The 115,343-nt window shown below is 68.2% G+C and carries 89 protein-coding genes, 2 tRNA genes and 1 pseudogene (2 of these 92 only partly in view); 54 read left to right on the top strand and 38 right to left on the bottom strand.

All coding sequences use genetic code 11. From position 1 onward, the window contains the following. Together IPG50_05240 and IPG50_05235 are read right to left on the bottom strand one after the other, a co-directional pair. Nucleotides 1-130 carry the start of a hypothetical protein gene (locus IPG50_05240; GenBank protein ID MBK6691594.1) on the bottom strand. 1,040 nt of this gene lie to the left of the window's left edge, so only the first 130 of its 1,170 coding nucleotides appear in the window; it begins with the start codon at nt 128-130; its stop codon lies off the left edge, out of view. Continuing rightward, the gene (locus IPG50_05235; GenBank protein ID MBK6691593.1) at nt 127-1,401 is read right to left on the bottom strand and encodes a beta-ketoacyl-[acyl-carrier-protein] synthase family protein; all 1,275 of its coding nucleotides are present in this window, start codon (nt 1,399-1,401) and stop codon (nt 127-129) included. The genes IPG50_05240 and IPG50_05235 overlap by 4 nt, the downstream gene beginning before the upstream one ends. 263 nt (nt 1,402-1,664) lie before the next feature. Here IPG50_05235 and IPG50_05230 point away from each other — a divergent pair, with 263 nt between their 5' ends. Continuing rightward, nucleotides 1,665-1,925: an acyl carrier protein gene (locus IPG50_05230; protein ID MBK6691592.1), complete on the top strand. Its 261-nt coding sequence runs from the start codon at nt 1,665-1,667 to the stop codon at nt 1,923-1,925. A 57-nt stretch (nt 1,926-1,982) separates the two neighbouring features. After that, nucleotides 1,983-2,231: an acyl carrier protein gene (locus tag IPG50_05225; protein MBK6691591.1), complete on the top strand. Its 249-nt coding sequence runs from the start codon at nt 1,983-1,985 to the stop codon at nt 2,229-2,231. Between the two features lie 28 nt (nt 2,232-2,259). Here the strand turns inward: IPG50_05225 and IPG50_05220 are convergent, their stop codons facing one another. Genes IPG50_05220 through IPG50_05210 form a run of 3 tightly spaced genes read right to left on the bottom strand, consistent with a single transcriptional unit; the run spans nt 2,260 to nt 4,590 of the window. After that, a complete protein-coding gene (locus IPG50_05220; GenBank protein ID MBK6691590.1) occupies nt 2,260-3,042 on the bottom strand; it encodes a tetratricopeptide repeat protein in 783 nt (260 codons plus the stop codon). Further along, entirely contained in the window at nt 3,033-3,200 is a 168-nt protein-coding gene (locus IPG50_05215; protein MBK6691589.1) for a hypothetical protein, read from the bottom strand. Before IPG50_05215 ends, IPG50_05220 begins: the two co-directional genes overlap by 10 nt. After that, the gene (locus tag IPG50_05210) at nt 3,169-4,590 is read right to left on the bottom strand and encodes a hypothetical protein (GenBank protein ID MBK6691588.1); all 1,422 of its coding nucleotides are present in this window, start codon (nt 4,588-4,590) and stop codon (nt 3,169-3,171) included. Before IPG50_05210 ends, IPG50_05215 begins: the two co-directional genes overlap by 32 nt. A 99-nt stretch (nt 4,591-4,689) precedes the next feature. Here IPG50_05210 and IPG50_05205 point away from each other — a divergent pair, with 99 nt between their 5' ends. The 5 genes from IPG50_05205 (at nt 4,690) to IPG50_05185 (ending at nt 14,063) form a co-directional block, all read left to right on the top strand. Beyond that, a complete protein-coding gene (locus IPG50_05205; GenBank protein ID MBK6691587.1) occupies nt 4,690-5,943 on the top strand; it encodes a hypothetical protein in 1,254 nt (417 codons plus the stop codon). A 101-nt stretch (nt 5,944-6,044) separates the two neighbouring features. Next, a complete protein-coding gene (gene ileS / locus IPG50_05200) occupies nt 6,045-9,869 on the top strand; it encodes an isoleucine--tRNA ligase (GenBank protein ID MBK6691586.1) in 3,825 nt (1,274 codons plus the stop codon). 244 nt (nt 9,870-10,113) lie between these two features. Further along, the gene (locus IPG50_05195) at nt 10,114-11,424 is read left to right on the top strand and encodes a hypothetical protein (GenBank protein ID MBK6691585.1); all 1,311 of its coding nucleotides are present in this window, start codon (nt 10,114-10,116) and stop codon (nt 11,422-11,424) included. 92 nt (nt 11,425-11,516) lie between these two features. Further along, a complete protein-coding gene (locus tag IPG50_05190; GenBank protein MBK6691584.1) occupies nt 11,517-13,289 on the top strand; it encodes a hypothetical protein in 1,773 nt (590 codons plus the stop codon). A gap of 57 nt (nt 13,290-13,346) precedes the next feature. Next, complete coding sequence (locus IPG50_05185; protein MBK6691583.1) at nt 13,347-14,063, top strand: hypothetical protein; 717 nt, start codon at nt 13,347-13,349, stop codon at nt 14,061-14,063. 60 nt (nt 14,064-14,123) lie between these two features. On the opposite strand, the gene IPG50_05180 is transcribed toward IPG50_05185, so the two are convergent. The 3 genes from IPG50_05180 to IPG50_05170 form a co-directional block, all read right to left on the bottom strand. Further along, nucleotides 14,124-16,070 (bottom strand): IgGFc-binding protein, encoded by a 1,947-nt coding sequence (locus IPG50_05180; protein MBK6691582.1) that lies wholly within the window; start codon nt 16,068-16,070, stop codon nt 14,124-14,126. A gap of 22 nt (nt 16,071-16,092) precedes the next feature. Continuing rightward, on the bottom strand, nt 16,093-18,195 hold the full coding sequence (locus IPG50_05175) for an IPT/TIG domain-containing protein (protein MBK6691581.1): 2,103 nt from the start codon (nt 18,193-18,195) through the stop codon (nt 16,093-16,095). Nucleotides 18,196-18,281: 86 nt separating this feature from the next. Beyond that, entirely contained in the window at nt 18,282-20,771 is a 2,490-nt protein-coding gene (locus tag IPG50_05170; protein MBK6691580.1) for a DEAD/DEAH box helicase, read from the bottom strand. Between the two features lie 183 nt (nt 20,772-20,954). On the opposite strand from IPG50_05170, the gene lspA reads away from it, so the two are divergent. The 3 genes from lspA (at nt 20,955) to IPG50_05155 (ending at nt 23,053) form a co-directional block, all read left to right on the top strand. Beyond that, nucleotides 20,955-21,770, top strand: coding sequence for a signal peptidase II (gene lspA / locus IPG50_05165; GenBank protein MBK6691579.1), 816 nt, complete (start codon nt 20,955-20,957; stop codon nt 21,768-21,770). A 41-nt stretch (nt 21,771-21,811) separates the two neighbouring features. Beyond that, complete coding sequence (locus IPG50_05160; GenBank protein ID MBK6691578.1) at nt 21,812-22,738, top strand: prolipoprotein diacylglyceryl transferase; 927 nt, start codon at nt 21,812-21,814, stop codon at nt 22,736-22,738. Nucleotides 22,739-22,819: 81 nt separating this feature from the next. Then, nucleotides 22,820-23,053, top strand: coding sequence for a hypothetical protein (locus tag IPG50_05155; protein ID MBK6691577.1), 234 nt, complete (start codon nt 22,820-22,822; stop codon nt 23,051-23,053). A 54-nt stretch (nt 23,054-23,107) separates the two neighbouring features. Here the strand turns inward: IPG50_05155 and IPG50_05150 are convergent, their stop codons facing one another. The 3 genes from IPG50_05150 to IPG50_05140 all read right to left on the bottom strand — a co-directional run bounded on the left by IPG50_05150 (nt 23,108) and on the right by IPG50_05140 (nt 26,093). Then, nucleotides 23,108-23,569, bottom strand: coding sequence for a hypothetical protein (locus tag IPG50_05150; GenBank protein MBK6691576.1), 462 nt, complete (start codon nt 23,567-23,569; stop codon nt 23,108-23,110). A gap of 95 nt (nt 23,570-23,664) precedes the next feature. Continuing rightward, nucleotides 23,665-24,132, bottom strand: a complete 468-nt coding sequence (locus IPG50_05145; GenBank protein MBK6691575.1) for a hypothetical protein — start codon at nt 24,130-24,132, stop codon at nt 23,665-23,667. Beyond that, on the bottom strand, nt 24,129-26,093 hold the full coding sequence (locus tag IPG50_05140) for a S8/S53 family peptidase (protein MBK6691574.1): 1,965 nt from the start codon (nt 26,091-26,093) through the stop codon (nt 24,129-24,131). The genes IPG50_05145 and IPG50_05140 overlap by 4 nt, the downstream gene beginning before the upstream one ends. Before the next feature lie 359 nt (nt 26,094-26,452). Here IPG50_05140 and folD point away from each other — a divergent pair, with 359 nt between their 5' ends. Beyond that, nucleotides 26,453-27,331: a bifunctional methylenetetrahydrofolate dehydrogenase/methenyltetrahydrofolate cyclohydrolase FolD gene (folD, locus tag IPG50_05135; protein ID MBK6691573.1), complete on the top strand. Its 879-nt coding sequence runs from the start codon at nt 26,453-26,455 to the stop codon at nt 27,329-27,331. A 3-nt stretch (nt 27,332-27,334) separates the two neighbouring features. On the opposite strand, the gene IPG50_05130 is transcribed toward folD, so the two are convergent. Next, on the bottom strand, nt 27,335-28,216 hold the full coding sequence (locus tag IPG50_05130; GenBank protein ID MBK6691572.1) for a ParB/RepB/Spo0J family partition protein: 882 nt from the start codon (nt 28,214-28,216) through the stop codon (nt 27,335-27,337). Next, a complete protein-coding gene (locus tag IPG50_05125) occupies nt 28,213-29,076 on the bottom strand; it encodes a ParA family protein (protein ID MBK6691571.1) in 864 nt (287 codons plus the stop codon). Before IPG50_05125 ends, IPG50_05130 begins: the two co-directional genes overlap by 4 nt. Before the next feature lie 166 nt (nt 29,077-29,242). On the opposite strand from IPG50_05125, the gene IPG50_05120 reads away from it, so the two are divergent. From IPG50_05120 to IPG50_05110, 3 genes are all read left to right on the top strand, one after another. After that, a complete protein-coding gene (locus IPG50_05120; GenBank protein ID MBK6691570.1) occupies nt 29,243-29,446 on the top strand; it encodes a hypothetical protein in 204 nt (67 codons plus the stop codon). A gap of 64 nt (nt 29,447-29,510) precedes the next feature. Further along, nucleotides 29,511-29,690, top strand: coding sequence for a transcriptional regulator (locus tag IPG50_05115; GenBank protein MBK6691569.1), 180 nt, complete (start codon nt 29,511-29,513; stop codon nt 29,688-29,690). Nucleotides 29,691-29,900: 210 nt separating this feature from the next. Continuing rightward, a complete protein-coding gene (locus tag IPG50_05110; GenBank protein ID MBK6691568.1) occupies nt 29,901-31,172 on the top strand; it encodes a hypothetical protein in 1,272 nt (423 codons plus the stop codon). Nucleotides 31,173-31,199: 27 nt separating this feature from the next. On the opposite strand, the gene IPG50_05105 is transcribed toward IPG50_05110, so the two are convergent. After that, nucleotides 31,200-31,424, bottom strand: a complete 225-nt coding sequence (locus IPG50_05105) for a DUF350 domain-containing protein (GenBank protein MBK6691567.1) — start codon at nt 31,422-31,424, stop codon at nt 31,200-31,202. A 117-nt stretch (nt 31,425-31,541) separates the two neighbouring features. On the opposite strand from IPG50_05105, the gene tig reads away from it, so the two are divergent. The 3 genes from tig (at nt 31,542) to clpX (ending at nt 35,191) form a co-directional block, all read left to right on the top strand. Further along, complete coding sequence (gene tig / locus IPG50_05100) at nt 31,542-32,972, top strand: trigger factor (GenBank protein MBK6691566.1); 1,431 nt, start codon at nt 31,542-31,544, stop codon at nt 32,970-32,972. Beyond that, nucleotides 32,969-33,634, top strand: coding sequence for an ATP-dependent Clp protease proteolytic subunit (locus IPG50_05095; GenBank protein ID MBK6691565.1), 666 nt, complete (start codon nt 32,969-32,971; stop codon nt 33,632-33,634). Before tig ends, IPG50_05095 begins: the two co-directional genes overlap by 4 nt. A 300-nt stretch (nt 33,635-33,934) precedes the next feature. Next, on the top strand, nt 33,935-35,191 hold the full coding sequence (gene clpX / locus IPG50_05090) for an ATP-dependent Clp protease ATP-binding subunit ClpX (GenBank protein MBK6691564.1): 1,257 nt from the start codon (nt 33,935-33,937) through the stop codon (nt 35,189-35,191). Nucleotides 35,192-35,266: 75 nt separating this feature from the next. On the opposite strand, the gene IPG50_05085 is transcribed toward clpX, so the two are convergent. Next, the gene (locus IPG50_05085; GenBank protein ID MBK6691563.1) at nt 35,267-35,995 is read right to left on the bottom strand and encodes an SH3 domain-containing protein; all 729 of its coding nucleotides are present in this window, start codon (nt 35,993-35,995) and stop codon (nt 35,267-35,269) included. Nucleotides 35,996-36,359: 364 nt separating this feature from the next. Between IPG50_05085 and lon the strand changes: the two genes are divergently transcribed. From lon to IPG50_05060, 5 genes are all read left to right on the top strand, one after another. Further along, nucleotides 36,360-38,744 (top strand): endopeptidase La, encoded by a 2,385-nt coding sequence (gene lon / locus IPG50_05080; GenBank protein MBK6691562.1) that lies wholly within the window; start codon nt 36,360-36,362, stop codon nt 38,742-38,744. An 11-nt stretch (nt 38,745-38,755) separates the two neighbouring features. Continuing rightward, nucleotides 38,756-39,880, top strand: a complete 1,125-nt coding sequence (locus IPG50_05075; protein MBK6691561.1) for a hypothetical protein — start codon at nt 38,756-38,758, stop codon at nt 39,878-39,880. A gap of 87 nt (nt 39,881-39,967) precedes the next feature. Next, nucleotides 39,968-40,039 (top strand) — tRNA-Val (locus IPG50_05070). A 126-nt stretch (nt 40,040-40,165) separates the two neighbouring features. Continuing rightward, entirely contained in the window at nt 40,166-43,081 is a 2,916-nt protein-coding gene (locus IPG50_05065) for a vanadium-dependent haloperoxidase (GenBank protein MBK6691560.1), read from the top strand. A gap of 110 nt (nt 43,082-43,191) precedes the next feature. Further along, nucleotides 43,192-44,982, top strand: a complete 1,791-nt coding sequence (locus tag IPG50_05060; GenBank protein MBK6691559.1) for a hypothetical protein — start codon at nt 43,192-43,194, stop codon at nt 44,980-44,982. A gap of 29 nt (nt 44,983-45,011) precedes the next feature. Here IPG50_05060 and IPG50_05055 read toward each other — a convergent pair whose 3' ends face one another. Continuing rightward, nucleotides 45,012-45,803: a hypothetical protein gene (locus IPG50_05055; GenBank protein ID MBK6691558.1), complete on the bottom strand. Its 792-nt coding sequence runs from the start codon at nt 45,801-45,803 to the stop codon at nt 45,012-45,014. 66 nt (nt 45,804-45,869) lie between these two features. On the opposite strand from IPG50_05055, the pseudogene IPG50_05050 reads away from it, so the two are divergent. The 9 genes and pseudogenes from IPG50_05050 to IPG50_05010 all read left to right on the top strand — a co-directional run bounded on the left by IPG50_05050 (nt 45,870) and on the right by IPG50_05010 (nt 53,104). Next, nucleotides 45,870-46,416 (top strand): annotated as a pseudogene (locus IPG50_05050) (hypothetical protein). Between the two features lie 3 nt (nt 46,417-46,419). Further along, a complete protein-coding gene (locus tag IPG50_05045) occupies nt 46,420-46,971 on the top strand; it encodes a hypothetical protein (protein ID MBK6691557.1) in 552 nt (183 codons plus the stop codon). 190 nt (nt 46,972-47,161) lie between these two features. Further along, complete coding sequence (locus IPG50_05040; GenBank protein ID MBK6691556.1) at nt 47,162-48,586, top strand: hypothetical protein; 1,425 nt, start codon at nt 47,162-47,164, stop codon at nt 48,584-48,586. Between the two features lie 8 nt (nt 48,587-48,594). Beyond that, nucleotides 48,595-48,852, top strand: coding sequence for a hypothetical protein (locus IPG50_05035; GenBank protein ID MBK6691555.1), 258 nt, complete (start codon nt 48,595-48,597; stop codon nt 48,850-48,852). Between the two features lie 248 nt (nt 48,853-49,100). Then, nucleotides 49,101-50,060: a trypsin-like serine protease gene (locus IPG50_05030; GenBank protein ID MBK6691554.1), complete on the top strand. Its 960-nt coding sequence runs from the start codon at nt 49,101-49,103 to the stop codon at nt 50,058-50,060. Between the two features lie 7 nt (nt 50,061-50,067). Further along, nucleotides 50,068-50,580 carry a hypothetical protein gene (locus tag IPG50_05025; protein ID MBK6691553.1) on the top strand — a complete coding sequence of 171 codons (513 nt, stop codon included), beginning with the start codon at nt 50,068-50,070 and terminating at the stop codon, nt 50,578-50,580. 98 nt (nt 50,581-50,678) lie between these two features. Next, the gene (locus IPG50_05020) at nt 50,679-51,284 is read left to right on the top strand and encodes a RecX family transcriptional regulator (protein MBK6691552.1); all 606 of its coding nucleotides are present in this window, start codon (nt 50,679-50,681) and stop codon (nt 51,282-51,284) included. 84 nt (nt 51,285-51,368) lie between these two features. Next, on the top strand, nt 51,369-51,782 hold the full coding sequence (locus IPG50_05015) for a hypothetical protein (protein MBK6691551.1): 414 nt from the start codon (nt 51,369-51,371) through the stop codon (nt 51,780-51,782). Next, the gene (locus tag IPG50_05010; protein MBK6691550.1) at nt 51,779-53,104 is read left to right on the top strand and encodes a hypothetical protein; all 1,326 of its coding nucleotides are present in this window, start codon (nt 51,779-51,781) and stop codon (nt 53,102-53,104) included. Before IPG50_05015 ends, IPG50_05010 begins: the two co-directional genes overlap by 4 nt. On the opposite strand, the gene IPG50_05005 is transcribed toward IPG50_05010, so the two are convergent. After that, on the bottom strand, nt 53,016-54,491 hold the full coding sequence (locus IPG50_05005) for a PQQ-dependent sugar dehydrogenase (protein MBK6691549.1): 1,476 nt from the start codon (nt 54,489-54,491) through the stop codon (nt 53,016-53,018). The genes IPG50_05010 and IPG50_05005 overlap by 89 nt on opposite strands. Before the next feature lie 184 nt (nt 54,492-54,675). On the opposite strand from IPG50_05005, the gene IPG50_05000 reads away from it, so the two are divergent. Further along, complete coding sequence (locus IPG50_05000; GenBank protein ID MBK6691548.1) at nt 54,676-55,254, top strand: DUF1697 domain-containing protein; 579 nt, start codon at nt 54,676-54,678, stop codon at nt 55,252-55,254. Here the strand turns inward: IPG50_05000 and IPG50_04995 are convergent. Next, nucleotides 55,251-55,646, bottom strand: a complete 396-nt coding sequence (locus IPG50_04995) for a VOC family protein (GenBank protein MBK6691547.1) — start codon at nt 55,644-55,646, stop codon at nt 55,251-55,253. The genes IPG50_05000 and IPG50_04995 overlap by 4 nt on opposite strands. Before the next feature lie 230 nt (nt 55,647-55,876). Here IPG50_04995 and IPG50_04990 point away from each other — a divergent pair, with 230 nt between their 5' ends. Then, nucleotides 55,877-57,610, top strand: coding sequence for a hypothetical protein (locus tag IPG50_04990; protein ID MBK6691546.1), 1,734 nt, complete (start codon nt 55,877-55,879; stop codon nt 57,608-57,610). Here IPG50_04990 and IPG50_04985 read toward each other — a convergent pair whose 3' ends face one another. Beyond that, nucleotides 57,611-58,459: a hypothetical protein gene (locus tag IPG50_04985; GenBank protein MBK6691545.1), complete on the bottom strand. Its 849-nt coding sequence runs from the start codon at nt 58,457-58,459 to the stop codon at nt 57,611-57,613. Nucleotides 58,460-58,666: 207 nt separating this feature from the next. Beyond that, a complete protein-coding gene (locus tag IPG50_04980) occupies nt 58,667-58,951 on the bottom strand; it encodes a hypothetical protein (GenBank protein MBK6691544.1) in 285 nt (94 codons plus the stop codon). A 296-nt stretch (nt 58,952-59,247) separates the two neighbouring features. Here IPG50_04980 and IPG50_04975 point away from each other — a divergent pair, with 296 nt between their 5' ends. Next, on the top strand, nt 59,248-61,464 hold the full coding sequence (locus tag IPG50_04975; GenBank protein ID MBK6691543.1) for a hypothetical protein: 2,217 nt from the start codon (nt 59,248-59,250) through the stop codon (nt 61,462-61,464). Nucleotides 61,465-61,608: 144 nt separating this feature from the next. Beyond that, nucleotides 61,609-62,835: a VWA domain-containing protein gene (locus IPG50_04970; GenBank protein MBK6691542.1), complete on the top strand. Its 1,227-nt coding sequence runs from the start codon at nt 61,609-61,611 to the stop codon at nt 62,833-62,835. A 15-nt stretch (nt 62,836-62,850) separates the two neighbouring features. On the opposite strand, the gene IPG50_04965 is transcribed toward IPG50_04970, so the two are convergent. After that, a complete protein-coding gene (locus tag IPG50_04965) occupies nt 62,851-64,986 on the bottom strand; it encodes an SIS domain-containing protein (GenBank protein ID MBK6691541.1) in 2,136 nt (711 codons plus the stop codon). A 222-nt stretch (nt 64,987-65,208) separates the two neighbouring features. On the opposite strand from IPG50_04965, the gene IPG50_04960 reads away from it, so the two are divergent. The 3 genes from IPG50_04960 to IPG50_04950 all read left to right on the top strand — a co-directional run bounded on the left by IPG50_04960 (nt 65,209) and on the right by IPG50_04950 (nt 68,438). Next, entirely contained in the window at nt 65,209-67,359 is a 2,151-nt protein-coding gene (locus IPG50_04960) for a glutamine--tRNA ligase/YqeY domain fusion protein (GenBank protein ID MBK6691540.1), read from the top strand. 72 nt (nt 67,360-67,431) lie between these two features. Beyond that, the gene (locus IPG50_04955) at nt 67,432-67,965 is read left to right on the top strand and encodes a hypothetical protein (GenBank protein MBK6691539.1); all 534 of its coding nucleotides are present in this window, start codon (nt 67,432-67,434) and stop codon (nt 67,963-67,965) included. Next, nucleotides 67,962-68,438 carry a hypothetical protein gene (locus IPG50_04950; GenBank protein ID MBK6691538.1) on the top strand — a complete coding sequence of 159 codons (477 nt, stop codon included), beginning with the start codon at nt 67,962-67,964 and terminating at the stop codon, nt 68,436-68,438. The genes IPG50_04955 and IPG50_04950 overlap by 4 nt, the downstream gene beginning before the upstream one ends. Before the next feature lie 22 nt (nt 68,439-68,460). On the opposite strand, the gene IPG50_04945 is transcribed toward IPG50_04950, so the two are convergent. Next, on the bottom strand, nt 68,461-69,321 hold the full coding sequence (locus IPG50_04945; protein MBK6691537.1) for a hypothetical protein: 861 nt from the start codon (nt 69,319-69,321) through the stop codon (nt 68,461-68,463). 253 nt (nt 69,322-69,574) lie between these two features. Between IPG50_04945 and IPG50_04940 the strand changes: the two genes are divergently transcribed. The 3 genes from IPG50_04940 (at nt 69,575) to IPG50_04930 (ending at nt 73,990) form a co-directional block, all read left to right on the top strand. After that, a complete protein-coding gene (locus tag IPG50_04940) occupies nt 69,575-70,552 on the top strand; it encodes a hypothetical protein (protein MBK6691536.1) in 978 nt (325 codons plus the stop codon). A 79-nt stretch (nt 70,553-70,631) separates the two neighbouring features. Beyond that, nucleotides 70,632-72,614 carry a bifunctional metallophosphatase/5'-nucleotidase gene (locus tag IPG50_04935; protein MBK6691535.1) on the top strand — a complete coding sequence of 661 codons (1,983 nt, stop codon included), beginning with the start codon at nt 70,632-70,634 and terminating at the stop codon, nt 72,612-72,614. A gap of 125 nt (nt 72,615-72,739) precedes the next feature. After that, entirely contained in the window at nt 72,740-73,990 is a 1,251-nt protein-coding gene (locus IPG50_04930; GenBank protein MBK6691534.1) for a serpin family protein, read from the top strand. A gap of 8 nt (nt 73,991-73,998) precedes the next feature. Here the strand turns inward: IPG50_04930 and IPG50_04925 are convergent, their stop codons facing one another. The 4 genes from IPG50_04925 to IPG50_04910 all read right to left on the bottom strand — a co-directional run bounded on the left by IPG50_04925 (nt 73,999) and on the right by IPG50_04910 (nt 78,394). Further along, on the bottom strand, nt 73,999-75,192 hold the full coding sequence (locus IPG50_04925; GenBank protein MBK6691533.1) for a hypothetical protein: 1,194 nt from the start codon (nt 75,190-75,192) through the stop codon (nt 73,999-74,001). Between the two features lie 419 nt (nt 75,193-75,611). Continuing rightward, nucleotides 75,612-75,688: transfer RNA gene (locus IPG50_04920), tRNA-Asp, on the bottom strand. A gap of 90 nt (nt 75,689-75,778) precedes the next feature. After that, entirely contained in the window at nt 75,779-77,062 is a 1,284-nt protein-coding gene (locus IPG50_04915; GenBank protein ID MBK6691532.1) for a patatin-like phospholipase family protein, read from the bottom strand. A gap of 84 nt (nt 77,063-77,146) precedes the next feature. Further along, nucleotides 77,147-78,394, bottom strand: coding sequence for a sigma-70 family RNA polymerase sigma factor (locus tag IPG50_04910; GenBank protein ID MBK6691531.1), 1,248 nt, complete (start codon nt 78,392-78,394; stop codon nt 77,147-77,149). A gap of 282 nt (nt 78,395-78,676) precedes the next feature. Here IPG50_04910 and IPG50_04905 point away from each other — a divergent pair, with 282 nt between their 5' ends. The 3 genes from IPG50_04905 (at nt 78,677) to IPG50_04895 (ending at nt 81,717) form a co-directional block, all read left to right on the top strand. After that, nucleotides 78,677-79,390 carry a polysaccharide deacetylase family protein gene (locus IPG50_04905; GenBank protein MBK6691530.1) on the top strand — a complete coding sequence of 238 codons (714 nt, stop codon included), beginning with the start codon at nt 78,677-78,679 and terminating at the stop codon, nt 79,388-79,390. 70 nt (nt 79,391-79,460) lie between these two features. Next, on the top strand, nt 79,461-80,528 hold the full coding sequence (locus IPG50_04900; protein MBK6691529.1) for a polysaccharide deacetylase family protein: 1,068 nt from the start codon (nt 79,461-79,463) through the stop codon (nt 80,526-80,528). Beyond that, nucleotides 80,494-81,717 carry a GNAT family N-acetyltransferase gene (locus IPG50_04895; protein ID MBK6691528.1) on the top strand — a complete coding sequence of 408 codons (1,224 nt, stop codon included), beginning with the start codon at nt 80,494-80,496 and terminating at the stop codon, nt 81,715-81,717. Before IPG50_04900 ends, IPG50_04895 begins: the two co-directional genes overlap by 35 nt. Before the next feature lie 19 nt (nt 81,718-81,736). Here IPG50_04895 and IPG50_04890 read toward each other — a convergent pair whose 3' ends face one another. From IPG50_04890 to IPG50_04880, 3 genes are all read right to left on the bottom strand, one after another. Then, a complete protein-coding gene (locus IPG50_04890) occupies nt 81,737-83,107 on the bottom strand; it encodes a phenylacetate--CoA ligase family protein (GenBank protein ID MBK6691527.1) in 1,371 nt (456 codons plus the stop codon). Nucleotides 83,108-83,175: 68 nt separating this feature from the next. Next, entirely contained in the window at nt 83,176-84,204 is a 1,029-nt protein-coding gene (locus IPG50_04885) for an NAD-dependent epimerase/dehydratase family protein (GenBank protein MBK6691526.1), read from the bottom strand. Further along, nucleotides 84,204-85,100, bottom strand: coding sequence for an acyltransferase family protein (locus IPG50_04880; GenBank protein MBK6691525.1), 897 nt, complete (start codon nt 85,098-85,100; stop codon nt 84,204-84,206). The genes IPG50_04885 and IPG50_04880 overlap by 1 nt, the downstream gene beginning before the upstream one ends. 149 nt (nt 85,101-85,249) lie before the next feature. On the opposite strand from IPG50_04880, the gene IPG50_04875 reads away from it, so the two are divergent. Further along, on the top strand, nt 85,250-86,146 hold the full coding sequence (locus IPG50_04875; protein MBK6691524.1) for an LD-carboxypeptidase: 897 nt from the start codon (nt 85,250-85,252) through the stop codon (nt 86,144-86,146). Between the two features lie 2,214 nt (nt 86,147-88,360). Here IPG50_04875 and IPG50_04870 read toward each other — a convergent pair. The 4 genes from IPG50_04870 to IPG50_04855 form a co-directional block, all read right to left on the bottom strand. Next, on the bottom strand, nt 88,361-91,210 hold the full coding sequence (locus tag IPG50_04870; GenBank protein MBK6691523.1) for a hypothetical protein: 2,850 nt from the start codon (nt 91,208-91,210) through the stop codon (nt 88,361-88,363). Nucleotides 91,211-91,280: 70 nt separating this feature from the next. Continuing rightward, nucleotides 91,281-92,513, bottom strand: a complete 1,233-nt coding sequence (locus IPG50_04865; GenBank protein ID MBK6691522.1) for a protein kinase — start codon at nt 92,511-92,513, stop codon at nt 91,281-91,283. Nucleotides 92,514-92,841: 328 nt separating this feature from the next. Next, nucleotides 92,842-93,687: a M23 family metallopeptidase gene (locus IPG50_04860; protein ID MBK6691521.1), complete on the bottom strand. Its 846-nt coding sequence runs from the start codon at nt 93,685-93,687 to the stop codon at nt 92,842-92,844. A 45-nt stretch (nt 93,688-93,732) separates the two neighbouring features. Continuing rightward, complete coding sequence (locus tag IPG50_04855) at nt 93,733-93,927, bottom strand: hypothetical protein (protein ID MBK6691520.1); 195 nt, start codon at nt 93,925-93,927, stop codon at nt 93,733-93,735. A 229-nt stretch (nt 93,928-94,156) separates the two neighbouring features. Between IPG50_04855 and IPG50_04850 the strand changes: the two genes are divergently transcribed. Beyond that, nucleotides 94,157-94,804, top strand: a complete 648-nt coding sequence (locus tag IPG50_04850) for a hypothetical protein (GenBank protein MBK6691519.1) — start codon at nt 94,157-94,159, stop codon at nt 94,802-94,804. Beyond that, nucleotides 94,801-95,715, top strand: coding sequence for a hypothetical protein (locus tag IPG50_04845; protein ID MBK6691518.1), 915 nt, complete (start codon nt 94,801-94,803; stop codon nt 95,713-95,715). Before IPG50_04850 ends, IPG50_04845 begins: the two co-directional genes overlap by 4 nt. Nucleotides 95,716-95,756: 41 nt before the next feature. On the opposite strand, the gene IPG50_04840 is transcribed toward IPG50_04845, so the two are convergent. Continuing rightward, the gene (locus IPG50_04840) at nt 95,757-96,779 is read right to left on the bottom strand and encodes a hypothetical protein (protein ID MBK6691517.1); all 1,023 of its coding nucleotides are present in this window, start codon (nt 96,777-96,779) and stop codon (nt 95,757-95,759) included. Between the two features lie 329 nt (nt 96,780-97,108). On the opposite strand from IPG50_04840, the gene IPG50_04835 reads away from it, so the two are divergent. The 6 genes from IPG50_04835 (at nt 97,109) to IPG50_04810 (ending at nt 110,606) form a co-directional block, all read left to right on the top strand. Further along, the gene (locus IPG50_04835; protein MBK6691516.1) at nt 97,109-99,220 is read left to right on the top strand and encodes a zinc-ribbon domain-containing protein; all 2,112 of its coding nucleotides are present in this window, start codon (nt 97,109-97,111) and stop codon (nt 99,218-99,220) included. An 8-nt stretch (nt 99,221-99,228) separates the two neighbouring features. Beyond that, nucleotides 99,229-101,031, top strand: a complete 1,803-nt coding sequence (locus IPG50_04830; GenBank protein MBK6691515.1) for a S49 family peptidase — start codon at nt 99,229-99,231, stop codon at nt 101,029-101,031. A gap of 99 nt (nt 101,032-101,130) precedes the next feature. Next, nucleotides 101,131-107,622, top strand: a complete 6,492-nt coding sequence (locus IPG50_04825; protein ID MBK6691514.1) for a hypothetical protein — start codon at nt 101,131-101,133, stop codon at nt 107,620-107,622. Then, nucleotides 107,619-108,173, top strand: a complete 555-nt coding sequence (locus IPG50_04820; protein MBK6691513.1) for a hypothetical protein — start codon at nt 107,619-107,621, stop codon at nt 108,171-108,173. Before IPG50_04825 ends, IPG50_04820 begins: the two co-directional genes overlap by 4 nt. Further along, nucleotides 108,170-109,975 carry a hypothetical protein gene (locus IPG50_04815; GenBank protein ID MBK6691512.1) on the top strand — a complete coding sequence of 602 codons (1,806 nt, stop codon included), beginning with the start codon at nt 108,170-108,172 and terminating at the stop codon, nt 109,973-109,975. Before IPG50_04820 ends, IPG50_04815 begins: the two co-directional genes overlap by 4 nt. A gap of 58 nt (nt 109,976-110,033) precedes the next feature. Next, a complete protein-coding gene (locus IPG50_04810; protein ID MBK6691511.1) occupies nt 110,034-110,606 on the top strand; it encodes a tellurite resistance TerB family protein in 573 nt (190 codons plus the stop codon). Nucleotides 110,607-110,632: 26 nt separating this feature from the next. On the opposite strand, the gene IPG50_04805 is transcribed toward IPG50_04810, so the two are convergent. From IPG50_04805 to IPG50_04795, 3 genes are all read right to left on the bottom strand, one after another. Beyond that, nucleotides 110,633-112,939: a hypothetical protein gene (locus IPG50_04805; GenBank protein ID MBK6691510.1), complete on the bottom strand. Its 2,307-nt coding sequence runs from the start codon at nt 112,937-112,939 to the stop codon at nt 110,633-110,635. Nucleotides 112,940-113,079: 140 nt separating this feature from the next. Next, entirely contained in the window at nt 113,080-113,280 is a 201-nt protein-coding gene (locus IPG50_04800; GenBank protein ID MBK6691509.1) for a hypothetical protein, read from the bottom strand. Nucleotides 113,281-113,352: 72 nt separating this feature from the next. Continuing rightward, a complete protein-coding gene (locus tag IPG50_04795) occupies nt 113,353-113,529 on the bottom strand; it encodes a hypothetical protein (GenBank protein MBK6691508.1) in 177 nt (58 codons plus the stop codon). A 750-nt stretch (nt 113,530-114,279) separates the two neighbouring features. Here IPG50_04795 and IPG50_04790 point away from each other — a divergent pair. Beyond that, nucleotides 114,280-115,203: an ATP-dependent DNA helicase gene (locus IPG50_04790; GenBank protein MBK6691507.1), complete on the top strand. Its 924-nt coding sequence runs from the start codon at nt 114,280-114,282 to the stop codon at nt 115,201-115,203. Here IPG50_04790 and IPG50_04785 read toward each other — a convergent pair. After that, a protein-coding gene (locus tag IPG50_04785) for a hypothetical protein (protein MBK6691506.1) crosses the window boundary here: on the bottom strand, nt 115,188-115,343 show its end. Its footprint extends 1,104 nt past the window's final position; the window shows 156 of its 1,260 coding nt (coding positions 1,105-1,260); the start codon falls outside the window, past its right edge; it ends in the stop codon at nt 115,188-115,190. The genes IPG50_04790 and IPG50_04785 overlap by 16 nt on opposite strands.

The following is a 115,343-nucleotide window of genomic DNA, read 5'->3' as shown; positions in this document are numbered from 1 at the left end:
CGAAGGACTCGATCACGCGTGGCGGGGCTTCACTCAAGCGAACAGGCGTCCGCATCGCCTGAAAGAACGCGTCGCGGCCCGTACCGACGGTGGCCACGATGCCGAGCCCCGTGATGGCTTGGGGCGTCACGCGGCGCTCCGCGGCGCGGCGCCGGGGCGCGCGCCGGGCGGAGGGAGGAGCCCGGGGCGGGCGAACACGGTGACGGCGTTGTAGCCGCCAAAGGCGAGCGAGTTGTTGAGTACGATGTCCGTCTTTCCGGCGCGCGCCTCATTGGCCACGAGCGCCACGTCGCACTCGGGATCGGGCGTCTCGTAGCCGATGGTCGGCGGGTAGTAGCCGCGCTCCAGGGTCATCACGCAAGACGCCGCCTCGAGCGCGCTGGCGGCACCCATGCAGTGTCCAAGCATCGACTTGATGCTCGAGATCGGAACGAGGCGCTCGCCGAAGACGTCGCGCATGACCTTGGCCTCGGCGGTGTCGTTGGCCTTCGTTCCCGTGCCGTGGGCGTTCACGAAGTCGATGTCGGCTTCTGAGATCCCACTGCGAGAGATGGCCTCGCGCATCGCTCGGACGCTGCCGTCCGCGTTCGGGTGCGGCCTCGTGATGTGGTAGCCGTCGCAGGAGATTCCGTAACCGCCCACCTCCGCCTGGAGAGCGACGCCTCGCTTCGCTGCGTGGGCCTCCGACTCGAGCACCAAGAGCGCCGCACCCTCTCCGAGGATCAGGCCTTGCCGATGGAGGTCGAAGGGCTGGCAGCGCGATTGGGCCATGGCGGCGAGCCGCACGAAGCCGCTGAACTGCAGCTCTTGCAGCAGCTCCGCCGCGCCGGTGACGACGACGTCGGCGCGACCGGCGCGGATGAGATCGGCGGCGAAGCCGATGGCGTAGTTGCCGGCGGCGCATGCCGCGGGCAGCGTGAGCACCATCCCCTCGGCGCCGATGGCGCGGGCCACGTGAATGGGCAGGAGCGTGGAGCCGTATTTCGGAATGAGCGCCCGCCGCACGGCGGCCGGCCCCTTGGTCATCAGCGCATAGTCGAGTTCAGCAAGGAGCGTCGCCTCGCCCATCGTCGTGCCCAGCACGACGGCGGTGCGGCCGCCGCGAAGCGCGCCGGTGGCCAAGGCCGCGTCTTCCAGAGCGAGGCGCGCAGCGGCGAGCGTCATGGCGGAGCATCGGCCCGCTCGGCGCCCCTCGGCGGCGGTCAGAAAGTCGCGCGCGTGGAAGCCTTTCACCTCGCCCGCGTATTCGCGGCCAAGCTCTTTCGGGTCGAAGGACTCGACGCGTGAGATGCCGCTCTTGCCAGCGAGGAGGCCATCGTAGAAGGCCTTTTTCCCCACGCCGATGGAACTGACAACACCGACCCCGGTGATGAAGACCCGCGGGAGGGACGGACTACGCACGGGTCAGCTTATAGGCACGCTGGAACGGGTACGGCAACGATTGCCGCACGAACCGCACGTCGAAGCGCGGCGACTGCGTAAGGTGCTTCGCGCGCGAAGCGTATTACTCGCTCCCGCTCGACAAAATTGCCGATGGAAAGCTCGCCGTCGCCTTGCACGCTGTCCATTCTCGCAGTAAGTCCCCGGCGCTCCACGACGCCTTGGCTCGCGCGCCATCGGCCTGGGGCTTGCTACGAGTGACCCCGACCCGAGCACCCCTGATCATGGCGTTGAACCGAACCGAGCTCCTCGAGTTATTCCGCACGACGGCCACGGAGGTCGTCGAGCGGGAGTTCGGCGAGATCGACGAACGCACGGAGATCACCGACCTCGGGATCGACTCGCTCGGCATGATGGAGATCATCAGCACCCTCGAGCGCACGGCCAAGGTGCACATTCCAAACGAGCAACTCGAGACGATTCGCACCGTGCGAGACCTCATCGAGGTCGTCGAGAAGCGTCAGGTAGCTCCCGGATCGTCGTGACACCGGTCGTGACAGCGGTCGTGACCCCCCCCGTTTTGTGACCAGTAAGGACGAGGCATGTCGAACGCACTGAAGGACGAGCTCCGCAAGTTGACCTGCGAAATCGCTGAGATCGACGAGATCACCGACGACGCGGCGTTCAAGGATTTGGGCATCGATTCCATGATGGGCGTCGAGATCGTCGCGGCCATCGAGCGTCAATACAAGATCAAGATCGACGACACGGAGCTGGCGCAGGTGTCCACGTTGGCCAGCTCGTACGAGCTCGTGAGCGGGAAGATCGATCGCGTTCGCGAGAGCGCCTAAACGCCGCCGATCTCGGGTCCTTGGGCCGTCAGAACCGCAAGAGCGGCGCGCCGAGCTGGCCGAGCTCTCCCTCGCGCGGCTTGGCAGGCTGCGTGGCGACGATGACGACGGCTGTCGCCGCTCCGGCGACGACCACCGCTGCGCCAGTCCAGAACCACCATTTGCTGAAGAGTCCACCACTCGCTGGAGCCGGGCCGGGCTCGCCACTTTGTGGCGCGGGGCCAACCCCGCCAGCAGCCGAGCCGCCCTTCTTTTCGAGCTGCACCTTGATCGTGATGGCGCTACCGCCGGCGAGGGCGCGCTCTTCGGTGAAGGGAACGTGGCCGTCGGCCTCAACCTCGATGCGCGCGGGACCGCTGTTTAGGCGAACGGGCGCCGTGAGCGGCGCGGTGCCGATGGCGGTGCGGCGCACGAGGATGCGCGCACCCGCCGGTGCGACGGCGAAGGTCACGGTGGTCACCTTCGCCTTGAGCTCGGCCACGTGCTCCGCGAGCTTTGGCGTCTTGGACCGAAGCTCCGGCGGCGCGTCTCGCAGGAACGCTTCGAAGGCGTCGAGCGCTTCCGGGTAGCGCTCCAGCGCCTCCAACGCTCGCCCCCGGTTGAAGTGCAACGCCGGGTTCTTCTGCTTCTCGTAAGAAGCGTCGTAGGCGCGGAGGGCGTCGGCGTACTTCAGACCCAAGAAGGCGTCGTCGCCCTGCTTCTTGAGCTGCGCCGCCTCCGTGTCCTTCGCCTGCGCGCGCGCCGGCGCCGCGCTCGTCGCCGCCAAGAGCCCCGCGCACGCGGCCGCGGCCAACGTTGCCCTCAGTCGCATCCGCCGCCCCCGCAATCTCCGCAATACACCTGCGTGCCGCAGCCGTTGTCGTAGTAGCCGCAGTTGCCGTTGCAATCGAGCGTCGGCGTGCAGCCGCACACGTTGGCGGCTCCAGCTCCGCCGCAGCTATCGGGGCTCGCGCAAGTGCCGCAGCTCACGGCCTGGCCGCAATTGTTCCCCACGGTTCCGCAGTTCTTTCCGCTGCACGCGGCGGCGTTGTTGGGCGCAGCCGCACACGTTGGCGGTACCGCCGCCGGCGCAGCTGTTGGGGGTCGTGCAGCTCCCGCAGGTCACCGCGCCGCCGCAGTTGTTCGTGGTGCTCCCGCAGTTGAAGCCCTTGGCTGCGCAGACCGTCGCGTCGCTTTGGGGCACGCACGTGCAAACCGTTGGCATGCCCTGGCATGTCGCGTCGGCGGCGCACGGCGTACACGACGCGGCCGCGCAGCCGTTGTTGCGATCCGTCGGGACACACTTCTGGTTGCCGTTCTTGGTGCCCGCCGGGCACGTGCCCAGCGTGCAGGCGTTGGCGCTGCAAAGGATCGTTCCTCCGCCGCTGTCGGGCGAGCAAGCGGTGCAGCCGCTCAGGCCGCAGCCGTAGCTCGGATCGGTTACGTCGACGCACTTGCCTCCGCAGAGCTTGTAACCCGAAGAGCAAGTAAGGGCGCACTGGCCCCCTTCGCAGCTCGCCGTGCCGTTGGCGGCGTCGCAAGGCTGACAGGCGGCGGCCGAGCAGCCGTGGGCCACGTCGGTAGGAACGCACCCCTCGCCGCACTTCTTGTAGCCGGCCTTGCAAGCGATCAACGTGCAAAGGCCCGTGGCACAGGCGAAGTCTCCGATGTCTAGCCCGGCGCACGGCTCGCAGCCGCCAAGCGTGCACCCGTAGCGAGGGTCGCCGGCGCTGACGCAAGCGCCGCCGCAAACCTTCTCGCTCGTTCCACACGTGAGGCCGGCGTCAGGCGCGGGGCCCGGTGTGACTGGCGCGACCACGGCACCGTCGGGCAAGACCACCGGGGGCGGGGCCTGGCGCCCGGCCAGTGAACCCTCGCTGCACACGTCGCCGACGCAGTCGGCGGGGTCATCGACCTTGGCCGTGCGGCACGTCCCGGCCACGCACGTCGCGGTGCCGTCGCACGCGATGCCCTTGCATTGCCCGCGCACCACGATGGGCAGGTCGAGCTCGCGTTTGGCTACGAAGCGAAGGGTCCGCCTGGCGATGACGCAGCCTTCGTAGTTGGCCGCCGCGCACTCCTCCGCGGGACGGTCGAGTCCGGCGATGACGGTCACGGAGAGCTTCGCATCGGGATCGCCGCTCGGCACCAGGATGAGGGTTCCCACCGTTGCCTCGTCGGCGCCGTCCACGCAACGGGTCGTCCTGGTCTCGGGTCCCTCCGGCTTGCCGGGGCTTGTGGCCCTGATCAGGACGCCCTTCAAGGTGGAGCACGGGATGTCGGCTGTGACCCGGACCGCGACGCTCGTCGGGTCGTCACACCCGCTCGCCGCGGGGAACGCAAAGAGTGCCGCGGCGGCCAGCCAAACGCGGGGTCGCATGCCTCGGAAGCATAGCCGACGGACACCGGGCCGCGACGGAGATTCGCGACGGACGTTCACGGCTTGCGCCGATGCCCCGTCGCCGCTCATTCTTCGGCCGTGCTCGCAGGGACTGTCTTCAACGCCAGGGGCGCCGAGTGGGCGCGGGACAAGGCGCTGGCGAGCTACGGCGCCGTCCTCGGACTGGCCCACGCGCTCATGGCCGTGCATTGGACCCTGACCCGCCATTTCCCGCGCGTGCTGTCGCAGGGCGAGCCCATCTGCTGGCCCTTCTGGGAAGGCTGCGAGCGCGCGCGTGCTCGGCGAGCGCGCCATTTCGGCCATCTTCGGCGCGTATTTTGCCTCGGTGTTGCCGCGGCATGGTTCTTCGTGCGCTCGCTCCGCGCCTCCGACCTCAACGCGTCGAGCAAGGACGCGCGGCGCGCCGGCATCGTTCTGGCGGTGGCGGCAGGCGTCTTTGCGCTGAGTTGGGTGCAGGACTTTCGCTTCCGTCAAAGCCAGCACACGACCCTCGCGTGGCAAACGGCGGTCTTCTTAGCGGTCCCTCGCGCGCGCGCCGTGCTCAAGGGGCTCGTGGTTCTTTCGTATGCGTGGGCGAGCACGTTGAAGTTCCACGTCGAGTGGCTGAGCGGCGCCGCGCTCTACGGGAATTTGTGGATGCCACAGGCGCTCGTGCCCGCCGCTTGCGCCTACGTGGTGTTCCTGGAGCTTTGCGTGTCCTGGGCGCTCTTGTCGAAACGCCGCTGGCTGTTCTGGGCGGCCTTCGCGCAGTTTGCCGCGTTGCACGTCATGTCCTTCGCCGTCATCGAGTACTCGTACCCGCTGCTCATGCTTGGGGTTCTTTGGCTGTTCGTCGCCGACCGCCGCTGGCCCGAGCCGCCGGGACCGCGGAGCAAACGCACCAGAGCCGCCGTATGGGGCACGTTCTCGGCGTGTCAGTTGGTGCCCTACGCGTTTCCTGGAGATGTCGCGCTCACGGGCGAAGGTCGACTCGTCGCTCAGCACATGTTCGATGCCCACGCGGTCTGCGAGCGGCGCGTCACGGTGCATCGGACGACCGGGGTGACACGTTTTCCGATCCCGTCGCCCGATCTTCAGCCGCGCATCGTGTGTGATCCGTTGCTCCTCATGACGCAGGTGAAGCACCTTTGCGAACAGCTCAAGCGTGATCCCGAATTTCGCGATCTCGACGCGTTCTTGGCTTCGCGCCGAAAGACCAGCACGAAGATGACCACCGTCGTCGACGCCAAGGGCGTGTGCTCGACGCCGCTCACGTACGATGTGTTTCGGCACAATCCGTGGATCCTGCCGGAGCGCGACGAGGTCATCGGGCGCGTTCGCGTCGGTCCCTAGAACGACGCGGCGAACCACAGCTCCGCATCGCGGGCGGCGCGACCCAGCGTGGCGCGACGCGCGTTCCATTGCGAGGGCCGTTGCACTACTCTCCGCGCCCCATGGCGAGTAGCCCGCGCTTCGAGAAGGTCCTTCAAGAGCTCGATTTTCCAGCCGAGGAGAAGAAGATTCTCTCGCTCTGGAAGGAGCAGCGCATCTTCGAGCAATCGCTCGGGAAGACCTCGCCGGCCGGCTCCTTCGTCTTCTACGAAGGGCCGCCGACGGCCAACGGCATTCCGCACAACGGTCACGTTCTGACGCGCGTCATCAAGGACCTCTTCCCGCGCTACAAGACGATGCAGGGCCATCGCGTGGGCCGCAAAGCCGGTTGGGACACGCACGGACTGCCCGTCGAGGTCGAGGTCGAGAAGGAGCTGCGCATCCACGGCAAGGCGGCCATCGAAGAGTACGGCGTCGAGCCCTTCGTGAAGCGCTGCATCGACTCGGTCTTTCGCTACACCGAGGAGTGGGAGCGGCTAACGGAGCGCATCGGCTTCTGGGTCGATCTAAAGGACGCGTACGTCACCTTCCACAAAGGGTACGTCGAGAGCGTTTGGTGGGCTCTCGCCGAGCTCTTCAAGAAGGGGCTCCTCTACCAAGGCCACAAGGTCGTCTGGTGGTGGGCGCAAGGCGGAACGCCGCTTTCGTCGGCGGAGGTTGGCCTCGGCTACAAGTCCGTCGACGACCCGAGCGCCTACGTCGCGTTTCCGCTTCGCGACTCCGAGCGGCCCGACCTTGGCGACGCGTCGCTCCTCGTGTGGACGACGACGCCTTGGACCTTGCCTTCGAACTCTTACGCGGCTGTCCATCCAGCGCATCGCTACGTGGTCGTTGTCGTTGGTGAAGCCGTCACCGACAAGAACGCCGACAAGAAGGACAAGAAAGACGCGACGAAGGACGGCGCCGACAAGGTTCACGCTTTCGCGGGCCGTCGCTTCGTCGTCGCGAAGGACTTGGTCGGCGCGCTCGAGGGCAAGCTCAAGGCGAAGCTCGAGGTCGTGGCCGAATTCGCCGGCAAGGACCTCGTGGGCGAGCGCTACGCGCCGCCCTTCGATCTCTATGGCGCGACACTTCCCGAAGGGGTGCCTTACTTCAAGGTCATCGCCGCCGACTTCGTGACGCTCGATACGGGCACGGGCATCGTTCACATTGCGCCGGCCTTCGGCGAAGACGACCACAACGCGCACAAGAAGATCATGGCGTCGTTGCCTGGCGGCGGCGAAGGCGTTCCGCTCTTGTGCGCCGTCGGCGCCGACGGCGCGTTCCTCCCGGAGATGGGAAAGTACGCCGGTCGCTGGGTGAAAGATTGCGACAAAGACCTCCAAGACGAGCTCCGTGAGCGAGGTCTTCTGGTCTTCGCCGAGCTCTATCGCCACGACTATCCCTTTTGCTGGCGCGCCGACTCCGATCCGCTCATCCAATTCGCCCGGCCCGCTTGGTACATCCGCACGACGTCCGTGAAAGATCGCGCGCTCGAGAACAGCGGGGCGATTCATTGGTTGCCGGATCACATCAAGGAGGGGCGCTTCGGCGACTTCTTGCGCAACAACGTCGACTGGGCGCTCTCTCGTGAGCGGTATTGGGGCACGCCGCTCAACATCTGGATCAACGACGTCACCGGCAACATGGAGGCGCCGGCCTCCATGGCGGAGATCTTGGCCAAGAACCCCAACGCCTTCGATCACTTCCATGAGGCCAAGAAGAAGGACCCCTCCCTCTCCGAGCACCTCGTCGTTCACAAGCCGTGGATCGACCAGGTCACCTGGCAGAACGCGGGCGAGGAGGGGACCTATAGGCGCGTCCCCGAGGTCATCGATTGCTGGTTTGACTCGGGGGCGATGCCCTTCGCGCAGTGGGGGTTCCCCCACGCCGAAGGCTCCGTGGAGAAGTTTCGCGAGAGCTTCCCCGCCGACTTCATTAGCGAGGCCATCGATCAGACGCGCGGCTGGTTCTACACGCTGCTCATGATCTCGACGTTGGTCTTCGACGCCGATTGTCAGAAGCGCTTCGGTCTCGAGCCGGCGCGTCCGTATCCCCACCCGTTCAAGTCGTGCATCGTCCTCGGGCACGTCTGCGACAAGGAAGGGAAGAAGGAGTCGAAGTCCAAGGGCAACTACACGCCGCCGGACGTGATCCTCGATCGCGTGCGCATGGAGTTTGGCGTCTTGGACGGCAAGGACGTGGGCGTCGAGGTGAAGCCAGGCACGTGCTTCATCGCGCGCGAAGATCTCGAAGGCCTCGACATGCAAGAAGGTGCGCGTGTCCGCGTCTACGGTGAGCGAGAAGGCGAGAGCGTCGAGGTCACGATCCACGCCGGCAAGAAGATGCGGCGTCGCGTCGTGGCCCTCGCATCGGAGGACCAGACGCGCCTCGGCGTTCGGCGCACGACGAAGCCCGACGTGGCGCCCGTCGAGGTGCCTCGGCTTCCCCTGGGCGAACGAGCCTGGGTCGAGGACCCGTCGGCGTCGGCCCCCGGCGCCGACGCGTTTCGTTGGTTCTTCTATGCGCAGAGTCCCCCGTGGACCAACACCCGGCACTCGCTCTCGAACGTGCGCGCGCTCCAGAAAGAGACGCTCATCAAGCTGCGCAACGTCTATTCGTTCTTCGTCATCTACGCGAACATCGACGACTTCGATCCGCTCGCTCCGGCTGGAGCGTCGGGCGTCGCGTCGCTTGACGTCCGGAAGAACGAACTCGATCGCTGGATCCGCGATCTCCTTCAAGAGACGACCTTTCACGTTGGCGAGAAACTCGACGCCCTCGATGTCTTCGGCGCCACCCGGCACATCACCGAGTTCGTCGATGCCCTGTCGAATTGGTACGTCCGGCGAAGTCGCGAGCGTTTCTGGCGCGCCGGCTGGGACGACGACAAGCGCGCCGCGTTTGCCACGCTCTACGAGTCGCTGGTCACGACGGCGCGGCTCATGGCCCCGTTTACGCCCTTCGCCGCCGACGCGATGTACCAAAACCTCGTCGTCGGGCCGGCAGCGCGCGCCGGCTCCAAAGCGCCGACCAGCGTTCACCTCACCGACTTCCCACAAGCCACACGGCTCGAGAGCCGTGAGCTCATCACCCTGATGGGGTGCGTGCGGGACATCGTGAGCTTGGGCCTCCAAGCGCGCACCCACGGCAAGCTGAAGGTGCGGCAACCGCTGCGTGCAGCCCACGTCGTCGTCCCCGGGGCCGTGGACCGCCAGAAGCTCGCTCACTTCGAAGCCGTGATGAGGGAAGAGCTCAACGTCCTCTCGCTCCATTTCGTGGACGAGAAGAAAGAGGCTGAGCTGGTGGACTACGTCCTCAAGCCCAACTTCCGCACCCTTGGCGAGCGAGGCCTCGGCAAGGAGGCCCAGATCCTCAAGAAGGAAATGGCCGCCTGGTCGGCGGACCTGTCACGTACCGTGTGGCACCTCGCCGCGCGCCGCGGCACGGTGCCGCTCGGCGACATGGCCGCTCGGCAAAGCGATGCGGCGCTCGCCCCCTTCGCGAAGCCGGGCCTCGAAGGGTACGCCGAGTTCCGTGCCGAGGACGTCCTCGCCGAGTGTCGGCCGAAGGCCGGGTTCGCCGCCGCCGATGGGCGCATGGGCACGGGGCAACACGTTGCCGTCGTCCTCGAGACGGCCCTCGACGAGGAGCTCTTGGACCTTGGCTTCGTTCGCGAACTGCAGAGTCGCGTCCAAACGGCGCGGAAAGATGCAGGCCTCGATTTTGCGGACCGCATCCGGCTCGTGCTCCGCGGCGGCGCTCGACTCGAACGTATCCTCGCGAAACACAAAGACGAGCTCGCGCGCGAGGTCCTCGCGACGGAGGTGTCGTTTGGCGGCGTAGCCGAAGCGAACGCGGCGGACGTCGAGGGAGAGCCGGTCGGCGTAGAGTTGCAGCGCGTGTGACTTGCTACGACGCCGAGCCTCGGGGGATCGCGAAGGATCGCGAAGCGCGTCGTGGACGCCCGACGATTGTCGTGGCACGAGGGCGGACTCCCTATCATGTTTTGGAGATCGGTCTGGCCAGTCCACACACGGACCCCTCGATCGCGATTCACAACATCGTCGGCGAACGTAAGGGCTTGCTTCTGATATGGTGACCAAACGTCTCGAGCGAGCGGGCCGATTTTTTCGGGGGTGAACTGTGCCGGTGGGCAAGAGGAGCGAAGCACGGACCACACGAGCCCCTGAGGCTCGGAGCCTGGACGCAGCGAAGCGTCCGCCGCTGGCGCGCGCCGAGTTCGTCGACAAGACGACTCGCGAGCGCATGCTCGAAGAGCTCGACGCCGCCATGAAGCGCAAGGGCGCGTCGGAGACGAAGCTCGCGGGAGCCCTGCGAGCGCTCGCGCCGTTGAGCCCGCAGCTGCGAGGCGCCGTCGTCGAGACCGCCTCCACGCTCGTCAAGCGCAAGAGCTTCTCGAGGGAGCTCTACGCCGTCACCATCCGCACGTTGGCGGAGCAGGGCGACGCGGCGGCGGCGGGCCTCTTGCGCGACGCCTTGGGCGCCGACGACGCCGGCGGCATCGCCACCTTGAGCGCCGCGGGCTTCTGCAAAGACAAGACGCTCGCGGGGCTTCTCTCCAAGCTCGCGTCGAACCGCCAATCGTACCTTTCGTTCGCCGCAGAGACGGCGCGCGTCGTCCGAGGCGAGTCGAGCGGGGCGCACCTCCTCGCGGTGGCGCCCATGATCAAGGAAGCGCACCGCATCTCGCTCTGCACCGACGTGTTCGTGCCGCTTCTGCGGCACGCACCCGTCGCCAGGTCTATCGCGCCGGCGCTGGCGATCCTCAGGGGCGCCGAGCGCCACCTTGGCCGTTGGCTCGTTCTCGCCGAGGTCGCCGTGCGCGCCGGCGAGCAGGAGCCGCTGGCTGCGGCGCGCGATTCGGCCGACGACGGCGCATCAAGCTCGCGCTCCGCGTGGGCGCTCGTCGCGTGGGTCCTCGAATCGGCGGCCCGTCAGGTCGACGGGAGCGGGCAGAAGGCCAGCACCGATACGCGACCCACCGTAGAGCTCGTCGCACGTCTCTCCGATCGCCCCAGCGCCGATCGCGACACGACCTTTCTGTTCCGCATGGCGGCCGATCACGTCCCGTCGGCCAAGGCCATGCTCGAGAGCTTCGTTCGAACGCAGCCGCTCGAGACCGAGGTCGCCGTCCGTGCCGCGCGGCATCTTGTCTCGGGATACGGCCGCGACGACCTTCGCGCGGCGCTAACCACCGCCGCCCGGAGCGCCAAGCGCGAAGAGGTTCGTGGCGTCGCGACAGCGGCCATCTGGGATCTCGGTCTCCGCGACGAGGCTCGCGATGCCGCCAGCGAATTGGTGACCTCTCGGCTCATCTCGAGCGTCGCGTGGGCCGGCCTTATTCGCGCCGCCGACGCCAAGAGTCGCGGTGACGAGAACGCTCCGCCGGTCCTTACGGAGCAAAACATCCGTTGGGTGCAGTGGGGTTGGCTCGAGTGATCACGATCCTCGGTGCACCGCACCGAGGCGGTTCGCACGGGAGCCGGCGCGGCCTGCGCCGATCGATCGACGCCTTCGTTCTCGCAGCGGGCGTGGCCCTCGCTTCGCCCCTTGCGCGGGCCGGCGACGACGACGCGACCTTCACCCTCGTCGCGGATCGCGACGACGACGACCTCGACGGCCTCGCCGACTCGGAGTCGCCACGTGTCGTGGGACACGCCGCCGCGTCGCTCCGCTTGCTTGACGCTCGTTTTGAGGGCGCGACGTTCACGCCGTCCGACAAGAAGGTCGCCGACATGCTTCGGCTCGTCGTCGACGGCGTCGCGCAGCCGTGGGGGCGCGCCGCGAACGGCAAGGTCGCGCTCCAAGGTCGGCGCGCCGGGCAGGGGAGCCTCATCGTCCGCCTTAGAGACGGCCGCGAGGAGCGCGTGCCCGTCGTCGTCTACGGTCTTTCCTTTCGCGGTGCTGATGGCAAGGAGGTCGATCCCGTCAAGGGGCGTGCGTCGCTCCAGCGGACGCCGCCGGAGCTCGCTCCCGCCCCGCGGGCGACCTACGCTGATCCGGACGCGCTGCGCGTGGAGCTCCGCGTTCCAGCGGGCCGCGAAGCGCCAACGCTCGGTGTGGAGGCCTTCTCGGCGACCAACGTCGGCCTCGACGCGGTGCCGCGACTCAAGGTGGACGAAGTGCCTTGCGGCGGCGAGCAGCGTTGCTTCGTCTCGGCGCCCCTTCGGTTCGTCGTCGATGACATCGATCGCTCGCACCCCGTCGCTGTTGACCGGAGCCTGCGCGGTGAGGTCGGCGGCGCCGTCGTGGTGCGCATCGCTGACAAGGTTCACCAGTCGTTGCGGGTCGAGGGGCCGCGGCTCGGAAAGGATTCGGCGCTGCCTCGGACGAAGGCCAACGTTCGAGCCCTCGTGCTTCGCGTCTCGCCGGGTGGGGCACCGGCCATCGGCGGCAACGACGCGGGCGCCGTCGCGCTCATGCGCTCCGAGCTCGCGCTTGCTTCGGCCACGTGGGGTCAATGCGGCGTAAGTTTTGGGCGCAGCGATTCGCTCGACATCAAGGTCGTCGACCCGCCGCCCTCGCACCTCGTGGCCTTTGGCAACGACCTGGGGCTCCCGGCCACCGGTGGCGAGCTCGCCTTTCGAATCGACGGACGGGCCGTGTCGCTGCACGTCGCGGCACGCGCGACGCCTGACGTGGTGGCCCGGGAGTTCGCCGCGCTCGCCACGAAGGCCGGCTTCAAGACAACGCTCTCGCCCAACGCGCGCATCGGCCCCGGCGCGTCGGGGAGCGTCGACGTCCTCGTGCGTCGCCGCAGCGGAGTCTTGGCCATCGTCGAGGCGACGAGCTCCACCGAATCTTCGCTCGCGGTGCGCGTCGGACGCGTCGACCTGTCGGACGGCCTCCAGCACTTCGGTGACATGGACTCGATGGCGGGCACGCTTGAAGAGCGAACGTTGCTCAAGGCATTCGACGACGGCGATCCCTCGACCTTGGAGGTCTTCGTCGTTCCCGCCTTCGCGAGCGGCGGGCGCATCGGGGAGTCGTTCATCGCGAGCGACCTTTCGAGCATTCGCAACGTCGTCATCCTCGACCGGGCGGGCCTAAGGGCGCGCCGCAGCAGCCTCACCTTGGCTCACGAGCTGGGGCACGTTCTGCTCAACATGCCGGGGCACCCCGACGACTTCGGCGTCGACACGCCGACGATGCTCATGGACTCGGACGCCGCCGACGCCTCGGCCTTCGGCCCGCGGCGCCTCTCCCTCGACGACTGCGCGCGCGCCATGCGCGAGGCGGGGCCCGGCGCGCGAACGCCGCTCCTCAAGCTCTGGCCCATCGAACCGCTGGGGCCCGGCCGGTAGGGGGGAGCCGCAGGTGGGGCATGGCCGACTGCGCCTGAGCGCGATAGGCTCACGAGGATGTCGGCTGCGGGAATCCTGGGGCAGCTTGTCCGCCCGCTCGCACTTGCTGCCGTCGTCGGCTGCACCGTGCTCACCTCGCTGGACGGAATTTCCGGTAGCGCGCCCGAAGATGGCGGGGCGCCGGAAGACTCGGGGCCGGCGGAGGACTCGGGACCGCCCGACGCAGACCTTGTCGATGCGGCTACACCGCCGGTGGTCGATGCAGGCCTCCCGTCGGAGGCCAGCGATGCCGATACGTCGTCGTGTACGCCCCGCGTGATCACGGTGACCAACGTTACGCCGGACGGCGCCACCGGTTACACGTGTGACGTCGCCAACGCGATCGAGGCAGACGGAAAGCTTGTTGGGTTCGACTACAACATCGGGGCGACGACCGGCATGCTCGCGGGGCAATCCGTCTTTGCCTGCGTCGAGGCTCGCTTCGACGTCGACATTGGCGGCCAGGCGACGATTCGAGCGACGGCGCTCGACAGCGCGTGCGGCGGCGGATGCTCAGGAGGATGCCCCGGGAGTCCACGGCTGAAGGTGTTCGCCGGACCGTCGAGCGATGCGCTCACCTTTCTGGGCCTCATCACCGTCGAGGCGGACGCGGGCATCGCGCCGTACAACGTCTTTCTCCCCGCCGCTCGGTCGCGCGTCGTAGTCCTTTGCAGGGCCAGCACGGGGTCGCAGGTGGACCCCGCCGTCGACTCAGTCAGCGCGGACTGTTACTGAGCGGCGCCGCGCGTCGCAGCAGCCAACTCCACGTGGTCACGCGGCGCAGGCCTCGCCGCCTCACCGCGGGTTGATCGTCCGAAGCTCCGTGCCGCCCGCGTAGGCGTAGCTTACGAACGCGTCGAAGCCGTAGACCACGACGCCCACGGGCTTGGTCGCCTGGAGTCGATGGACGCCATCGTTCTGGCGGCCCGGTTCGACCTTCGGAGCGCCCTCCGGGGTGGTCGTGATGACCGGCGTCGACATGGGGCACCGGTACGCGAAGTGAGCCGGCGGTCCCTTTCGGATGGCGTCCGTGAGACCGTCGGCGGGAGCGACCTCGCAGGTGTCGGCGCCGAGCTTGAGGCCATCGAGGAAGACGTCGGCGCCGTTGGGCACTGCGAGCACGAGGAAGTCGAACGCGTACTTGTCGGGCAAGAGCAGGACGTAGTCGCGTCGCCATTGCTCGATGGGCGGGACGTACGTGAGCGAGGGATCGCCGCCGGGCATGCCGCGGGGCACGGAGGCCGCTTCTTGCGAGACCACGATGTCGGCGACGACCACGCTGGCCGATGCGGTCATCGTGAAGTCGCGCTTCGACGAAATGGTGCGAAACGCGCCTTCTTCGTCGAGCGTGAAGGCGTCGTCGGGTGGCGGCAGCGTTGTCGTGACGCGCGTCGTGCCGGGCTGCGTCGCCACCACGCGATAGAGCTCCGGCTCGGGGGCTGGCGCGAGGGCGGCGCCGGCGCGCACGATGGCGTCGAGCCGGCTCGGCATGTGCGCCACCGCGAACGATTTGCCCGCGGCGCGCGTAGGCACAGCTTGCTCCTCGAGGTGGTCGGCACAACACAAGCGTCCCGACAGGGACGAGAATGTCGGCGCGTCGGAGGCTTCCGACCCGGCGAAGACCACGACGGGATGGTTGGCATCCACGAACGAGCCCGTGAAGTCCGCCAAGAAATCGCCCGTCTCGAGGTTGAGGACCTCAAACGGCTGGAGCGTCTTCTCGAAGAGTTGGCCCGCCGGGACGCCGCCCGGGAGCGGCGGTCCGGGCACGATGCGCGCCTTTGAGCGCACGCGAACCGTCGTGTCAGGAGTCGTTCCCACGATCGTCAAGAACGCGCGGAGGTTCGTGTCGAAATTCGTGTCGGGGTTGTCGGTCTCCGCGATGGTCTGTGGCCAGCTCGCGATTACGTACGGACCGTCGAGGGCGCTCGTGGGCAAGAGCTGCGAGGCGTCGTTCGAGAAGACGCCGACATTCTCAAGCGGGTTGAACTGGTAAGAGACGATGGGAAAGCTCGACTTGATCCGGAACGCGTTGCGCGTGAGCGCCGTGTGCGTCCCGTTGTTGGTCGTGCCCGCGGGCGAGCCGTCTACCTCGCGCGAGCCGAGGTAGAAGACCTCGAGGCTACCGGGGGGAATCTTCGCCGTGGCCACGGTGCGGAGCGAAGGGGGCATGCCGACGGCTGCGTCGTCGACCTCGATGGTCACCTCCGTGGTGAGATCGGGCTCGACCGACGACAAGACGACCGCGAAGGGTTGCGCGGCGGCGTTGAGGGCGCGACTGGGCACCGCGTTGTCGAGATCGACGGCCCAATATTCGCAGCCGACGTTCGACTTCTCGTTCTGCGCTCGCGCGCAGAGATTTTGGCACGAGCCCTCGCGGCAAGCGAAGCCCTTCGAGGGATCGCACGTCTCGCGCTCCACGTAGGCAGTCCCGTCGAGGAGGCACTGCGTGACGGTCGCGCCAGCACAGCGCGTCTCTTCGGGCCTGCATGGCGCGCAGCGGAGGAAGCTGGGCACACACACGAGGCCGCGCTCCTGGCAGCGATCGAGCGCCTTCCACGTGGGCTTGTCGCCGGCGTCGTCGCAGCGCGAAAGCTCCTCGCCGCGGCACTGCACGGTGCCGGGCACACACTCGGCGCCGAGGGCGAGCGCCACATCGCGATAGGCGTGATCGAACGAGCACGACAACACGGTCAGCGACACAGGGGCTAGGGCCACCGCGGCCGCGATTCGCGAGCGCAAGGTTGTGTCTCGTGCCGGCACGTCAGTAGCTGCCGGCGAGCGTGTCCCACGCGTGGGCCGTCCAGCGCCCCTGCGAAAGGTGACCGGAGCGAAGCTTGTCGTAGGTGAATCCGGCCTCGAGGCGCGCGACTGTGACGGTGGTGCGAATCGGCCCCGCCTTCACGCCGAGCTGATCGGGGAAGGTCGAGAGGTCGGGCAAGCCGAAGTCGGTCCTACCGACGGGCGCGACGATGGTCCAGCTCGTGAGCCCACCGCCCGACTCGACGAGGATGTGGGCCAAGTCGTAAGCGCCGCTGGCGCCGAAGGCAACGTGCGTCCCCGAGAAGGCACCGGCCGCCGGTTCGATGAGCTGGGGCACGGGCAAGAATCCGCCGAGCGACACGGGGCTCGAGCCGTTGGTGGTGCGCACGCGCGAGACCACCGACGCCGGCGCCATCTGACTGGGCGAGGTCGCCGCGGTGGCGCCCACGACGTAGGACTCACCGGCGAGGGCGCCATCGAGAGACGGCACCGGTGCGAAGTCGATGGCGCCGGGGAAGGGAAGGAGACGCGTCTCGAGGGAGCCCGGCAAGACGGCGTAGGCGTTGGGGCCCACGCTCACCGCGAAGTTCGCGAACAAGCGATCTGGCCCCCGCGGTCCCACCGGCGGTGGTTGGCTGGTGACGGAGAAGCGGTGATCGACGAGCACGTTCATCGCGATGTCGACGTCGGTCACCGACTGATTGGGCGCCGCCGCCACGCTGCGCGCGACGCCCATGGCAAAGACCGAGAACGTGCCGGAGCCCTTGCTGCGGTCCTCAATCCCGGCGAGGGCCACCAGGGTGACGTTGCCGGGGGGCGCGACGAGCGAATACGTGTAGCCGCTTGCGCCAGGCGAATCGGGCGTCGTGGCCTGCGATGCGGCGGGCAACGAGAACGAGTTCTGCGGCGATGACGACGCCATGAAGACGTAGGCGGCGAGGCGTTCCGTGGGACGAACGGGCAAAGGAACGTTGCGCCAGCCGGCGCGCTTGAACTCGACGCCACCCTCCCAAACGAGCTGACCCGAGATGCTCGAGCCTTCGCGGAAGCCGCGGCCACCCGTCGACGGCGGATCGTCGAGGCTCGCGCAGGAGATGTCGACGACCGGTGGCAGGTAGAACGTGGCCGTGTCGACGGGCACGTCGACGAAGGTCATGGGGTGGTGGCACTTGGCTGCGGCCGTCACCGTGATCTTGGTCTTGCCTGCGAGGGCGGCGCCGGCGAGCGTGGCGGAGCCGCTGGCGGCCGTCGTGCCGACGACGCCAGCAGGAATGGACTCGCCGGCGATCACAGTCGCTCCGCCGAGCGGCAGGCCCGTCGCGCCATCGAGCACGTTGACCTTCAGCGTGCCGGCCAGCACCCCTCCCGAGAGGCCGCCGCGGCTCGGATCGAAGAGGTCGGTGTAGCTGTAAGCGTCGCGGGCGGAGACCGTGGGCGCGCCCGGCGTTGTGGCGACGACCTCAACGGGGCCAAGGGCGCCGGACGGGGTTGTGCACTCGAGCTCCGTTGCGCTCTTGACGTTGACGTCGGTGCAGCTCGCCGTTCCAAAGGTCACCTGCGTGCCTGCTTGGAAGGACGTCCCTTTGCCTTCGAGGCGGACGCGCGTGCCGCCGGTCTGCGAGCCCGAGTCGGGCTTCACGACGAGTGCATCATACACGAATCCCCCCGCGAGCGTCCGCTCGTCGGCGGTGAGCAGGTTCCTCACGCTCACGTCGGCGGGGCCCGGGTCGCCCTCGGGCGTCAACACTGCGATGCGCGTGGGATCGCTGGCCACGATGGAGCTGACATCCACGGGGCGCCCACCGATGGTGATGCCCATCTTCGATGAGAAGCCTCGCCCGCGGATCACGATGCGCGTGCCACCCGTCGGGGGGCCGTGCGAGGGGGTGACGCCAAGGACGCTGAAGGGATCGCCCAGGTCGACGTTCGTTGCTCCATCAACCGACGCGTCGCCAAAGTCCACGGGGCTCGCCACGCCCGCGTCCTCCGGGGCGAGGAGCCGCGGGCCGCCGCCAAAACACGCCGCCAGCGTCGCCGCGGGGAGCGGGAGCAGCAGGGACACCACGCGCCCGGCGCGCGAGAGGGCCGTCCACCTTCGCGACATCCTCTGAGGCTACGGACCTTCGGCGCCGTGGCAAGCGCCATCGCCCGCGGCGCGGCTTCCCACGCATCTTTGCGCAAGCCCAGCCGTCAGCAGGTCGGCAACGCCTGCCGCAGAAGGTCGAGCGCTTGTGCCTTCCGCGAGTGGGACTTCGGCAAGACCGAGGGCTCCTCCGCGCCTTCCGCTTCGGCGAGCGCCGCCGCCATTGGCGGCGGGACGACGGCGGGACCGACCGGCCCGACGCAGGCGGGGCAACCTCGCTCGCAAGGGCATCGCTCGATGAGCCGCAGCGTGCGAGCGAGGAGCGTAGCGCGCTCTTCGAAGATGCGCTCCGACAGGCCGGTGCCCCCGGGGACGTGCTCGTACAGAAACAGCGTCGGGTTGTACTTTGGCCCGCCGCCCGTGACCTTCTTGGGGACCAGGTTCGCGCGCCCCTCGTCGTCGTCGTCGGTTTCCGTGGTGGGGTCCGCGTCGCCGAGCGACGTGCCGAGATCGCGCGGATCGCACATGAGCGCCAAGGTGGCGCTGGTCTCGAGCGCGATGCCGATGCCGCGAAGCGCGTCGACGGCGGCGGCGCGACCGAACGGGAGCTCAGCGATGACCGCCTCCGGGACCGTGAGCCAGAACGCCATCGTGTGCATCTGCATCTCTGGCAATCGCACGTCGCCGTAGCCGGCGTTCTCATGGGTGTAGAACTTGATCTTCTTGTAGCCGACGACCTTCTCGACGACCGAGACCTCGCCGAAGCCCGATGGCCAAGGAGGTCGCCCCACCGAGTCTTGGACCACAGGGCCGACGCCGCTCTCTTCGAGGACGCGGATCTGCGTGTAGGTCATCGCGTCGGTGTAGTAGTCGGGCTCGACCTTGCGCACGAAGGCCTTGTGGTTCTCGTAGTCGAAGCGTTCGACCTGCCAGCACTCGCCGTCGTGTTGGTAGATGGCCTGCTCGTGGAGCATCGTGTGGGCCGCGCGCCAGTCGAGCTCGCCGATGGTCTTGTCGTGCTCGACGTCGACGATGACCACGTTGTCCGAGCCGATGCTCCGCAAGGAGACGTTGTTGGCCGGGTAGCTGTCGGTGGCCCAATGAAATGTCCCATTCGACTCGTGGACGACCTCGTGTTTCGCGAGAAACTCGAGGGCCTCGCGCGTCTCGACTTCCGCGAGCTCGCCGAAACGTTCGCCGCGGCGGAAGGGGAGCTCGAAGGCTGCGCACTTGAGGTGCTGCACGAGCACCTCGACGTTGTCCGGGTCGATGCGCGCCTCCTCGATGGGCGCGCCCAGCAGGTACGCCGGATCGCTCGCGAGGTATTGATCGAGCGGCGCGCTCGACGTTACGAGGACCGCGATGCTCGACGCGCCGCGGCGGCCCGCGCGACCAAAACGTTGCCACAGGGCCGCCACGGACCCCGGGTAGCTGGCGCACACGACCGCGTCCAGGTCACCGATGTCGATGCCGAGCTCGAGGGCGTTGGTGGCGACGACGGCCAAGAGCTCGCCCTCGCGAAGCTTGCGCTCGATTTCGCGCCTTTCGCCAGGCAGGTAGCCGCCACGGTAGGCCATCACGCGCGAAGGATCGACCTCCGGCGCGATGGCGTCGCGGAGGTAGCGCAACATCACCTCGACGCTGTTCCGCGAAGCGCCGAAGACGATGGTCGGCACGTGGGCACGCACGAGGTCTTTGGTGAGCATCACCGCTTGCTTGACGTAGCTGGCCCGAATGCCGAGCTCTGCGTTGACGACGGGAGGGTTGAACAAGAAAAACCTTCGATCGCCGCGTGGCGCACCGCTCTTGGCGATGAGCTCGATCTCGGACTCCGGTTCGCCAAAGAGGCGCGCCGCGTGGGCTCGCGGATTGCCGATGGTCGCCGTGGCGCCGATGAACGTCGGCTTCGCACCGTGGAAGGCCGCGGCACGCTTCAGTCGCCGGAGCACGTTGGCGACGTGGGAGCCGAAGACGCCGCGGTACGTGTGCATCTCATCGACGACGACGTATTTCAGGTTCTGCATCGTGCGGGCCCAGCTCGCGTGATGCGGCAAGATCCCTGCGTGGAGCATGTCGGGGTTCGTGAGGACGATGCCGCCGCGCTCGCGGGCCGCGCGCCTCGCGTCGCCGGGCGTGTCGCCGTCGTAGACGACGGCGGAGCCGAGGGCTGGACCACCCCCGGCGCGGCTCGCCTCTTCCAGGAGCGTGCGAACGCTGGCCTCCTGATCGCGGGCCAACGCCTTGGTTGGGAACAGGTACAGCGCGCGGGCGTCGCGATCGGCGGTGAGCGCCGAGAGCACGGGCAGATGGAAGCAGAGGCTCTTGCCGCTCGCCGTCGGCGTCGACACCACGAAGGAACGCCCCCGCGTGGCGGCGTCAAAGGCTTGGGCCTGATGCGAGTAGAGCGCTTGAATCCCGCGCTGACCGAGCGCCGCTGCGATGGCCGGGGGCAGGCCTTCAGGCATGGGCCGCTCGTCGGACTCGCAGCCGGGCACGACCTCGTCAGCGTTGAAGCAAGGCCGAACGGTCTTGCTCTTCAGCCAGTGGTCGAGCACCGGGTCGAGGCCACGTGGCGTTTTCCAGGGCGGCGCGGGCATCGCCCGATACTAAACAAATGTTCGGCGGTCCGGGAGTCGTCAAAATGCGGCCCGGTTTCTCGTGGGGGGGGAAGGGAAGATCGGTCCGCTCGGTTGGTTCACGTAGCGCTGGCCGATGGGTTCGCGTAGTTAAGCGGTCCGTTTCGCACGAGGAGCGAACCAGCAGAGTGGGACCAGGGCGCGATGGAAGACGGCTCTCAAAACGACGCGCCGAAAGAGGGGCAAGAGCCCGTCGGCCAAGGCAGCCCGGCCCCCGACGCCGGCCCCACAGCTCTCGACCCGGCCGACGCTGAAGAGCTCGCGCCCGGCGTGCCGCGCCTCGAGACGCCGCGCGGCGCGGGTCGTGACATTCCGAGCGATCCGCACGCTCGGCCGTCGTACGTGTTCCTGGCGATCGTCTCCTTGATCACGCTCGTCTCGGACGTCGGAACCAAGATCTGGGCGGAGCGAAACCTCGACGGTTACCCCGGCATCGCGCACATCTGGAACAAGGGGCCGCTTCAGCTCGACCTCATCCTCGCGAAAAATCGCGGCGGCGCATGGGGCCTGCTCCAGGGCACCAGCGAGAACGTCCGGCGGCCGTTCTTCCTCCTCGTGTCCGTTGCGGCCATCGCGTTCATCGTCAGCCTCTACCGGCGCCTCCTTCACACGCAACACGCGCTCAAGTGGGGCCTGCCGCTCGTGCTCGGTGGCGCGCTCGGCAACGTGTACGACCGCATTCGATACGGCCACGTTATCGACTTCATCGACGTGCACCTCCTGTGGAAGGGCGCGCCGCGCCATTGGCCCACGTTCAACGTCGCCGACATCGCGATTTGCGTTGGCGTGGGCCTCATGGCCGTCGACATGTTCTCGGCCAAGAAGCCGAAGCGCATCGCGCCCGAGGCCTTGCCGCTCGCGCCTGCCGTCGCTGGCGAGGTCTCCATGGCCCTCCCCGTTGAGTCGGCCGCCGCGACGGTCTCTGCCGACGCTCCGGCGACGGTCGAACCGCCGAAATAGCGCGTCCGCCGAGCGACGGCGATTGTTGCTATCGTCCTAGCGTGCGCCCCGAGCTCTTTCGGCTCTTCGATCTCGCGTTCCCCGCGTACTTCACGATGCTCGTGACGGGCTTCATGTTCGCGACGCTCCTCGGCGTCGTGTGGGCCCGGCGCATCGGCCAGAACCCGGACGTGATCGTCGACCTCGGCATCGCCATGCTCATCGCTGGCGTTGGCGGCGGCCGCATCCTCCACGTGCTCGCCGACGGCTATTTCTGGGACTACGTCCACCTCTGCACCAACCCGGCGCTCGTGGATTGGCCCATCGGCAAGGCGGATTGCCTGTCTTCCTCGTACGGCGGCTTTTGGGACGAGGCGAAGAAGGTGTGTCACCCGAAGGAGGCCGACTGTTTCGCGTGGGCGAAGTTTTGGGCCGGTGGCCTCACGTATTACGGCGGCTTGCTCGGCTCTTCGGCGGCCGCCGTCTTTCTCCTGCGCCGCGACCGCTTTCCGTTTTGGAAGGCCGCCGACATGGCGGGCTTCGCCGTGCCGCTCGGCCTCGCCTTCGGCCGCATGGGTTGCCTACTCGCGGGTTGCTGCTTCGGGACGCCCACGTCGCTCCCCGTCGGGCTCTCCTTTCCGCCTCGCAGCCCCGCGAGCCTCGGTCAGTTCAAAGCCGGCTTGCTCCCGACGGACATGACCTGGAGCCTGCATGTGCACCCTACACAGATCTACGAGTCGCTCGGCTCGTTGGCCATCGCCGCGGCGGCGCTGCTCTTGGTTCACCCCCGCAAGCGCTACGACGGTCAGGTCTTTCTCTTCTTCGTAGCCAGCTACGCCGTCTTGCGAGCGCTGCTCGAGATCTGGCGCCAAGACGACCGAGGCGGCGTCCTCGGGCTCTCCACGTCCCAGCTCATCGGCATCGCGCTCCTCGCCGTCGCCGCCTTCGCCCACAAGGCGCTCGTGCGGCGTGTTCCGACGCCCGCGTAGGCGACTACGACGGAGCGGGGAGGGGGGGCCCGCCCTCCACTTGTTGGCCTGCGCGGCGGCCTTGCTTCATACTCCCGAGTCGTGTCGAAACGAGCGCTCCTCTTCCCGGTTTTTGCAGTGGCGTTCCTCGCGCTCGCCGCCTGCTCGCAATCGTCGGCGCACCCCCCGTCGCTGCCCGATTGCACGCTGCCCTACGGCTGCAACCCCGGCCAAGGCCTCGGCACCTCGGAGCCTGGTGACGGTTCCGGCGGCGACGGCGGCCTCATCGGAACCGCGCGAGACGCGTCGCGCGACGGCGCCGACAGCGGCGGCTGATCGGATTGACTGCGGGCGGCGCGGTGGCGCGCCGAACCGTGGTCGTTGAGGCGGCTACGGGCACGCGGGCCAGCCAAGCGCAGCTTCATACTCGCTTGGTGTGCATCGTCGCAGTGCGGGCAATCCGGCTCCCTTGCCAATGTCCAACGGGGCCATGTCGCCGAACATGAAGATGCGGCCGTCGGTCTCGCGGACGTAGCAAGTGAACTCCGTCGTGCTGCCACCGTGAGGGAGTCCGCAATAGAGTCGGACGCCCACGAAGCAGGTGCCCGAGTCACCCTGGACGCTTGCCCATCGCTCGCCACACCCAGGCGGGCACGCGCCGCCGTCCCAGCCAAAGTAGCAATCGTCGCCCGTGAGGGCCGGCGTGGTGTCCGCTCCGCCATCGACGGGCCCGCCCGGACTGCCGTCGATTTCCGACGACGGCGGCGGCGTTGGGCCGGCCTCCGAGGAGGGACGGCACGCGGAGAGTCCCAAGCAGGTGAGGGCCATCGCGATCTGCCGCTTGTTCGACATCGGCTCCGTCCCTTCGTTCCGTGAGGAGCGTACTTGAAGAAGCCCCTGTTTGTGGGGTGCCGTCTTCGCCGTGTTGAGCGCGGGTCCGTGGTCGGCTACGGGCACAACGGGTCGAGCCAGCCAAGCGCAGATTCCAATTCGCTTGGCGTGCATCGTCGCAGTGCGGGCAACCCAGCTCCCTTGCCGATGTCCAACGCGGCCACGTAGCCGAACATGAAGATGCGACCGTCGGCCTCTCGGACGTAGCAAGCGATTTCAGCTGTGGAGGTGCCATCGACAGGGCGGCCGCAGTACAGTCGGACGCTCACCGCGCAGGTGCCTGAATCACCTTGAATGCTCGCCATTTGCTCGCCACACCCAGGCGGGCACGCGCCGCCGTCCCAGCCAAAGTAGCAATCGTCGCCCGTGAGGGGCGGCGTCGTGTCGCCCGCTCCGCCGTCTATCGGTCCGCCCGGACTGCCGTCGACTTCCGACGACGGCGGCGGCGTTGGGCCGGCCTCCGAGGAGGGCCGGCACGCCGAGAGTCCCAAGCAGGTGAGGGCCATCGCGATGTGCCGCTTCATGGAAGCACCTCGTTGTGCCAGAGCCACGCGTCATGAATGCGCACCGTCTGGCCAGGCGGAATGGAAACCGCGACGACTTTTATTCGGAGCGAACAGCCCGCGGGGACGTTCACTGCCCGCGTGTGCAAACGCTTTCTGACGTCAAAGTCGCCGTGCCATCCCACCAAAGTCTCGACGCCGCCGCAAACCTTGTACGACTCGACTTCTATGTCCGAAAGGTTGTCCGTGTTCTCTCCGTACCAAGTGAGGGCATATCGATGGTGCTGGAACGTCGCTGACAACTCTCCAACATGGACGTCGCCGTTCGACATGTCGAACCATCCCCACCCCCATCCCCACGGACCAGTGAATTGATCGTTTCTCGGCAGTCGCATTCTCAGTCGCCCGGCCCCGCTCACGGGGTTCATGCCCGCGTACGCGTAGGTGTCCGCGGCGCTGTCAGTCACATGATTGAACGAGTCCGCCATGACCAACATCTGCGGAATCAGCTCCTTGCCCCCTAGGTTGGCTCCGTAGCTGGCCCGCACAGCTTGCTTGAGCAGAATCGCGGCAGCCGCGGTGGTCGGCGCAGAGAATGAGGTGCCTGAAACCGAGAAGTAGGGGTCTGCGGTAAGCCCAGGGTTCGCGTACGCCGACCGCTGCTTGATCGGGGCCATCACATCTACCCCTGCATAGGTACCGTACGAACCGTAGTGTGTTCGCATTGGGACGCCACCCCGCGCGGTCATCTGCTGGCTACCAACCGCCTGTAGATTCAGCGCCTCATCCTTACTGTCGTATCCGCCAACCGCCAGCGTCTCAGGGAGCAGTGCAGGAAAGCCCAACGAGCACGACGGGGAAGCGTGCTGGCTATTGCCGGCAGATGCGACGACGAGCATGCCAACGTTGAGCGCGTCTCGAACAGCACTGCGCACATCGTCCAGATCAACTCCAGGCACGCCGCCGCCACACAGTGGTGACGCGTGTGCGGAGTAGTTCAGGACGTCGGCACCGAGGGCAATTGCATCCAGAATTGCCCGCCGTAGCCGAACCGCACCCCCCGCCAAGTAGTAGTGCATCGTCGCGCCGGTGGCTGGCCCGCTGCGGCGAATCTGCTCGGGCAGGTTTCCTGGATATTGGGTAGCGCTTCCTTCGATTGAGCCCGCCAGCACGCTTGTTACTGCTGTTCCATGGCTGGACACGTCCGGCAATAGACCCCCGACCTCGCTGCATCCCGTGTCGATGCACAGTCGCGCGTTAAGGAGTCGACCGGTCACGAGGCCGGGGTGGTTCCACGAGATCCAGTTGAGCGAGTCGACCCCGCCATCAGGAAGCGGGGTCTGGGTTTCTACCACTGCGGCTCGCACGGGAATGTTGGCCCCAAGCGCACTGCCCGCTTGGCCGCGGAAACCTGCGGCGATGAAAGCGTCGAGTCCCAGCTGGGCTCGCACGACGTTCTGACTCCAAACGGCCGTGCCAGCGTCGCCGTAAAGGATCTGGTCGGGCTCCATGGTCGCCTCCGGATCGCTCAAACTCCAGCGCTGGACCCCACTTAGTCGAAGGGCGGCTGCTGCACTTATGGCGGGAATCGAGAACGTCACGCTGTTGTTGTTCCAGAACCGAGCAAAGTTGGACGCACCTAGCTTGGTGAGCTCCGATTCGAGAGCAGCCTGCCCGGGCGCGAGTCGCTGCTCCCTCTGAAGGATCGCTCGCTGACGTCCTGCAACGTCTAGGTTGCGGAGGAGGATCCCTACATCCTCTGAATCGCCGAGCGTGGCTGTTAGCTGCAGCTGGGTCGACGCAGGCACGCTCGCCGCGCGATCGCTGATGCGTTCGGTTCCAGTCCGCGTGTCGGCTGGCGGAAGCAGCGACGGAGGTTTGCGGGCCAGCGCCGCCTTCTGCTCCGCGACCGTGAGTTTCGTCCAGCGCGTCTGGTACGGCGGTACGAGGTAGGTGACTCCGTCACCAGCAGCCCCAAACACGGCTTCGCGGGCTGTGATGGCTTGATGAAGCTGCCCTACCTCGGGCTGACTCGGACTGGGAGTCGTCTGCTCTGGCGAGCTGCAACCCTCAACGTTCGCTAGCGTGAGCGCGGCGATAAAAGCCCCCCCCCGTCGCCCCACCAAGCCACGCAAGTTTGATCGACATGTGAATACCCCCCTCCGACTCGAAGATATTGGAGAGTGCGCTCCGCTCATCGCGTCAGACCGCATGGGACGAGGTTGAGACCGGAGCGATCCAACACACCTTGAGGTCACGTGGCCGGGCACCCGAGCAGGCCCGCCTCCTCCTGTTCCGTCGTATTGACCGCGCGCCCGGCGGCGGCGACCATCCTCCCGCCATGAGCGCCAAGATCCTCGACGGTAAGAAGCTCGCTGAAACGGTCCGCGGCGAGGTCAAAGAGGGCGTCCTGGCCTTCGTGAAGCGTTTCGGTCGCGCCCCGGGGCTCCACGTCATCCTCGTGGGCGACGACCCGGCGAGCGCCGTCTACACGCGCAACAAGGAGAAGGCGTCGAAGGAGGTCGGCATGAACGGCGAGCTCCATCGGCTTCCCGCGGAGACGAGCGAGGCCGAGCTCCTCGCCCTCATCGCGCGCTTGAACGACGACGCGAGCGTCGACGGGATCCTCGTGCAGCTCCCGCTTCCGAAGAGCATTCGCGAGATGGCCGTCCTCGACGCGGTCTCGCCAGCGAAAGACGTCGACGGCTTTCATCCACAAAACGCCGGCCTCTTGGCGTCGGGAAGGCCAGCGCTCGTGCCCTGCACCCCCCGCGGCTCGATGCGCCTCATTCGCGAGAGCGGTGCAAAGCTCGCCGGCGCCCACGCCGTGGTTGTTGGTCGAAGCAACATCGTCGGCAAGCCGATGGCGCAGCTTCTGCTCGCCGAGCACGCCACCGTGACCATCGCCCACTCGCGCACGAGCGACCTCGCGAGCGTCTGCCGCAGCGCCGATGTGCTCGTCGCGGCGGTGGGCAAGGCCGAGCTCATTCGCGGGTCGATGATCAAGCCCGGCGCCATCGTCATCGACGTGGGCATCAACCGCGTCCCGGCGGAAGAGCCCGGCAAGACGAAGCTCGTGGGTGACGTGGCCTTCGCCGAAGCGAAGGAAGTCGCTGGCGCCATCACGCCGGTGCCCGGTGGCGTGGGCCCCATGACCATCGCGTGCTTGCTCGAGAACACGCTTCGCGCGGCGTGGCTCCGCGAAGGCGTGACGCCTTAGAGCCTACTTGAGCAGCTTGTCGAGGACGCGGTCGAGCGCGTCGAGATCCTTGTAGGGGATCACGAGCTCGCCCTTGTTGCCCTGATCGCGCACGACAACCGCTGTGCCGAGCGCGCGCGTGAGCCGGCCCTCGAGATCGCGCAGCGACGCCGACTTGGCCGCGGCCGGTGCGGCGTCTTTGCCCTTGCCGCTTCCGCTCTTGGCTCGAGCCTTGCGAACGAGATCTTCGGTGGCGCGCACGCTGAGCTTCCCGCGCAGGACCTTGTCGGAGAGGTCTTCCAACGCCTTTTCGTCGGGGGCGCCCAAGAGCGCTCGTGCATGCCCTTCCGATAGCTCGCCGGTCACCACTTTGTGCCGAATGCGCTCCGGCAGCTTCAGGAGCCGCAGCGCGTTGGCCACTGTCGTTCGGTCTTTGCCAACACGCTCAGCGAGGCTCTCCTGCGTGTAGCCGTGCTCCTTCACGAGCCGCGAATAGGCTTCCGCGAGCTCGATGGGGTTTAGGTCTTCGCGCTGAACGTTCTCGATGATGGCGAGCTCGAAGGCTGCCTTGGTGGAGACGTCTTTGACGACGACCAAGACCTCTCGCAGGCCCGCTTTCTGCGCAGCGCGCCATCTCCGCTCGCCGGCGATGAGCTCGAACTCGTCGGCGCCCGGCTTCGCGCGACGCACCACAAGGGGCTCGAGGAGGCCGTGTTGTTCGATGGATAGGGCGAGCTCGTCGAGCGCGAGGCCGTCGAAGTGCTGGCGCGGCTGGCCCTTCTGCGGCCGAATCTTCTCGATGGCGCACGAAAAGACGCTCTTGTCGCCGTACGACGGCGTGGGCGCGGCGACGGGCAAAAGTGCGTCGAGGCCGCGGCCGAGGCCGCGTTTCGGTTTCTCGATCACGCGGCTCCCCCAGAGCGCGGCGCCGCGTCCTTGCGCGGCCGGGCCTTGAGCGCGCCGTGCCCCTCGAGCAGCTCCTTCGCCAGCGCCAAGTAGCCTTGCGAGCCTTTGGACTGAGCGTCGTAGAGGAGCGCGGGCCGGCCGTGCGAAGGCGCCTCCGAGAGGCGAATGTTGCGCGGGATGACCGCGTCGAAGACGCGGAAGTGCTTCTTCACTTCGTCGCCAACCTGATGCGCCAGGTTGTTTCGCGCATCGAACATGGTGAGCACGATGCCTTCGACCTCGAGCCCCGGGTTCGTGCCCTTCTTGATGCGGTCGATGGTGGCCATGAGGTGCGTGAGCCCCTCGAGCGCGTAGTACTCGCATTGCAAGGGCACGAGCACGTGCGTCGAGGCCGTGAGCGCGTTGACCGTCAGAAGGCCCAAGGACGGCGGGCAGTCGATGAACACGTAGTCGTAGGCGCCGGCGGTCGCGGCGGCGAGGGCGTCACGGAGCCGCGTGGCGCGATCCGGCTCGTCGACGAGCTCGATCTCGGCGGCGACGAGATCTTGCGTCGCGGGCGCTAGAAAGAGGCTGCCGATCTCCGTCGGCACCACGATGTCCGCGAGCGTCGCCCGCCCGATGAGCACGTCGTAGATGCTCTTCTCCACGGAGCGCGGGCGCACCCCGACGCCGGAGCTCGCGTTGCCCTGCGGGTCCATGTCGAGCAGGAGCGTGCGCACCTCGGCGGCGGCGACGCTTGCGGCGAGGTTCACGGCTGTCGTGGTCTTGCCGACGCCGCCCTTCTGATTGACGACGGCAATGATGCGCGTGCTTGCGCGCGCGCCCTCGGTCTTCGCCGCTGCTGCCGTCTTTCGCGTCATCGCCCGGTGCTTGCTCTACCCGAAGCGCGAGAATGAGGGCGCGCTTTTTTGACGTGCACCGCACACGTAGTATGGTGTCGGCAGATGTAGGCAATCAGTCGGTGTCAAGGGAATCCGGCGCTGAAACGAGTGCCTGGTTCATCGACTGAAGGAGCGGGAGGCTGCGATGCGAAGCGACCAACGAAGGACGCTCGGTGGGGTTCGATCCGCCGTTCGGCAGGATCAGCAGGATCAGAAGGGGCGCCTGATGGCGGCCCTCCACGGCGAGCCCGAGCTCGCGCCCGGCATCCAGCGCTCGCACGACCGCGCCTTCTGGAGCCGCCGGCCCCTCGGCGCCCACGCCGACGCGCGCGTCATCGCCGCCGGCTGAATCAAAGAGTTGGTTCGCTCTCGCGGGCGAGCACAGACACACGGAACGAAAGAACGGAGAAGCCATGGCCCGGAAGAACTACGGATCGATCGAAGAGTTCGAGCGCGAAGAGCTCCGCCCGCACTTCAAGGTTGGGTTCACCTTCGAAGACCTGATGCAGGAGACGAGCTTCGAAGGCACCGACCTCCTCTTTGACGATCAACACGACGAATACGATCCCGACGCCTTCGACGACGAAGACTGAGAGGAGCGCCTCACCGCTTCACTTGAATTTGCCGCGCGGCAGAGCCTCCTCCCGGAAAGCCGCGCGTTCTCGCCCCTCGGTCTCGCCTGACCGAGGGGCTTCTTTTTTTGTCGCGCGCGCGGTCGCGCGCACAACGTCGCCTGTTGGTCAGCGTCCGCAAAGCTCGCGCGAGCCCTTGACGGCGCGGCCTCCCGGCGGCCTCATGAAGGCGTGCGTCGTCCGCCCGCCCAGCCGCCGCCCGCCCAACATGCGGGCCCTCCCGGCGCGGGACCGGTGCCACGCACCGTCTACATGGAGCCGGTGATCTACCGGGCGCCGTATCCCTACGCTGGCGGCGCTCCGCCAGACCCGGCAGCGCGGGGGCCCGCTTGGGCGGCACCGGCAGCCGCCCGGCCCGCGCCCGCTTACCCATCGCAGCCCTATCCCGAGCGAAGGGCGGCGGCCGGTCAGGCGTTCGGTCCTGCGCCGGCGCGCGCAGCCCAGCGGCCGGCGGGCCCGGGCCTCTTTCGGCGCCTCGTCTCGCTCGTCTTCACGCTCATCACCGTGGTGCTTGTTCTTGGCGGGGCAGGGCTCGTCGGCCTTGCGCTCCTCGCTCGCGAGGGCGTGAGCCCCATCGCAGACGAAGACCTCCCCGTCACGCTGCCGGTTCAGCCCATCGCGATTCCCGACCGCACGCCCCTCGTGGGAAAGCCCGACAAGGTTGGCGAGACCGCCTGGACCTCGGGCACCTGCGGCGACTTCTCCAAGGAGCGTGATTTGCCGGCGTACCAGGCGGGTCGCAGCTCCGGTTCGGCGGGCGCGCTCCGCGGACGCACGGCGGCGCTCGTGCTCAAGCTTCACAGCCCCTCGATGGTGTGGACCAAGTCCGCCGAGCTCACCGTCGAGCGCGCCGCGCTCATGGCCCAGCGCTTCTACCTCACGCAAGCGACGGCGCACGGCGTGACCGATCTGCGCTTCGACCTCATCCCCTGGGGCCTTCGCACGAACTACCAGATGCCGTCGCTGAACCTTGAGGCCAACCAGCGCTTGCCCTCCAAGACGATGGACCTCATTCGCGAGAGCTCGCGCGCGTCCATCGAAGCGGCGCTCGGCGCCAAGCTCGATCGCGTGATCCAAGAGCTCCGCCGCGACGGCTACCAGAACGTGGCGCTCTTCGTGTTCTTCCCCGTGAAGACCAAGGCCCGCAACTTCGCCGTGCCGTCTTATCGGAGCGCGCCCAACGATTACCCCGAGGCCGCGTACCTCTTCGCGCCGTCGAGCGACTTCGGCCAGTTCGCCGTCACGCTCGCGCACGAGGGGATGCACCTCTTTGGCGCCGACGACCTCTACCGCATCAAGAACGTCGACAAGCGCGACGACGACGACATCATGGGTGAATACTGCACGGGATTTTTGCGGGCGAAGGTCAACGACGCGACGTCGTTCGCCGTCGGGTGGCGCCCTGCCGCGCCAGTGCGCGGCTACAAGTTCGACGTCAAATAGGCCTCCCGAGCCGGTCGACGCGCTCCTTCACCCCTTGGTGAGGATCATCGCCAGCGCAATCCAGAGCGCGCCGGCGACGACGGCGGCGGCGAGGTTGCCGCGCGCGATCTCTTCCTCGAGGTCGATGCGCTTCAGCACGTACTTGTCCATGGCCTTGATGGCGATGGCACCGACGAAGATGGTGATGACCCCGAAGAAGAGGTGGACGACCATCGAGATCGCGCTCGCGCGAATAAGGGAGAGCTCGGGCATGGCCCAACGTCGCGCGAGTTGGGGGCGCGGGTCAAAGGACTGTCAAAGGGGCAGAGCGGGGGTAGACCGGGCAGGGGGGGCGAGATATCGTGCTCTCCCTTTCCCCTTCAAGGTCCAATGCAAGTCAACGTTCAGCGCATCTCGCCCGTGGTCATGGAGCTCGCCGTCGAGGTCCCCGTTCAAACCGTCAAAGCCGAAATCGACAAGGCCTACACGAACCTTGCTCGCAAGGCGCACATCAAGGGGTTCCGGCCCGGCAAGGCGCCGCGGAGCGTGCTCACGCACCTCTTCTCAGGGCAGGTCGCGACCGACGTCGCCAACGTCCTCGTCAACGACACGCTGCCGCGCATCCTCACGGAGAAGAACGTGACGCCGGTCAGCACGCCGCAGGTCGAGCCGGGCGCGCTCAACGCGTCCACGGCCTTCAGCTACAAGGCCCGCTTCGAGGTCTCGCCGGAGATCAAGGAAGTCGTCTGGGAGGGTTTTGACCTCATCCGTCCGAAGATCGAGGTCGAAGACAAGATGGTCGACGAGTGGATCGACCGCCTCCGCCAGGGCATGTCGACGCTCAAGGCGCCGGAGCCGGCGCGGCCGACCAAAGCCAACGACGTCGTCACCATCGACTTCACGCTCTCCGTCGGAGGCAAAGAGATCAAAGACGGAGGCGGCCAAGGTGTGCAGCTCGAGCTGGGCGCCGGTCAGGTGCTCCCGGAGCTCGACGCGGCCCTCCTCGGCAAGGCCGTCGGCGACAAGTTCGAGGTCGACGCCAAGTTCCCCGACGAGCATCCCCGCGACGACTTCAAGGGCAAGACCGGCCGCTTCGCCGTGACCATCACGGAATCGAAGGAGAAGGTCCTGCCCAAACTCGACGACGAATTCGCGAAGGATATGGGCTCCTTCCAGACGCTCGTTGAACTGCGTGCCGACGTTCACGACAAGCTCACCAAGCAGGTCAAGGATCAGTCCGAGATCGCTGTCGCCGAACAGGTCGTCACCAAGCTGAACGAGTCCAACAAGGTCGACGTCCCCCCGAGCCTCGTCGAGCAGCAGACCCGCATCATGGAGCAAGAGTTCGTGATGCAGGCGCGCCGCATGGGCCAGCGCTTCACCCAAGCGCAGGCGCAAGAAGTCGGCGTGAAGATCCGCATCGACGCGGAGCGCAAGGTCCGCGCGGGCCTCCTCATGGCGGCCATCGCCCAGAAGCTCGAGATGAAGATCACCGAGGCCGACATCGAGAAGGGCCTCGAGGAGCTCGCGCAAGAGACCGGGAAGAATGTCGCCAAGCTGCGCGTCGAATACCGCGAGAAGTCGAAGCGCGACATGCTCGTCGGCATGATCCTCGAGGACAAGATCTTGGACCTCATCGAAGGCAAGGCGAAGATCAAAGAGGGCACCCTCGAAGAGGCCCAGAAGGCGCAAGGCGGCTCCGCTGGCGAAGCGAAGGCCGAGGCGAAGTCTGACGCCAAACCCGAAGGGGACGCGCCCAAGTCCGAAAAGGGCGAAGGCAAAGCGAAGTCGAAGAAGGCGAAGAAAGGCGAGGACGAATGAAAAGGCCGGAGACCCGCACCCAAGCGATCCAGACGCTCGAGCGTGCGAAGGACTTCATTCCCTACCCGACGGTCGTCGAGACGACCCATCGCGGTGAGCGCAACTGGGACATCTTCAGCCGCCTGCTGAAGGACCGCATCGTCTTCCTCGGCACCGAGATCAACGACGATGTGGCCAACATCATCATCGCGCAGTTCTTGTTTCTCGAGAGCGAAGATCCCGACAAAGACATCATGCTCTACATCAACTCCCCCGGCGGGGTGGTGACGAGCGGTCTCGCGATCTACGACACCATGCAGTACGTGCGCTGCCCGGTGGCTACCACGTGCCTCGGCATGGCCGCCTCCATGGCCGCCGTGCTCCTTGGCGCGGGTTACAAGACGCGTCGCGGCTCGCTCCCCAACTCCCGCATCATGATCCACCAGCCGCACGGCGGCGCTCGCGGTCAGGCGACGGACATCGAGATCCAGGCGCGCGAGACGCGGCACCTCAAAGACACCCTCACCAACATCCTCGCCAACGCGACGGGTAAAGATCGCGAGCAGGTCCACAAGGACATCGACCGCGACTTCTGGATGGGGTCGCAGCAGGCCAAGGAGTACGGCCTCATCGACGAGGTCGTCCCGGCTCGCACGAAGGGCGCGCCGAAGGAAGCGAAGTAGGCGGTTTTAGCCGTTCTCTCTCGCTTGTCGGGCACGCCATCGCGCGTGCCATCACGAGCCGGGACGCACCGCCCCCCTCGCTGGCTCAGAGCTGGTTCAGAGCTGGTTCAGAGCTGGGTCAGAGGCGCGGGGTGCTCCCGGCTCTTTCTTTTGGTCACGGGCGTCCGTTCACCGAGAGTGAGTGCTTCGGGACCACATGGCGCAAGCTTGCGGTGCCCCTCGGGCGCGTCTAAGCTCGGGTTCGTGTTCGTGAAGGTCCTTCATTCGATTGCCCTCGGGGCGAAGTAGGCGGAGACAGTGGTGGAGCGCAGGCGAGACGATCACACGAGCGGTAACCTCAATTGCTCCTTCTGCGGAAAGTCGCAGAAAGAGGTCAAGAAGCTCATCGCCGGTCCCACCGTCTACATCTGTGACGAGTGCATCGGACTCTGCAACGACATCATCGCCGAAGAGGTCGAGAAGGAAGAGCCGTACGGCGGCTCAACCCCGATCCCCAAGCCCTCCGAGATCAAGACGATCCTCGACGAGTATGTCGTTGGGCAGGATCGCGCCAAGAAGGTCCTCTCGGTCGCCGTCCACAACCACTACAAGCGCATCGACTCGCGCGTCGCTCAAGAAGACGTCGAGCTCCAGAAGAGCAACATCTTGCTCCTCGGCCCCACCGGCAGCGGCAAGACGCTCCTCGCGCAGACCCTCGCGAAGATCCTCCACGTGCCCTTCGCCATCGCCGACGCGACGACGCTCACGGAAGCCGGCTACGTCGGCGAGGACGTCGAGAACATCATCGTTCAGCTCCTGCAGAACGCCGACCACGACGTGGAGCGCGCCCAGCGCGGCATCGTCTACATCGACGAGATCGACAAGATCTCTAGGAAGAGCGACAACCCCAGCATCACGCGCGACGTCTCCGGCGAAGGCGTGCAGCAGGCGCTCCTCAAAATCATCGAAGGCACCGTCGCCAACGTGCCGCCGAAGGGCGGTCGCAAGCACCCGCAGCAAGACTTCTTGCAGGTCGACACGACCAACATCCTCTTTATCTGCGGCGGCGCCTTCGTCGGCCTCGACCAGATCGTTCAGCGCCGCATCGGCCAGCAGACGCTGGGCTTCGGCGCCGAGATCAAGAGCAAGAAGGACTTCAAGCTCGGCGAGCTGCTCGAGGTCGTGCAGCCGGAAGACCTCTTGAAGTTCGGGCTCATCCCCGAGTTCATCGGCCGCTTGCCCGTCGTGGCCACGCTGCACGAGCTCAACGAAGACGCCCTCGTCGACATCCTCACGAAGCCCAAGAACGCCATCGTGAAGCAGTTCCAGAAGCTCTTCGAGATGGACGGCGTGAAGCTCAAGTTCACGAAGGGCGCGCTCTCGGCCGTTGCTCGCGAGTCGCTCGCGCGTAACTCCGGCGCCCGCGGCCTCCGCGCCATCCTCGAGACGGCGATGCTCGACATCATGTACGAGGTCCCCTCGCGCACCGGCATCAAGGAAGTCGTGATCAACGAAGAGGTGATCACGAAAAAAGAGCCGCCGCTCATCGTCTACCAAAAGGAAGCCGAAGCCGGCTGATCCGCTTCCGGCGCGGCTCGCGCGCCCGAACGACGACGCCTAAGGAGGCCCGCGCGCTCCGCCAGCCGCGCGGCCTCAGTCGATGACGGTGATGGTCAACATCCCGTTTACGGTGGCGTCCAGCGACGCCTGCCGATCGGCGACGCAAACGTCGACGCGGGAACGCCCTCGGCCCCGAAAGGCGCCGCCCGTGTCCACCACGCGGAACTCAATTTCACGCCCGTATTTGGCTTCGAATTCCTGAATCCGAAGCTTCTGCCCGTAGGGAAAGGCGTTGGTGTCCATGGCCAAGGAAACGTATTCGTCGGCCCCGCTCAGGTAGCCTTGAAGCGTTCGGAGCCGGGCTCCCTTGCGGTCGACGAAACCGCCCTCGATGGCTGAGTTGTCAGGAAAATAGCCGGTGGCCTTGGCCTGGAACGTCTCGCCGGGACTGCCGGCAAGAGCGCTACCGCCGGCGGCAGCGGCGGGGGCGTCGCCGGGCGGCGCCAACTCCAAGTACGCGCCGTGGCAAAACCCATGGCTGCCATCCGCAACGGTCACCGCGTAGTACGCTCCCTGCGGTTGTCCATCGTCAAGGGTCACCGCGGTGCCTGCGGGCAAGAGCCGAATCAGCGTTCCGTCCGTGGAGGGGGCGTCGCGAAGCCGGACTGGCGTCATGGTGACGGCTTTGGACCCCGCTGGGAGCGCCGCGGTCAAGGGGCCCTGGTCTTCGGCCAAGTCCTCTCGCGCCGCCGCTCCGCAGGCGGTGCTGCCTCCCGCGAGGAGCATGGTCGCGACCCAGAGCAGTGCTCCACCGATGCGCATGCGGCGACGTTACCGGGCGCCCCGAAAAGCACACGTCTCCGAGACGTGTCAGACGGCGCATCGCATTTTCTGAAGGGCGACATGCAAAGTGCATCGGTTAGGTCGGCGCGACGTTTGACGTCGGTGCGTCTCGTGCCGTTGCTTCTGCCGAGGTTGACGTCCGCGAGACGCACCCTGCTGGGCGGTGAAGGTTCGAATCGGCCACCCCAGCAGCCCTTTCCCCGCCGCGCCCATTGCCGTGGCGCCGCGTCGATGGCAAAAAGGATGCCGATGTTTTTTTAAGTCCGACGAAGGGAAGGGCCCTGTGACCAAGAAGCGAGTGGTTCCGCTGCTTCCGCTCCGCGACATCATCGTGTTCCCGCACATGGTGAGCCAGCTGTTCGTCGGCCGCGAGCGGTCCATCAACGCGCTCGACGCCGCCATGACGCGCGACAAGGAGATCTTCCTCGCCGCGCAGAAGAACGCGAAGACCAACGAGCCGACGCCGGAGGACATCTTCACGGTCGGCACCGTCGGCACGGTGATGCAGCTGCTCCGCCTGCCCGACGGCACCGTGAAGGTCCTCGTCGAGGGCAAGCGCCGCGCGCGGACCAAGAAGTTCGTGCAGACCGACGAGTACCTGCTCGTCGAGGTCGAGGACATCGTCGAAGCGGCGGGCCGCACCGTCGAGACCGAGGCGCTCATGCGCTCCGTGCAATCGGCCTTCGAGATGTACGTGAAGCTGAACAAGAAGGTTCAGCCGGAAGTCTTGATGAGCGTGCAGACGATCGAAGACCCTGCACGCCTCTCCGACACCATCGTCGCCAACCTGCCCACCATCAAGCTCACCGATCGGCAAGGCCTCCTCGAGATGGAGGACTCGCAGAAGCGCCTCGAGCGTCTCCACGAGCTGATGCAGGCCGAGATCGAGATCCTTCAAGTCGAGAAGAAGATCCGATCACGCGTCAAGAAGCAGATGGAGAAGACGCAGAAGGAGTACTACCTAAACGAGCAAATGCAGGCCATCCAGAAGGAGCTGGGCGGCGGCGAGCGCGACGAGTTCAAAAACGAGATCCAAGAGATCGAAGAGCAACTCAAGGCGAAGAAGCTCTCAAAAGAGGCCGTCGGCAAGGTCAAGAAGGAGCTGAAGAAGCTCAAGATGATGCACCCCACGAGCGCCGAAGCCACGGTGGTGCGCAACTACATCGACTGGATCCTGACGCTCCCCTGGGGCGAGGCCAGCGAAGAGAACTACGACCTCAAGGCCGCCGAGCAGATCCTCGACGAGGATCACTACGGTCTCCGCCGCATCAAGGAGCGCATCATCGAGTACCTCGCCGTGCAGGCGCTCACGAAGAAGCTCCGTGGGCCGGTGCTCTGCTTCGTCGGGCCGCCGGGCGTCGGCAAGACGAGCCTCTGCAAGAGCATCGCGCGCTCCACCGGCCGCAAGTTCGTGCGCCTGTCACTGGGCGGCGTGCGCGACGAAGCCGAGATTCGTGGCCACCGCCGCACGTACATCGGCGCGATGCCCGGCAAGATCATCCAGTCACTCAAGAAGGCCGGCACGTCGAACCCGGTCTTCCTCCTCGACGAAGTCGACAAGATGTCGAGCGACTTCCGCGGCGATCCCGCGGCGGCGCTCCTCGAGGTGCTCGACAGCGAGCAGAACCACGCCTTCGGCGATCACTACCTCGATCTCGACTACGACCTCTCCGACGTCATGTTCATCACGACGGCGAACACGCTGTCGCAGATCCCGGTGCCGCTCCAGGATCGCATGGAGATCATCAACCTCTCGGGCTACACCGAGTTCGAGAAGCTCAACATCGCCGTGAAATACCTCGTGCCGCGCAACAAGACGGAGTGCGGCCTCGACGACGTCGACTTCACGATCACCGAAGGCGCCCTCCGCACCATCATCCATCACTACACGCGCGAGGCCGGCGTTCGCTCGCTCGATCGCGAGATCTCCAGCGTCTGCCGGAAAATCGCGCGTCAGGTCGTCGACGAGGGCAAAGACAAGGTCACCGTCATCGAGGCGAAACACGTCCCGAAGTACCTCGGGGTGCCGAAGTTCCGCCTCGACCGTCGTGAAGAGCACGATGAGGTCGGCCTCACCAACGGCCTCGCGGTCACGTACGCCGGCGGTGAGACGCTCGCATGCGAGGTGGCCGTGCTCCCCGGCAAGGGCAAGCTGCTCGTGACCGGCATGCTCCAGAAGATGATGGAGGAGAGCGGTCAGGCGGCCATGAGCTACATCCGCGCTCGCGCCGGCGTGCTCGGCCTCGAGCCGGACTTCTACCAAAAGGTCGACGTCCACGTTCACTTCCCCGATCCGAACCCGAAAGACGGCAACAGCGCCGGTGTCACCATCACGACGTCCATCGCGAGTGCCCTCACGCGGGTCCCCGTGAAGCGCAACGTCGCGATGACCGGCGAGGTCACGCTACGCGGCCGCGTCCAGGCCATCGGTGGTCTCAAGGAGAAGCTCCTCGCGGCCCACCGCAGCGGCATCACGACGGCCATCGTGCCTCGCGAGAACCGCCGCGATCTGCGCGAGGTGCCGCGTCGCGTGCTCAAGTCGATGCGCATTCTGCTCGTCGAGCACATGGATGACGTGCTCCGTGAGGCGCTTGCGTGGCCCAACCCCGACGCTGTCTTCGGTCCCGCCAAGGACTCGATGGAATACATCGGCGGCGAGCTCGTCGTGCGCGGCGTGCCGGTGCCGAAGCCGTCGGGCGATCCGGCGCCGGCGCCCGTTGGCCACTGAGGCGGCGGACCATGCTGGCAGGTCGCATTGGACCCCGCGCCTTTGGGGCGGGACTCGCTTCCGTGCTCGCCGTCGTGGCGGTGTCGTGCGGAGGCGATGACGGCGACGCCCCCGGCGTCTCCGGTTCTGAAGCCGACGGGAGTGGGAGCCCTTTGGGCGACGCCGCGACGTCCACCGATGGCGCCTCGACGAGCGAGGTCTCCTCGTCGGTGGACGCCACGCCTCAGGGCGACGCGACGACGATTCCCGACGCGACGCTCCCCGATGCCGCAGACGCCGCGCCCGCGGGCCCTTGCGTGGGCAGCTCCGGCTGTGCCGCATCCACCGTGTGCTCCCAAGCGACGGGTGCTTGTGTTGCGAAGCAAGGGGCTATCTGCTCGCCTGTCGCGGATGGCGGCGCGCCGTCGCTCGACGGCGGCGGTTCTGCCTGCGGGGGCATCCTTGGCTGCGGCGCTGGAGCCTGCGCGTACTCGTCCCTCGAGCTCGACACGAGCACGGGTGAATACGTCGGTCGCTTCGGGCGCTGCGCCGAAGCCTGCGACCCATGCAACGACAAGTGCAGCGCAGGCACGTGCGTCGCGCGCGTCGGGGGCGGGGGCTTCTGCGCGCTCGCCCCGCTCGCCGCGGAAGGCGCTTCGTGCGGCTCGCTTGGGGCGCTCAACGTATGCGCGGCCGGCCGGAGTTGCTCGCTGGGCCCGTCGGGCGCGGGGCCCGCGACGTGCGTTCGGGTTTGTCGGCCCAACGCGCCGGGGGCCCGGTCACTGGAGGGTCCCAACGCTGACGAGAGCTCCGACTGCGCCGCCAATGAGCTGTGTCGTTACGCCGCGTCGCCGGCCGACGGACGCGTCTGGCAATGCGACGCCGTGACGGCCGTTGGTACGGGCCAGGCTTGCAGCGCTCCTCTGGCCAAGTACTGCAAGTTTCCCGACACATGCTTCGGGCTCACGCGGACGTGCACGCCAACCGATTGCACCGTCGACCCTTGTCCCGGCGCCGTTGCGTGTCGAACCATCGATGGCAACAACGTCTGCGTCGCGCCGGGGACCGTCGGCAGCCTCGGCCGCTGCGTGGAGCAAGCGGATTGCCGGGCAGGGCTCACGTGCACCTTCACCCTTGGCGCGATGCGGTGCGCGTAGCAAGCGCCGGCGGGTCCTAGCAGGGCTCGCTTGACCGACGCGTGCGACGGTGAGAGCTTGACGTGAGCCGAGGCGCGAAGGCGTCCTGGGCGGGTAGCTCAGTGGCAGAGCGCTGGCCTTACAAGCCGGATGTCGCAGGTTCAATCCCTGTCCCGCCTACTAAAGTCTCTCTGCCCCATCGGTGCCGATAGAACACTGAAGAAGAGAGCCGTCGTCGACGGCGCGCGCCATTGGGGCGGCCGGGCGCAGCTTGCCGCCGCGCCGCGCGAGGTCTAGAGCGCCGCCATGCACAAGTCGACGCAAGGCTCAGCGGTGCCCGGAGCGCTTCTCGGTCTCGTTCTCGCCCTGTCCACCCTCGGAGCTTGCGACGAGTCCATTTCCGCCACACCGGCGCCTCCGGCGCCGTCCACGGTCCCGAGCACGCCGCCCGATCCGCCTGCGACCCCGGGATGGCAAACGGTCGCCAAGGAGCTTCCCGAGGCGCTCCTCAGCGTGTCGGGCACCTCGAGCACCGACGTCTGGGCCGTCGGCGCCGACAAGTCGCCGACGGGGCCGCTCGTTCTGCACTACGACGGCAAGGCCTGGGCCTCGCTGAACTCGGGGCAACACGCGGACCTGTGGTGGGTGCACGCCTTGCCGGGCGGGCCGGTCTTCATGGCCGGCGCCGGGGGGATGGTCTTGCGGGTGAAGGACGGCGTCTTCGAGCGGATGAAGACGCCCGGCCTGGGCAAGGACACGGTCTTCGGCGTCTGGGCCGCCAGCGCGCAAGACGCTTACGCCGTCGGCGGCTGGTCCGGCCACAGCGGGTTCTTGTGGCACTTCGACGGCGCCGCCTGGAAGCCCGTTCGCCTCCCCGACGACATGCCACGTCTTGCCAACGGCGAGGTGCCCGGGCTCTTCAAAGTGTGGGGGAGCTCGGCGCAAGACGTCTGGGTCGTTGGTGGCGCGGGCGCCGTGCTCCGGGGCAACGCAGCGGCCGGCTTCAAGGTGGTGCCCACGGCCACCAAGGAGACCCTCTTCACGATCCACGGCGCGAGCGACGGCCTCGTCGCCACCGTCGGTGGCGGCAGCAACGGCGTCATCCTCGAGCAGAACGGCGCGGCAGGCGGCCTTGGCGACGCATCACCGGTTGGCGCGCCGCTCATCCAGGGCGTGTTTCTCATGGGCAAGGGCCTCGGCTATGCCAGCGGTGAGCGGGGTCTCGTCTACGGGCGGCAAGGCGATCGATGGAGCCTGCTCGAACACGGACAGTCGCTCGGCGTGCAGTCGTTGCATTCTGCATGGGTTGACGAGACGGGCCGGCTTTGGTCCGTCGGTGGGAACGTGCTTTCGCCATCGCTCGACAAGGGCGCCATTTTGACCTTCGGTGCGCCCGTCGCGAGCTACGCGCCGGCATTGCCGGTCACCGACGGCGGCAGTGGCGACGCCCCCGCGTCGGTCACGTGTCCGCCGGCCACGGTGGCCGCCGCGCAAGACAAGTCGGTGGCTCGCCAATGGGACGAGCAGATCCTCGCCTCGATTCGGCGTGACTTGCCTCGACCGCCCGTCCACGCGCGCAACCTCTTTCACATGTCGGCGGCCATGTGGGACGCCTGGGCCAGCTACGACGCGACCGCCGACGGCGTCTTCGTCACGGAGAAGAACACGTCGGCCGATACGGAAGCGGCGCGCCGAGAGGCCGTGAGCTACGCCGCATACCGCATCTTGTCGAAGCGTTATGCGGCCGCCGTCGGCGGCGCCATTTCGCTGGCTTGCTACGACGCGGTGCTCAAGCGCCTCGGCTACGATCCCGCCGTCACCACCACGGTGGGCACGACGCCGAGCGCCGTGGGCAATCGCATCGCCGCCGCCATCCTCGCGTCGGCCGCAAACGACGGGGCCAACGAAGGTGCCAACTACGCCGACCCTGGCTACGTGGCCCTGAATCCGGCCCTCGTCATGGACCAGATCGGCACGCCGCTGGCCACGAACCCGGAGCTTTGGCAGCCCCTCAACCTTGCCGTTGCGGCCACGCAGAACGGCATCGTCCTTCCGGCCGGTGTGCAGACCTATATCGGCTCGCAGTGGGGACTCGTCACGCCCTTCGCGCTCAAGAAGGTCAACGCGAGCGACCCGTGGCACGATCCGGGCCCCATGCCGAAGATGGGCGCGTCGATGCGCGACTGGGTCAAGGATGTCCTGACCCGTGCGTCGGAGCTCGATCCCGGCTCGGGCAAGACCGTCGACATCTCACCGGGCGCGTTTGGCAACAACGGGCTCGGTGCCGATGATGGAACAGGTCACGCCACCAACCCGGTGACGGGCCTGCCCTATGCGGCCAACGTCGTCTTGCTCGCCGACTTCGGTCGATCGCTCGCCGAGTTTTGGGCCGATGGTCCGAAGTCTGAGACGCCCCCGGGCCACTGGAACACGCTCGCCAACTACGTGGCCGACGCCCCCGGCTTCTCACGCAAGTTCGAGGGCGCCGGCTCCACGCTCGACGCATTCGAGTGGGACGTGAAGATCTATCTCGCCTTGAACGGCGCGCTCCACGACGCGGCGTGTACGGCGTGGGACATCAAGCGTCGCTACCAGGCGGGGCGACCCACGACCTACGTCCGATACATGGGGGGCAAAGGGCAAGCGACGGATCTTGCGTCGCCGGCCTTTAGCACCGACGGCCTGCCGCTCGTGCCGGGCCTCATCGAGGTCATCACCCGAGAGAGCTCGGCAGCGGGGCAACGGCACGAACACTTGCACTTGTACGTGGGACAAATCGCCGTTCGCTCCTGGCGAAGTGAGCCGGGCGATCGGGCCGGTGAGCTGGGCGGCGTCGGATGGATCCGCGCCGTCGAGTGGTTCCCCTATCAGCGGCGCAACTTCGTCACGCCGCCCTTTCCCGGCTTCATTTCCGGCCACAGCACTTACAGCCGCAGCGCCGCCGAGGTTCTGGCGGCGCTGACGGGTAGCGCCTTCTTTCCCGGGGGGCTTGGCGAATACACGATTTCGCCTGGCTTCCTGAGCTTCGAGAAGGGCCCCACCGTGCCCATCAAGCTTCAGTGGGCCACGTATTACGACGCCGCCGACCAAGCGGGGCAGTCACGCATCTGGGGTGGCATCCACATCGTGCCCGACGACTACCAAGGGCGCGTCCTGGGAAGCCTCGTGGGCAAGGGCGCCACGGCGCTCGCGAAGAAGCATTTCGACGGCTCGGCGCGCTAGCGTGGCCCGTCGCGTTGACGAGCGATCCGTCGACGCGACCGAACGCGCCTAGCGAGCGGCTCATCCGCGAAGGCTCGTCCTTTGCTAACCGCCGCCGTACTCTTCCGGGCATGAGAGTCACGCTCCGCCCGCGTCGTTCCGCCGTCCTTGTCGCGCTCCTCGTTGGCGCGGTGGCTCCCGCCGCGGCGTGCGGCGGCTCCGGCGCCGACGCGGTCATCGCGCCTGCCGACGACGCCGCCGCCGCGACCGACGGCGCGAGCAGCTCCGACGCGACTGTCACGACGAGCGACGGTGCGGTGGTTACCGACGCGGCGTCCACGGACGCGGCCCTGGCCGACTCGACCGCGATGGATGCCGGCGTGGTCGACGCGACGGTGCTAGGCGATGGCGGGGCCGACGGCGCGAGTGTGGTCGATGGCGGCACCGATGCGCGGCCTCCACGCGACACGGGACGCGACGGCGCCGTGGTGACCGATGCCGACGCCTGCCCGCCGGCGCCCACGGGCACCAATCGCCACGTCTACGTCGACTCCACGGCCAATCCGGCTGTCGCCAATGGGTCGGAGGTGTGCCCCTTCCGCCAGATCACGGACGCCGTCAATCAGACGACGCCACCGGGCGTCGGCCAGACGCTGACGATTCACGTCTGGGGTGAGGCGCCGGGGACGCAATACCAAGAGCCGAACGGCGTCACGCTCCCGCAGCGGACGACGCTCACGACGCAATGGGGCGGAGCGCCGGCCGACCCGAGCGTCGTCGTTCTTCGGTCCATTGGTGCCACGGCGCACGGCGGTGTCGTCCTCGTGCCCAACGCGTCGGTCCTCGAGGGCGTCACCGTCGATCCGACGGCCAGCTCGGCGCAGCACGGCGTCGTGCTCGCTGCCCTCACGGTGACAGCTCTGGCGCCGCCTATCGTGCGCAAGGTCTTGGCGTGGAAGGCGCCTCAGTCGGGCGTCTGGGTGCAGAACAAGGGCACGCTCGGTCCGGGGCTCGTCGCTCGCGAGAACGGCACCGGTGTGCGCATCGATGGCGCCGCGACGATCGCCGGCCCCGACACCCACATCGACAAGAACTCGGGCAACGGCCTCGAGATTGCGGGCTTGGCGGGTGGCACCACCGAGGTCACGGAAGCGACGGCTTCCGAAAACGGCAACCACGGCGTATCGCTAAGCGGCGCTGGCGCCTGCACGTTCACCAAGCTGACCGCCTCGAAGAACGGCGGACTGGGCCTCGGCGCGAACGGCGGCGCGACGCTGTCGTTGACCGCGAGCAACAGCGCCTTCGATGACAACGGTTGGAGCGGCGTCCTCGCCTATCCCGTCGGAGCCTCGGGGATCGGACCGGCGCTCGCGTTCGACGATGTTTCCGCCTCACGGAACGCCGTCGACGGGCTGCGCCTTAAGACGCACCAGGCGGTGAAGCTCGGCAAGATCGTGGCCGAAGGCAACGCCACCTCGCCGGGCGCGGAGGTTGGCGGCGCGGGCCTCTTCCTCGACGGCACCGGCACGTATTTCGTTCGCGAGGGGCGCTTCCTCGGCAACACCGTCGGCGTCTTGGTCGTGGGTCAACCGGGAAGCTTGAGCCTCGGCGAACCCAACTTCGGCGAAGCAGGCGACCTAGGCGGCAATGTTTTCGCTCGTGCGGTGCCTGGCAACAACGCGAAGGCGGGCATCTGCTACTTGGCGAGCCCGAAGAGCGCCTCGATCACGGCGCGCGGCAACGCGTGGTCGTCCTGCCCACCCGCGCAGACGGCCATCGCGAAGACCTCGGGCTTTCCGAAAGAGTGTTACAGCCCCGCGAGCTATGCAGACATCACGTTTCAACCGGCGGGCAACGGCGCCTCGTACGACGCCCCGCTCGACACCGGCTCCACCACGCCCGCTTGCACCGTGGGAAACTGAAGGGACGGCAAACGCCGGCGCCCGCGAGCTCAGTCCGCGTAGCCGAACTCGCCGAGCTCTTGGAACTGGTGATCGAAGATCGCGATCGAGCCCCAGTTGCCATAGGAGCGGCCGGAGGCCTCGATGGCGTAGCCGAAGCGCACGCCGCGCTTCTCGACCGCGTAGACCTCCGGCTGGGAGCCGCCGTTCGCGTACGAATGGCTCGCCAAGGGTCGGTAAGCATCAAGCGCCCGGCGAAGGACTTCGCCCGTCAGTTCGTCGACGAGCCGCACGGGCTTGCGGGAAAATCCGGCTCGGACCGTCGCCCACGTGCCGCCCTGCGTGCGTTCGAACATGAACGCGAGTTTCTCTTCCTGACCGAGACGATTGAACTCGGTCAGCGGATCGACACCGGCGGAGGTCTCGGTTAGCTCGCCATCGAACGTGTAGTAGGTGACGCCGCTCTCGTACTCCTTGAGCACATCGGCCTTTCGCCGACCTACTGGCGTGATGTCACCCTTCGAGAAGGTGACCGCGATGTCTCCCTGCTCGTAGCGCTCCGAGTCGGGGCAGCTCTCCATGTCGCGGACCAGCCCGTAACGCTTGTTGCCAACGCGCACGAAAGTGACGCACGCGTCGCCGACCTCGTAAGGGTCGAACTCTCCCACCACCATCTTCTCAACGGTGCCTGCGATGCGACACCGAGCGTCTGCCGAGCCCCTGCACTGGGCCCGCGTGAGGGCCTCCTCAGATTCGGCGGTGCTGTCCGAGTTCGGCGCGCCGGCGCAACCGATGAGGGCGGACCCGACGATGAGCAGCGAGAGCTTGGCGACCAGCTTCATGGAAAACCTCGACGAATCGGTGTGTGGACGGAGGTGGTTGTGTGTGGGTGAAAGCGAAGGAGCTGGATAGCACTCCGCCTCTCGCCGGCCAGTCAGAACCGCGAGGCATCGCAAAACGCCCGCCGCAGATCCGGGAATTTCAAGGGGAAGGAAAACGGGAAGGGCTCGCAGGGTGCCCGCGTAGCTCTTGAGGTGAAGTCTCGGACGTTCGTGCTGTGCCTGGCAGTTGGGCTCTGGGGGGTCGCCGCTTCGCCACTCGCCTGTGGCGGCGCGCCAAACGATGCCCCTGACGGCGGTCTTGGCACCGATGCGCCCGATGCGTCGAAGTTAGCCCTTCCGGATGCGCCTTCGAGTGGCGATGCAGGGACGGCCGGCGATGCAGGGACGGCCGGCGATGCAGGGACGGCTGGCGATGCGGGGCGCGAGCAGGGACGGCCGGCGATGCAGGACGGCCAGCGATGCAGGGACGGCCGGCGATGCAGGGACGGCTGGCGATGCAGGGACGGCCGGCGATGCAGGGACGGCTGGCGATGCAGGGACGGCTGGCGATGCAGGGACGGCCAGCGATGCAGGGACGGCCGGCGATGCAGGGACGGCCGGCGATGCAGGGACGGTGGTGACTGATCCGTTCGACCCAGCGAGTTGCACAGGCGCGCCCCTCTCTCCGGCGGCTGCGCTCGCCACGCTGGGCGGCTCGCCGTACGCGAAGCTCGCCGACGCGACGTTGCAGTGGCGCCGACGGACCTGCACCGGTAGCACGCCGGCAACGTGCGGCCCATGGATGCCGCCGGTCCCGTACACGCAGTCGTTCATCACGTACTCCGGTGGCGCGGCGACCGACACCACGGTGCTTACCATCGCCACGCACCTCGTGCTCTTCTCCGACCTGGGCGCGCCGCGGCTCTCCGTGCGCCACGTGACGTCGTTCGCTCACGCGGCCGCGGACAACAAGAAAGGTATCGTCTTCGAGTTCGAAGCCGATCCCATGGTCCGCCCGTACCCCGTGATCTTTGCGTGGGACGACGCCCCGAAGCCCTACCACTACCAGGACCTCTCGGCGTTCGTGGGCGACGGGAGTCAGGCCACGTTGACGGTACGCGAGCACTGCGCGCGCTACGCGGGGGCCTACGGCGTCGGCGCGGAAATCGTCGGCCTCTACCGCTGGTGAGCTGCCGGTCGCAGGCCCGCGCCATCCGTCGTCTCCCGCGGGTGTACCGACGCCGAGCCGCAGAGGTCGACCCGATCCAGGGTGGCTTCCTGGCGACAGTCATGTCGCCGCGCCGCCGCGTCTCCGGGCAGCGCCCGTACGGTAGTCCGGGCCTTTAGCCGTTGGCGCATCGCGTGCAGCGCCGCGAACCGTGTCGAAGACCAGCTTCTCCCCCGGTACGGTCATCACCAGCGCATGGCTCAACGACGTCGACGCGCGCGTTAACAAGCACGTCATCAACGTGGCTCATGCGCCCTACAACGCCGTCGGCGGTGACGGCACCGATCAAACCGCCGCCCTCCAGCGAGCCTTCGACGCCGCCAGAGCCCAATCCGGTCGGGAAGTCTGTGTGGAGATTCCTGCCGGCAACTACAACATCCGAACGCTTAACCTGGTCGGTTGCGACAACGTCACGATTGTCTGCCTCGGCTACGTGGTCTTCTCGGGCACGTCGACCGTGGATGCGGCGATGATCAGCATCGAGGGTACGGAGCGGGACTCGACGAGCGGCCTGACGATTGTCGGAACATTGTCGCTGCAGGCGGGGACCGATCGATACCGAGCAGGCCTCTACGCTCGTTGGCTCGTGAACAGCGAGATCAGGATCGTCGTGTCGGGAGCCTTCAGCGTGGCGTCGGTCGACGTTGATGTGTGCTTCAACAACAACTTCGCCTGGGTCTGGGCGACCAACGACACGGCCAACGCCGCCTGCATTCTGTGCGGCCAAGACAACGTCAACATCAACCAGTGGCGCGTCCGCTGCTCCGGCCGCGGCCCCGACAAGGGGCAGGTCGGCATGGTCGTGAGCGGCTCCGGCAACCAGGTCTTCGGTGACTTCAGCTACCTCGGGACGGGCCTCCAGCTCGCCGCCGCGCGCGGGTGCAACCTGACGGCTTACATGGAGCTCGTCGGGACGGGCGTCGCGGTCTCGGGCATCAATCGCGCCGTGAACATCATGGGCGGTACGTACGAGGTCGCCAGCAACAGCGCGGCCTTCGATTTTTCCGGTGGGACAATGCAAGGCGCCAACGTGATCGGCGCGCGTATCGTGGGGACCGCCGGCGGGCAGAATCGAACGGCCTTCAAGCTCGGCAGCGCGAGCTACTTCACGAATCTCGTGGGGTACGACATCGAACACATCGAGGCTCTCTACACGGGGGTCTTGAGGGGAAACACGGGGGGCGGCGTCGAGCAGTTCATCGGCGCGACGCACCACGACGCGAACGGTGTGGTGCGCTTCTTGGGGGCCACCGCGGCGAAGGACGCCAGCACCACTGTGACAGGAGCCGCGGTCGTCGCGACCGACGCGAGCGTCGCCGACCATCGCTACGTTTACGTCGCAACGGGTGCCGACTTCACCATCGCCGCGCCGGTGCGGCCGACCCAGTGGCAACGACTCACGTTTCGAATCGTCAACGCGACCGGCGCCGCGCTGGGCACCATCGATTGGGCCCCGGCTTTTCGCCTCGCGCCGTTCACCAACCCAGCGGCCGGACACTCGCGCTGCATCACCTTCCGCTACGAAGGCTCGCGGTGGCTCGAGGAGTCGCGGACCATGATGGACGTGCCCAATTGAGACCCAGGATGCCCGCGCGCCGCTCGCTCATGCTCCCGAAGGCCCCCGCGGGACGAGGCTCCGTGCCGGGGTCTCCGGCGATGGCCACGACGACGGCGGTCACGATGTCGCGTCGCGGCGTCTTGGGGTCGCTGGTCTCGCTTTCGCTGGCGACTCTCGTGGGCGGCTGCGCCGTTGACTCATCCGACACCTCGCGTAGCGCCTTCGAAGGCGTAAACGTGGCGCGCGCCGATGAGGCTCAGGCCGACGTCCACGGCGCTGGCTAGTCGCACGACGCACGTTCGCGGGGGTCGACGCACTGCGCCCGCCTTTCGCGCAGCCTCGTCGGGATAAAAACGATGGTGTTTTCTTGACGTGATCAGAAGGTCTCGCCCCGAGCAATAACGGAGCGGCGGGCCCATAGCCCGCGCCTCGGGTACGCGCCGCGCTCGTCAGCGCTGCGCCGCTCGAAGGGTTACCCATCCGCCTTGGACGCGCCCGATTCGTGGCAGTCCTAGGAAAGAAGGTCCGCACCATGAGTCGACCCCGCGCTTTTTTCGCCGCCGCCCTCTTCGCGCTGCCTGCGTGCAGCTCTCCCGACGGCGCGTCCCTCGACTCGGCCTCCCTCGAGCTGGAGTCGGTGCAGAGTGAGCTGCTCGGCGCCCCCATCGACACGAGCCACAAGTTCTCCGTAGGTGTTTGCGGCGGTGGCCTTACCGACACGGGCCATTGTGCGGCATCGCGGTGCACCGGCACGCTCGTCGCCCCAAACGTCGTCTTGACCGCGCAGCACTGCCTCTACGAGATCGCCTACGGTGACACCTGGTGCGGGTCGACCTTCACCGCCGCGCGCCTCTCGCCGGAGCCCGTCCAAATCACCACCAGCGAATCGGGGGCCGTCGGGACGCCCAAGTGGTACGCGGTTCAGGAGATCGTCGTTCCCGGCACGGCGCTCTGTCGCGACGATCTGGCGCTGCTCGTGCTCCAAGAGCGCGTGCCCCGGTCCGAAGCGGCGCCGGTCGGGATCGCGCTCGACCGTGACCTCGTCGCGCGGCCGCCGGCGGAGCTTGCGATCGTGGGGCGCGGCGGCGTGGCCGAGGCCCTCGATCTCGAGACCTGGGAGTCGACCTTCGACAGCGGCGACTTTCGCCGCCGCGTCCTCGAGCACGTGCCCTTCGTATGTGCCTCTGGCGAGAGCGGTCCCGGTTGCGACGTCGTTGACTTCTCGTCGCCGCCGAGCAACGTGTTCACGGCGCCCTCGTCGTACTTCGTGATCGGGGCGGCTGTCGCCGGCGGCGACTCGGGCTCCGCGGTCTTCGAGCAGCGCCACTTCGGTCACCACGGCCGGGTCCTCGGCGTCGTGAGCGCGGGCACGTGGGACGGCGCCGGTCGTCCCAACTTCGGCCTCGTGACTCGCGTCGACATTCACGCCGACTTTCTTCGCCGCACCCTGTCGCGCGCGAAACAAAGCCGCGGGCGTTGCGGTACGCGATAGGCGCTTCATGAGGTCTTTCTCGGGTGTCGCCATCGATTCGTTCCGATTTCACACGCGTGGAGCGACCGGCGCCGACACGGCGGCGCTGTTCAGCTACAGCGAGGCGCCGACGGTGTTGGGGGCCATCTCGAAGAAGCTGCACCACACGCTCGGCCTCACCAACGACGCACACCTCGTGACTGGCGGTTCGCTCCACGCGCTCGCCACCTTCGACGCGGACGCCAGGCGTGACGTCGCCTACGACGTGATCGGCGTCCGAAAGTTCGGGGACGGTGAGGCGCTCCTCGTCTCGGCCGTCGTGCACGGCCCCGAGGGCGTCGTGGCGTGGACGCCGGATCTCGACGTGACGGCGCCCGGCAAGCCGCTCGACGTGGCTCACTACCGAAGGCTCCCGGGCGGACAGTTCTCGCTGGCGCCGCTCGGGCGCGAGCTCAGGTCGGAGATCATGAGCCTCGCGCGGAGGTTCGCGCCGACGATGCGTACGCGCGTCGTGTCCATGGCCCGGTCGAACGACTCCTGACCGCCCGGCGAGAGCGGTTGCGCGTCCTTGAGAGAGGGGAGGCCCCGGTCTCGTTTCGGGCGGCGCGAACGAAGGGCGGAGCTACACTGCGCCACCGCATGCGCAAACCGGCGCCTCTTTTGCCCCTGACCGTCGAGGTCCTCCGCGAGAAGGCGCTCGCGGCGCTCGCTCGGCGCGCGCTCACGAAGCGCGACCTCACGGTGGTTCTCACACGGGCCGTCGACGCGTGGGGCCGACGCGCCATCCGCGCATCGCTTGAGGAGGCCACGGTGAAGGCCTCGATGGAGCGTGCCCGCGAAGCAATCCCCGCCATCGTCGACCGCTTCGTGGAGGTCAAGCTCGTCGATGACGCGGCCTTCGCCAGCGCGCGCACCAAGCGCCTTTCTCGGGCCGGTCGCTCGCGTCGGGCCATCGAGCAACACCTCGGGGCTCACGGCATCGACGGTGCAACAGCTCGTGACACCGTGCGGCGCGACGCAGGGGACGAACTTCGGGCGGCGCTCGTGCTCGCGCGGAAGAAACGGCTCGGTCCGTTTCGTCGCGAAGGCGAGGATCGCAAGGGGCGCTCGCCGCAGGAGACTGGTCAGAAGGAGCTCGCTTCGCTGGCTCGTGCGGGCTTCGACTTCGAAACGGCGGCGCGCGCGCTCCGGATGCCGCGCGAGCGCGCCCTAGAGCTCCTCGAGGGGCGCGGCGAGTTCGACTAGCGCGCTGCCCAGGAGGCGCACGCGCTCGCATGTTGATGCCGTTCGGCGACGAAGGGCTTGCCAAGGCGGAGGCGGTCGGGTCAAGTGCCGCGCATCAAACGTTGGACGCTTCCGCTGTTGGGCACGCTCGTCCTCGTGGCGGGCATCGCCTCCTGTGATGGCCATGACATCACGCGCGAGGACGTGTGCGACGAAGCCGCCATCGCCGCGGCGAGTCGCGTTTACGAGTGCACCGGCAACATCGACGACTCCAACGCCGCCCACGACAGCCTTCGAGCGCGGCCGTGCATCGCGTCGGAGGCACCCGCCGACCGGCTCCAACCCAAGCCCGGCGAGGGCCTCGACTTCAGCTGTCCCCGCGAGACCCTCGCGGTCTCCTGCGGCGCCGTAGCCGCCGCACCGCGAAGTCCTGAGCGCTGGACACCGGCGTCTTGTCGACGCGTCTTCGAAGGCGCCGGGAACCTGAGCGACGCAGGCCTCGACGGGAGGTCGCCGTGAAGCGCCTCGCGCTTGCAGCGGCTTGCCTCCTCGCCCTCGTCGCGGGCGAGGGCTTGGCGCGCGCGGAAGGCATCGGGAGCGACGGCGATCGCGCCCTCGTGGCCGGCCTGCCGCGCTACAACGTCGCGATCAAAGCCGGCGAGACCAACGCGAACGCCTTTGGTGCCATCGCGGCTTTCGAGCGACACATCCTGCCGACGCTCAACCGCAAAGATCCTGTCGGCGGGGTGTTCGCCTTCGAGCTCAACCTCATCCGTGACGTGACCCGCGGCATCGGCACGTGCGGCATCTCGACGCCCGATCTCTGCCCCACCGGCTACCAGCTCCACCACGTCAATGTGTCCGCTGGGAACCTGTCGCTCATGTTCCCATTCACCCCGCATTTTGGCGGGTTCTACACGTCCGCCTTCACGGCTGTTTATTCGTCTCCCTCGGGCATCGACGTGCGCGACGTCATGCTCCCGTTTCTCCCGGTGCTCGGCTACGCCTTTGGGCCGGTCCGCTTCTTTGGCAAGAACGCCTACGAATCCGTCGCCGGTGCTGTCATGCCGGGAACCGGCGCCGACGCTGTCATCGGCCTCTATTCACGCAGCGAGTACATCGCCGGCTTTGCCGGTTACGCCGCGACCCAGGGCGCCTTCGCCGACATCTCGAGCCCGAAGCTCGACACGTTCATCAGCTCGCTGCTCAGCGAGCGTTTTGCCGAACTCGCGTATCTCAAGGGCGGCCTACGAGAGTTTGACTACTTCGGCTCCGAGAAGCTTGCGAAGATCATTGGCAAGACGAACCTCTTCGGGCGACGTCTCGTCTACAACGTTCCCACGACGGCGCCGCTCAACAAGGACTTCGCGATCCCCGTTACGTCAGCGCATGTCGAGCAGCTCGACATCTTCGAACACTTTGACGTCCGCGTTGCCTACCGCATCGAGCCGGTGCCCGAGATTCAAGAGGCGCGCCTCGGCGCCAAGTACCGCTTCGCCGAAGAGAGCGACGCATCCACCTACGTCGGCGCTACCGCGGGCATGACAACGCTTCCGGCATTCTGGATGTACGGCGTCGGCGGAGGAAAGAAGGCCGCGGCGACCCTCGAGATGGGCGTCGAGTCCAAGGAACTCAAGGCGCGTGCGCAGCTTCGTTACAACGATCCAGAAGTGCTCATCGTTTTCCCTACGCGCAGGACGGCGTCAGCATCTTCCTCAGCGTCAACTTCGCCCCGAAGCCCTAAAGCCGCGCCTATTGGAGCGCCAGCCGCCCGAGGCGCGTCGTGCCGGAGTTGTAGGTTACATACAACTCGCCATCGAGCCCCTGCGCGAAGGAGCTGATGGTCGCGAGCGTTCCCGTCGGCGTCGGCACCTGAGAGAGCTGGATGACCGCCGGTGCGGAGAAGGTCCCGCTGCAGTTTCTCACCGCGCCCATGGCGCCCCCGGTGAAGTCCGCGAAGAAGTAGACGCCCGCGAGCGTGGGCATCGCCGTACCCCGGTACACGCGGCCGCCGATGACGGAGTTGTAGTCGGCGAACGGGCTGGTGCTGCCGCCTCGGCGGTCAACCGTCACGATGGGCGGCGTGTGGGGAGCCGGGCCGCCGAGCGTCTTGCCCGCGCAGGTCCCGCCAACCGACCCCTCGAAGGCCGGCCAGCCGAAGTTCTTCCCCGCGCCGTTGCCCAAAACAACCGAGATCTCTTCGTAGGCGTTTTGACCGACGTCACCGATGTACAGATCGTTGCCGTCGAAGTTCCATCGGAATGGGTTGCGAAGACCGTAGTGGTAGACGCGCGCGTCGCCGCCCGCCGCGAAGGGATTGCCGGCGGCGGCAAACGGCGCCGATGCGTTGACGTCGAGGCGAAGCATCTTGCCGAAGAGCGACGACGTGTTCTGGACGGCCCCCGATTGGTCGCTCTCGCAGCCGCCGCCGCCGTCGCCCGTCGCGACAAAGAGAAACCCGCCGGGCCCAAAGGCGATAGCGCCGCCGTTGTGGTTCGTGTCCGACGCCGGCAAGACCACGATGTCTTGAACTTTCGTCGGCAGCGCGACGTCCGCGTTGCCTGGATCGCGCGCGAACTCAACGACGGCGTCGGCGTTCTCCGGCGCGAAGCTGCCATTGGACGACGTCGCGGGCGTGCCCATCACGAAGAAGCGGCCGTTGTTGGCGTAGCTCGGGTGAAACGCGATGGAGAGCAGGCCCCGCTCGCCGAAGCCGTTGCCCATGGCCGCCCCGAGGTCGAGAAACGGTGTCGCCAGCGGCGTTCCGTTGCGCACGATGCGGACCATCCCGTTTTGTTCGACGAGGTACCAGTCGTTCGGTGAGCCCGGGGCCTGCGCCGCGAAATACGTGCTGCCGAAGGTCTGCGAAGACACGTCGAGGATCCTGAGTGCGGGAATGACCGGCGGCGTGCAGCCGGCATCCGCGACGGGAGCGTCGACCTTGGCGTCGAGCTTCGCGTCAGCCTTCGCGTCGGTCTTGGCGTCAGCGAGCGCGTCGGCACCGGCCGTCGCATCGGCCGTCGCATCGGGCGAGACGGTGCCATCGAGGTCGCTACCTCCATCGGTGCTGCCGCTCCCGCCCTCCGACGACGAGACAGAGCCGTCGGAGGTCGACTCGCCGACCGGGGAATTCCCGCCCTCGGGACCGAGCGCTTCGTCTTCGGCGCACGCACCCAACAGCGCGAGCGTGACGGACGTACCAATCGAAAGGGCGGCGCGGAGCTTCATGGGTACCTCGAAGGTGGACCTTAGCGCCCACGACCGCGCCGGTCCGGCGCAAAGGGCCTGGTTTCGATTTGGGCCCGCGGTCCGCCGCGTCTCCGTGCGTCTTCGTCAAAGTCTTCCAAAATGGCGCGAATTTGCGGCCGTTCGAAGCGCGGCTCCGCTGCTTGGTTGCGAGTAACGTGTCGTCATGGCGAAGGATGCATCGACCAAAGGCGAAGCGAAGGGGCGCTACGTGCTCTTGCTCCGCGGCATCAACGTGGGGGGGAGCAACAAGCTCGCGATGCGCGACCTGTCGCGGTTGTGCGAGCGCGCCGGCGCCACCAACGTGGTGACGTACATTCAGAGTGGCAACGTCGTGCTGTCGGCGCCGCCACCGACGGCCGAGGCGCTTCACCACCGGGTCGCGTCGCTCATCCACGAGGAGCTCGGCCTCACCGTGCCCGTCGTCGTGCGGACCGCGCGAGAGTTTGCTGCGGTGGCGAAGCGCCACGCTTGTGCGCCGCCGAGCTCGGAGGCAAAGGCGCTCTACGTCGCGTTCCTCGCCGCCGCCCCCAGCGCCGCGAACATTGCGCGCCTCGACCCGGCTCGCTCACCGGGCGACGTCTTCGCGCTCAAGGGGCGAGAGCTCTTCCTGTGTCTGGCCGCTGGCGCTGGCAAGACCAAGCTGACGAACGACTACTTCGAACGCACCTTGGGGACGACGTCGACGATTCGGAATTGGAACACCGTTCAGAAGCTCGCGGCGTTGGTCACTCGCGACGGCTAGGCCGGGCGCACGCGCGCGAAGGCGAGCACGTGGCCGTCGGGATCGGCGCTGTAGGCCGCGTCGTGCCCCCAGTCGCGCGGCAAGAGCTCGCTGAGCTCCCGTGCGCCGGCGGCGAGCGCGCGCCGGTGGAACTCGGCCGGTTCGGAGACGATGAGGTAGAGCTCGGCGCGCGCCGGCCTGGACGTCGACGTCGCGTCAGGGGTAGGGAAGTCGAGCGCCGCTCCCAAGAGTCGCTTCGCGCCCGACTCGGGCATGAGACCAAGGACGGCGTCGCCCAGCGTGAACTCCGTCATGCCGGGGGCGACGAGCGTTGGCTCACGTTCGAGCGCCTGGCGATAGAACCGTGTGCTCGCTTCCTGGTCGCGGACGTAGAGGATGAAGTGAACCTTCACGGCCATCGAGGCTATCGCAAATTCGCCGTTCGCCGCGCTCGCCGGCAAGCAGGCCGTGAGGCACCCGTGGCCCAGGTCCGCGAGGCGAGGCGGAGCATCAAGCGCCCACTGCCCGGTGAGAGCAGGGGTGTTGTCTCCGCAACGGCTCTGCGATCACGGCGCGCTTCGCCACCGAGACGGCCGCTGCGCGATGGCCTTGGCTTTGGCGCAAAGGCTGCTCGACCTCGCCCATGCTGAGACCGAAGCCACTCGTCGCCGTCGCCGTGTCGCTCTGGTGTTCGTCGGCCGTGGCGCAACCGCGATGGCCCTTCGAGTTCGACGTCAACGTGGGCGTCGACCCGGCGGGACTGAAGACAGAGATCGCGGCCGGCAACGCTCGACTACCGCTGCTCGATACGAGCACGCTTGCGCCGCATCAATCGGCTGCCGTGACGCTTTGGATGTGGCCCGACGTTGACCGGCTCATGACATCGGCGTCGGCGGCTGGCCCGTCGGCGATGCCTTGGCCCGACGGCACGGGTTGCGCGGCGCACGCGGCCTTCGCCTTATCCTTGAACGTCGCCTCGGGCGCGCCCGCGAGCTGCAGCGATGCGCTCGCAAACGTCCGGGAGGCGCTCCTTGACCGGGAGGCTTGCCGGGAGGTCGCCGAGCCGGAGCGCTTCGTCCTGGGGGCGAAGCCCGCGGCCGTGGACCTCGCGAGCACGAGCTCCCTCGAAGGTCTCGTCGGTCTTTGCGGCGAGGCGCTGAGCCATCACCCGTTGCCGACGGGCCTCGTCGCGCCTCAGTTCGTCGACACGCTGCGTACCGTCCTCCTCAAGATTCGTGCGGCGCGCCTCCTTCAGCGCATCGATGAAGCCGAGGGGCGCTACACCTCGGCCAGCCTCTCGTTCGACCAGAAGAGCGCCTGTTTCGACGGAGCGGCGCTCGCGAGCGCGAAGGCGAAGCTCGCGACACTCACGACGGAGCTCGCCGGCGCGCGCGCTCGCCTCGCGAAGGTCGAGGCCGACGGTGTCTCTGCCCGAACAAGCGAGGAGCGCTGCCTCGCGGCGCGAGGCCGCACGCGGAAGGGCCCACTGCCTTTCCCGTCGCTCACGCGCGAAGAGCGCCTCTTCGTAGCCTTCTGGCTCGGAGGTATCTATTGGCGCATGCGGGGCGGTGGCCTCATCCCGCTCGGGTCGACGCAACAGGCCCGCTTCTTCTTCTTGCAGCAGCCGTTCGCGCGCATCGGCGAACTCTCCGGGACCACCGACGGCGCCGACGCCGCGTTTCAGCTCTACCTGGCCGTCTTCGAAGGCTGGGGACAATGGATGGACATGGGCACGACGCCCGGCGGCGGCGACAAGTACGCCGATCTCGTGGGCATGACCGGGCGAGGGGAGCGACAAGTGAAGGCAGCGGCGCAGCTCCTTCAATCGCGCGGCTACGATCCCCGGGCCCTTCAAGCGGGGGGACTGCAGATGGGCCCGTGTTACTTCCGAGCCTTCGAGGAGCTCCCGGCGTTCCGCTATGCGCCGAACGCCACCACACCGTACGGTCCCTTCATCGAAGGCCCCACCGCGGTCGGCGAGTTCTGCTCCGGCGCGTCCATCGGCGTCGGCCTCACGCGGACGCTGCTCGACGGTGTTCCGTCCGGCAGCCCGGCGGCGCCGCTCTGCGTCGGGCAACAATGTGGCGACGACGGATGTGGCGGCTCATGCGGCGTGTGCGCCGCGGGCTCCTCCTGCGAGCAAGGCTCGTGCGTCACGCCTCCACCAGCGCCGTCGCCGCCGGCGAGCACGAGCACGGTGCCGCAGCCGAGCGCGCCCGCGGATGGTGGCGTGGCCGTCGACGCTGCCCCTAACGGTGGAGCCTGCGCTTGTTCGGTGCCCACGTCACACCACGCAAGACGAGCCCCTTGGTTCGAGGGGCTCGTTCTTGGGCTCGCGGGGCTTTGGCGCCGCCGCAGGCCAGGACGCGGCGCGTGATTACTTCTTGTCGTCGCCAGCGGCGATGGGCGTCGCCTTCTTTTGGAGCGCGAAGAAGCAGCTCGGGGCGAAGCTCTTGTTGCCGTCGGCATCGCGCGCCTCCGGCGTGAATTCGCCCGGCTTGTCGACGAGGTAGGCCATGCCGAGGTAGATCCCGCGCTCCTTATCGACCAGTCGCGCCGTGTCGTAGACCTGCCGAATGATCTTCTCGTCGAGCTTGATCAACGACGAGAGGCCCGTCTCGGCGGCTTTGTAGTCGAGCACGATGAAGTTCCGGTCCTTGTCGTGGAAGTACTTGGCCTCGGCCGAGCGCTTGGTGTCGGCGTTGATGTCTTTCTCCGTAACGTCGATGTAGTTGAGCACGTCGCCCATGGCAGCTCCCGCCGTGCGGGTGAAGAGCTTGCCGTGCCAGATCGCCTTGGCGATGCCGTTGTTGGCGGTGTCGGAGAGCTTGAGCGCATCGAAGAGAGCCTCGGCGCCACCGACCTCGCGCACCCCGCGCGGTAGCTCCTTGCTGCTGATGTTGCGCATGACCTCTTTGCGGCAGAGCGGAACGCCGTCGTAGGGCCCGTCGGGCATTCCAAACTCTCGAATGAGCGCGTGAGCTCGCTCGCTCTCGAAGAGCGAAAGAAGGCTGCACGCTTCGAGCTTCTTGAACCCGTCGAGGCTCGTGGGCATGTCGGGCGCTGCGCACGCCGCAATGCCGACCGGATGAGTGGCTGACGCTTCAAGGGCGCCCGCGCTCTCCTCATCGGAGGAGCCTTGGCCCCCACAGGCGACGAGCGCCGACAGACCGGCGAGGGCGAAGGTGGCAGTAGACGCGGCGAAGATGGTGCGGAGTGATTTCATCGTTAGGCCTCGTGCGGACCCTGGAGCACAATGTGTGCCCAGGGGCCCGACGGGGAACCACCGCAGTTTCAGCCCCCCTGAACGGCCGATGGGCGGTCCATGATCCATGGATGGGCGCGCGAGGCGACGGATTTTCGGGGCCACGTGAATGCTCACGCCTCGGGCCCAGTCTCCGTTAGGGCCGTCCGTCGGTCTGCGATCTCGGCATCACTCGGGGGGGCAGCGCACGTCTTTGAATCGAGCCAACGCCCGCTCCATCGTCTGGTCGTCCGCGTCGCCAGGGACGACGCGGAGCCCGTGCGTGAGGAGCCCACGCGCCTTAAGGAGGAAGAGCGAAACGCCGCCCTGTGCCAGTTCGGGGTCTGCGTACCGTTGGAATATCGAGAAGTTGGTCTGTAGAGCGCCCGTGGAACCGGAGTCGTCGAAGAGCAGATTGGAACGGCCCGCGACGCCCTCTGGGATGTGGCACCCCACGCAGAGGGGCACGATCACCGGGCGCCAGACCTCGGCCTCGAAGGCGGTTCGTTCGGGGCACGGGTCCGTCTTCTCGAAACACGCCCCAGACAACGCGGAAGCCGCGACGAGGACAACGACTTGGCAATGTGGCGAAAGTCCTCTGGAGGGCCTTATCATTGAAAAATTCGCCGCGAACGACTTGCCGATGCCCGATCGTCGTGTCCTACTGGGCCACCTTGGCGGGGGCTGGTTGTCGTGTGCTCGCGCCCGTCGAGACAAGCTCTCCAAGTCTCGCTCGTAACTCGCAACCCGTAACCACCGAGCCAACCATAATGAAGATTAGCCGCTCCTCGAGTGCATCGACCATTCTTCTCCTCGCCCTGACCGCATCGGGCTTCGTCGCCTGTTCGACCGCCGAGGAGGAAACGACCGAGGATGAGCTTGGTGGCATCGAGTTCGTGTCTTGCCAGGACGAGTTCCACAAGGCGCCGCTCTATCCGGACAACGGCAAGTACGCCGTTCTTCCGAAGAACGCGCTCCTCCCGAACGGGCTCGACGCCGCGGCCCTCGACCGGATGAAGACCGAGAACCCGGCGAAATACGAGAGCATCATGCGCGGCCGCTGCACCTGGATTCAGGACACGGCCGGCACCGAGCGCCTCTACCGCGCGCTCACCATCAAGACGGAGGGCGTCTTCGACATCCTCCTCACGATGGACACCAACCCGCGCAAGTACGAGAGCTCGAAGAAGGCCAACAAGTTCAAGACCATGTCGCGCGACCAGCGCTGGGGCGCCATCGGCGTCATGAACGAGCCGGGTTGCCGCGAAGGCGATGTCGACCAATACGGCCTAAAGCTCGACGTGTGCCCCCACGACCCGATGTCTGCCGGCGTCGTCGGCATCCGCAAGATGCGAAACCCGAACTTCAACGCGCAGGTCTGGAAGGACAAGGGCGGGCTCGCGGGCTACATCGAGGACCGGACCATCGAGCCGCCGTACCTCATCGGTGCGACGTGTGGCTCGTGCCACGTCTCGCACAACCCGAACAACCCGCCCGCCGATCCGAAGGCCCCCAAGTGGGAGAACCTCGACGCGCACATCGGCAACCAATACATCCATGAGGGCGCGTTCTTCGGCATCAACATCGCCGAAGACGACCTCCGCAGCCAGGTGATGCTCTCGCAGCAGCGCGGAACGTCCGACACGTCCCGCATCGCCACGGACCACATCAACAACCCCAACACCATCAACGCCATCTTCAACCTCGGCGGACGCGCGACGTTCTCCGAGGTTCAGAACGACGGCTCGACGGCGACCGTGCACCACGTCCTGAAAGACGGCGCCGACTCGGTGGGGATCGAGCTCGCGATGATGCGCGTCCACACGAACATCGGCATGTGCTCGGAGCAATGGCTCCCGCGCCACGACGCCCTGCTCGGCAAGAAGCCGCAGGCGCCGCTGAGCATCGCGGAGATGCAGGCGAATTGCCCCGAGTTCCCGGGCATGCGCAAGAAGATGGCCGATCAGGCGGCCTTCCTCTCCCAGTCCAAGCCGTTCAAGCTCCCCGCGCAATACCTCGGCGATCCGGCGAAGATCGCCAGCGGCGCCAAGGCCTTCGCCAAGGCCTGCGCGACCTGTCACTCGAGCATCCAGCCGGAAGGCAAGGGGGCGTTCGATCAGACGACCGGTGGCTGGACCATGACCGACGAGCAGATCGGCCAGTTCTTCCTCTCGAAGGTCGTCGACGCATCGGGCAAGCCCGATCCGAAGTTCCTCGAGAACAACTACCTCGCGGACGACGTTCGCTACCCGGTCGGGTATCTCGGCACGAACATCGCGCGCGCCGTCGCCACCAACGCGCTCGGCCCCGACGACACCAACCCCGAAGGTCACATCTGGGCCGAGTACTCGTCGTCGACGTACAAGAACCAGCAGCACTTCCCGCAGAAGATCACCATCAAGAACCCGTACGCCGGTCAGGCCGGCGCCGCCTCTTCGGCCAAGGACGTGGAGCACACCTTCCGTCCGGGTACCGGCTTCTACCGCACGCCGCCGCTCACGAGCATCTGGACTTCCGCGCCGTTCTTGCACAACAACTCGCTCGGAAAGTACAACGGCGACCCGTCGTTCAACGGCCGACTCGACGCCTTCAAGGACGCTGTCACGCAGCTCCTCTTCCCGGCGACGCGTCAGAACGTCGTCAAGCTGACGGACCGCGACAGCAAGCTCGAGCTCACCGACGCCGCGTACAACATCTTCTTGCCCTCGCTTCACATCAAGAAGGGCACGCCGATCAACTCGTTCGCGCACACCGATCCGCGCAGCAAGGTCACCCAGGCCAAGATGGGCGCGATCACCGTCGCGAGCGAGCTTGACCGTCTCGACGTCGGCGACGATCGCACCTGGAAGATGTTCGAACTCGGTGGGGCGCCCGACCTCGTCGAGAATCGCGGCCACGTCTTCGGAAGCGAGCAGGATCCGAGCACGTACCGACGCCTGAGCGACGTGGAGCGCCAGGATCTCATCGAGTACCTGAAGACGCTCTGACCTAACTCGACCGAACGCAGCGAACGCGACGGCCTCGGCCGCCGCGTTCGTCGCATTTTGTGGTTGTCGATTTCTTGTGGGCCGGTGCTGCCTGACCGGCGCGCCGTGCTACGCATGCGTCGCCACAGCCATTCTTGGGGGATCATGCGAAAGATTGCGATGACGGGCCTCGCGCTAGCGTGGGCGGCCGTTCACTGCGGCGGCACCAGCTTAATGGACGGCTCGCCGACGGCCGGCTGCACCAAGGACACCGATTGCAAGGGCACCCGCGTGTGTCGGGCCAGTCAGTGCGTGGATGAGACCGGCGACGCTGGCGGTCTTCCGCCCAGCGGCGATGCGGCCGGTATCGGTCCCGACGCCGTCAGCATCGGGACCGACGGCGCGCCCCCCGACCCACTCGCGAGCTGCGGAACGCTGGCGTTCGACGTGGCCGTGAAGCGGGAGCCTGTCGTGATGGAGATCGTCCTCGACGGCTCGGGCAGCATGGACTCCGACAACAAGTGGACTGCCGCCGTGGCGGGCCTGACGGCGTTCTTCGACGAAGTGCTGGCCGCCGCAGCTCCCGATCTCGCCGTCGGCCTCATCGTGTACGAGGATCAGAACGACCCAACGAACGGCATCGGCCCGTACCCGAGCGTCAAGGACCTCTATCCGGCCGTGGTCACCGCGCAGGTCCATCAAGCGCTCACCAAACGCTTGACCGACTCCGCGGCGAGCGGCGGCACGCCGACGTTCCTCGCGCTGAGCGGAGCGCACGCGCTCCTCAAGAACTACGTGCCCGCGGGGGCCCTCGCGGGCGCTCGCAAGGCTGCCGTGCTCATCTCCGACGGGGTGCCGAACGGAGGCGCCGCAGAACAGGCGCAATGCGTGACGGCAGCCAAGGACGCGCTCGCGCTGACGGCCCCGGCGGGACCGATCTTGACGTTCTCCGCAGGTGTTGGCCCATTCCCCGGGACCGCTTTCTCCTACGACCCTGGCTTCATGGGGGATCTCGCCGTGGCTGGCGGCACGCGAGCTTCGCCGCAATGCAACCCGCGCGCTACAAACGTGGCGGACGTCTGTCACATGCAGATCACGCCGTTGGGTGCCACGGCCGCGGTGCTCAAGCTGGAGTTCTCGAAAGCCGTTCGCCGCGCGCGATCGAGCGTGGTCGGCTGCGAGCAGGTGATCACCGGTACCGGCTACGATCCGGCGCGCTCGAAGGTTTCGGTGAAGGACACCGCCGGTCAGGTGACCGAGCTGCCACGTGGCGGTGCCGACGGTTGGGAGTTCGATGACGACACGGCGCCGACCAAGGTGATCTTCAATGGGACGTCGTGCGCAACCGCGGTCGACGCGGCAGAGCTCCTCCTGCGCGCGTGCCCCGAGTAGTTAACGCGCGACGATCTAGTCGACGGTGATCGACTTGCTGACGTTCTTGGGGACGTCAGGGTGCACGCCGTGGTCGGCGATGCCGAGGTTGTCGAGGTAAGCCGCCTTGAGGACGCTCATTCGAAGGGCGAGCTGCTGTAGAGCGACGATCGACGTAAACGCCGTGAGCAGTGTGTCGCCAGTCTTGGGGAGGGTCACGTAGACCGACCGATACGCCGCGTTGTCGACGGGAGCCTTGGCGGCGGAGCGCCTGAGCGAGTCGTCGTCCTCGGCGAACACGATGGACATGGCGCCGCGAATCTTGTGCGTGTTGAGCTGCGAGATGGTGAGGGCGACATCCCGTGGGTCGGGACCCGTCAGGTAGAGCAGCGGGTAGTCGCAGCGAAGAACGTCGAAGAGCGCGTGGGACGCTGACTTCGCGCCCGCGGAGCCGGCGAACGCGCGCGCCTCGTTTTGCAGGTCGGCTCCAATGGAGCCTAGGTGGCCAAGCAGCGCGCCGATCTGGTCGGGACCAAAGACCGTGTTGAAGCCCAGGAGCGTGTTGGGGCCGTGCTTGAACTCGGACGCCTCGAAGCCCTCCGCGTGGTCGAGGACCACCTCTCGGATCTTGAGCGCCCCTTCGCGCGCGAGTCCGGAGAGTCGCGTCGCCAAGAGGTGCAGCGACGGCCGCAAGAAGAGCAGCTGCGCGGCCTCCTCGACGTGGGCCGCGGTGGCGCTCGTTGTCTCCTGCAGCAGCGCCGGAAGCCGAGCCAACCCCGCCTCCGCCGACGCGATGCGGCGAGCGAGCGCAGCGTCACCGGCGAGATCGGTCTTCGCCCGGCGCTCGGCGACGCGTTGGGCGAGCCCCAGGAGGAGCGCGAGCTGCGCCGTGAAGCTCTTGGTGGCGGGAACGGCGATCTCTGGCCCGCAGCGGAGCGGCACCACGAGGTCGCTCTTCTCTTGGGCGATCGTCGAATTGACGTTGTTGACGATCGAGATGCGCGTGGCGCCAATGCCGCCGGCGATGAGGTCATCGAGGATATCGACGAGGTCCTTCGTTTCGCCGCTCTGGCTGATGGTGATGACGAGGTCGTGCGCCGAGAGCGTGTTCGAGACGCGTTCGCGGAACTGCCCGGGCAAGAGCGGAACCAGTTCGACCCTGGCCAGCTCGTTCCAGAAGAGCGCGCCGGTGCACGCCGCGTTGTACGAGCTTCCGCACGAGACCACGAGGATGCGACCGCGGTTTTGGACGGCCTTCGCCACAAGATCGACGAAGCGCTCGACGAGCCCCGCGAATTCGGCCGCTTCGCCCTCGTCCGTCAGCACACGCGGCGCGCGCCCACCGGCGAGCAGCTCGAGGATCGTCGCCACGGCCCGCGGCTGCGCGGCGATCTCCTGCTCCATGAAGGTCGAGTAGCGGGGGTCGAGCGCCGTGTCCTCCGCGCGGAGCTTGCTCCGCGTGGTCGCGCGGGCGATGGGCGCGCCGCCCTCCACCGCGTAGAGCGTGTGGTCCATGGCGTCCCACTCCACGAACTCTCCCTCTTTGAGGGGCAGGAGCGTCTCGGTCATCTTGAGGATCGACGACAGGTCCGAGGACGCGAGGCCAAACCGCCCGGAGCGCGGGTCTTCGCCGACGCCGAAGTAGAGGCTCGAGCCCTGCTTGATGGCCCAGGCCGTTCCCGTTACCGGGTCGACGACTACGGCGGCGTAGGAGCCGTGAAGCCGCGCTGCGGCCGCGACGATGGCCCGTCGCATCGCCTCGCGGCGGGCCGCCGGAGCGGCCGCGTCGACGTGCGCAAGCTCGATGGCGAACTCGTGTTCGATCGAGTGAACCACCATCTCTCCGTCGTTGTCGGAGCGGACGCTGTGGCCTTCCGCCTCGAGCCACGCCTTCAGCGCGTCGCAGTTGGTGACGTTGCCGTTGTGGGCGCCGTAGATGTGCGTCTTGCAGCGCACCTCGTGGGGCTGCGCGTTTTCGGCGGTGACGGCGCCGAAGGTCGCCCAGCGAACTTGCCCACAGAAGATGCGCCCCGGGAGCGCGACGATGCCAAGCTCCTTGACGACCCTGGTTGGCGCGCCGACGCCCTTCCGGAGCACGACGGTGCCGTCGTCGCTCTGGATGGCCGCACCGGTGGAGTCGTACCCCCGGTATTCGAGGGTTCGGAGGAGCATGCCCGCGACCTCGCCGAGGTCATCGCGCTGATGCTGACAAACAAGGCCCAATACGCCGCACACGGTCGGCGGACGCTAGTCGGTATGGCGGGGAATGGGAAGCGCCCAAGGCACCCAGCCGGGGCGGCTTATCGGGTATGGTATTCGGCGGCTTTTGGGCCGCCGGACCGGCCGACTCATGAGGCGGCGGCCGGACTTTACGTGGGAGAGGACCGGAAGAGCATGAGCGCTGAGAAGCCCGCGGCCGTGGCCGCACGAAACGAAGAGAGCGGTGGCAACTTCGTGCGCGACATCATGGCCGAGGACAAGGCCGCCGCGAAGCATGGCGGGCGCGTCACGACCCGGTTTCCGCCAGAGCCGAACGGCTACCTTCATATCGGGCACGCCAAGGCCATCTGCGTCGACTTCGGCCTCGCCAAGGAGTTCGGCGGCGCGTGCAACCTGCGCTTCGACGACACGAATCCGACCACCGAGGACGTTGAGTACGTCCAGTCGATCCAGGCGGACATTCGCTGGCTCGGCTTCGGTTGGGACAACCTCTTTTACGCATCGGACTACTTCGAACAGCTCTACGGCGCCGCGGTGAAGCTCATCGAGAAGGGGCTCGCGTACGTCGACAGCCTCTCCGAGGAGGAGATCCGCGAGTACCGCGGCAACTTCTACAAGAAGGGCACCGAGAGCCCGTACCGGAACCGCCCCGTGGCCGAGAGCCTGGACTTGTTCAAGCGCATGCGCGCCGGTGAGTTCAAGGAGGGCGCCCACGTCGTTCGCGCCAAGATCGATCTTTTGTCGCAGAACATGAACCTCCGCGACCCGGTGCTCTACCGCATCCGCCACGCGCCCCATCACCGGACCGGCAACAAGTGGTGCATCTACCCGATGTACGATTTCGCCCACCCGCTCTCCGACGCCATCGAGAAGATCACCCACTCGATCTGCACCTTGGAGTTCGAGTCGCATCGACCGCTGTACGACTGGTGCATTCGCGAGACCGACATGTTTCCGTCGCGACAGATCGAGTTCGCTCGCCTCAACCTGACGTACACGGTCATGTCGAAGCGCAAGCTCCTCGAGCTCGTGCAGAAGAAGGTCGTGTCGGGCTGGGACGACCCGCGGATGCCCACGCTCTCGGGGCTCCGGAGGCGCGGCTACACGCCGGAGGCCATCCGCGCGTTCTGCGAGCGCGTCGGCGTCGCCAAGACCGACAGCCTCGTCGACGTGGGCCTCCTCGAGCATCACCTCCGCGAGGACTTGAACAAGCGCTGCCCCCGCATCCTTGCGGTGCTCCGCCCCCTCAAGCTCACCATCACCAATTTCCCCGAGACCGAAGTGAAGAGCATCGACGCGCCGCTCTCGCCGGAGGACGCCTCTCTAGGCTCGCGGACGATGCCGTTTTCGAGGACGCTCTACGTCGACCGCGACGACTTCACGGAGACCCCCGCGAAGGAGTGGTTCCGGCTCGCGCCGGGGCGCGAGGTGCGGCTCCGCTACGCGTGCCTCGTCACGTGCAAAGAGGTCATCAAGAACGAGTCCGGCGACGTCGTCGAGCTTCGCTGCGAAATGGACCTTCAGTCGTGGGGCGGCCAGGCGCCCGACGGTCGCACCGTCAAAGGCACGATCCACTGGGTCTCCGCCGCCGAGTCGGTACCCGTCGAGGTTCGCCTCTACGACCGGCTCTTCCGCGTCGAGAACCCGGGCACGACGGAGGGCGTCTCGTTTCTCGACGAACTGAACCCCGACGCGCTGACAACGGTCACGGGGCGCGCCGAGCCCTACGTGAGCAAGGCGAAGGCTGGCGATCGCGTGCAGTTTGAACGGGTCGGTTACTTCTGTGCGGATCCCGACACGACGAGCGAACGCAGCGTGTGGAACCGAACGGTGACCCTCAAGGACACTTGGGCCAAGATCGCCAAGAAGGCCGAGCCGGCGAAGGGGGGAAAAGATGCGAAGGAGCCTAAGGCGCCGGCGCCCAAGGCCGGGGACGTAGCGAGCAAGCCAGCGGCGCCCAAGGCCGCCAAGGGGCCGCTGCCTCCCCCCGCCGAGATCCTCATCGACGACGTCGCGAAGCTCGACCTCCGCGTCGGCATCATTCGCACCGCCGGCCTCGTCGAGGGGGCCGACAAGCTCCTACGCTTCGAGGTTGACCTCGGGGAGGGGAGGCTTCGGCAGATCTTCTCGGGCATCCGCGACACGTACGCCGATCCCGCATCGCTCGTGGGTCGCAGCGTCGTGGTCATCGCGAACCTCAAGCCACGGCAGATGAAGTTTGGCCTCTCGGAGGGGATGCTCCTGGCGGCGAGCCTCACCGACGGCTCGCACCCCGTCGTGACCCTCGACGGCGGCAAAGGCGGCCCCGGCGACAGGGTTTCCTAACGGAGAGCGGCGCGGACCCGCCGCCGAGCGGGCCCGTTGGCTCGCCTCGCCTCGAGCCGCTACCCTTGTCCCGTGCCGTTTCGCGACGATGACCTAGCGCTTTCCGAGCGCGTGGACGCCATGCGTGAGGAAGTGGCGGCGGCGACGTCCGCGTTGGCGGCGAAGGATGCGTCGTTCGCGCCGCCGCGGTGGGTGGCGTGGCTCCTGAGGCCGGCGCCCGTCATTGTTCTTTCCATCGCGGCCAGCATTTTGCTGCTGCCGGCCGGGCGCGCCCTGCACCGTCGCGCCATGGACGAAGTACGGCCCGCGAGCATTCGTGAAACGCTCTACGCGGCCGTTCCGACGCTAACGCGGCGCTGCGTCCCCGTCGGCCGGTACGCGGAGGTGGCGATCACCGTCGCGGTCGACGAAGACGGGTCGGCGACGGCGAGCGGGACCTCGGTGCGCGCCTTCACCGACGGCGGCGAGCCGCTCCCGGCGAATGGTGCCGCCGACATCGAGCGGTGCGTGGTGGAGTCGCTCCCGCGCGCCTTCGGGGCCGGGTCGCGCCCCGTCGAGACGGGCGTCACTTTGCGCATGTTGCCACGCGCTGGAGTCGAGCGATGAAGCCGCCGGCACGAAGGAGCGTTGCGCTGCCGGAGTTTGAGCGACTTCACGTCGAGCGCGACCGCGCGCGGGAGGCCTTGGCGTCCCCCGAGCGACAACGAGACCAGGTTCGTTCCCGCAAGGTCGCGGCCATCGTCATCGTGCTCCTCGCGTTGGCGCCGGTCGTGCTGTTTTTCAGCGGGCGGAGCTTCAATCGGCCTCGCCAGACCATCTCCATCCATCGTGAGCTGCTCTTGCGCGACGCGCTCCTCGAGGCCGTGCCCACGTTCGACCGATGCTTCCGCGGCCCGAGCGCCGCGCACGTCAGGCTCCACGTGTCGGTCGATGAGCGCGGCGGCGTGACTCGAGTGGCGACGAACACCCGCGACGTCGATGCCGCTTGCGTGCAGTCGGAGCTTCGCTCGCTGCGCGCGCCGCCGACCTCACGCGCGACGGTTACCTCGCTGGATGTCGTTCTGTTTCCGGCGCGCTGAATCGCTGCGCGAGGCGGCGGCCTCAGTGGGTCAATCCGGCGATAACGTTGCCCGCCATGATGCCGCCGCTGAACGGGTGCAGGTAGTGGGCGAAGTCCATCGCGAGGTAGTAGCAACTCGCGCCGCCCGTCGACGCGCCGCAGTCGTCGGTGAGGTCCCACGCGGACTCGCCTATCGGGAAGGTCGGATGCGTCGAGTTCTGGAAGCCCGCGTAGTAGCAGGTATCCCCCTTGAGCTTGGGCGAAGACCTCCACGAGGCGAGGGCCGGGTCGGTGGCGATCTTCTGCGCGTCGGCGGCGTCCTTCACGACGAGAAAGTTGAGCGAGCCGCCCCCGTGCACTTCGAAGGTGACGAGCCTGTTCGCCACGGCAAAGGCGGGACCGCAAGGCGAGTCGCTGATCCACGCGATGCCGCCGCTCGAGTCACCGGAAGCCGTCACACGTCCCGCGTAGGAGTTCGCCTCGGTGCGAAACTTCACGATCCAAACGTTGCCCTGCACGCGGTTGAAGCCGAGGCGGGTGGGCGCCTGGCTCGCGAAGTAGGTCCCGTCACCAACGGCCGAGGGACCCCACTCGCGATAGACCACGTTGCGGTTGAAGCAGGTGGATGGGACGGGCAATGTGGGGCAGGGGTCGATGGGAGCGGCAGCGGCGTCAAGGCTCGGCGTGACGCCTCCGTCGGTGGGGTTCGGTGCCGAGGGCAGGCCCCCGTCGTGCGGGGTCGAGCCGGAGCCGCGCGTCGCGCTCGTCGCGGCCTCGTCGGGTCTCGTGCCGATTGAGGGGCCTCCAGCGGCGAGCATGCCACCGGCCTCACCGCTCGCCCCGTCGGAGCACGCCGCGAGCAAGAGCGCGAAGGTGACGAGCGGCCGCGTGGCGGAGAGCATGCCCCTCGGCAAAGCACAAAGCGGGCCGGAAAGATCCGCCGGAGAAACCCCACCGTGTGAGCAAGACCGTTGCACGTGGAGTGCACGACCGCCGAAGCACGCCGAGCCCCCGGCGCCCAGCCCCGAGACGCGAGCGACGCGCCACGGATGGAGGGGACGCTCCACATGGGCGACGGAGACGGCCTTGTGCCGACGGCTCGCGGCGGCTTCCGTTGACAAGCGTCGACGCGACGGCCAAGACGGAGCCCTCCTGATGTCGTCTTCCACCCGCACCACCCCTTGGTTGCTCGGCGCGGCCGCGTGTGCCGCCATCGGCTGCGGCGCAGACGAACGAGCCTCGCTCCCTGGTCGCGCGGATGCGGGCGCCGACGCATCCGTCGCCGTCGTGTCGACACCCGACCCTCCCGACGCGGGGGCCGGCGTGTGTCAGAAGATGGACATCCTCTTCGTCATCGATGACTCGGGCTCCATGTCCGAAGAGCAAGCAGGGCTCGTACAGAGCTTCCCGGCGTTCGTGTCCGTGCTCGACTCCTTCAAGGTCCAAGGCGGAGGCCTCCTCGACTACCGCGTCGCGGTCACCACGACGGGGCGCGACGTCACCTATTCGCTCAAGACGACGCCGCCGATGCCGGAGTTTGTCATTCCCATGAACCAGAAGGGGATGAACGGCGTCCTTCGACAAGACTGCGGCATGAGCCGTCGGTGGATTGAACGAGGCGATGCCAACGTCGCGAGCACGTTCGGGTGCGTTGCCCACGTGGGCACCACCGGACCCGGCGTCGAAATGCCGCTCCTCGCCGCCGAGCTCGCGCTTGGCGATCGCGTGAAGGACGGTACCAACGCAGGATTTTTGCGCGACGACGCGCTGCTCGCCATCGTCTTCATCACCGACGAGGAAGACTGCTCCCGTCGCGACAACGACTTCATCGAGCTCAACGACATGTGCGAGGTCGCTTCGCCCAACGTCATCGCCCCGGCCCACTTCGTTCAGTTCCTCGACGCCACGAAGAAGGGCGCGGGGCGGTGGGCCGCAGCCGCCATCGCCGGCCCGGGGGTGTGTCAGTCGGCTTTCGGCAGCGCCTACGAAGCGGCTCGCTTGAAGGAATTCGTGAGCTTGGCGGGGCCCAGCGCTGTCTTCTCGTCCATTTGTGCGGGCAGCTTCGCGAACGCGCTCGAAGACGCTCTCGGTACGTTTACGGCGGCCTGTCGGGCGTTTCCGCCTCCGAAGTAGCGTGCCCGTCACGCGGTCGTTGCTTGCACGGACAAAATCTAGTGGTAGTAGATGCCCCTACACGTTTCCGGGGGTAAAAATGGCCAAGCTCGGTCTGCTCGTAAGTCCTCTTCTTCTATCGTGTTTTGTCGTGGCCTGCTCCAGCACGCCAGACGCTGTCGACGAGAGCGCAGACGAGCTTGGCGCCAAGTTCGGCGGAGTCGTCGAGGGCACCGATGAAGCCTGCGCGGTCCTCCGCGCTGCCAACGAAGCCTCGGTCGACGAGCTCGACGAAGGCGCCGCCCTCGACTCCCGCGCGGCCAAGGCGATCGCCGCGGCCCGCGCCGGCGAAGACGGCCGCGCAGGGACGCTCGACGATCAGATCTTCGCGACCCTCGCAGAACTCGATGCGGTTCCCTACGTCGCGAACACCGCGTTCCGTAAGCTCAGGAGGCACGCGGCGGCGACGGGCTCGTACGGCTGCGGCGTCGTCGACGTGCAGCTCCTCGCGTTCAACGACTTCCACGGCAACCTCAAGCCTCCGTCGGGCTCGTCGGGGAAGATCGTCACGGGACCGAACGCCTCCGTCGACTTCAAAGAAGCCGGCGGCGCCGAGTATTTCGCTTCGCACATCCAGAAGCTCCGGGCTGAAAACCCAAACACGCTCGTCGTCGCCGCCGGCGACATCATCGGCGCGACGCCGCTCATGTCCGCGCTCTTCCATGATGAGCCGAGCATCGAGTCGATGAACGCCGTTGGTCTCGACGTCGCCACCGTCGGCAACCACGAGTTCGACGAGGGGCCCGAGGAGCTCTTGCGCATGCAACACGGCGGTTGCCACCCGGTCGACGGCTGCCAAGACGGTGACGGCTTCGAAGGCGCCCGCTTCCGGTACCTGTCGGCCAACGTCGTGTCGGAGCGCACCGGCAAGACGCTCTTTCCCTCGACGACGGTGCGAAACGTCCGTGGGGCCAAGGTCGGCTTCATCGGTGTCACCCTAGAAGGAACGGCCCTTGTCACGAGCCCGACGGGAACCGTGGGGCTCTCGATCAAGGACGAGGCCGAGACCATCAACGCACTCGTGCCCGAGCTTCAGAGGCGGGGCGTCGAGACGATCGTCGTGCTGATTCACGAAGGCGGCGCGACGACAGGGCTCTACAGCGAGTGCGTCGGCGTCTCCGGCGCGCTCTTCGAGATCGTGAACCGGCTCGATGCAGCCATCGACGTCGTCGTGGCGGGACACACGAACGCGGCTCACGTGTGCAACCTCGGGGGCAAGCTTGTCACGAGCGCCGCGGCCTTTGGTCGCCTCGTAACGGACATCGACCTCCAGATCGACGCGAGGACGGGTCACGTCGTTGCCGGCGAGGCCAAGAATGTCATCGCGACGCGCGACGTCCCAAAGGACGCCGCCCAGACGGCGATCATCGCGAAGTACGACGCTCTCTCGGCGCCGCTCGCCAACAAGGTCGTCGGCACGGTCACCGGCGATCTCCTAAAGTCCGCTACGACGGCCGTCGAATCGCCGCTTGGCGATCTCATCGCCGACGCGCAGCTCGAGGCCACGCGCCAGAACGGAGCCGTCGCCGCCTTCATGAATCCCGGCGGCGTTCGCGCCGACATCACCTTCGCGCCATCGCCCGCCGGCGAGGCGCCTGGTGCCGTCACCTACGGCGAGGCGTTCACCGTGCAGCCGTTCGGCAACACGCTGACGACGCTCTCGGTAACGGGCGAGCAGCTGAAGACGATGCTCGAGCAGCAATGGTCAACGAGCGGCGGCGTCGAGAAGGTCAACTTGCTCCAGGTGGCCAGCACGGTCTCCTACTCGTGGGACCCGACGAAGCCGCTGGGAAGCCGCGTCGACGGGTCCACCTTCAAGATCGCCGGGCGCGTCGTCGAGCCGGCGGCCACCTACCGCATTACGGTGAACGCCTTCCTCGCCGATGGCGGCGACGGCTTCGCGATCCTGAAGTCGGGCATCGAACGCGTCGGTGGGGGCCTCGATCTTGACGCCCTCATCGGCTACTTCGCCGCGCACGCGCCGGTGAGCCCGCCGGCGGCGAACCGTGTCACGAAGCTCTGAGGTCGTCTCCGCGACGGCCCCGTGAAGCCGCCGTTTTTGACCGGTTTATGAGGATCGAATCCGGATGATGTAGGCATTTACGCTACAGTGACTTGCATGGTCGCACCCTGGAGCTATTGCTTGGGATGCGTTTAGCCGCCCTCACTCTCTCTGCGTTCTGCCTCTTCGCCCTTGGATGCTCCGCTGGCCCTGGCCCCGATGAGACGGTTGAGGGCGAGGACGAACTCCGCGGTGGCGCGGCGTCGACGAAGGCCGTCGTCAAGGGCAACACCGAGTTCGCGACCGAGCTCTACCAAGAGCTGAAGGACGGAGACGACAATGTCTTCTTCTCGCCGTACAGCATCTCCTCGGCGCTCGCGATGAGCTACGCCGGCGCCAACGGCGGCACAGCGACGGCGATGCGCGAGGCACTTCGGCTGCCCAGCGGCAACGTCCACGCGGCCTTCAAGAACATCGCCGCCCAGCTGAAGAGCCGAAACGCCACCGACTACCGTGGTCGCGCCGGCTTCCAGCTCAGCGTCGCCAACTCCCTTTGGGGCGAGAAGACGCAGCGCTTCGACAGTGGCTTCGTTTCAGTCGTTGGCGACAACTACGGCGCTGGCCTCGAGCTCGCGGACTTCCTCCACAAGGCCGACGCCGAGCGTGTTCGCATCAACACCTGGGTGAGCGACCAGACGAACGCGAAGATCAAAGATCTCCTGCCGCCAAACATCCTGAAGGCCGACACGAAGCTGGTGCTCGTCAACGCCATCTACTTCAAGGCCGAGTGGGACTCGCCGTTCCGAACCGACAACACGGAGCGAGAGCCCTTTGCGCCGCTCGCGGGGGGCTCCGTCAACGTGGACATGATGTCGCAGACGCGCTCGATGAATCACGCGGCCACCGAGGCCTACGACGCCGTGGCGCTGCCTTACGCCGGCAACGAGGTTGAGCTCGTGGCCATCGCCCCCAAGGCGGGCACGTTCCGCAACTTCGAACGAACCTTCGACGCGGCGAAGCTCACGCAAATCACCGGAGCCATGGAGCCCAAGCGCGTCGCGCTCAGCCTGCCCAAGTTCAAGATCGAGGGGGCGAGCGTCAAGCTCAAGGACAAGCTCGAGTCGCTCGGCATGGGGGTCGCGTTCACCGACTCGGCAGACTTTCGCGGCATCACCGGCAGCCGCGACACGAAGATCGCCGACGTCGTGCATAAGGCCTTCATCGCTCTCGACGAGAAGGGCACGGAGGCGGCTGCCGCCACGGCCGTCATCAACGTTGCGCGCGGCATGGTCCCGCGCCAGCCCATCACGGCGCGCTTCGACCGTCCGTTCCTCTTCGCCATCCGCGACGTCCCGACCGGCACGGTCCTCTTCATGGGCCGCGTCGCGAAGCCCTGAGCGCTCTCTCAGTCGCGGCAGAAGTCTGGCTTCCGCTGTTGTGTGGCGGTCGAGAGCGGACCTACGCCTGAGAGCCTGCCGGAGTGCGTGAGCCTCGCCGTCGCCGTGATGCTCGAGTCCGTCAGGTCCGTTGCCTTGACCACGTAGTTTCCGCAGGAGCTCCCCGGGAGGTCGAGCGTCACCTTGCCGCTGCTGATCGGCACCGGTGGAGCCATGGCCAAGAGTGCGCCGGACGCTTCGAGCACCTGAACCCGGAGCGAGTGCGAGCCTAGGCACGCATTCGCCCTCCAGCCGATCACGACGTGCTGAGGCGAATTGGACTCGGGGTAGCGCAAGTCCTTGTCTTCGAGGCTGAGCCGGAGCGGCTTGACGACCCTCTCAACACGGTTGGACGCGATGCCCGTTGTCTCACTTCGGGCCTGCAGCCAGTAGATCGCGTCGGACCTTACCGTCGCGGTCACCCACTCGGTGCGGCCTGCCCAGACGGGGGTCTTGTCGACGCCCTTGGGGCTCGTGACCCACTCGAAGGTCCCCGCCGCGTTGGTGGCCAAGGTGCTGACGACCTGAGGAACGCTACCGGGGCCCACTAGAGACAACGTGACGGTCACAGGGCCTGCGTTGCCGGTCGACGTCCACGCGACCTGCTCCTGCGAGCAACTCTCGACGCTGCCGCCGGGCAGGTTCCCAACCTCCAAGGAAATCCGCGCCGACTGAAGCCTAACCTTCTGTCGCGCCTCGACGCGGGGATCACGGGTGTTGGCGACAACGAGCTCGTATTCGCCATCGGACACGCTCGCCGGGAGCCTGAAGTTGAACTTCCCGGAGGCGTTCATCTTTGCCACGGGGATAGGCGCGGGCCCCTCCAGGGTGACGTCCACCTCCTTCGATGCGGTGTCGACGGACTGCCACTCCACAGGGTAGATGGCCCCGCCGTACCAGGTGCCGTGAAGGGCGACGCCGTTCTTGTAGCTGTTCCACTTGGGCGACACGATCGTGATCGTCCCCTGGGGCGTCGTGTCCGGCGGGCGAACGACCTTTGGCGTGACCGGCGTGACCGGCGTGACCGGCGTGGGCGCGCGTGCGCCGGATGCCGGCGCCAGCGGCAGACCGAAGGCGACGGGCCCGACGGAGAGCGCGGCGGCCAAGACGAACCCACCCAGCAGACGTCGGCGGCATGGGACGATCGGAGTGTTCGAGTTCATGGTGCCTCCTGTGGACGTCGTGCGCGCGCCGCACGCGCTCTGCTTCGAATCTCGTCGCGCCAGGAACGTAAGCACCTCGCGGGGGCACGCCAGCCAATGGCACGTGAACGCGTCTTCTGCGCGACGCTGGAATCCCGGCGGCAGGCGTTGCCGGTTCACGGCGCTCCTCGGGCACGCTCGCGAGCGGCGACACGCGAAAGGTCACCGAGCCTGTCCTCGAGCTCTCGCGGCAGAGCGTGTGCCGAGCGGTTCGACGAAACGAGCCCAGCGCGCAAGGCGAGCAGGCGAGACGATCGGCTACGTCCGCGAAGCCCCTTCCGAGACGGCCTCGCCGACGTCTTCCAGGGGATGGAAAGCAGTTTGCGGAGTCCGACTTGTCTGACGACTTCGTCGAAACTCCGCAAACTGTCCGGTATCAGTGGCGGGGTGGACGGGACTCGAACCCGCGGCCTCCGGCGTGACAGGCCGGCGTTATAACCGACTTAACTACCACCCCATCCGGAGGCGAACGTGTATCCCAACTGCGCGTCCGGACGCAAGCCCTTACGAACCAGAAATCAATCCGCGCGGTTTGGCGTGGTCCGGCTCACGAGCGGCCCCGCTCGCTCAAGGGCGGTGCGACCGACGAGCCGATGCGCCGTTCGAAGAAGGCGCACAGCTCATCGTGGTGCTCGCGGGCGTCCTCGTGCCCTAGGCGAATGAGGTCCTGGCAGAAGGCACCGTCGAAGAGCAGGTAGGAGAGGAGGTCGGCCTCGTTTCGCGAGTCGTCTTCCGCGAGGCGGAAGAGCACGCGGCCTAGGGCGCCCTTGGCCCGTGGGCGAAAGGCCGCGGAGCGCACGTATTCGCCAGCCAGCTTGCCGATGTCCGACGAGGAGCGAATCAGAATCGCGCGGAGCGGTCTGACGCCTCGTTCGGGCCCGCGGCCGAGGGAGCGGTTCAGTTCGTCGGTGAAGGTGGGCCCATACGTCTTCGCGCCGGCGTCGAGGATTCGATTGATGGACTTCAATCGAGCGAGGTCCGAATCGATGCGGTCCAAGAGCAGCGCGTTGAGGGTCTTGCCGAGAAGGAACAAGGGCCCGGGAAAGGTGTCCTCCTCGACCGGCGTGGCCGCCAACGCTTCGCCGCCCACGTGCCGCGGGTTGATGACGATGAGCCCGTCGGCGCCAAGGCGCCGCGCCGGCGAGAGCGGGACGTTTTGGCGAAGGCCGCCGTCGCAGTGGAACTCAGAGCCAAGCTTCACGGCGGGGAACAAGATCGGCAGCGCCGCCGAAGCCAGCGCGTGTTCCAGTCGGAGCTTGACGGCTCGCGGCTCGATGGAAGGATCGCTGCTCCAGCTCGGCACCGTCCCGTCGCGCCGTTGGACGAAGACGACCGTCTTGCCTGTGACGACGTGGGTCGTCGAGACGCTGATGGCTTCGACGAGGCCCGCCGCGATGTTCGCGTCGATTCGTTCGAAGGGGATCTCCTTGGCGACGACGTTCTCGATGCCTCGCGGGTCGAGCAGGCCACCCTCGCGGGCGGGGACCTCGCTCTTCGAACCGCCGCGGCCCAGGAGGCGCCCCATCATGCCGAGCAGGCCGCGCGTGTCGAAGCGAATGAGATCCTCGATGCGAAGACCGGACCACACGTGCTCAAGGCGCGACGAGCGCGCGCGCGGTGGCTCGTCTGCGAAGGCAGCGAGGGCGCAGGCGTTTAGGGCGCCGACGGACGTCCCGCAGAGGACATCGATGGGCACGGGGCGCCCGATGGCGCGGGAGACGTCCTCCAGAAGGTAACGAACGACGCCGACTTCGTAGGCGCCGCGGGCCGCGCCGCCAGCGAGGACCAGCGCCACCCGCGAGACGGGGCTACGGAGCGGCGGATCACCCATCGCCGAAACGTATCAGCCGCAGCTGGCCGTTCGAAATGAACGGCTGCCGCGGCCGACGGCCCACGTTGGGCCCGGTATCACGCGTTAGACCGGCTCGCGGAGCCGCGCGCGCGCGGGCACTCGGAGCTTGCGGAGCGCCTGGCTTTCGATTTGCCGAATGCGCTCACGGGTGAGCGAGAAGGACTCGCCGATTTCCGAGAGCGTTCGCTCCTCTTGGCCATCGAGTCCAAAGCGCATGCGGAGGACCTGCTCTTCGCGCTCGGTGAGGTTCTTCAAGAGCTCACGCGCGGCGGAGATGGTCTCCTTCTTCGTCAGCTCGTCGGAGGGGGCGGGCAACGACTCGTCGACGATGAAGTCGCCCATGCGAGCATCGCCGTCTTCGCCGACCGGTGCCTCGAGGCTCACCGGCTGGCGTCCCGTGCGAAGCGCGATCTTCACCTTCTCGAGCGGAAGCTCGCTGGCCTCCGCTAGTTCTTCCACGGAAGGCTCGCGGCCGAACGCCTGCTCGAGCTGTCGCGAGATCTTGCGCAGCTTGTTGGCCGTCTCGACCATGTGGACCGGCGTGCGGATGGTGCGTCCCTGATCGGCGATGGCGCGCGAGACGGCCTGGCGAATCCACCACGTGGCGTACGTGCTGAACTTGTAGCCGCGGCGGTAGTCGAACTTATCGACGGCGCGCATCAAGCCGATGTTGCCCTCTTGGATGAGGTCAACGAGCTGCAAGCCCTGGTTCTGACCCTTCTTGGCGATGGCCACGACGAGTCGGAGGTTTGCCTCGACGAGGCGCGCCTTGGCGGCGTCGGAGATGCGCTCGCCGTCGCGGATATGACCCAACACCGCGTCGAGCTTCTTCGTGTGGCCGTCGCGCGCGGCCGAGCGGCGAATGCGACGCGTCACGCGTTCGAGGGCCGCTTTGCTGAGGCGCACCGCTTCGAGGGCCCCGGCAGCGCGCTCTCGCGCCGGGCGGAGCACGTTGGCCGGGGAGCGCTTCTCCAAGAGCCCGGCGTATCGCTTGACGGCGCCGAAGAGCCGGAGCACCGCGAGCCTCAACTCTTGCGCGTCATCGGAGGCGTCGTCGTCGCTGGCGCTCCGCGTGACGTCTCGAAGACGAATGGCGCCCTTCTTGACCTCGTCGGAGATCTTCAAGAGCTCTGCGATGGCGACCGGTGAGGCGAGAAGGGCGCGGACGACTTGGTTCTCACCGAGCTCGATCTGCTTGGCGATATCGACTTCTCCCTCCCGCGTGAGGAGGGGGACCGTGCGAAGTTTGAGGAAGTACGCTCCGAGCGACTCATCCCCCGGCCCAGATGCTGCCGTGGATTCGTTCTTCATGGGGTGCTGCACAGATTCTCCGCGGCTCTTGAGGGACCAGGAGCGAGCGGCGAAAGGGTTCTTTTGTGAGGTGGCGGGCTTAGGGCTAGCGTTCATAAGGTGTGCCGGGATTGAAACAACGCAAGGGTTGGACGGATTCCTGGTCGATTCGATTGGGGCGCAGGATGTGTGCCGAACGCCTACATTTGCGCGAAGGCGTTGATAATGCGCGCAAACTTGCGAGGCCCGCGCGACGCCGCTAGCGAGACATACGCGTGGGGGAGTCGATAGGATCTGAACCTCATGATGGCCACCTCCCCATCGATCGCACCGGAGCTCACGTTGCCGCCTGTCGCGACGACGTGGGGAAAGCTGCGGTCGAGCGTCCTTCGGCACGTCGCGGCGCGAGCGTTGCCGCAGAGCTTCATGTTCTTTCATGGTGCTCGCGTGGGCCCGAAGCGAGTGGCCCTCACTTTCGACGACGGCCCCGACGAGGGAACGGTCCGCTACCTGGAGCTGCTCGAGCTGCTGAACGTGCGGGCGACCTTCTTCGTAATCGGCGATCGCGCGGAGCGGCGGCCGGACGCCGTGCGTGAGATCCTCGCGGCTGGCCACGAGCTGGCGGGGCACGGCTTCACACACCGCCAGTTTCCTGAGCTGTCGGCCGCCGAACTCGTGGCGGAGTTGCTCCGCACGGCGGAGGCGCTGCCGCTCACGACGACCCGTCACCCGCTGGTGCGACCGCCGAAGGGCGCCGTCAACCCGCGCTCGCTCGGACGCACCGCGGCCGCTGGCTTCACGTCGGTCATGTGGTCGCTGGACTCCGACGACTGCCGCACGACGGACCCGGCGCGGGTCGCCTCCGCCGTCTCACCGTCGCGCGTCAAACCTGGCGAGGTGGTCTTGATGCACGAGGGTCAAGAGTGGACCCTCGAGGCGCTCCCGCGCATCGTCGGCGAACTCAGGTCGGCGGGCTACGAGCTTGTGACCGTCGGCGAACTCATGGAGAACCTTTGAGTCCCGCGGCGCTTGAAGAGCGAGGGTTCTTGCCAAGACCGCGCGTGCGTTGCGCGAGAGGAGGGGAGCGGTGCTGAGAACAAAAGCCGCGCGTGTGCTCGATGGCGTCGGCGCCTTCAGTGCGTTTCGGAAGATACGCAGCTTCGGCCTCGATCCTTGGATCACGGTCCTGACCTATCACCGCGTCGGCGACCCCGAGCGCATCGGCGAACTTGATGGCGGCGTCGTGGACGCGCGCGAGGCGGCCTTCGATGCGCAGATGGCGTTCCTCCAGAAGCACTTCTCCGTCATCGGCCTCGATGAGCTCGCTCATTTCGCGCGCGGCGGCACCCTGCCGGTCAACCCCGTGCTGGTGACCTTCGACGACGGGTATCGCGACAATCACGACGTGGCGCTTCCAATTCTGAAGCGCCACCACATCCCCGCGGTCTTCTTTCTCGCGACCCACTACTTGAACGAGCGACGCCTCTTTTGGTGGGATCGGGCAAGCTTGCTCATCCGCCGGTGCACGAAGGACGCGCTCGACCTCTCCTATCCGCGCGCGCGGCGAATTCCGCTGGGGCAGGAGCCCAAAGCGCGCGCCCGCGCGTTTCGCGCCGCGCTGGCCCCGGTGAAGGCTTACTTCGGCATCGAGCTCGGGCGCTACATGGAGGACCTTGAGCGAGCCACCGGCGTCACGCTCAGTCGCGACGAGGAGCGTCGGCTCGCCGATCAGCATTTGCTCACTTGGGAGCACGTGAAGGCCATGGCCGACGCGGGCATGTCGATTCAGTCGCACACCAAGACGCACCGGATTCTGGGCACCCTGGACCCGGCGGCCCTCGACGACGAGCTTGGCGGCTCGCGCGAGGAGCTCTCGGCGAAGCTCGGGAGGCCCGTCACGGCGGTGGCCTATCCGGTCGGCAAGAGCCTCGCGTGCGCGCCCGAAGCGCGCCGCGCGATTCGTCGGGCCGGCTACGAGCTCGGCTTCTCAAACGGCACGGGACTCACGACGACCCTGCGCTTCGACCCCATGGAAGTGAAGCGCCTCTCGCTCGAAGTCGATCTCCCAGATGCGTACTTCCGCGGTATGGTGTCCCTGCCGTTCTTCGCGTACGAGCCTCATGCCGACCCCCGACGTACGGATTACCCGCATTGAATCGCTGAGCGAGCTCGAGGCCCTCGAGCCCGCGTGGTGGGATCTCTGCAGCCGTGCTTCGGAGCCCGAGCCGGTCACCACGCCGACGTGGCTGCTCGCTTGGTGGCGCGCCTTCGGCGCTGACGCGCGCACGCTCTTTTGCCTGGCGCTCTGGGATGGCGACCGGCTCGTGGGTCTCGCGCCGATGCTCAAGCGGACCGTTCGGCATCGCGGCCTCGTCCCCATGCGTCGCATCGAGCTACTCGCCACCGGCGAGGACGAGGCCGACGAGATTTGCAGCGACTACGTCGGCGTCATCGCAGAGCGTGGCCTCGAGGTCGTCGTGGGACGCGCCGTGGGACAAGCTCTCGCTGACGACGATCGCCATTGGGACGAGGTGTTTCTGACGCAGGCAGCAGCATCACGCACGCTTCGCGAGCTTGCCATTGGCCTTGCGTCGCGCGGCATCGTCTCTGTCGAGACGGAGCGCGGTCTGTGCCCGCACATCATTCTGCCCAAGACATGGGACGACTACGTCAAGACGCTCGACGCCAAGAGCCGGTACCTGGTGACGCGCGCGCTAAGAGAGCTCGACAAGTGGGCCGGGCCGACCGGCTACAAGCTGCGTCGGGTCACCACCGCCGACGAATTGGAGGAAGGGCGCGCCGTGCTCTACCAGCTGCACGCCACACGATGGAAGCGCGCAGGCCACGGCGGCGTGTTCGTCCGTGATCGCTTTCGAGCGTTCCACGACGACGTGATGCCGAAACTCCTCGCACGTGGCGAGCTCGACCTCATCTGGTTGGAGGTGCAGGGCAAGGCCGTTGCCGTGCTCTACAACGTCCTCTACGCGAACAAGGTCTACGTCTACCAGAGCGGTCGCACCGACGACGTGCCGAAGAACCTGCGCATCGGCATCGCCATGAACTGCGTCGCCGTTCGCGACTACATCGCCAAGGGGTTCTCTGAGTACGATTTCCTAAACGGCGTGTCGCAATACAAGCGTCAAATGTGTGCAGGACGCACGCACTCGCTGGTCACGTTGCGAGCCGCATCTCGTTCACCGCGAGCGCGACTCTTGGAGGCCGCTCGCGTCGCGACGGAAGGCGCCGCGCGCAGGGCCAAGGTCGTTCGCGACGAGGTGCGGCGACTTCGCGGCGTGCCCGGCGCCGCGCCCCGCACGCGCGGCGACGACGGCGATTCGGGCTAGCGCAGCCAAGCTAAGCGACTCAGCGTTCGACGACGACGACGCGGCGTTTGCCCGACGACGTGGGCTCCAGCTCGGAGACCTCTTCAATGCGGACGTCGACGCCCTTGAGGAGATCTTGCATGGCGCGCTTGGCCTCGGCGAGGACCGCCGCCGACGAGTCCTCGCCGCGGATGACGCGCATCGTGACCGACAAGTCCTTGTGCTGGACGACCTGAAAGCGCCGCACGGCGGCGGCCAACGGCGTGAAGATGATGTTGAAGATGAGGCCGCTGACGGCGCTGCCGTCTTTGTCCCGGAGCAGTTCGGCGCTGCGGCCCTCGACAGACTCGAGGCGCGGTAACGTGCGGCCGCAACCGCAGCGCGCTCCCGAGCCCATGCGCACGCGATCGCCGGTCACGTATCGGATGAAGGGCATGCCGAAGTTGTGTAGATCGGTGATGGCGAGGTCGCCGTCTTCGCCGGCTCGCGCGTGACGCAAGCGTCCGCCCTCATCGACGAGCACTTCGACGATGAGGTTCTCCATGGAAATGTGGAGCCCGTCGTGGAGCTCGCACTCGGAGCCGATGAGCATGAACTCGCGACAGCCGTAGGTCTCGAAGACGCGCTGCCCGAAGGCGCGCTCGAGGTCGAGGCGGTCGTGTGGGTAGAGCTTCTCGGCGCCGCAGATGACCGAGATCGATTCCCAGTCGCGCAGCCCCTTCTTGTTGATGAAGCGGGCAAGCTCTGCGCCCGATTGGGTGTAACAAAGGAGCGCCGCCGGCTTCTTTCGTCGAATCGCGTCGACGACCGTCATCATGTTCTTCTCGCTCAGCACGCCGCACGGGTAGTAGTGCTCGCGACGAATCATGTGGTCTGCCTCGACCTTCGCCTTCGCGAGGCCGGCGAGGGGCCGTGAGTTTGGGGCTCCCCAGAAGTGAATCGACACGTCGCCCGGCCGGTAGCCGGCCCACGCGTAGCCGCGAAGTTTCGTCGCCTGCCGCCAAGCCTCGCTGCCGACGTCGTAACCGAAGTGGAGCGGTTCGGCGGTCGTGCCGCCGGTGTTCTTCCGGATCGAGACTCGCGGGGCGGTGAGCGACTCGCGCTCTTTCACGAAGCGTCGTGCGTCGTCGCGCGTGAGCAGCGGCAGCCTCGCGAGATCATCGGGCGAGCGTATCCAGCGCGGGTCGACGCCGGCGTCTCGGAAGCGCTTTTGGTAGAAGGGGACGTGGTCTGCGGCGTGGCGAATGAGGCGTCGCAGCGCGCCTTCCTGGATGGACCGAAGCTCATCCAGCGGACGCCACTCGGTCCCCTCGAGGTAGCGGAGCAGCGCGTGGGTTGGCCGCCGTTTGACGGCGCCCTCCCAGGTCGGGAAGAGCACCCCACGAAACAGCTCGCCGTAGACGTCGCGCATCGATGCAGAGCATACCGTATCGGCGTGTCGCGTCCCCGGATCTCCCGTAGGGGAGGCGAGCGTGGCGGTCACCGATCCGAGTCGACGCTGCGCACGGTCTCTTCGAGGGACGAGCTAGCCCGGAACTGCATGAGCTCGCGCGCGCGCCGGTCGTCGACCATGCAGACGTACCGAATGTGATCGAGCTCGGGCGCCGGGAAGGTCGAGAGGCGGAGCGAGAACAGGCGACGAAGCAGGCTCTTCGCGACGGTGTAAGGGACGCCGAGCGTCGGCCGCTCGAGGATGCGGATGAGGCGCGACAAGTGGACCGGGTCCGGCCCCGCGATGTTGAAGATGCCCCGAACGCCGGGGCGCATCGCCGAGCGAATGGCGCGCACCACGTCAAGCTCGTGGATCACTTGAACGAGAGGGTCGTAGCCAAGGAGCGTGGGCACCGTCTTGAGGCGAAGAAAGTTCGAAGGCGCGTTCCTCACGCTTCCGAGGATGTGAACGGGACGCAAGATCACGGTCTCGATATCGGGCTGCTTCCAGAAGAAGCTCTGCGCGAGCATGTCGACCTCGATGAGATCGCGAATTTCGCCGAAGTTGGCGTCGCCCAAGAGCGGCGCATCCTCCGTTAGGAACTGCGGGTTCCCGGCTTGCGGACCGTAGACGTTCGCACTCGAGAGCACGACCAGCTTGGCGATGCCGAACTGCGCGACGTATTCGAGCAGCTTCGCAAAGCCCGCGACGTTCCACGAGTGGTGGTCGGCGGCCGACGCGCGCGGATCGTGCATGATGCCGAGGTGGACAACGGCCTCGACGCCCTCGGTGCGAAGGACGTCCTTGAGCTTCTTGCGTCGGAGGTCGACCTGCGCGTGGACGATGTCTTTCGGCTTGTCGGGGAAGGGGCGCCGGTCGACGCCGATGACCTGTCGCTCGCGGTGAAGCACGCGGGCCACGCGCCGACCGAGGCGGCCGCAAATGCCCGTGACCACCACGGGCCCGAGGCGGGTGGCGGGGAGCTCGCTGGGGCCCGCCGCCGAGACCCGAGGGGCGCGCCCACGCCGCGGCGCGTCTCCCACGTCCGACTCTCCGTTGCGAGGTCCGTCGCCCATCAAAAGAAGATGCTACGCCGCTCGCGGAGACTTCGGTTGATCATCGACTGGATGGTGGCACGCACGACGTGGGCCTTTTCCCCGATGATCGCGTCGTCGTCGTCGGGATCGCCGCCAAAGCGCATCGGCTCACCGAACGTGATGCGGTAGCGCGTCGGGAGCGGCAGCTGGCCTCCTGGGAGCAGGAGCTGCGGCAGAAGTGGAAAGCTCGGCATGCCGAAGGCCTTTGCGAGACCGTCGAGGTTGCCGACGGACACGTATTGTTCTTCGGCTCCCACGACGGACACGGGAACGATGGGCGTGTCGGTCTGGATGGCCAGGCGCATGAACCCGAGACCAAACTCCTCGAGCTGGTAGCGACGATGAAACGGCTTGCTGATGCCCCGTGCGCCCTCGGGAAAGACTAGGAGCGCTTCGTCTTGGCGGAGGAGGCGTTCGGCATTTTCCGGGACGCCCACGACCTGCCCGACGCGCGGAAAGTACGCCGACACGAAGGGGAGCGTTTGCGACCACTTCTCGACCATCGCGCGCATGAACCGCGGCGGCTCGACGTCCATGAAGAGCGCTGCGCCGATCATCGCGCCATCGATGGGCACCTGGCCCGAATGGTTCGCGATGAGCAACATTCGCCCTTTGGGCACGTGCTGGTGGCCGAAGACCTCGCTGCGGAAGTACTTTCGATGAAGGAAGGCCACGGCCGCCAGCGTGTAGCGCGTCCATTCGGGGTCGAGCCCGAACGGGTCGACTCCCGAGCTGCCGAGGTGAAGCGGCACGCGCGCGAGGCGGGCGCGGTACTCCTCGCCAACGGCGCGACCCATGAAGGCGTCGATGCGATCATCGAGGGCGCGGACGAGACTCCGCTGAAGCGGCTCCACGAGGGCCCCGAAGGCCCCCATGAAGCCACGCCGCGTGGAGAGCGAACGGGAGTGTGCCTCGCGTGCCATCGAAGCTCGAACTATACGCCTCGTCCGCTGCGGTGGCGCGCGCGGTGAGCGCCACGCCGGCGTGGCGGCAGCGAACGTCCCGTCGTACGCTCCCTCCGTCGATGTCTTTTCGGTTCCCGCCAGCGCTTCGGCCCGGCGCCACCGTGGCGGTCATAGCCCCGGCCAGCCCGTTTCCAACGCACGAACTCTGGCCCGGACTCGCGTGGCTTCGCCTTCGCTACCGCCTCGTCATGAGGTCCTCGGCGCTGGAGCGCACCGGCTACCTCGCAGGCACGGTTGAAAGGCGCGTCCGGGAGCTCGCGTGGGCTCTTGGCACACCGGGGATTGACGCAGTCCTCGCCGCACGAGGTGGCTTCGGCACGATGCATCTGCTCGAGCACGTCGACTTCGCGGCGGCGATGCTGACGCCACGATGGCTCATCGGCTTCAGCGATCTGACCGCGGCGCACGCGGACCTTTCGCGCGTGCGCGTTGCGTCGATCCACGGACCCAACGCGACGGGCCTCGGTCGCGCCTCGCCGGCGGTGCGGCACGCGCTCCTCCAGACGCTTGAGCGTCCGGGCAGCACGCGCCCATGGGTTGGCCTCGGCGTGTTGGTCGCGGGGACCGCTCGCGGAGTCGTCTTCGGCGGCAACCTCGCGCTCCTTGAGGCGATGGCCGCCGCTGGTCGACTCGCCGTGCCGGAAGGAGCGGTCCTCCTCTTGGAAGACGTAACCGAGCGCCCCTACCGCATCGACCGCATGCTGACGGCGCTCCGCCTTGGCGGCCACCTGGCGCGCATTTCGGCGATCGTGCTCGGCGAGTTTGCGGAGTGTTCCCCGGGACCCGACGGCGTGACGGCCCATGAGGTCTTGGCGGCGCACTTCGCTTCCTTGGGCGTGCCCGTGCTCTTCGGCGCGCCCTTCGGTCACGGCCTCGTGAATCAACCGTTCGTCCTGGGGCAAGAGGCGCGCGTCTCGGGCGATGGCACGGTGACGTTTCTCGCGAACGGCCTCTGACGTGGTCGGCGGCGGAGTGGCCGCCGAGGCGCAAGCCTCGAGCGACGGCGCGTCAGCGATTGGCGCGCGGCGGGACGTCGTTGGGGGCGTCGTCGTCGTCGAGGCTCTCGGCCAAGTCGTCGGCGATGACGATGTCGCCGTCGTCTTCCTCTTCAAACGAGAACTCGGCGGGCGGCGGGGGCGGGTGGTAGCTCGTGGACGTGGTCGTCGACAGGACCGCCGGCTCTAGCTCGGGCGTGTTCGTGAATACGGGGACCGACTTGGTGGGCCCGTCGGCGGCCAACGGCACCGACGGCGGTGCCACGCCGGTCGGCGCTGCCGGCGGGAGCGGCGGTTGCGAGGTGGGATTGCGCACGCTCGGTGGCAACGGTGGGGGACCGCTTCCGGGCTTGGTCAGCGACGGCGGGGGCGCGCTGCGCCGCGTCGAGGGCACCTCGGGGCGCTTCGAGCCCGATGCCGACGGCGGCGGCACGGAGATCCGCGGCGGCGCGTATGTGTCTGGATCGCCGTTTGGATCGGGCTTCTTGAGCGCGTTGGCCTTGGCGCGTTCGAGCCCCTCTGTGGCTTCCGCATCGCCGGGCGTCATGCGCAGCACGCGTCGCCACGCGTCAGCGGCCTCGCGGGCGTCGCCGAGCTGCTCTTCCCACATGCGAGCGACTTTGCGCGCGAGATCGGAGCGCGTGGCGATGTCCTTGCCGCGCAGGATCTGATCTTCGTAGAGCTGCACCATGCCGCGGAAGTCACCGAGGTCACGGAGCAGGAGGTAGAGATCGTCGAGGACGCCCTGATCGTGGGGCGACAAGTCGTGGAGCTTGCGGAGGTCCGCGGCGGCGCCGGCCAGATCGCGGAGGTGCTTTCGCCGAATCGTCGCGCGACGCGCCAAGAGCTGCCGCACCAAAGGGCCGTCGAAGACTTCGGTGAGCGCCCGCGAGAGCACTTCTTCGGCGCGGCGCTCGAGGCTCTTGGCTTGCGAGAGCTCTTCGATGGCGTCGAGCGTCTCGGCTTCGACGTGTGCGACGAGCGCGTCGCCGAGCCACGCGAAGGCCTGGTCGATGTCGGCCAAGTCGCGATGCGCGATGGTCGCGGCCTTTCGGAGGAGCATGGCGCGCGTGCGCCCGCCGTCGCGAGCTCCGCCGCCGCCCGACGCGAAGGAGGCCGCGAGCGCCCTACGCAAGCGGTCACCGCCGGCCTCGCGATCGCCCTCGAGGGCGAATTGCTCGAGCAGCTCGATGGTCTCGAGGGACATGGTGGAACCGGTAAGCGCGAGCTCGAAGAAGGCACGAGCGCGATCCATGAGGCCTCGCGAGGCGGCCACCTGCGCGGCACGCGCGAGGGCGCGGATGCGATCCTGCGGCGCTCGTGAGCGCGACACCTGTCGCTCGTAGAGGTCGACGACGTCGCCGGGACGCTCTGCGAGGACCGCCAGGCGGGCGAGGAGGGGCTCCACGTCTGCGAGAGGCAGCGTGCCGAGACCCGCTTCGCCGTGCTGGATCGCCTCATGGCGCTGCATGCCTGCGCGGACCATGACCTCGGCTTGACGCACCAGCTCGATGGCGCGCGCCGCGCCGGTCTGCTCGCGCGACAAGAGGTCGTGGGCGACGGCGAGAGCGTCCGAATCGCCGGTCTTGACGGCGAGCTCCTCGAGGTGACGAACCAAGGCGCCATCGGCGGCCTTCGCGCGCACGATCTCCATGGCGACGCGGGTCGCGTCCTGGTCGCGTCCAACGGCCTCGAAGCGGGCGAAGGCGTCGCGCAGCGCTGCCGTGCGCTCAGCGCTGCTCTTGGCGTCGAACCACCACTCGACGAGCTTTGCGGCGACGAGCCCCTTCCAACCGAGGCGATCGCCGAGCTCCATGTAGACGGTGCGTGTGCCCGAATGACCGTGGTCCGCCAGCTCCGTCAGCACGGCGAGCGCTTCGTCGCCGCGGTCGAGCCGGTCGGCGAGGATGAACGCCAGTTTCGTCGTCATCGTCGCGGCTTCGTCTTCGTCGCCCTCGACCTCAATCTGCTCGGCGAGCAGCTCGGCGACGCGGTCCCATTGCTCGAGGCGTTCGCAAAGCACGCACAAGCGCGCCAGTGCCTCGAAGTCGTCGGGGTCGGCCTTGCGCAGCATGTCGAGGGCCCGGATGGCGGCCCGCGGATCGTCGATGCTCTCGTAGAGGCGAGCGAGGCGGCCCGCGAGGACGCCGCGCTCCTGTGGATCGGCGACGAGCTTCAGCTCACGCTCGAGGGCGTCGGCGGCGAGCGGCAAGTGCTCGCGCGCCTCCTGAAGGTCGGCGATGGCCTGAAGAGCCGGTCGGCAAGTCGGGTCAAGATCGCTGAGGATGGCCTCGTAGCGGGCGATGGCCGTGTCGACATCGCCGACGCCCTCGGCGAGTAGCTCGGCCTCGCGGAGCGCCACCCGAGCCTTGTCAGCCGTGTCACGGCGATGACGCCGAGGCGTCGCAGGAGCGTCGCGCCCTCGGTATGGTCTCCGCGCTCGACGGCGTAGTCGATGAGCTTCTCGAGCGCTTCGCGATCGTCGCCATCGTCGAGCAGGCGGAGCCACATCTCGCGCGCCAGCTCCTTGTCGAGGACCTTGGTCTCCGCGGTGGTGGCGGCTTCGCGCCGGAGCGCGACGCGTTTGCTCTTGTCGCTGATGAACTGGCTGCGCTTCGAAAATAGCTCGACGAGCGAGCCCCACTGGCCGCCCTTCGAGTAGCGGTTCGCGAGCGTCGCCGCCGTGTCTTCTTCTGTCGGGTCGAGGTTGACGGCTTGCTCCAGCCGTTCGAGCGAGGTCGCGTCCTCGCCGGCTTTCGCGAGGTGCTCGGCGGCGCGCGCGTAGTGGATGGCTTGCTGCTTGGGGTCGCCGCCGAGCAACGCCCGCTGCGTCGCGGCGTTGCCAGCTTCGGGCCAGCGTTCGGCGGCCACGAGGCAACGCTCGGCGTGGTCCCAGAGCTTCCCGCTCTCTTGCGCGGCGGCGGCACGCGCGAAGGCGTCACCGGCGTCGCCCATCTGGCCGAGCTGCTCCCGGAGCTCGCCTAGGCGCTCGTGGAGCTGACTCTGAGCGACGACGTCTTCGATGGAGGAGACGCCGTCGGAGATTGTCTGCGCCGCGAGATCGAGCCGCGCGCCCTTCTCGAAGAGCTTGGCGGCCGTGATGAGGGCGCGGTCGTCGTCGGGTACGAGGCGCGCGATGCGGGCCCACGCCTCGGCCGCTGCAACGAAGTCACGAAGCTTCTGCTCGCAGAGGTTCGCGAGCTTCTTCTCGAGCGCGATCTTCGTGTCGACGTCGACGGCGGCCGTCGCCTCCTGTTCGAGGAGCGTCGCGAGGTCGTTCCATCGCTGCGTCCGCTCGAGGAGTCGCGTAAGGGACTGCCGTGCCGTGTCGTCGGAGCGGTCGATGGCGATGAGCTGGCGCCAGGCGGAGATCGCGCCGTCGATGTCACGGAGGTTACCGTCGCAGAGCCCTGCAATCTCCCGGAGTCGTTCCTTGCGCGTGTCGAGGTTGTCGCGCGAGGTCATGGCACGGACGCTGGCAACGAGCACATCGCGCAGCTGCGCGTAGTCGCGCTTCGAGCGGAGGTAGTCTTCGGCCCACGAGAGCGCTTCCGGATGCGACGGATCGATCTCCAGAACATCCTTGTACTTGACGAAGGCGTCGGGCTTCTTGCCCTTGCCCGAGAGCATCTGCGCTGCGTCGAGGAGCCCCTGAATGGCTTCCGGCGATGTCGACGGACGCGCCTTGACGGGGGCGACATCGACGCTCGTGCCGGTGACTTCGCCGGGTTCGCGCAGCTCGCGCAAGGGCAGCGGCGTGGGCTGCGGCGGGGGAGCTCCCAGGCCTTGCGGCGTGGGCGTTGGCGCGGGGACCCGGAGGGCTGGCGGAGGCGCGACCTGCGGCGGTCGCGCCGATGGCATCGGCGGGCGCGGAGCCCCCTGGGCCATCAGTTCGTCGATCTTGGTGGCGGCCGACGCATCGCCGGCGGCGCGGAGCGGCTCGAGGAGCTCCACGGCTTTGCCGATCTGGCCGGCTGCTTCATAGCTTGTGGCCAGCGCCTGGCGCGCCTCGGTGGCCATGGTGCCGCGCGGATTCGTCTCGAGGTATCGCGCGAAGCGCGTCGGCAGGGCCTCTTCGCGCCGCAGGGAACGTGCGTAATACACGAATAGCTGAAGGGCTCGATCGTGGGCCGGGTCGGCGTCGAGGGCGGCACCGGCGTAGGCGAGCCCGTGCTCGCCGTCGAACTGCTCGGCGAGGGCCACGAGCAGCTCCGTTGCGAGCACGCGCTCTTGGTCGGTGACGCGGTCGCCCGCGTGGACCCGCTCGAGGACCGACGCGGCGTACTCCTGCTGAAGCGCCGCGTCCTCGGTATCGAACTGGCGCGCTTTGGCCAGGGCGCGGGAGACCCCCGGCAGGTCGCCAGCGGCGCGGCGCGACGTGGCCTCATCGCGGAGCAGCGCGACCTTGCGGGCCGGATCGGCCTCGAGGCCGAGCTCCGCCTCGTAGAGCGGAAACGTCTCGTCCCAGGACCCGAGGGCCTTCAGGATCTCGCGCGCGTGAAACAACGCGAAGGAGCTTCGCGGGTCGAGGTCGATGGCCCGCCGAAAGCTCTCAAGCGCCTTTCGCGGTTGGGAGAGTGGCGCCTCGTTCCACAGGCGTCCGAGCTCCTCGTGGAGCGTCGCCAGCTCACCGACGACCTCGGGCTGAACGTTGACGAGCGGACCGAGCGCCTTGGCGCGTCGTTCAAGGAGGGCCACCAAGCCCTTGATGTCGCCCTTGTCGCGGTAGAGCTGCGCGAGCCGGTCCGACGCGGTTCGCTGCGTCGGATCTTTGTCGATGGCGGCCATCAACGTGCGCGCGGCGCGGTGCGCATCGCCGAGGGTGACGAGCCAAACGTTTGCCGCCTCGCTTAGCCAGTGAGCCGCGTAGGCGGGATCTTGCGTGTAGCCGCCGACCTTCTCGAGCAAGGCGGCGTAACTCCGCGGATCGGCGTGTCCCGCATGGTGAGCGATCGCGAGCGCTTCTTCGTCGTGCGGATCTCTGACAAGCCGCTCGAGCAGCGCCTCCATCTGCGCGGGATCCATGGCCGGCGCAGCCTATCGCAACCGACGAGGGACTTGACCCCTAAACTACGCGGCGCTGCCGAAAGTCGGCTCAGTCGAGGATCCCGTAGCGTCCCGGGCGGGCCGACGGCGCTTGAGGCGGCGCCGCCGTTGCGGGGCCGGCCTTGGGTTTTCGCAGCGCCGGAGCCGACGCCGCGGGCAGCGGCGCCGGGGCGACCGAGGCTCGCGGCAGCGCGCTGATATCCACGACCGGAATGTCCGCGGACCGCGCCGGCGCTGGCTTTTCGGCCACCGGCTCGGCCTGCGCTGCCACGGCCGGCGCGGGCGTCGGATCCCGCCGCATGGCGCGGATGACCATGCCGACGGCTAGCGCGACCAAGGCGAAGAGCACGGCGCCCGCGATGAGCCGGCGCGGCCGCTGGGCGACGGCCGGCGTGATCAAGCTGTCGTCGGCCGGCTTCGGCGGGAGCGGCAGGGGCGCCGAAACCGAGGCGCGCACGCCGCTCGTTCCAGCGCGCGTGGACTCAAGCGCCAGCGCGAGCTCTTGCGCCATCGCGTCGGCCGAGGCCGGACGCTTGTCCGGGTCCTTCTCCAAGGCGCGCAGCACCACCGCCTCGAGCTCCGGCGGAACCTCGGCCTCGGGGGCCACCTCGCGGAGGCGCTTCGGGGCCGTCTTGATGTGACGCGCCATGACCACGACGGCATCGTCGTCGGTGAAAGGCGGGCGCCCCGTCAGCATGTGGTAAAGGATGACGCCGAGCGAGTAGAGGTCGCTGCGTCCGTCGAGCGGCTTCGCCTGCGCCTGCTCCGGTGACATGTAGCGCGGCGTGCCGAAGACCGTTCCGGCCTGCGTTTCAATCGCGTTGAGGGCGCTCATGCCCTCGCCGAGCATCTTGGCGATGCCGAAGTCGAGGACCTTGACGATCTCTTCGGGCTGATCCCCGTGAAGGACCTCGCTAAAGAAGATGTTGTCAGGCTTGAGGTCGCGGTGAACGATGCCCTTGGCGTGCGCTTCCGCGAGCGATCGCAAGGCCTGGCGCGTCGCCTCCACTGCGGCCGCCGCCGACATTCGCTTCTCGCGCGCGAGTCGCTCGCCGAGAGACTCGCCTTCGAGCAGCTCCATCGCGAGGTAGAGGTCGCCGTCGGTACTCTGTCCGAAGTCGAAGACCGTGACCGTATGCGGTGAGGTGAGCAGGCTGTTGGTCCGTGCCTCGCGGAGAAAGCGGGCCTTGGCAGCCTCGTCGAGGGCCCGGTCGCTCCTCAGGATCTTGATCGCCACCTCGCGCCCCACCGGGAGCTGACGCGCCCGGTAAACGGTTCCCATCGACCCGGCGCCGAGTCGCGCGAGGAGCGTGAACCGCCCGCCCAAGCTCCGCCCGATGCGCGGGTCCGGCGGGCCGTCAGCCGTCAGCGCGGTGCCATCATCGGGACAGTGGGTCGGCCGGACGACGCCGGGGCGAAATTTTCTTTTGCATGTCGTGCAGATAGCCGCGTCGGCGTAGGCAACGCTTTCGGCTTCGGAGGCGCGGGGCTTCGGCAACGACACGAGGCGCCCATCGTCGCGCGTGGGGCCCGCTCGCGCAAGGCGATCGGCTCGACTTTTCGCGGACTCTTCGATGACGCGATGGCCACTCGGGTGACCGCTCGCGTCATCAACGCGCGCGTGGCAGCACGTTTCGGGGATCGCAGACGACGCTGACGTCGGAGTCGAGCAGCCGCGCCGGAGGCACCTTCGTGATGTCGAGCTCGTCGCGCACGCGCCTCGCCTCCAGGTGCAGGTGCACGAGCTCTGGCGACCCCGTGTCCCCCACGAAGCCGACCAGACTCCCATCGGCCAGGTGCCCACCGACGGTGAGGCCCGGCGCGGGCCCTTCGAGGTGACCAAAGAGAAGGAGGTAGTCGCGCAGCTTGCCGCCCTCCCGCACCGTGTGGCGCGTCACCACCGTTGTGCCAAAGAGCGCCCCCACGTAGACCACGTCGGCGTCACCCTGTTGCGCTTCGAGCGCCACGAGCCGAATCGGCGCGCCCCGAGCTTGCGGCAAGTCCACGCCCCCGTGGCCGATGGCCCGGAGCCTCCGCCCGCGTCGCTGCAACGCGTCGGGCAGGTCGAGGTCGTAGCCGCTGATGACGAAGCGACCGTCAGGGAGGCCCGGGGCCACCGGATAGCGATACGCCTGATAGTCCGCGGGCCGCTCCGGTCGCCGCGGGATCTGCTCGTACGTTTGGAGCCGGCCGCGTCGGTCGAGATGGGACGCCTCGAGCGGCTCCACGTCCGCGAGCGCGAAGGGAAACGCTGGAAGGTGAACGCACACTGGGCCGTCAGACAGCGTCTCCGGCGGGCAAGGCGCCGCCAGGTCGCCGACGAGGCGCTCGTCCGACGCACCGGACGCGGCAGTGGGTGTGTTGGGCGCCGCGTCCGCCCCGCGCGAACGCCCCTCCACAGCGACGGATACGAGGGCCGCGAGACCCGTCGCTAACAAGACAGCGCGCGAGAGCACGGCTCCACGCTACCGCAACGGGCCCGGAGCCGCGAAGCGTCGGGGTTAGCGGCGGGGGCGTGTGGACGCCGCCGTGAGGACCACCAGCACCAACACGGCGAAAGCAACGCCAGCGGCGGCTACCGCCGATGCCGCGCCTACGCTCAGCGTGCCGAGCGTTGTGCCCGACGCGGTGAGCGTGGCGGCGACGGTCGTGCCGACGGCCGTTGAGAGTGCCCCGATCGTAATCGCCGTAGCCATGTTTTCCTCGCGAATCCGGGGGCGTCCAAGGGGCGTCCACCTGGGTGCACACGGGATGCCGCGGCTCGTTTGCGGGCGAGCCTGAAAAGTCAGCAATTTTCGTGGGGTGCGAAGATGTCCTACCCAGCGGTGGAGCGTCACATGCGGGCGACGCGCTGGATCGAACGGCGGCGCGCCTCGACCGGTTTTGTCATGGCCCCGCGCGACAGCGCGCGGTACAGCGTGCGCGATGCCCGAAAACGCCAGCACCATCCTCACCAAGCTCTTCGACGCCGAGCGCACCGCCCGCGCCTGCCACCGTGACGTCGTGGGCCTTCCCAAAGACCAACTCGTCTCCGCGGTGCGCGGTGCGACCCAGGAAGCCCAAGCGCTGGCGGATCGTGCGGAGCAAGGGCTCCGACTCTCGCAGATCGCCGAGGTGCTCGCGGACGTCGAAGGGGCGGAGGTTGCCGACCTGCTCATCGACATCCTCGGCTCCGAGGAACCGGAGGCGCGCGGCGCCGCCGGCGAAGCCCTTCAGTCGCACGCCTTTGACCGCTTCAAGGAAGTCGCGCTCGGCATCGAGCGCGCGCTGCAGCGGCTGCCCGCCGGGCACCTCGCGCTCGCGGAGTTGCCCTATGTCATCGCCGAGGTGCCCGAGCCGGGCGTGATCAAGCTCCTTGGCCTGTTCCTCAAGCACGCCGATCCGGAAGCCGTCGCGGGAGCCCTCGAGGCCAGCGTCGAGAGCCTCGACGAGTCGCTCGTACCGGCCATTCGTCCGCTCGTCGACGACAAGCGGCGTGTTCGCCTCGACGATGAAGACGGCGAAGGCGACGAGGTCACCATTGGCGAGCTCGCCCGGGAGGCCCTCAGCATGTTGGTACCGGAGCGCGGATGAACGACGACGCGCCGTCGAGCCCCGACCACGAGCCGTTCGAGCTGGCCGTTCAGCGCCCAGGCGGACGACGCAGTGACGTGGTGCCTGCCGGCTCGTTCGCGATTCCGTCCTTCGCAGGCCCGTCCGATGCCGCGCTGTTCGAGAGCTTTGTAGCAGAGAGCTACTTCGCGCCGTTCTCCGAGCTCGCCGCGGGAGCGCTCCTTGCCAGCGACCACGCGCGGGTGGCTCATCTTCTCTCCCGGACGGGCTTTCTCGATGCGCGCGTCGCCGCCCGTCTGCCGGGTGCGCGCATTAGCGGCGCCGAGCCCTCGCCGGACGCGGTTCGCCTCGCAAACGTGAAGGCCGCCGCGTCCTGCGACTTCCTCGCCGAGCACGTCGTCGCTCCGGCGCTGCCGACGCCGCTCGCGGGGGGCGTCTTCAGTCATTCGGTGTGCGTGCACCCGCCCGGCGGGCACGCGTTCCGCGCCGCGCTCCTCGGCGAGCTGATGCGGGTCTTGCGGCCAGACGGCCAGGTCGTCCTCGTGGTGCCCGTTCGTGGCTCGTTCCGCGAACTCTATGACCTCATGCGGGAGTACGCGCTCAAGAACGAAATCGCCCCGCTCGAACAGGCGATTCAGCTCGCCATCGAGGAGCGCCCGACGGCGGAGACGCTATCGCGCGAGCTTGAGGCGGAAGGGTTCGTCGAGGTCGATGTCGAGCTGCACCGTGCGACGATGGCGTTCGGGCCTCCGGACCGCGTGCTCGAGGACCCCGCCATGCGGCTCGTGGTTCTGCCCGACGTGATGGCCACGTTCCTCGAGACGGGTCCCGAGACCCTCGACTACGTGCGGGGCGCCATCGCAAAATATTGGAGCGACGCGACCTTCGCGCTCTCCGTCAACGTGGCCTGCGCCGTTGGGCGCAAGCCGTAGGCGCGCCTAGGCTCAAGAGCACGAGCGTCGACTCCGTCAGCTCAGCGGCAGAAGCCGTCGATGCAGACCTTGCCGCCCGTGCACGCCTTGTTTTGAGCGGGGTCGCACTCGGTGCCGAGGTTCGAGGTCGAGCCGCAGACGGAGTAGGTGCCCGACGCAGTCTGCACGGACTTGCAGACGTTGAACTTATCGGCGCCTAGGCAGCTTGCGCCCGCGTCAGCGCCCGCGTCGCCGCCCCCGCAGCCGATGTAGCAACTGTGGCGGAGGCAGAGGCTTCCAGCGGCGCACGCGTCGCGCACGCCTTCGGTCTGGCAAACGAACTGGGGCTTCTGGTTCGGCACACAGCCGCCGCCTACGCAGACGAGACCGCCGGTGCAGCCGCCGCCGCTGCCACTGCAAGGCGAAACGCAGTGGCCGGACACGCAGACGTTGCCGCCGCTGCACGACGTTGCCGATGAACATGGCGTGGGATTGCCGGCGCAAACGCCCTTCGAATCGCACGAAAAGCCGGTGGGGCAGGGGTGCGTCGCGTCGCATTGTGGCGTGCACGCGCCGTCCACGCATTGCGCCGTACCGGGGCATTGCGTGGCGTCGCTGCATTGGTCTTTGGGCGCCACGCAGGAGCCGTTCAGGCACTTGGCGCCGCTGCCCAACTTGTTCGAGCAGGTCGAATCGGCCGAGCACTCGGGAGCGGGGGCGGCGTCGGCGCCCCCGTCGGTCGCGCCACTCCGAACGCACGAGACGCTGCCACCGCTCAGCGTGCAGGCGTAGCCGCTCGGGCAGCCGTACGTCTGGCACGTGCCGGGGTGACACCGCTGATCGGTTCCGCAGACGCTCCCCGACGCGCATTGCGACGGGCTGGTGCAGCTCGGGCTCGTCGAGACGCAGCTTCCCGCTTGGCAACTGTAGCCGTTGGGGCAATCGAAGCTCGAATCACAGGCGCAGCCACTGCCGGTGCACGAGCCGCGCGAAGCTGGCGTCGAGTAGTAAGGGTCGTTGTCGTCGTAGATCGGGCAGCCGCCGAGCAAGGAGCCGGCCCCCAAGAAGGAAACGACCGCGAGCACGCGTTGCGGGAGGCGCCAGCTCTTACGGCTCGTACGGGGGGCGATGGAGGTCGTCGGCATGGGTCGGGTGGCTCCCTGGGGCTAAAAGCGAAGTGGCTCGGGCGGCGCTGGTGTGCCGCACGATTGTGCAACACGCGTGCCCTGGGCGAAAGCGCCACCGGTCGCGAAGAAGCGGATGACGTGTGGAGGTTTGTTCACGGGGAGTGCGGAAGAAACGTCAGCGCTGGCCCTCGCGCCTGGCCTCGGGGAACTGAAGACAGGGTTGGCGCCGCGTGGTACCTTGTCGCACCAATCCGCGTCGCGCGGCGGTATAAGGCTCCCATAGTTCCATGTACGTCCAGTGCGAGCGCTGCCAGGCGGAGTACGAATTCGACGACGCCCTCGTTAGCGAGCGGGGCACCACCGTCAAGTGCACCAGCTGCGGGCACCAATTCAAGATTCGGCGCACCGCCAGCGGCGGTGACGCCGATCAGTGGGAAGTGACCTCGGCGGATGGCGCGAGCCGCCACTTGTTTTCGTCGCTGAAGGAGCTTCAGCGCGCGATCGTGGCCAAGACCGTCGCTCGCACGGACCTGCTGACTCGTTCGGGCTTGCCGCCGAAGCCCTTGGCGTCGATCGCCGAGCTGGAGCCCTTCTTCGAGGAGCGCCGAGCGCGCAACCCGTCGATTCCTGACCGCACGCCGGGTATTTCCAACAAGCCGCCGCCGCTCCCGCCGGGCGCGAGTCTCCCGCCGCTCCGGCCCCCGCAACGGTCCTCGATCCCGGGCCACGCGCCGCCGCTTCCGTCCCGAACGCCGACGGTCCGCCCCGCCGACGCGGTGCCGCCGCCGCCGAAGCCAAAGCCGAACACCTGGGCTGAGGACACCCCGACCCATGCGCTTCAGCGTGAGCCCGTCGCGGCGCACCCGGCTGTCTCCAAGAAGCCGCCCCCGCCTCCGTTGGCGTCGCGGCGTCCGCCGACGCCGACCCCAACGCCGACGCCCCCGCCGAAGGCCGAGACGGCGCCGGTGCAGACCTCTCCGCTGCCGCCCGTTGCCGGTGGTGAGGCGCGCATCTCCGCCAGCGACGCGCTCCGCCGCCCGTCCATCTCCTACGTCGACCCCAACTACGGTGCGGCGCCTCGCCGGCGCGTCGGCGGCTGGGTGGTCGGCGCGGCCCTCGTCGCTGGGGTGGCCGTGGTTGGCGTCTACATGAGCAACAACAAGGCGGCCGGTGGAAAGGTCGCGGCCGGCACGGCCAGCGATCCTCGCGTTGCTCAATTCCTCGCCTCCGGTGAGACCGCGCTGACGCAAGGCAACCTTGAGCTCGCCAAGGAGAACCTCGACAAGGCCGGCGCCCTGGCGGAAAAAAATCCTGATGTGCTCCTGGCCACGGCGCGTCTCTCGGCGGCTCGCGCTGATCTCGCTTGGCTGCGCTTCAAGCTCCTACCGTCCGATTCCGACGAAGCGCGCCTCGCGCGCCAGACGATGGACGACCTCGCCTCGGGCGCGCGCCGCGCGGCGGAGGACGCGCAGAAGGGAGCGCCAGAAGACGCCGCGCTCCTTCGTGTGCGCGTCGACGCCTTGCGCATTTCCGGCGACCTCCGCGGCGCCCGCGCGCTCGTCGATCGGATCTTGCCGACCGGCAGCCAGCCCGAAACGGCGTACGTGCTCGCGGCCCTCGATCTCGCCGAGACCGAGCCGCCGTGGAGCGTCGTGATCGGTCGCCTCCGAACTGCGGCCGCCGGCGAAGGCGCCGCGAGCCGCGCGCGGGCCGCGCTCGTCTACGCGCTCGCTCGTTCTGGCGACGCCGCCGAGGCGCGCAAGGAGCTCGACCGCCTCGCGGCGCAGCCGCGCGTCCACCCGCTCATCGGTTCGCTCCGCACGTTCGTCGAACGCGCGGGTCCCGCGGTGGCGGCCACTGGAAAGGACGCCGGCGTCATCGACGCGGCTCCGCAGGCCACGGCGACGCTGCCGACGGCAACGCCCCGCGAGCCTGTCGCTGTCGTGGATGTGAATCGATTGCCGAGTCAGGGCGCACAGGGTGGAGCCAGCTCGACGTCGAAGGCCGAGCCTGGCGCCGGCGCCACCGGTGGCGGCGGAATTCCGAGCGATCCACGCACGATGATCCGTCAGGCCGAGGCCGCGAAGCAGAAGCGAGACTACGATCGTGCGCGCACGCTCTACGAGGCGGCGCTCGCTCGCAACGGCTCCGACTCGGAAGCCCTCGCGGGCCTCGCCGATGTCTCTCGCGCGCAGGGCGATACGGCGGCCGCGCAAGGTCTCTACAAGCGTGTCCTTGGCGTCAACCCGTCGTACCTGCCGGCGCTCGTCGCGCTCGCCGACATTCAATGGGACGGCGGCGACAAGGGCAACGCGCAGAACGCCTACCGTGAGATCGTCGAGCGCTTTCCCGAGCCCGCGTATCCGGCGCGCGTGAAGCAACGCGCCGAGGCGCACTGAGCCGGGCCATGCGCGAGGCGGACGAACGACCACCTCGCGGGCGGCGCCGCGCCATCGCGCTCGTTGGGCTCGTCGCGGCGCTCGCGGCCGTCGGTTGCGAAGGACGGCGCCGCGCGGAGACAGGCCAAGCGCCGCAGCCACGCTCGGGCCCCGCGCTTGTGACCATCGATCTTTCGGGCGGCGTGCCCGAGGTGCCGCCCTCCGGCATGTTGGGCCTGAGCCCCAAGCGCCAGACCTTCGACGAAGCGCTTCGCGTGGTCGAGAAGGCGCGAAAGGATTCGGCGGCGAAGGGGATTCTGGTTCGCTTCGGCTCCGCCACCATGGGCTTGGCGCGCGCTGAAGAGCTGAGCGTAGCGCTGGCGCGTGCCAAGGCCGACAAGCCGGTGTTTTGCCATGCCGAGGGCTTCACCAACGCGACCTACTTCGCCGCCGCGCGCGGCTGCTCGAAGATCTACGTCGCGCCCGCGGGCGAGGTCGAGACCATCGGTCTCGCGGCGCAGATCGTCTACTTCCGAAAGCTCCTCGTCGACGAGCTCAAGCTCTCGGTCGAGATCCTTCAGGTCGGCAAGTTCAAAGGCGCCGAGGAGCCGCTGACCCGCGATGGGCCGAGCGAGGAGGCACGCGCGTCGTTGGAGGGGGTGCTCTCTGACTTGCGGGAGACGTGGCTCGAAGGCTTCCGGACTGGCCGCCCGGAGGCGGCCAAGTTCGTCGAGGAGGGGCCCTTCGGCGCCGCGAAGGCGAAGGAGAGGGGGCTCGTGGATGAGGTTCTCTACTTCGACGAGGCTCGCGACAAGGGCCGCGCGGCGTGCCAGGCCGTCCGTGACGACGTGCGTTTCGGAGCCGGCGTTCACAAGGGCGATGGCGACCTCGCCGATGTCCTCCGAGTGTTGTCGGGCGATTCGGCGTCGGCGCCCATCGCGCTCATTCGTGCCGCTGGCAGCATCCGCATGTCCGGCGAGGGCGGCCTCTTCGGCGACGGCAGCGGCATCAGCGAAAAGGAGCTCGGCAAGCTCCTCCTGCGCGTCGAAAAGGATGAGCGCATCAAGGCGTTGGTCCTGCGCATCGACTCGCCGGGAGGCAGCGCCCTCGCCAGCGATCTCTTGTGGCATCAACTGATGCGCATCCGCGACAAGAAGCCCGTCGTCGTTAGCGTCGGCGAGATGGCCGCGAGCGGTGGCTACTACTTGGCGTCGACGGGCTCGGTGATCGTCGCCGACGCCACCAGCATCGTCGGCTCCATCGGCGTCGTGGGCGGCAAGGTGGGGGTAGGGGACGCGCTCGAGCGCTTCGGCGTCCACGCCGAGACGTTTCCCGCCAAGCGCGGCGATCAAGGCGCCGCCACGCGCGCCGCGTACCTCTCGACCTTCGTGCGCTGGGACGAGCCGACCCGTGACCGCGTGCGCGAGTCGATGAAGGGCATCTACGACCTGTTCTTGCAGCGCCTCGCGGAGGGGCGTCGTGTACCGGTGGAGAAGATCACACCGTCCGCGGAGGGGCAGATCTTCAGCGGCCGAGAGGCGAAAACGCGGGGCCTCGTCGACGAACTCGGCGGCCTCGGCACAGCGCTCGCGAAAGCCAAGGAGCTCGCCAAGCTGCCGGAAGATGCGAAGCTGGTGATCCTCGACAGTCGCCCGACGCTCTTCGAACTCCTGGGCGATGACGACGAAATTGAGGCGCGCGCGCGCGGCGTCGTCGCGGGGCTTCCGGTTGCGGTGCCGGAGGACGTGAAGGTGCTGCTTCGCGCCCTCGCGCCGCTAGCGGGCACCGAGCGTACGGTGCTGGTGCCCGCCTTTGGCTTCCGCATCGAGTAACCCACGAAGCCTGCCTATTCGTGGTCGGGAGAGCTCGCTGGCGCGGGTTTGAGTTCTTCGACCGGGCGGCCCCGGCACCGTGTAGATTCACGCTTTCCCATGGACGTGGCCCCGGAAAAGAGCTCCCGCGCGCCGCGTCGGCCTTCGCGCTCCCTTGAGCTGGCCGACGCGCCGCCTGCCACACGCTTTACCGCCCGCGAACATGCTGAGGAGGGCTCGCTACGCGCCGAGCTGGAGGCCTCGCGGCGCAAGGGCGATCTCGAATCCGAGCGCAAGGTCACCATCGCGCTCGCGCGGCTCCTGGCGCGGCGCGATCGTCAGCGCGACGAAGCCGCGTCGATGGCGCTTCGCGCGATTCGAATTCGCGACGACGCGGAGCTGCGTCGCGAGGTCGCCGAGTGGCTCGAGTCGCTCGGTGAGCCCGCGCTGGCCGCCGCTGTGCTCGGGCCCCTGGTCAGCGGCGCGGACACGCGGCTCGCGGTCACGCTGCTCGCGCGCGTGGCGACGCTCTATGCGCGGGCCGGCGACGCCGAGGGCGCCGCCGACGTGCTCGAGGAAGCGCACGCGCTCGATGGACAGGCAGCGCTGCCGCTCGAGCTTCGCGCCACCATCGGTCAGTGGGCACCCGAGGTGGTCGCGCCGGCGGAGGCGGCGAACGCCTTCGCCATGGCGGCCGAGCGACGGGCCTCTGCCGGCGCCGATCCGCTCGAGGACCTGCTTCGAGCGTTCGACGCCGATCCCGCCGCCGCCATGTCCGCGAACGCCCTCGCCGACACCCTGTCGGCCCGCGGCAAGCGCCTCGCCGCCGACGAGATTCGCAGGGAGCACGGGCGGGCCCTTCGCAGCGTCGACAAGAGCGCTGCGGCGCTCGTGCACCGCCGCCGCCGGGAAGAGGCGACAGAGCAAGGGGCCCTCGCCCGGGCCTTGGGAGCGGCGCTCGACGAGGGCCACGCGGCCGGTTCCTTCGAAGGGATCGACATCGCGGACCTCTTGGCACGCGCGCAGTTGACCGAGCTCTCTCCGGCGATGCTGCTGGACCCCGAACAGCTCGTCGCCGTCGTCGAACGCGCACCGTCCAACGTGAGGCCGGTGCTCCTCTCGTTCGCCGCCGAGCTGCTCGTCGATCGCGGCAATCTCGCCGAGGCGCGTCAGCTGGCGGAGCGCGCCTGCGACATCGAGCCAAACTATCCACGCAGCGCGGTCTCGCTCGCCTTGGCGCGCCTCGGGGATCGCGACGCGGAGGCGGCGCTGGCCGTCGAGCGCGCCGTGCGCCTCGTCTGCGTGCGCGGGGCCTACTGCCGCGCCCTGTCGGAGATTCACGGAGCCCTCGGCGCCCGTGACGTCGCCGTGGCCTGGGCTCAGCACGCGGTAGCGCTGCGACCGGGCGATGCCGCCGCTCTCGAGCAGTGGTTTCGCTGCGCCTGCGAGGCGCGCGACGCTGCGCGGCTCGGCGACGCCATCTCGTGGGCCGTGGCCCAACCGCAACCGTCGGCGACGTTGGCTCCGCTCGTGGCCGAGGGGCTCCGAGTGCTCGTCGAGCTCGACGTTGACCGCGCTGCCGTGTTGGCGCGGCGCGCCCTCGACATCTTCGGCCCTCACCGCGTTTCGCTGCGCGAGGCCATCGTGCTGGTGGCCGAATCGGCGCGCGACGACGGACTTCACGGAGGACTCCTCGAGCGCTTCGTGTCGGCGGGCGCGAAGGCCGACGAGCGGCCCGCGCTCTTGGCGCGACTCTCGGAGCTGCGCGCCCGCTTGGGCGACGGCGACGGCGAGGCCATCGCGCTGGTGCGCGCTGTGCGCGAAGGGCTTCCCGTCGCAGAGGTTTCGAGCAAGCTGGCGGTCATGGAGGGGCGCGTTCGCACCAGCGACGGTCTCTTGGCCACGCTGGAGTTGGCGGCACGCCACGCGGAGGCGCATGGCAGCAAAGAGGACGCGGCGCTGGCGCTCCGGCGCTGGGGTTCGGGCCTCGCGGACCTCGCCGGTGACGTGCCCGCGGCGCTGCAAGCCTGGCTGTCGGCGGCGCGGCTCATGCCGCGTTGGGGCGTCGCCATGGTGCTCGGTGACCTGCGGACGCACTGTGATCGCGAGGCCTCTCTCGCGGCGCTCCTCACCGTCGTCGAGAGCGCCGAGGACGGCCGCGTCGCCGGTGCGCTCGCTGAGGCGGCGGCCTCGTTGGCGCTGGCGCTCGGTCAGGGCGCGCGGGCGCTCGCGCTCTCTCGCCTGGCGCTCGAGAAGTGCCCCGAACACGCTGGCCCCCTCGCCATCGCCGAAGCGGCCGCCGTGCTCGACGGTCGCCCCGCTGATCTGTCGCCCGTCTTTGAGTCCGTCGCGCGCCGCGCGCGCGGAAAGTTCGGGCGCCGCGCGGCGCACCTTCGCGCGGCGAACTATTTCGCGGAGCACGGCCTCTACTTCCTCGCGCTAAGGCACGCCGGCGAGGGCTTCGCTGCGGTGCCTTCGGAGTGGGCGCTCGCGGCGCTGGCGACCGCCGGCGAAAGGGCCGGCGACCGCGCTGGCGTCGTGCGCGCGGTGGTCGGCGTCGCCGAGGCCGCGAAATCGAAGGAGGCGCGCGGCGCGTGGCTGATTCGCGCGGCCGATCTCGCGGCCAACGACGAGGAGGGCGCGCGGCAGCGCGTTGATGTCCTCTTGCGCGGTTCGGTGGCAAGCCCCGACAAGGCGACGCTGCAGCGCCTCGGCGAGGCCGTGGGCAGCCTCCTCACCGTTGCGCCGCTCGAACGCGACGCGCTCTCGCTGAGGGTCGGGAACGCGACCCGCATGCTCACGGCGCGCATCGAAGGTCCTGACGGTGCGCGCGTGGCCATCGAGCTTGCGCGCGTCGCGCTGGCCTCCTTTGCCGACGCCGAGGGCGGCGCCCACGCACTCGATCGAGCCCTCGGCGCCGACGCCGATGTCGACGAATACGCGGAGCTCGCACCTTACGTTGAGCTCTTGGCGAAGGCCTCGGGAAAGCTGCTGACGCGAGCCGTCGCCCTTGTCTCGCAGACCTACGCCAACGTCGGTGAGGCCGCCTTGACGCTCCTCTCGGCCATCGCGGAGCGAGCGCAAGCTCCCGACGCGCGGGCCGTCTTCGACGGCTGGCTCGAAAAGAAGCGCACGCCCGCCCGTGAGTCGTTCGATCTCGGCGCCGAGCTCAACGCGGCAGACGAGGAGGCGGCGCCCGCGGAGGCCGCTCACGCCGCTCCGGTGGTCGAGGGTGAGCCCGCTGCGGTAGAGACCTCAGCGCCCGCGGCGGGGGACGGCGCTCCCGCGCCCCCAGAAGCCGCCCATGCTCCCGCCGAGCCGCCGCCCGCCGAGACGATCGCCTCTTCGGATGCCGCAGAGGCTGTCGCGAGTGCCTCCCCCGATAGTGGGGCGACGAAAGAGGCCGCGGCTGCCGACGACGCCGCTGCCGCCCTGCACGACGCGCGCCCCGCTTTCGAGGCCGCGACAGAGAAGATGACGGACCTCGAGCAGCAGGCGCTCATCGAGGGACGCGATACGGCGCTGTCGCCGACGGCGCGCGCCGATCGACTCGCGGCTGTGGCTTCCGTTCGAGAAGCGCGGGGCGACTTGCCGGGCGCCGCTGACGCGCTCATTGAGGCGGCGCTCTTGGAGCCGGACTCGGTCGACCGGTGGCGGGCCGCGTGGACGGTTGCCGACACGGCGCGGAGCACCGAGAACGTCGTGACGGCCCTCAGGCAAATCGAGGCGCTCGTTACGGGGAACGAACGCACCCGCGTCCTTCGGCAACTCGCGCGCTCGCTCCGCGACCTGGAGCGCATCGGCGAGGCGCGGGAGGTTTGGGAGCGCCTCCTCGCGCTCTTGCCCGACGACGAAGAGGCCGATCAATCCGTAGAGCTCATGTTGTCCGAGAGTCGTGACTACGAACGGCTCGCAGCGCACCTCTCCGATCGAATTCAGCGCCTCTCGCGCCACGACGACCAGCGGGACTCGGTGCGGGCCGCGCGCCTTCGCCGCGCCGCGATTCTCGAGCAGCGGCTCGATCGCGCGGAGGATGCGTGCCGTGAGCTCGAGTCTCTCCTCGCCGAGGCTCCGCAAAACGAGAGCGCCCTCCGATACCTCGCAGACCTCTACGAGCGCCGTGGCGAATTCGACCGCGCCGCTCAGCTGCTCCGCAAGTTGACGGACCTGGCCCGCGGACCTCAGACGCGCAACGATCTCGGTCTGCGCGCCGCGTTCGCCCTGCGCGACGCGGGCGACTTGCGCTCGGCGCTCGGCCTCGTGAAGACGCTCCTCGAGCGCGATCCCGATCTGGATGCGATGGCCCTCCGCGTAGAAATTTCGCGCACGCTCGGCGACGACGCAGAGTTGGGCTCCGCGCTGGAAGGCGCCGCTGCGTCGGGGCGCCACGCGCCGGGCGTCGCCGCCGAAATGTGGGTCGAGGCGGCGCAGGCGGCGGCGCGCGCCGGTGACGCCTCGCTGGCCTTCGAGCGCGCACGCCGCGCCGTGACGGCGGCGCCCGCGAGCGCCGAGGCCCAGCTCTTTGCCCGCGGCCTTGAGTACCGCGAGCGCGGCGCCGGGACCTCGTCCGATGCGGAGATGACGCTCACCGAGCTCGCGCGTGTCGAAGGCGCCCTCGAGCCCGACGATACGGCCCTCGCCGCGTTCCTCCGGGCGGAGGCGTACACGGTGCTGGGACGCGATGCGGAGTCCAAGGCGGTGCTTGGCGAGGCCCTCGCGCACGGCCCGCATGCGCTCGTGGCGCTCGGACTCGCGGAGCGGTTTGCCGCATCCGGCGCCGTGCCCGACGCCCTGTCGATGTTTGAGACGGCGCTCACAGGGGACCTCTACGGGTTTCGTTCGCGCGGTGAAGTCGCGCTCCTCGCTGGGCAGCTGGCCGCGAGCGAAGGCAAGCCGCGTGAGGCCCTCGCGTTCCTCGAGATCGCCAGCGACGAAGAGGCGACCCGTGGCGCCGCGCTCCAGCGCATGGTGCCCATCCATCTTGCCCTCGGCGAGCTCGCGAGCTCGCGCGTCGCGCTCGTCGAGTTGGCGCGCAGAGCGCCGGAAGACGAGCGCGCGCAGGTCCTCGCAGAGCTCGCGCGGCAGCTCCTTCGCTCCAACGACCCAGCGGACGTTTCCGAAGGGGAGCGAGCCCTCGAAGAGGCGCTCCTGTTGGCGCCGGAGGGTACTGAGCTGAGGCGCACGCTCGAAGAAGAGCTCGAGAAGGCCCGCCGACGCAGCCACAAGCCGCCGCCGGTGGAGAGCGTTGAGAGCGCCGAGGGCGCCGAGGGCGCCGGACGCGTTGACCAAGACGCCTCCGCGGTCGCTCAGCCGGTGGGCATGGAGGACCTCATCGAGCCACCCTCGGTTCATCGGCCGGGCAGCGTGCCGCCGGCGGTGAAGCTAGCCGAGCTCGAAGCGCAAGTTCGCGAAGCCACAAGCACCGAGGACCGGGAGCGCGCCCTCTTGCGGCTAGCGCAGGCCCACGTTGAGCGAGGCGCGTTGGCGGCCGCCGAAGGCGTGCTGTCGGAGGCGTTGGCGACCGGCAGCGCGAGCGCCGGTGACGAGCTGGCGAACCTCCTGGGCGCCTTCGGTGAGCGCACTGGCGATCTGGTTCGCGTCCGCTCCCGCCTCGTGGACCTGTTGCCCGGCGACGTCACGCGGCTCGAAGATCTGCGCGCCGCCGCGCTCGCCGACGCCAATCCGACCTATGCCCGCGCCGTCGAGCACGTGCAACGCGCCTTCGACCCGGGCTCTGGCCCGCTGCCGCCGCCGCCGCTCGTCGTTCAGCGCACCCAACAAGGCGTGCTGCCGCTCCTCGTCCGCGGGCCTTGGAACGCCTCCGTCGCCGACGCCTTCGCGCTCGTTTGGGAGCACGCCGCCGGCGTCTTCGCCCGCGATCTAGCGCACTACTCGCTCTCGGGAGTGGAGCGCGTTCAGCCGGGACCGACGTCGGCGCTCTCTCGCCTCCTTGAGGTCTCGCTGCGCCTCCTCGACGCAGCGCCCGCGCAGTTCTACGTGAAGCGGTCGGCGGAGTCGCCGGTCGCGCAGCCGCTCTTGCTCAACCAACCGGCGGCCTTGGTCGTTGGAGACGTGCGCGAGGAATCGGTGCCGCTGCGCTACGCCCTCGGACAAGCCATCGCCCTCGCGCAGCCGGAGAACATTCTGGTGAGCGGGCTCGAGGAGGAGGCTGGTCGCGCGCTCTGGGATGGTCTCGTGGGCGCGTTTGCCCCCACGGGCAGCGGCACCTCCTTGAAGGCGCAGAGCGGCAAATACGCGGGCGCCCTCTGGGAGCGCTTGCCGCAGCGCGCGCAGCGCCGAATGCAAGAGCTCCTCGGCGCCCCCTCCACGCTGCCGACCTACGAGGCGGTTCGTGAGATGGCGCGGCAGAGCGCGCGCCGCGTCGGCACCTTGCTCGCGGGCAACGTCTCGGTTGTTTTGCGTGCGGTATGCACGGAGCGGCAATTGGATATCGACACGCTCTTGGCAAGGGGAGGGCTCGGTGCGCTGGCTGAGGATCCGGCCCTCGCTGATTTGCTGCGCCTCGCGGCGACTTCCGCCTACGCCGATGCGCGCTGGCGACCACTCTCCGCCGGGCCCCGGCCTTCGGGGCACTTTCCAGCTGCCTCATGAAGCGGACGGCCGCGTACCTTGCCTCGGTCGTCACGCTGACGCTCACGGGCGTGGCGTGCGTGCTGCTCGATCCCGTCCCCGAGCTGGTCAAGCCGCCTCGTCGCGCGCCGGCCATCGTGAAGACGGCAGCCGTTCCCGATACGACGCGGCCGCTCTTGGAGCTGCCCGTCGAGTTCGTCGTACCCGTGCGCGTGCCCGATCCCGGACAGGATTTCGTTTGGGGGTTCTTCGTCGACTTTGACGTGGCGAGGCCGCTCGTCGGACGCAACGAGCGCGTGGCCGGCTCGCCGACGGGAAAGGACCTCACGACCATCGTCGTGGGCGGCTCCGACATCGCGAACATCATTGATCTCGGGCGCTGTCACCGCTTCGAGTTCGTCGTGAGTCTCGCGTGGGACGACGGCTTGCATCAGTCCGACCCGGCGGTGACCGACTCAATCTCGTGGTGGTACGTTCCGGACGGAGCCGGGACCTGCGGCCTCTTCGACGCGGCATCCCTGAGCGCGCTCGACGCTTCCGCCGACGGCGGCGACTCGGGCGGTGCGCTGTGAGCCTGGGTCGCGCGTCTCGGGTTGGTGTTGGCGTCGCCCTGGGGCTGCTCTCGACCGCGGCATGCCGCGACGGAGAGGTCACGGCGGCGGCCGAGGCGTCGATCAACCAGTGCGTCGCCACGTCCGATTGCGCCGCGGCCGTGGGGGCCACGTGCGATCCGAAGACACGTCTCTGCCGACTCGCCGAGCCGGCTGGCTTTGACGTGACGTACGTCATCTCGTTTCCGTCAACGGCGTTCCCCGTCGCGGGAAATACCGTCGCCATCTCGCGCAAAGCACTCCTCGGGTGTCGTCCCCTACCAAGGAGCTGCACGCAACCGGGCGATTGCGTCTGCGTGTCAGAGTCTCGCACAGGAACGCGCGCCGTCGCGGACGCGTACCGGGTCACGGGAACGACCGCCAACGACCTCGGCTTCGGCCTCGGTAAGGGGCAGTTCTCGCTGCCGGTGCGCGCGCTGTTTCGGCCACTCTCTCCGTTGGGCGTGGCGGGGCTCTTGGCCTCGAGCGCGCGCGTTCCACTTGAGAACATCGAGGCCGAGTCGGCGTCTGACGAGGTGCTCGGCGGGCAGCCGCCGGGCCCCGGCGACGCAAGGGCGCAAGGCTTCATCGCCACGTTGCCGGGCGGCAAATACCTCCGCTCGCTCGAGCCGCTGCCGCCCTTCGACGGCGCGTTCCCTCCCGTGACCGGCGTCGTCGAGGTTGGCGTCGACGCCACCGGGGCGACCGTCGACGCGGTGAAACGTTGGGGCACGCCGGCGCAACCCTTCGTCCTCGACAGCTTGGAGGACGTCGCCGGCTGGCGCCTCTACTTCCGCGATCGCGGCACCGGCATCCGCGTCTCGAACATCTACTCGCCGCGCTTCGGTCGCAACGACGTCCGCCTCTTCACCTTTGGCTACACCGATCTCACGCAGACCCCGGTCGACATCGTCGTCGAGCCGCCGCCGAGTCAAGCGCAGCGGCCTTCGCTTATCAGCCCCGTCTTCATCGTGCCGGGGACCGAGCGCATGCCTCGCTTGCCGGCGCCGGAGCGCGTCGCGGGGAGCGTCATTGGGAATCCGGAGGGCGTTCCGCTCGGCGCGAAGCTCCGCTTCCGCAGCGTCGTCGACGCCGACGAGGTCTCGCAGCTCGAGCCCATCAACGCGAAGCTTCGGTACTCGACGGAGGTGAGCACGACGCTCGACGGACGCTACGAGGTGCTCTTGCCGCCTGGTCGCTACGACGTCGCGGTGATCCCCGAGTTGGCGAGCGGCTTCGCGACGACCACGCGGGCCTTGACGTTGCCCTCGGGCAGCGGCGGCGATGGGCGCGCGTTCGTCGTGGAGCGCCTCCGTCGCATCGAGGGACTCGTGCGGCTCCCCGGTGGCGCGCCGCTCGTGGGCGCCGTTGTTCGAGCACGGCCCTCGACGGTGCCGTTGCCGCCGCGCCCCTTTGCGTCGCTCGCGCGTACGCGAACTGCCGTCACGAACGGGGAGGGCGCCTTCGCCGTCGACGTCGATCCCGGGCTCTACGATCTCGTCGTCGAGCCCCCCACGGCGACGCGCTGGCCCGTTTCGGTGGCCCTCGGCGTGGACGTCCCCGAAGGGCTCACGAGCCCGTCGGTCCGCCTCACGCCCATCGAGTTGACGGCCCCCTTCGACCTCGGTTTCACCCTCGTCAACGAGGGCTCCGGCCGGGTCGTGTCGGGCGCCTTTGTTCGGGCATTCTCGCTAGCTAGCGACCGGGGGGTCCCCGTCGAGTTGGCCCACGGCACGACCGATCGGGCGGGCCGCGTCGATCTCTACGCAGCTCCGATCCGGTGAGGACAACCGGTGGCGCGAGTCGCCCCGCCGGTCACGAGGCTTCTGATATGCTCGCTCGGTGCTGACGGAGGCGCGCATCGACTTGATTGGGCGGATCGCTCGGCTCAAGCACGCCCCCAACGAGCTGGGGAGCGTGATCGCTGAACGCTCCGTCCTCGCCCTCGCTGCCGTTTCGTATGGCGCGAAGCCAGACGCCAACAGCACTTCGCCCACGGGTTTCGATCCGCGCGCCGTCTTGCTCTTCGAAGCCATCGTGGAAGGCGCGTTCCTCGTCGCTTCGGCCGACGGCCTCTTCGATGAGTCGGAGCGCGACACCTTCGGTCGCATCGTCACGGCGGCTTGCGGCGGCGCCGTCCCGCCGCGGCGCATCGCGAAGCTCGTGCTCGACCTCGGCGACATGCTCCAAGAAGACGGCCTCGAGGTGCGGCTCAAGAACATCGTCGAGAGCGCCGGCCGTCACCTCGACGAGGTCCTGCGCATCGGGGCGCTGATCGCCGACGCGAGCGGTGGCGTCCAGTATGCGGAGCGGCAAGTGCTGGAGAAGATGGCCGCCGCTGCGCGCCTTCCTTCGAGCGCCGTCGACCAGGCCATCGACGACGTGCGCCGTGAGCTGCGCGCCGCTGGCGCCTGAGTTGCCCGAGGCGGCGTGGTGCGCGGTCAGTCGTCGCTGACGTTGGCGAACGACTCGAAGAGCGCCGCTTCGGCGTCGTTGCCGCGGGCTCGCGCGTCGCGCGCGAGGTCGGTTACGACGGCCCGCTGGCGCGCGCGGAGCGCCGGCCGTCGCTCCGGTGAGGCGTCGTCGACGCGCGCGCTGATCAAGGCGAAGACCTCGTGCGGACGCCCCAGGCGCATCAAGAGATCGAGCAGCTCGTCGGCGATGGCGTCGTTGGTCGGATCGCCTTGGAGGCGGCTCGTCAGCTCGGCGGCGCGCGCGTCGAGAGCTCCCTCATCGACCTCCACCGGCGACGGGGCGTGAGCGGGGGCCTGGTGAGCTGCCGGCGCGGGCGCTGCCGGTGACGCTAGAAGTGGCGCCGAGGGCTCCGGCGTCGCGCGCGCCGGCAGGACGGCGCCCTCGAGGGTCGCGACGCCCTCGCTGCACTTGCGAAAGAGCTCGCCGATGGCCGCGTCGCGCGGCGCAAGGCCGATGGCCGCTTGGGCGTGACGTTGCGCAGAGCGAGCGTCGCCGTGAACCTCGAGCTCGAAGCGCGCCGCGCTCGCGAGGTGCGCGGCGAGCGAAGCCTTTTGCGGCTCGAGGTCGTCGGCACCGCGGATACGTTCGAAGGCGCTTCGAAGCCGGGCCCACGCGAACGACGCACCAGGCAAATCGCCGATGTCGGCGCGCAGCTTCGCCTCGAGGGCGCGTGCCTCGAAGGCGATGGGCGAGGCGTCTTCGACGCTCTCGAGTCGAGCGATGGCGGCCGGCGCATCACCAAGCGCCGCCGACAGCGCCGTCGCGAGGTCCAAAATAACAGCGTCTCGCTCGCGGGACGGCGCTTCACCCAAGAGCTCGAGCGCGCGCACGAGGAGACGTACGCCGCGCGGTGCGCTGCCCTGGGCCACGAGTGCGCGCCCGAGGCCTGCGACCGCCATGGCGTCGTTCGGCAAGAAGCGGAGCGCCCTCTCGTAGAGCCTGGCTGCGCGGCTGCGCAGACCCGCCGCGAGGAACACGTCGGCGCAGCGCTTCCACACTTCGTAGCGCGCGCGCGGTGAGGCCGCTTGCGCCTCGAGCTCCTCGGCGTCGGCGAAGGCGTCGTCGACGCGGCCAAGGGCGAGCCGATGCTCGAGCCGGAGGAGCCGCGCCGAGGTGCACGATGGGTAGCGCGCGATGGCCATGTCGAGGAGCACGACGACCCGCTCGGGCTGCTGGGCCTGCCGCGCCGCAGCCTCGAAGGCGCGTGCCGCGAGGAGCGGCACCGACTCGGCCTCGGCGGCGAAACGAAACGCCTCCTCGGCGCCTCGCGCGTCGCCTCGTTGACTCGAGAGTGCCGCTCGTAAGAGCGAGCGCGCCACATCTTCGTCGCCGAGGGCCGTTTCGAGCGTCGCCAGCGCCGTCTCGGCGCGATCGCCGGCGGCGCGATCGAGGTCCGCGAGGCGAACGACGGTGGCGACGTGTCGCGGCGCCCGCGAGAGGATTCGCAGCGCGGTCTCGCGCGCTTCTTGTGCGGCGTCGTGCAGCGTTTGGTCGTCGGCTTCCGAGAGGAGCGTCGCCGTCTCCAGCGCCAGCGCGACCCGCGCCGTCGGCGCCGCCGGCACACCGCCGCGCGTGAACTGAACGACCCACGCGTCGCTGGCCCCCGCGACCGACGTCAGCGTCATCCCCTCCGAGGAGGGGACGCGAACACCGGCCTCGGGCAAGAGACGGCGCGCGATGCGCGACGGGATCTCGCGGACCACGAAGGTCGCGCCCTCCCGCGACGCGTGCCCGTCCAGGAGCGACGTCATCGCGACCATGGCCAGCGCCAGCGCTGGCCGGGGCAAGCCTATGCCTCGAGCCTCTTCAATCACGAGGCGGACCCCGTCGCCGCTAACGGCGCACAGGACGTCGAAGGCAAGCGTGGGCCCGTCCGGATCGGAGACGGCGATGGCCGCACCTTCCGCCGCGAGGCCGACCCAAACGGCGGGCGCCGACGTGCCCAAGAGACCGCGCAGCTTCTGCTTGAGGAGGCGCTCGAGGCGCCGATGCGGGAGCTCGAGGGACATGCGCACGAGCTCGCCGCGGCGGTGGCAGAAGCGGGCCACGCCGCCGGAGACGTCGACGGGGAACTTCACGCGCGGCAGCGCCACGAAGAGCTCTGGGATCGCCAGCGGGCCCAGGGCCACGGACTCGGAGAGCTCGAGGCCGAGCCCGTCCTTGCCGATGGCCAGGCGGAGCGGTACCGCGGGCGCCCCCGAGGCCGGCGGCTTCGGCGGGACGCGGGGCGGTCGGGCCGCTCGGGGCGGCCGTGCTCGAGAAAACGTCGACAAGGCTCCGATCGTAGCAAGGGCGCGCCGATTGCCGCGAATTTGCAGCCGACGGCCGAGCCCCGGTGTAATGCTCCCGTCGTGCCGACGGTCGACGAGGTGCTTGGGCCAGGCTCGCCCATCGCGCGGGGGCTGCTCGCCGACTACGAAGATCGGCCCGGCCAGCTGATGATGGCGCGGGCCGTCGAGGCGGCGCTCGCCGAGAGCGCGCCGCTCTTTGTGGAGGCCGGCACCGGCACGGGCAAGACGCTGGCGTACCTCGTGCCCGCGGTCTTGAGCGGCAAGAAGGTCGTCATCTCCACGGCCACACACGCGCTCGAAGAGCAGATTTTCGCCAAGGACATCCCGCTCCTCGCCGAGGCGCTCAGGCCCTTCGGCATCGAGGTCCGCGCGGCGTTGATGAAGGGGCTCGGGAACTACGTGTGCAGGAGGCGGCTCTTCGAGACGTTGTCGGCGGCGCCGCAGCCGCTCGCTGCGGAGCTCGCCGCGGTAGCCCGATGGGCCAAGGAGACCGAGTCGGGCGATCGCTCGGAGCTCGTGACCCTCGCCGAGACGTCGAGCGTCTGGGCGTCGGTCCAGTCGGGGACCGACACGCGGATCGGCGCCCGCTGCAGTCACTACGAAGACTGCTTCGTCACGCGCATGAAGCGCGCCGCGGAAGACGCCCAGATCGTCGTCGTAAACCATCATTTGTATTGTGCAGACTTGGCGCTCAAGCGAACGCGTGGCGGCGAGCTCGCGAGCGTGGTGCCGCCGCATGACGCCGTCATCTTCGATGAAGCGCACCAGCTCGAAGACGTCGCGACGACCTTCTTCGGTGTGCGCCTCTCGAGCGGCCGTTTTGACGCGCTCGTTCGGGACGCGCGAAAGCTCGCGGTCGGTCTCGGGACGAGCGGAGCAAGCCTGGAGCGCGCATGCCGCGGCGTCGAGACCGCTGCGGAGCGAGCCTTTGCCAAGCTCGCCCGGCTGACGGCGAACGCGCCGGAAGGACGTCGCTCGATCGCCGCCGACGACCTCGACGGTGAGGTCGGTACGATGCTCGCGGCGCTCGACGAAGTGCTGGGCCTCCTCTACGCCGACCTCGACGAACGAGCGCCGTCCGACGGCGTGCAAGTCGCGGCGCGGCGCGCGGGAGACCTGCGGGAGGTTCTGCGCTCGGTCCTCGCCGGCGCCGCCAGCACGCGGCGGCCTTCCGAAGGGCGCTTCGTGGAGCTCGACGCGGAGAGCGAGAGCTTTCCGCCGCCCTCGAGTCGCCACCGTCGGGCCGCCTCGCCTCGAAGCTCAAGGGAGGGACGGCGACCTACGAGGACGACGACCTCGGTCACGTCGCGCTTTGGCTCGACGTGCGGGACCGCAGCGTCGCCTTGGGCGCGAGCCCCATCGACCTCGCGCGGACCTTCCGCGAGAGCCTCTTCGATCGGGTGCCCACGGTGGTGTGCACGAGTGCCACGCTCGCCGTGTCGCGGCCGTCGGTCTTTGGCGCCGAAGGAGACACCGACGGCGAGCGGCGCGACGAAGGCCGAGCCAAACACGAGGCGAGCTTTCACTTCTTTCGAAGCCGCCTCGGCGCGCCGCCGGAGACGCGTGATCTGGTCGTGGCGTCTCCCTTCGATTTCCCGCGTCGCGTCGGCATCTACGTGCCGCGCGACATGCCCGAGCCCAGCTCTCCCGGTTTCGAGCTCGTCGTCGCCGAGCGCGCGCTCCGGCTCATCCAAGCCAGCGGCGGCGGCGCCTTCGTGCTCTCGACGTCGCACCGGGCGATGCGCGCCATCCACCAGGCGCTGCGCAAGGAATCGCTCCCGGGCCCGCTCTACGTGCAAGGCGAAGCGCCCAAACACGTCTTGCTGTCGCGCTTTCGCTCCGCGGGTCACGCCGTCTTGTGCGCCACCATGAGCTTCTGGGAAGGCGTCGACGTGCCCGGCGAAGCGCTGCGGCTCGTCGTGCTCGACAAGATCCCCTTCGCCGTTCCGAGCGATCCCATTGTGGCGGCACGCTCGGCGGAGCTCGAGGCCGCCGGCGGCAACGCCTTCACCGAATATTCGGTGCCCATGGCCGCCATCGCGCTCAAGCAAGGCTTTGGCCGCCTCGTTCGCACAAAACGCGACGCGGGCGTCGTGGCCATCTTGGATCGACGGCTCGTCGCCCGCGGTTACGGCAGGCTGCTCCTCGCGAGCCTGCCGCCGGCGCGGCGCCTACACTCGATGGACGAGGTAGGCGCCCTGTACGCCGAGTTTTTCGCGCCGGTGTCCGCTCAGGGCAGCGCCTGAATCCAGGCGCGCGTCGCTGCGAGGCCCGCGTCGTCGGTGGTGCGCATGATGGTGGGCGGCATCTGGCCCGGCGCCGCGGAGCCGCCGTCGGGGTTGCGAAGGCTGTCGCGCAGGAGAACGACGCTCTTGTCCGGATCGGC

This window comes from Myxococcales bacterium, assembly GCA_016703425.1.
Classification (GTDB): domain Bacteria; phylum Myxococcota_A; class Polyangia; order Polyangiales; family Polyangiaceae; genus JADJCA01.
This window is presented reverse-complemented; position numbering and strand designations above follow the sequence as displayed.

Bases quoted from the DNA above. Each gene is read 5' to 3' on its own strand.
- IPG50_05230 (MBK6691592.1), top strand. From the start codon at position 1,665: ATGGCGTTGAACCGAACCGAGCTCCTCGAGTTATTCCGCACGACGGCC.
- IPG50_05225 (MBK6691591.1), top strand. From the start codon at position 1,983: ATGTCGAACGCACTGAAGGACGAGCTCCGCAAGTTGACCTGCGAAATC.
- IPG50_05220 (MBK6691590.1), bottom strand. From the start codon at position 3,042: ATGCGACTGAGGGCAACGTTGGCCGCGGCCGCGTGCGCGGGGCTCTTG.
- IPG50_05210 (MBK6691588.1), bottom strand. From the start codon at position 4,590: ATGCGACCCCGCGTTTGGCTGGCCGCCGCGGCACTCTTTGCGTTCCCC.
- ileS (MBK6691586.1), top strand. From the start codon at position 6,045: ATGGCGAGTAGCCCGCGCTTCGAGAAGGTCCTTCAAGAGCTCGATTTT.
- IPG50_05185 (MBK6691583.1), top strand. From the start codon at position 13,347: ATGTCGGCTGCGGGAATCCTGGGGCAGCTTGTCCGCCCGCTCGCACTT.
- IPG50_05175 (MBK6691581.1), bottom strand. From the start codon at position 18,195: ATGTCGCGAAGGTGGACGGCCCTCTCGCGCGCCGGGCGCGTGGTGTCC.
- IPG50_05170 (MBK6691580.1), bottom strand. From the start codon at position 20,771: ATGCCCGCGCCGCCCTGGAAAACGCCACGTGGCCTCGACCCGGTGCTC.
- lspA (MBK6691579.1), top strand. From the start codon at position 20,955: ATGGAAGACGGCTCTCAAAACGACGCGCCGAAAGAGGGGCAAGAGCCC.
- IPG50_05150 (MBK6691576.1), bottom strand. From the start codon at position 23,569: ATGTCGAACAAGCGGCAGATCGCGATGGCCCTCACCTGCTTGGGACTC.
- IPG50_05145 (MBK6691575.1), bottom strand. From the start codon at position 24,132: ATGAAGCGGCACATCGCGATGGCCCTCACCTGCTTGGGACTCTCGGCG.
- folD (MBK6691573.1), top strand. From the start codon at position 26,453: ATGAGCGCCAAGATCCTCGACGGTAAGAAGCTCGCTGAAACGGTCCGC.
- IPG50_05125 (MBK6691571.1), bottom strand. From the start codon at position 29,076: ATGACGCGAAAGACGGCAGCAGCGGCGAAGACCGAGGGCGCGCGCGCA.
- IPG50_05120 (MBK6691570.1), top strand. From the start codon at position 29,243: ATGCGAAGCGACCAACGAAGGACGCTCGGTGGGGTTCGATCCGCCGTT.
- IPG50_05115 (MBK6691569.1), top strand. From the start codon at position 29,511: ATGGCCCGGAAGAACTACGGATCGATCGAAGAGTTCGAGCGCGAAGAG.
- IPG50_05105 (MBK6691567.1), bottom strand. From the start codon at position 31,424: ATGCCCGAGCTCTCCCTTATTCGCGCGAGCGCGATCTCGATGGTCGTC.
- tig (MBK6691566.1), top strand. From the start codon at position 31,542: ATGCAAGTCAACGTTCAGCGCATCTCGCCCGTGGTCATGGAGCTCGCC.
- IPG50_05095 (MBK6691565.1), top strand. From the start codon at position 32,969: ATGAAAAGGCCGGAGACCCGCACCCAAGCGATCCAGACGCTCGAGCGT.
- IPG50_05085 (MBK6691563.1), bottom strand. From the start codon at position 35,995: ATGCGCATCGGTGGAGCACTGCTCTGGGTCGCGACCATGCTCCTCGCG.
- lon (MBK6691562.1), top strand. From the start codon at position 36,360: ATGGTGAGCCAGCTGTTCGTCGGCCGCGAGCGGTCCATCAACGCGCTC.
- IPG50_05075 (MBK6691561.1), top strand. From the start codon at position 38,756: ATGCTGGCAGGTCGCATTGGACCCCGCGCCTTTGGGGCGGGACTCGCT.
- IPG50_05065 (MBK6691560.1), top strand. From the start codon at position 40,166: ATGCACAAGTCGACGCAAGGCTCAGCGGTGCCCGGAGCGCTTCTCGGT.
- IPG50_05060 (MBK6691559.1), top strand. From the start codon at position 43,192: ATGAGAGTCACGCTCCGCCCGCGTCGTTCCGCCGTCCTTGTCGCGCTC.
- IPG50_05055 (MBK6691558.1), bottom strand. From the start codon at position 45,803: ATGAAGCTGGTCGCCAAGCTCTCGCTGCTCATCGTCGGGTCCGCCCTC.
- IPG50_05035 (MBK6691555.1), top strand. From the start codon at position 48,595: ATGCCCGCGCGCCGCTCGCTCATGCTCCCGAAGGCCCCCGCGGGACGA.
- IPG50_05030 (MBK6691554.1), top strand. From the start codon at position 49,101: ATGAGTCGACCCCGCGCTTTTTTCGCCGCCGCCCTCTTCGCGCTGCCT.
- IPG50_05025 (MBK6691553.1), top strand. From the start codon at position 50,068: ATGAGGTCTTTCTCGGGTGTCGCCATCGATTCGTTCCGATTTCACACG.
- IPG50_05020 (MBK6691552.1), top strand. From the start codon at position 50,679: ATGCGCAAACCGGCGCCTCTTTTGCCCCTGACCGTCGAGGTCCTCCGC.
- IPG50_05005 (MBK6691549.1), bottom strand. From the start codon at position 54,491: ATGAAGCTCCGCGCCGCCCTTTCGATTGGTACGTCCGTCACGCTCGCG.
- IPG50_05000 (MBK6691548.1), top strand. From the start codon at position 54,676: ATGGCGAAGGATGCATCGACCAAAGGCGAAGCGAAGGGGCGCTACGTG.
- IPG50_04990 (MBK6691546.1), top strand. From the start codon at position 55,877: ATGCTGAGACCGAAGCCACTCGTCGCCGTCGCCGTGTCGCTCTGGTGT.
- IPG50_04985 (MBK6691545.1), bottom strand. From the start codon at position 58,459: ATGAAATCACTCCGCACCATCTTCGCCGCGTCTACTGCCACCTTCGCC.
- IPG50_04975 (MBK6691543.1), top strand. From the start codon at position 59,248: ATGAAGATTAGCCGCTCCTCGAGTGCATCGACCATTCTTCTCCTCGCC.
- IPG50_04970 (MBK6691542.1), top strand. From the start codon at position 61,609: ATGCGAAAGATTGCGATGACGGGCCTCGCGCTAGCGTGGGCGGCCGTT.
- IPG50_04965 (MBK6691541.1), bottom strand. From the start codon at position 64,986: ATGCTCCTCCGAACCCTCGAATACCGGGGGTACGACTCCACCGGTGCG.
- IPG50_04960 (MBK6691540.1), top strand. From the start codon at position 65,209: ATGAGCGCTGAGAAGCCCGCGGCCGTGGCCGCACGAAACGAAGAGAGC.
- IPG50_04950 (MBK6691538.1), top strand. From the start codon at position 67,962: ATGAAGCCGCCGGCACGAAGGAGCGTTGCGCTGCCGGAGTTTGAGCGA.
- IPG50_04945 (MBK6691537.1), bottom strand. From the start codon at position 69,321: ATGCTCTCCGCCACGCGGCCGCTCGTCACCTTCGCGCTCTTGCTCGCG.
- IPG50_04940 (MBK6691536.1), top strand. From the start codon at position 69,575: ATGTCGTCTTCCACCCGCACCACCCCTTGGTTGCTCGGCGCGGCCGCG.
- IPG50_04935 (MBK6691535.1), top strand. From the start codon at position 70,632: ATGGCCAAGCTCGGTCTGCTCGTAAGTCCTCTTCTTCTATCGTGTTTT.
- IPG50_04930 (MBK6691534.1), top strand. From the start codon at position 72,740: ATGCGTTTAGCCGCCCTCACTCTCTCTGCGTTCTGCCTCTTCGCCCTT.
- IPG50_04925 (MBK6691533.1), bottom strand. From the start codon at position 75,192: ATGAACTCGAACACTCCGATCGTCCCATGCCGCCGACGTCTGCTGGGT.
- IPG50_04915 (MBK6691532.1), bottom strand. From the start codon at position 77,062: ATGGGTGATCCGCCGCTCCGTAGCCCCGTCTCGCGGGTGGCGCTGGTC.
- IPG50_04910 (MBK6691531.1), bottom strand. From the start codon at position 78,394: ATGAAGAACGAATCCACGGCAGCATCTGGGCCGGGGGATGAGTCGCTC.
- IPG50_04905 (MBK6691530.1), top strand. From the start codon at position 78,677: ATGATGGCCACCTCCCCATCGATCGCACCGGAGCTCACGTTGCCGCCT.
- IPG50_04895 (MBK6691528.1), top strand. From the start codon at position 80,494: ATGCCGACCCCCGACGTACGGATTACCCGCATTGAATCGCTGAGCGAG.
- IPG50_04890 (MBK6691527.1), bottom strand. From the start codon at position 83,107: ATGCGCGACGTCTACGGCGAGCTGTTTCGTGGGGTGCTCTTCCCGACC.
- IPG50_04885 (MBK6691526.1), bottom strand. From the start codon at position 84,204: ATGGGCGACGGACCTCGCAACGGAGAGTCGGACGTGGGAGACGCGCCG.
- IPG50_04880 (MBK6691525.1), bottom strand. From the start codon at position 85,100: ATGGGGGCCTTCGGGGCCCTCGTGGAGCCGCTTCAGCGGAGTCTCGTC.
- IPG50_04875 (MBK6691524.1), top strand. From the start codon at position 85,250: ATGTCTTTTCGGTTCCCGCCAGCGCTTCGGCCCGGCGCCACCGTGGCG.
- IPG50_04870 (MBK6691523.1), bottom strand. From the start codon at position 91,210: ATGGATCCCGCGCAGATGGAGGCGCTGCTCGAGCGGCTTGTCAGAGAT.
- IPG50_04865 (MBK6691522.1), bottom strand. From the start codon at position 92,513: ATGGGAACCGTTTACCGGGCGCGTCAGCTCCCGGTGGGGCGCGAGGTG.
- IPG50_04855 (MBK6691520.1), bottom strand. From the start codon at position 93,927: ATGGCTACGGCGATTACGATCGGGGCACTCTCAACGGCCGTCGGCACG.
- IPG50_04850 (MBK6691519.1), top strand. From the start codon at position 94,157: ATGCCCGAAAACGCCAGCACCATCCTCACCAAGCTCTTCGACGCCGAG.
- IPG50_04845 (MBK6691518.1), top strand. From the start codon at position 94,801: ATGAACGACGACGCGCCGTCGAGCCCCGACCACGAGCCGTTCGAGCTG.
- IPG50_04835 (MBK6691516.1), top strand. From the start codon at position 97,109: ATGTACGTCCAGTGCGAGCGCTGCCAGGCGGAGTACGAATTCGACGAC.
- IPG50_04830 (MBK6691515.1), top strand. From the start codon at position 99,229: ATGCGCGAGGCGGACGAACGACCACCTCGCGGGCGGCGCCGCGCCATC.
- IPG50_04825 (MBK6691514.1), top strand. From the start codon at position 101,131: ATGGACGTGGCCCCGGAAAAGAGCTCCCGCGCGCCGCGTCGGCCTTCG.
- IPG50_04820 (MBK6691513.1), top strand. From the start codon at position 107,619: ATGAAGCGGACGGCCGCGTACCTTGCCTCGGTCGTCACGCTGACGCTC.
- IPG50_04800 (MBK6691509.1), bottom strand. From the start codon at position 113,280: ATGTCCTTGGCGAAAATCTGCTCTTCGAGCGCGTGTGTGGCCGTGGAG.